The 87,986-nt window shown below is 69.8% G+C and carries 90 protein-coding genes and 1 rRNA gene (1 of these 91 running past the window's edge); 58 read left to right on the top strand and 33 right to left on the bottom strand.

Annotated elements, in window-relative coordinates; translation table 11 throughout:
* The 11 genes from rrf to EDF19_RS16610 all read left to right on the top strand — a co-directional run.
* Window positions 1-88 (top strand): 5S ribosomal RNA (rrf, locus tag EDF19_RS16655); the annotation flags it as partial.
* A 396-nt stretch (window positions 89-484) separates the two neighbouring features.
* Window positions 485-1,480 carry a hypothetical protein gene (locus EDF19_RS16650; protein ID WP_148071136.1) on the top strand — a complete coding sequence of 332 codons (996 nt, stop codon included), beginning with the start codon at window positions 485-487 and terminating at the stop codon, window positions 1,478-1,480.
* A complete protein-coding gene (locus EDF19_RS16645) occupies window positions 1,471-2,277 on the top strand; it encodes a hypothetical protein (RefSeq protein WP_123681963.1) in 807 nt (268 codons plus the stop codon). The genes EDF19_RS16650 and EDF19_RS16645 overlap by 10 nt, the downstream gene beginning before the upstream one ends.
* A gap of 67 nt (window positions 2,278-2,344) precedes the next feature.
* Complete coding sequence (locus EDF19_RS16640; RefSeq protein WP_123681962.1) at window positions 2,345-3,316, top strand: HAD-IIA family hydrolase; 972 nt, start codon at window positions 2,345-2,347, stop codon at window positions 3,314-3,316.
* A gap of 10 nt (window positions 3,317-3,326) precedes the next feature.
* Window positions 3,327-3,494, top strand: coding sequence for a hypothetical protein (locus tag EDF19_RS19250; protein ID WP_185022910.1), 168 nt, complete (start codon window positions 3,327-3,329; stop codon window positions 3,492-3,494).
* Entirely contained in the window at window positions 3,487-4,320 is an 834-nt protein-coding gene (locus EDF19_RS16635; protein ID WP_123681961.1) for a TlyA family RNA methyltransferase, read from the top strand. The genes EDF19_RS19250 and EDF19_RS16635 overlap by 8 nt, the downstream gene beginning before the upstream one ends.
* Window positions 4,317-5,243 (top strand): NAD kinase, encoded by a 927-nt coding sequence (locus EDF19_RS16630; protein ID WP_123681960.1) that lies wholly within the window; start codon window positions 4,317-4,319, stop codon window positions 5,241-5,243. The genes EDF19_RS16635 and EDF19_RS16630 overlap by 4 nt, the downstream gene beginning before the upstream one ends.
* A 392-nt stretch (window positions 5,244-5,635) precedes the next feature.
* On the top strand, window positions 5,636-7,330 hold the full coding sequence (gene recN / locus EDF19_RS16625; RefSeq protein ID WP_123681959.1) for a DNA repair protein RecN: 1,695 nt from the start codon (window positions 5,636-5,638) through the stop codon (window positions 7,328-7,330).
* Between the two features lie 194 nt (window positions 7,331-7,524).
* Entirely contained in the window at window positions 7,525-9,240 is a 1,716-nt protein-coding gene (locus EDF19_RS16620) for a CTP synthase (RefSeq protein WP_260217251.1), read from the top strand.
* Window positions 9,241-9,353: 113 nt separating this feature from the next.
* Window positions 9,354-9,923, top strand: a complete 570-nt coding sequence (locus EDF19_RS16615) for an NUDIX hydrolase (protein ID WP_185022909.1) — start codon at window positions 9,354-9,356, stop codon at window positions 9,921-9,923.
* Between the two features lie 12 nt (window positions 9,924-9,935).
* The gene (locus tag EDF19_RS16610) at window positions 9,936-10,997 is read left to right on the top strand and encodes a site-specific tyrosine recombinase XerD (RefSeq protein ID WP_123681993.1); all 1,062 of its coding nucleotides are present in this window, start codon (window positions 9,936-9,938) and stop codon (window positions 10,995-10,997) included.
* A 151-nt stretch (window positions 10,998-11,148) separates the two neighbouring features.
* Here the strand turns inward: EDF19_RS16610 and EDF19_RS16605 are convergent, their stop codons facing one another.
* Together EDF19_RS16605 and EDF19_RS16600 are read right to left on the bottom strand one after the other, a co-directional pair.
* Window positions 11,149-11,592, bottom strand: a complete 444-nt coding sequence (locus EDF19_RS16605) for a DUF2510 domain-containing protein (protein ID WP_221180688.1) — start codon at window positions 11,590-11,592, stop codon at window positions 11,149-11,151.
* A gap of 116 nt (window positions 11,593-11,708) precedes the next feature.
* Window positions 11,709-12,746 (bottom strand): LLM class flavin-dependent oxidoreductase, encoded by a 1,038-nt coding sequence (locus EDF19_RS16600; RefSeq protein WP_123681957.1) that lies wholly within the window; start codon window positions 12,744-12,746, stop codon window positions 11,709-11,711.
* Window positions 12,747-12,806: 60 nt separating this feature from the next.
* Here EDF19_RS16600 and EDF19_RS16595 point away from each other — a divergent pair, with 60 nt between their 5' ends.
* Window positions 12,807-13,139 (top strand): TraR/DksA C4-type zinc finger protein, encoded by a 333-nt coding sequence (locus tag EDF19_RS16595; RefSeq protein ID WP_123681956.1) that lies wholly within the window; start codon window positions 12,807-12,809, stop codon window positions 13,137-13,139.
* 179 nt (window positions 13,140-13,318) lie between these two features.
* On the top strand, window positions 13,319-13,768 hold the full coding sequence (locus EDF19_RS16590) for a TIGR02611 family protein (protein WP_260217250.1): 450 nt from the start codon (window positions 13,319-13,321) through the stop codon (window positions 13,766-13,768).
* 9 nt (window positions 13,769-13,777) lie between these two features.
* Here the strand turns inward: EDF19_RS16590 and EDF19_RS16585 are convergent, their stop codons facing one another.
* Window positions 13,778-15,034: an MFS transporter gene (locus EDF19_RS16585; RefSeq protein WP_123681991.1), complete on the bottom strand. Its 1,257-nt coding sequence runs from the start codon at window positions 15,032-15,034 to the stop codon at window positions 13,778-13,780.
* Window positions 15,035-15,135: 101 nt separating this feature from the next.
* Between EDF19_RS16585 and EDF19_RS16580 the strand changes: the two genes are divergently transcribed.
* Window positions 15,136-15,501, top strand: a complete 366-nt coding sequence (locus EDF19_RS16580) for a helix-turn-helix transcriptional regulator (protein WP_123681955.1) — start codon at window positions 15,136-15,138, stop codon at window positions 15,499-15,501.
* Window positions 15,498-17,096: a methyltransferase gene (locus EDF19_RS16575; RefSeq protein WP_260217249.1), complete on the top strand. Its 1,599-nt coding sequence runs from the start codon at window positions 15,498-15,500 to the stop codon at window positions 17,094-17,096. The genes EDF19_RS16580 and EDF19_RS16575 overlap by 4 nt, the downstream gene beginning before the upstream one ends.
* 33 nt (window positions 17,097-17,129) lie before the next feature.
* Here EDF19_RS16575 and EDF19_RS16570 read toward each other — a convergent pair whose 3' ends face one another.
* A complete protein-coding gene (locus EDF19_RS16570) occupies window positions 17,130-17,990 on the bottom strand; it encodes an NAD(P)-dependent oxidoreductase (RefSeq protein WP_123681989.1) in 861 nt (286 codons plus the stop codon).
* Between the two features lie 139 nt (window positions 17,991-18,129).
* Between EDF19_RS16570 and EDF19_RS16565 the strand changes: the two genes are divergently transcribed.
* On the top strand, window positions 18,130-18,561 hold the full coding sequence (locus tag EDF19_RS16565) for a hypothetical protein (RefSeq protein ID WP_123681954.1): 432 nt from the start codon (window positions 18,130-18,132) through the stop codon (window positions 18,559-18,561).
* Between the two features lie 48 nt (window positions 18,562-18,609).
* Here EDF19_RS16565 and EDF19_RS16560 read toward each other — a convergent pair whose 3' ends face one another.
* A complete protein-coding gene (locus EDF19_RS16560; RefSeq protein WP_123681953.1) occupies window positions 18,610-19,200 on the bottom strand; it encodes a TetR/AcrR family transcriptional regulator in 591 nt (196 codons plus the stop codon).
* Between the two features lie 131 nt (window positions 19,201-19,331).
* On the opposite strand from EDF19_RS16560, the gene EDF19_RS16555 reads away from it, so the two are divergent.
* Window positions 19,332-20,600 carry an MFS transporter gene (locus tag EDF19_RS16555; RefSeq protein ID WP_260217248.1) on the top strand — a complete coding sequence of 423 codons (1,269 nt, stop codon included), beginning with the start codon at window positions 19,332-19,334 and terminating at the stop codon, window positions 20,598-20,600.
* A 39-nt stretch (window positions 20,601-20,639) separates the two neighbouring features.
* On the top strand, window positions 20,640-23,108 hold the full coding sequence (locus EDF19_RS16550) for a glycoside hydrolase family 3 protein (protein ID WP_123681952.1): 2,469 nt from the start codon (window positions 20,640-20,642) through the stop codon (window positions 23,106-23,108).
* A 442-nt stretch (window positions 23,109-23,550) separates the two neighbouring features.
* Here the strand turns inward: EDF19_RS16550 and EDF19_RS16545 are convergent, their stop codons facing one another.
* Complete coding sequence (locus EDF19_RS16545) at window positions 23,551-24,561, bottom strand: LLM class flavin-dependent oxidoreductase (protein WP_123681951.1); 1,011 nt, start codon at window positions 24,559-24,561, stop codon at window positions 23,551-23,553.
* A gap of 87 nt (window positions 24,562-24,648) precedes the next feature.
* On the opposite strand from EDF19_RS16545, the gene EDF19_RS16540 reads away from it, so the two are divergent.
* Together EDF19_RS16540 and EDF19_RS16535 are read left to right on the top strand one after the other, a co-directional pair.
* A complete protein-coding gene (locus EDF19_RS16540; protein WP_123681987.1) occupies window positions 24,649-27,237 on the top strand; it encodes an RNA helicase in 2,589 nt (862 codons plus the stop codon).
* A gap of 79 nt (window positions 27,238-27,316) precedes the next feature.
* A complete protein-coding gene (locus tag EDF19_RS16535) occupies window positions 27,317-27,568 on the top strand; it encodes a DUF6458 family protein (protein ID WP_071251316.1) in 252 nt (83 codons plus the stop codon).
* A 15-nt stretch (window positions 27,569-27,583) separates the two neighbouring features.
* On the opposite strand, the gene EDF19_RS16530 is transcribed toward EDF19_RS16535, so the two are convergent.
* From EDF19_RS16530 to EDF19_RS16520, 3 genes are all read right to left on the bottom strand, one after another.
* Entirely contained in the window at window positions 27,584-28,621 is a 1,038-nt protein-coding gene (locus tag EDF19_RS16530) for an aldehyde reductase (protein ID WP_123681950.1), read from the bottom strand.
* Window positions 28,622-28,706: 85 nt separating this feature from the next.
* A complete protein-coding gene (locus tag EDF19_RS16525; protein WP_123681949.1) occupies window positions 28,707-29,228 on the bottom strand; it encodes a ribonuclease H in 522 nt (173 codons plus the stop codon).
* Between the two features lie 63 nt (window positions 29,229-29,291).
* The gene (locus EDF19_RS16520) at window positions 29,292-30,116 is read right to left on the bottom strand and encodes a hypothetical protein (protein ID WP_123681948.1); all 825 of its coding nucleotides are present in this window, start codon (window positions 30,114-30,116) and stop codon (window positions 29,292-29,294) included.
* A gap of 96 nt (window positions 30,117-30,212) precedes the next feature.
* Between EDF19_RS16520 and EDF19_RS16515 the strand changes: the two genes are divergently transcribed.
* Window positions 30,213-30,551 carry a hypothetical protein gene (locus tag EDF19_RS16515; protein WP_123681947.1) on the top strand — a complete coding sequence of 113 codons (339 nt, stop codon included), beginning with the start codon at window positions 30,213-30,215 and terminating at the stop codon, window positions 30,549-30,551.
* A 12-nt stretch (window positions 30,552-30,563) separates the two neighbouring features.
* On the opposite strand, the gene EDF19_RS16510 is transcribed toward EDF19_RS16515, so the two are convergent.
* Both EDF19_RS16510 and EDF19_RS16505 read right to left on the bottom strand, forming a co-directional pair.
* Window positions 30,564-31,382, bottom strand: coding sequence for an aldo/keto reductase (locus EDF19_RS16510; protein WP_123681946.1), 819 nt, complete (start codon window positions 31,380-31,382; stop codon window positions 30,564-30,566).
* A gap of 116 nt (window positions 31,383-31,498) precedes the next feature.
* Window positions 31,499-32,704 carry an MFS transporter gene (locus EDF19_RS16505; protein WP_123681945.1) on the bottom strand — a complete coding sequence of 402 codons (1,206 nt, stop codon included), beginning with the start codon at window positions 32,702-32,704 and terminating at the stop codon, window positions 31,499-31,501.
* Window positions 32,705-33,026: 322 nt separating this feature from the next.
* On the opposite strand from EDF19_RS16505, the gene nrdH reads away from it, so the two are divergent.
* From nrdH to EDF19_RS18860, 6 genes are all read left to right on the top strand, one after another.
* Window positions 33,027-33,260, top strand: coding sequence for a glutaredoxin-like protein NrdH (nrdH, locus tag EDF19_RS16500; protein ID WP_123681944.1), 234 nt, complete (start codon window positions 33,027-33,029; stop codon window positions 33,258-33,260).
* Window positions 33,261-33,371: 111 nt separating this feature from the next.
* On the top strand, window positions 33,372-33,788 hold the full coding sequence (nrdI, locus tag EDF19_RS16495) for a class Ib ribonucleoside-diphosphate reductase assembly flavoprotein NrdI (RefSeq protein ID WP_123681943.1): 417 nt from the start codon (window positions 33,372-33,374) through the stop codon (window positions 33,786-33,788).
* A 17-nt stretch (window positions 33,789-33,805) separates the two neighbouring features.
* The gene (gene nrdE, locus EDF19_RS16490; RefSeq protein ID WP_123681942.1) at window positions 33,806-35,911 is read left to right on the top strand and encodes a class 1b ribonucleoside-diphosphate reductase subunit alpha; all 2,106 of its coding nucleotides are present in this window, start codon (window positions 33,806-33,808) and stop codon (window positions 35,909-35,911) included.
* Window positions 35,912-36,005: 94 nt separating this feature from the next.
* The gene (nrdF, locus tag EDF19_RS16485) at window positions 36,006-37,007 is read left to right on the top strand and encodes a class 1b ribonucleoside-diphosphate reductase subunit beta (RefSeq protein WP_111086559.1); all 1,002 of its coding nucleotides are present in this window, start codon (window positions 36,006-36,008) and stop codon (window positions 37,005-37,007) included.
* A 244-nt stretch (window positions 37,008-37,251) separates the two neighbouring features.
* The gene (locus tag EDF19_RS16480; protein ID WP_123681941.1) at window positions 37,252-37,455 is read left to right on the top strand and encodes a hypothetical protein; all 204 of its coding nucleotides are present in this window, start codon (window positions 37,252-37,254) and stop codon (window positions 37,453-37,455) included.
* 330 nt (window positions 37,456-37,785) lie between these two features.
* A complete protein-coding gene (locus EDF19_RS18860; RefSeq protein ID WP_148071135.1) occupies window positions 37,786-38,157 on the top strand; it encodes a hypothetical protein in 372 nt (123 codons plus the stop codon).
* Window positions 38,158-38,269: 112 nt separating this feature from the next.
* On the opposite strand, the gene EDF19_RS16475 is transcribed toward EDF19_RS18860, so the two are convergent.
* The gene (locus tag EDF19_RS16475; protein WP_148071134.1) at window positions 38,270-38,794 is read right to left on the bottom strand and encodes a DUF6578 domain-containing protein; all 525 of its coding nucleotides are present in this window, start codon (window positions 38,792-38,794) and stop codon (window positions 38,270-38,272) included.
* 270 nt (window positions 38,795-39,064) lie between these two features.
* On the opposite strand from EDF19_RS16475, the gene EDF19_RS16470 reads away from it, so the two are divergent.
* From EDF19_RS16470 to EDF19_RS16455, 4 genes are all read left to right on the top strand, one after another.
* Complete coding sequence (locus tag EDF19_RS16470; RefSeq protein ID WP_148071133.1) at window positions 39,065-39,469, top strand: hypothetical protein; 405 nt, start codon at window positions 39,065-39,067, stop codon at window positions 39,467-39,469.
* A 98-nt stretch (window positions 39,470-39,567) separates the two neighbouring features.
* Window positions 39,568-39,792 (top strand): cold-shock protein, encoded by a 225-nt coding sequence (locus EDF19_RS16465; protein WP_123681938.1) that lies wholly within the window; start codon window positions 39,568-39,570, stop codon window positions 39,790-39,792.
* A gap of 69 nt (window positions 39,793-39,861) precedes the next feature.
* Window positions 39,862-40,071 carry a hypothetical protein gene (locus EDF19_RS18855; protein ID WP_148071132.1) on the top strand — a complete coding sequence of 70 codons (210 nt, stop codon included), beginning with the start codon at window positions 39,862-39,864 and terminating at the stop codon, window positions 40,069-40,071.
* 224 nt (window positions 40,072-40,295) lie between these two features.
* Window positions 40,296-40,529 carry a hypothetical protein gene (locus tag EDF19_RS16455; protein ID WP_123681936.1) on the top strand — a complete coding sequence of 78 codons (234 nt, stop codon included), beginning with the start codon at window positions 40,296-40,298 and terminating at the stop codon, window positions 40,527-40,529.
* 107 nt (window positions 40,530-40,636) lie between these two features.
* On the opposite strand, the gene EDF19_RS16450 is transcribed toward EDF19_RS16455, so the two are convergent.
* The 3 genes from EDF19_RS16450 to EDF19_RS16440 form a co-directional block, all read right to left on the bottom strand.
* Window positions 40,637-41,626 carry a carboxypeptidase-like regulatory domain-containing protein gene (locus EDF19_RS16450; RefSeq protein ID WP_185022908.1) on the bottom strand — a complete coding sequence of 330 codons (990 nt, stop codon included), beginning with the start codon at window positions 41,624-41,626 and terminating at the stop codon, window positions 40,637-40,639.
* Between the two features lie 287 nt (window positions 41,627-41,913).
* Window positions 41,914-42,858 carry a phosphotransferase family protein gene (locus tag EDF19_RS16445; protein ID WP_311317124.1) on the bottom strand — a complete coding sequence of 315 codons (945 nt, stop codon included), beginning with the start codon at window positions 42,856-42,858 and terminating at the stop codon, window positions 41,914-41,916.
* Window positions 42,855-43,853 (bottom strand): LacI family DNA-binding transcriptional regulator, encoded by a 999-nt coding sequence (locus EDF19_RS16440; RefSeq protein ID WP_185022907.1) that lies wholly within the window; start codon window positions 43,851-43,853, stop codon window positions 42,855-42,857. The genes EDF19_RS16445 and EDF19_RS16440 overlap by 4 nt, the downstream gene beginning before the upstream one ends.
* 158 nt (window positions 43,854-44,011) lie before the next feature.
* Between EDF19_RS16440 and EDF19_RS16435 the strand changes: the two genes are divergently transcribed.
* The 9 genes from EDF19_RS16435 to EDF19_RS16400 all read left to right on the top strand — a co-directional run bounded on the left by EDF19_RS16435 (window position 44,012) and on the right by EDF19_RS16400 (window position 52,674).
* A complete protein-coding gene (locus EDF19_RS16435) occupies window positions 44,012-45,307 on the top strand; it encodes an ABC transporter substrate-binding protein (protein ID WP_185022906.1) in 1,296 nt (431 codons plus the stop codon).
* Window positions 45,304-46,254 carry a carbohydrate ABC transporter permease gene (locus EDF19_RS16430; protein ID WP_123681931.1) on the top strand — a complete coding sequence of 317 codons (951 nt, stop codon included), beginning with the start codon at window positions 45,304-45,306 and terminating at the stop codon, window positions 46,252-46,254. Before EDF19_RS16435 ends, EDF19_RS16430 begins: the two co-directional genes overlap by 4 nt.
* A complete protein-coding gene (locus EDF19_RS16425; RefSeq protein ID WP_123681930.1) occupies window positions 46,251-47,225 on the top strand; it encodes a carbohydrate ABC transporter permease in 975 nt (324 codons plus the stop codon). The genes EDF19_RS16430 and EDF19_RS16425 overlap by 4 nt, the downstream gene beginning before the upstream one ends.
* On the top strand, window positions 47,222-49,168 hold the full coding sequence (locus EDF19_RS16420) for a beta-L-arabinofuranosidase domain-containing protein (RefSeq protein WP_123681929.1): 1,947 nt from the start codon (window positions 47,222-47,224) through the stop codon (window positions 49,166-49,168). The genes EDF19_RS16425 and EDF19_RS16420 overlap by 4 nt, the downstream gene beginning before the upstream one ends.
* Before the next feature lie 281 nt (window positions 49,169-49,449).
* The gene (locus EDF19_RS16415; RefSeq protein WP_123681928.1) at window positions 49,450-49,782 is read left to right on the top strand and encodes a hypothetical protein; all 333 of its coding nucleotides are present in this window, start codon (window positions 49,450-49,452) and stop codon (window positions 49,780-49,782) included.
* A gap of 52 nt (window positions 49,783-49,834) precedes the next feature.
* Window positions 49,835-50,434: a DUF5819 family protein gene (locus EDF19_RS18850; protein WP_148071129.1), complete on the top strand. Its 600-nt coding sequence runs from the start codon at window positions 49,835-49,837 to the stop codon at window positions 50,432-50,434.
* Entirely contained in the window at window positions 50,419-51,402 is a 984-nt protein-coding gene (locus EDF19_RS16410; protein ID WP_123681927.1) for an HTTM domain-containing protein, read from the top strand. The genes EDF19_RS18850 and EDF19_RS16410 overlap by 16 nt, the downstream gene beginning before the upstream one ends.
* Window positions 51,293-52,231: a serine hydrolase gene (locus EDF19_RS16405; protein WP_123681926.1), complete on the top strand. Its 939-nt coding sequence runs from the start codon at window positions 51,293-51,295 to the stop codon at window positions 52,229-52,231. Before EDF19_RS16410 ends, EDF19_RS16405 begins: the two co-directional genes overlap by 110 nt.
* Complete coding sequence (locus EDF19_RS16400) at window positions 52,231-52,674, top strand: DUF1648 domain-containing protein (protein ID WP_123681925.1); 444 nt, start codon at window positions 52,231-52,233, stop codon at window positions 52,672-52,674. The genes EDF19_RS16405 and EDF19_RS16400 overlap by 1 nt, the downstream gene beginning before the upstream one ends.
* 186 nt (window positions 52,675-52,860) lie before the next feature.
* Here the strand turns inward: EDF19_RS16400 and EDF19_RS16395 are convergent, their stop codons facing one another.
* Entirely contained in the window at window positions 52,861-53,910 is a 1,050-nt protein-coding gene (locus tag EDF19_RS16395; protein ID WP_123681924.1) for a methionine synthase, read from the bottom strand.
* Between the two features lie 32 nt (window positions 53,911-53,942).
* On the bottom strand, window positions 53,943-54,917 hold the full coding sequence (locus tag EDF19_RS16390; RefSeq protein ID WP_123681923.1) for a putative oxygenase MesX: 975 nt from the start codon (window positions 54,915-54,917) through the stop codon (window positions 53,943-53,945).
* A 119-nt stretch (window positions 54,918-55,036) separates the two neighbouring features.
* Here EDF19_RS16390 and EDF19_RS16385 point away from each other — a divergent pair, with 119 nt between their 5' ends.
* From EDF19_RS16385 to EDF19_RS16355, 7 genes are all read left to right on the top strand, one after another.
* On the top strand, window positions 55,037-55,978 hold the full coding sequence (locus tag EDF19_RS16385; RefSeq protein WP_123681922.1) for a LysR family transcriptional regulator: 942 nt from the start codon (window positions 55,037-55,039) through the stop codon (window positions 55,976-55,978).
* A gap of 232 nt (window positions 55,979-56,210) precedes the next feature.
* Entirely contained in the window at window positions 56,211-56,936 is a 726-nt protein-coding gene (locus tag EDF19_RS16380) for a potassium channel family protein (RefSeq protein WP_123681921.1), read from the top strand.
* A 113-nt stretch (window positions 56,937-57,049) separates the two neighbouring features.
* Complete coding sequence (locus EDF19_RS16375; RefSeq protein WP_123681920.1) at window positions 57,050-58,111, top strand: LacI family DNA-binding transcriptional regulator; 1,062 nt, start codon at window positions 57,050-57,052, stop codon at window positions 58,109-58,111.
* Between the two features lie 105 nt (window positions 58,112-58,216).
* The gene (locus EDF19_RS16370) at window positions 58,217-59,596 is read left to right on the top strand and encodes an ABC transporter substrate-binding protein (RefSeq protein ID WP_260217246.1); all 1,380 of its coding nucleotides are present in this window, start codon (window positions 58,217-58,219) and stop codon (window positions 59,594-59,596) included.
* A gap of 12 nt (window positions 59,597-59,608) precedes the next feature.
* Window positions 59,609-60,556 (top strand): carbohydrate ABC transporter permease, encoded by a 948-nt coding sequence (locus tag EDF19_RS16365; protein WP_123681918.1) that lies wholly within the window; start codon window positions 59,609-59,611, stop codon window positions 60,554-60,556.
* Entirely contained in the window at window positions 60,553-61,461 is a 909-nt protein-coding gene (locus EDF19_RS16360) for a carbohydrate ABC transporter permease (protein ID WP_123681917.1), read from the top strand. The genes EDF19_RS16365 and EDF19_RS16360 overlap by 4 nt, the downstream gene beginning before the upstream one ends.
* A gap of 50 nt (window positions 61,462-61,511) precedes the next feature.
* Entirely contained in the window at window positions 61,512-63,614 is a 2,103-nt protein-coding gene (locus tag EDF19_RS16355) for a beta-galactosidase (RefSeq protein WP_123681986.1), read from the top strand.
* 168 nt (window positions 63,615-63,782) lie between these two features.
* On the opposite strand, the gene EDF19_RS16350 is transcribed toward EDF19_RS16355, so the two are convergent.
* From EDF19_RS16350 to EDF19_RS16335, 4 genes are read right to left on the bottom strand one after another with little or no spacing between them, the layout of a single operon-like run.
* The gene (locus EDF19_RS16350) at window positions 63,783-65,249 is read right to left on the bottom strand and encodes an SDR family NAD(P)-dependent oxidoreductase (protein ID WP_123681916.1); all 1,467 of its coding nucleotides are present in this window, start codon (window positions 65,247-65,249) and stop codon (window positions 63,783-63,785) included.
* An 18-nt stretch (window positions 65,250-65,267) separates the two neighbouring features.
* On the bottom strand, window positions 65,268-66,341 hold the full coding sequence (locus EDF19_RS16345; protein WP_123681915.1) for a low specificity L-threonine aldolase: 1,074 nt from the start codon (window positions 66,339-66,341) through the stop codon (window positions 65,268-65,270).
* Window positions 66,338-67,030: an SDR family oxidoreductase gene (locus EDF19_RS16340; protein WP_123681914.1), complete on the bottom strand. Its 693-nt coding sequence runs from the start codon at window positions 67,028-67,030 to the stop codon at window positions 66,338-66,340. The genes EDF19_RS16345 and EDF19_RS16340 overlap by 4 nt, the downstream gene beginning before the upstream one ends.
* A complete protein-coding gene (locus EDF19_RS16335) occupies window positions 67,027-68,520 on the bottom strand; it encodes a DUF6421 family protein (protein ID WP_123681913.1) in 1,494 nt (497 codons plus the stop codon). Before EDF19_RS16335 ends, EDF19_RS16340 begins: the two co-directional genes overlap by 4 nt.
* A gap of 227 nt (window positions 68,521-68,747) precedes the next feature.
* Here EDF19_RS16335 and EDF19_RS16330 point away from each other — a divergent pair, with 227 nt between their 5' ends.
* Window positions 68,748-69,323 (top strand): TetR family transcriptional regulator, encoded by a 576-nt coding sequence (locus EDF19_RS16330; protein WP_185022904.1) that lies wholly within the window; start codon window positions 68,748-68,750, stop codon window positions 69,321-69,323.
* An 80-nt stretch (window positions 69,324-69,403) separates the two neighbouring features.
* The gene (locus EDF19_RS16325; RefSeq protein ID WP_123681911.1) at window positions 69,404-70,927 is read left to right on the top strand and encodes a hypothetical protein; all 1,524 of its coding nucleotides are present in this window, start codon (window positions 69,404-69,406) and stop codon (window positions 70,925-70,927) included.
* A 51-nt stretch (window positions 70,928-70,978) separates the two neighbouring features.
* Here EDF19_RS16325 and EDF19_RS16320 read toward each other — a convergent pair whose 3' ends face one another.
* Window positions 70,979-71,563: a TetR/AcrR family transcriptional regulator gene (locus tag EDF19_RS16320; RefSeq protein WP_260217245.1), complete on the bottom strand. Its 585-nt coding sequence runs from the start codon at window positions 71,561-71,563 to the stop codon at window positions 70,979-70,981.
* A 131-nt stretch (window positions 71,564-71,694) separates the two neighbouring features.
* On the opposite strand from EDF19_RS16320, the gene EDF19_RS16315 reads away from it, so the two are divergent.
* From EDF19_RS16315 to EDF19_RS19245, 4 genes are all read left to right on the top strand, one after another.
* The gene (locus EDF19_RS16315; protein ID WP_123681909.1) at window positions 71,695-73,059 is read left to right on the top strand and encodes an MFS transporter; all 1,365 of its coding nucleotides are present in this window, start codon (window positions 71,695-71,697) and stop codon (window positions 73,057-73,059) included.
* A 92-nt stretch (window positions 73,060-73,151) separates the two neighbouring features.
* Window positions 73,152-73,985, top strand: a complete 834-nt coding sequence (locus EDF19_RS16310) for a sugar phosphate isomerase/epimerase (protein ID WP_123681908.1) — start codon at window positions 73,152-73,154, stop codon at window positions 73,983-73,985.
* Window positions 73,982-75,133: a Gfo/Idh/MocA family protein gene (locus EDF19_RS16305; protein WP_123681985.1), complete on the top strand. Its 1,152-nt coding sequence runs from the start codon at window positions 73,982-73,984 to the stop codon at window positions 75,131-75,133. Before EDF19_RS16310 ends, EDF19_RS16305 begins: the two co-directional genes overlap by 4 nt.
* 96 nt (window positions 75,134-75,229) lie before the next feature.
* Window positions 75,230-75,406 (top strand): hypothetical protein, encoded by a 177-nt coding sequence (locus tag EDF19_RS19245; protein ID WP_185022903.1) that lies wholly within the window; start codon window positions 75,230-75,232, stop codon window positions 75,404-75,406.
* 104 nt (window positions 75,407-75,510) lie between these two features.
* On the opposite strand, the gene EDF19_RS16300 is transcribed toward EDF19_RS19245, so the two are convergent.
* The 3 genes from EDF19_RS16300 to EDF19_RS16290 all read right to left on the bottom strand — a co-directional run bounded on the left by EDF19_RS16300 (window position 75,511) and on the right by EDF19_RS16290 (window position 77,336).
* Window positions 75,511-75,816 carry a hypothetical protein gene (locus EDF19_RS16300; RefSeq protein ID WP_148071127.1) on the bottom strand — a complete coding sequence of 102 codons (306 nt, stop codon included), beginning with the start codon at window positions 75,814-75,816 and terminating at the stop codon, window positions 75,511-75,513.
* 213 nt (window positions 75,817-76,029) lie between these two features.
* The gene (locus EDF19_RS16295; RefSeq protein WP_123681906.1) at window positions 76,030-76,374 is read right to left on the bottom strand and encodes a hypothetical protein; all 345 of its coding nucleotides are present in this window, start codon (window positions 76,372-76,374) and stop codon (window positions 76,030-76,032) included.
* A 146-nt stretch (window positions 76,375-76,520) separates the two neighbouring features.
* Window positions 76,521-77,336: an alpha/beta hydrolase gene (locus tag EDF19_RS16290; RefSeq protein ID WP_123681905.1), complete on the bottom strand. Its 816-nt coding sequence runs from the start codon at window positions 77,334-77,336 to the stop codon at window positions 76,521-76,523.
* Window positions 77,337-77,431: 95 nt separating this feature from the next.
* Between EDF19_RS16290 and EDF19_RS16285 the strand changes: the two genes are divergently transcribed.
* On the top strand, window positions 77,432-78,037 hold the full coding sequence (locus tag EDF19_RS16285; protein ID WP_123681904.1) for an LppP/LprE family lipoprotein: 606 nt from the start codon (window positions 77,432-77,434) through the stop codon (window positions 78,035-78,037).
* Here the strand turns inward: EDF19_RS16285 and EDF19_RS16280 are convergent.
* Both EDF19_RS16280 and EDF19_RS16275 read right to left on the bottom strand, forming a co-directional pair.
* The gene (locus tag EDF19_RS16280) at window positions 78,031-78,696 is read right to left on the bottom strand and encodes a hypothetical protein (RefSeq protein WP_123681903.1); all 666 of its coding nucleotides are present in this window, start codon (window positions 78,694-78,696) and stop codon (window positions 78,031-78,033) included. The two genes, EDF19_RS16285 and EDF19_RS16280, sit on opposite strands and share 7 nt — an antisense overlap.
* Window positions 78,693-79,175 carry a hypothetical protein gene (locus tag EDF19_RS16275; protein ID WP_148071126.1) on the bottom strand — a complete coding sequence of 161 codons (483 nt, stop codon included), beginning with the start codon at window positions 79,173-79,175 and terminating at the stop codon, window positions 78,693-78,695. The genes EDF19_RS16280 and EDF19_RS16275 overlap by 4 nt, the downstream gene beginning before the upstream one ends.
* A gap of 251 nt (window positions 79,176-79,426) precedes the next feature.
* Here EDF19_RS16275 and EDF19_RS16270 point away from each other — a divergent pair, with 251 nt between their 5' ends.
* Together EDF19_RS16270 and EDF19_RS16265 are read left to right on the top strand one after the other, a co-directional pair.
* The gene (locus EDF19_RS16270) at window positions 79,427-80,458 is read left to right on the top strand and encodes a YeiH family protein (protein ID WP_123681901.1); all 1,032 of its coding nucleotides are present in this window, start codon (window positions 79,427-79,429) and stop codon (window positions 80,456-80,458) included.
* A gap of 148 nt (window positions 80,459-80,606) precedes the next feature.
* Window positions 80,607-81,101 (top strand): NADPH-dependent FMN reductase, encoded by a 495-nt coding sequence (locus tag EDF19_RS16265; RefSeq protein ID WP_123681900.1) that lies wholly within the window; start codon window positions 80,607-80,609, stop codon window positions 81,099-81,101.
* Window positions 81,102-81,169: 68 nt separating this feature from the next.
* On the opposite strand, the gene EDF19_RS16260 is transcribed toward EDF19_RS16265, so the two are convergent.
* The 4 genes from EDF19_RS16260 to EDF19_RS16245 all read right to left on the bottom strand — a co-directional run bounded on the left by EDF19_RS16260 (window position 81,170) and on the right by EDF19_RS16245 (window position 85,345).
* Window positions 81,170-82,246, bottom strand: coding sequence for an ABC transporter permease (locus tag EDF19_RS16260; RefSeq protein ID WP_123681899.1), 1,077 nt, complete (start codon window positions 82,244-82,246; stop codon window positions 81,170-81,172).
* Window positions 82,243-83,124: an ABC transporter ATP-binding protein gene (locus EDF19_RS16255; RefSeq protein WP_123681898.1), complete on the bottom strand. Its 882-nt coding sequence runs from the start codon at window positions 83,122-83,124 to the stop codon at window positions 82,243-82,245. The genes EDF19_RS16260 and EDF19_RS16255 overlap by 4 nt, the downstream gene beginning before the upstream one ends.
* A gap of 287 nt (window positions 83,125-83,411) precedes the next feature.
* Window positions 83,412-84,095: a response regulator transcription factor gene (locus EDF19_RS16250; protein WP_123681897.1), complete on the bottom strand. Its 684-nt coding sequence runs from the start codon at window positions 84,093-84,095 to the stop codon at window positions 83,412-83,414.
* Window positions 84,077-85,345, bottom strand: coding sequence for a sensor histidine kinase (locus EDF19_RS16245; protein WP_123681896.1), 1,269 nt, complete (start codon window positions 85,343-85,345; stop codon window positions 84,077-84,079). Before EDF19_RS16245 ends, EDF19_RS16250 begins: the two co-directional genes overlap by 19 nt.
* 65 nt (window positions 85,346-85,410) lie before the next feature.
* Between EDF19_RS16245 and EDF19_RS16240 the strand changes: the two genes are divergently transcribed.
* Complete coding sequence (locus tag EDF19_RS16240; protein WP_123681895.1) at window positions 85,411-85,749, top strand: YciI family protein; 339 nt, start codon at window positions 85,411-85,413, stop codon at window positions 85,747-85,749.
* Here EDF19_RS16240 and EDF19_RS16235 read toward each other — a convergent pair.
* On the bottom strand, window positions 85,655-86,881 hold the full coding sequence (locus EDF19_RS16235) for an MFS transporter (RefSeq protein WP_123681894.1): 1,227 nt from the start codon (window positions 86,879-86,881) through the stop codon (window positions 85,655-85,657). The two genes, EDF19_RS16240 and EDF19_RS16235, sit on opposite strands and share 95 nt — an antisense overlap.
* Window positions 86,882-86,904: 23 nt before the next feature.
* Here EDF19_RS16235 and EDF19_RS16230 point away from each other — a divergent pair, with 23 nt between their 5' ends.
* Window positions 86,905-87,519, top strand: a complete 615-nt coding sequence (locus tag EDF19_RS16230) for a TetR/AcrR family transcriptional regulator (RefSeq protein WP_123681893.1) — start codon at window positions 86,905-86,907, stop codon at window positions 87,517-87,519.
* Here EDF19_RS16230 and EDF19_RS16225 read toward each other — a convergent pair.
* Window positions 87,470-87,986, bottom strand: partial view of a LysE family translocator gene (locus EDF19_RS16225; RefSeq protein ID WP_123681892.1) — the 3' portion only. Its footprint extends 113 nt past the window's final position; 517 of the gene's 630 nt are visible here — the last part of the coding sequence; its start codon lies beyond the right edge, outside the window; the stop codon is at window positions 87,470-87,472. The genes EDF19_RS16230 and EDF19_RS16225 overlap by 50 nt on opposite strands.

The raw sequence follows: 87,986 nt of genomic DNA, 5'->3' as shown, positions 1-87,986 counted from the left end.
CGGTCACATTCCGAACCCGGAAGCTAAGCCTCTCAGCGCCGATGGTACTGCAAGGGGGACCTTGTGGGAGAGTAGGACGCCGCCGGACTTAACGTAAGAAGATGTGGCCATCGGCCCTCCATCGAGAACTCTTAGGGGAGACCCTCGTTCTCGACGGGGGCCGGTGGCCATTTCTGTTTTCGCCGCAGGTGGCTCGACGCGCGCTCTGGTTCGTGATGGACTGGACGGGAACGTCGGGTAGACCGACGCGGCACCCAACACAACGACACAGCGGACGAACGCCCGAGCGCAGCGACGGGCACGCGATGAGGAGCAACGGTGGCGAACGACGACGATCAGCGGCGGAACGACGACCGCGGAGACCGACCCCGTCGGGACGGCGACCGGCCCCCTCGTCGTGATGGTGCGCCGCGTCGCGACGGACAGGGCGATGGACGGTGGTCGTCCGGTCCTCGGGATTTCGAGCGCCGCGAAGGCGACCGTCGTGACCGGCCCGATCGTGGCGACCGTCCGTTCCGTGATGGTGCGGCTGGCCGGGACAGCGCCCCGCGCCGTGACGGCGACCGTCCGTTCCGATCGAACGACCGCAACGACCGTCCGTCGTGGCGGAGCGACCGCGGAGACTCCGGCCGGCCCCCTCGCGGGGATGGCCCCCGCGGCGCCGACCGTCCGCGTCGTGATGGTGATCGTCCGTACCAGGGCGGCTCTGACCGTCCGGCTCGTGATGCTGACCGGCCGTCGTACCGTGGTGGTTCCGACCGTCCGGCTCGTGATGGTGACCGGCCGTCGTACCGTGGTGGTTCCGACCGTCCGGCTCGTGATGGCGACCGTCCGTCGTACCGTGGTGGCTCCTCTGACCGTCCGCGTCGTGATGGTGATCGTCCGTACCAGGGCGGCTCTGACCGTCCGCGTCGTGATGGTGACCGTCCGTCGTACCGTGGTGGTTCTGACCGTCCGGCTCGTGATGGCGACCGCCCCTCGTACCGTGGTGGCTCTTCCGACCGTCCGCGTCGCGATGGCGACCGTCCGTCGTACCGCGGTGGTTCCGACCGCCCGACTCGTGACGGTGACCGTCCCTCGTACCGTGGTGGCTCCTCCGACCGTCCGGCTCGTGATGGCGACCGTCCGTCGTACCGTGGTGGCTCCTCCGACCGTCCGGCTCGTGATGGCGACCGTCCCTCGTTCCGCAGCGGCTCGTCGGACCGCCCGCGCCGTGACGGTGATCGTCCGGCCTTCCGGGGCGGTTCGGACCGCCCTCAACGCGACGGTGGCCGTCCGCCCCGCGACGGTGGTGACGAGCGCCGCCGGTTCGGTGACGGCACGCGTCACGCCGGCGCCCGCTTCGGCGAGGCCGCCCGTGACGACTGGGAGGACCGCGACCCGTACGGCACGAAGTCGATCCGCCCGCGGCACGACGATCCGGAGATCCCCGAGGAGATCCAGGCGCGGGACCTCGACCCCGCTGCACGCATGGAGCTGAAGACGCTCAGCAAGGACAACGCTGACTGGGTGGCACGTCACCTCGTCGCCGCGGCGCTGTTCGTCGACGACGACCCGGAGACCGCGAACCAGCACGCCCTGAGCGCTGCTCGTCGAGCCGGTCGTGTCGGTGTCGTGCGTGAGACCGCAGCCATCACGGCGTACCGCCTCGGTGACTTCGCGACGGCGCTGCGCGAGCTCCGGACCTACCGTCGGATCTCCGGTCGCAACGACCAGCTGCCGATGATGGTCGACTGCGAGCGTGGACTCGGACGTCCGGAGCGGGCCCTCGAGCTGGGCCGGTCGGTCGAGCGATCCGCGCTCGACACCGCCGTCCAGGTCGAGCTCGCGATCGCGATGTCCGGGGCACGGCTCGACCTCGGGAATCCCACAGCCGCACTCGGCGAGCTGGAGATTCCACAGCTCGACCCGTCGACCGCCTACACGTGGTCCCCGGCGCTCTACAGTGCTTACGCGGCCACGCTCGAGGAGCTGGGCCGTCAGGACGAGGCCGACGAGTGGTGGGCCCGTGTTGACCGTGCGGCAGCGGCCCTGGCCGAAGTCGCCGACGAGAACGCTTGGGAGACAGTTGATGTGGTCGAGGAAACGCTCGAAGTCGAAGAACCCGGACACGCCGACGAGCTCGACGACACCGAGCAGCTCGACGACGACGCCGACCTCGACGACGAGTCCGACTTCGCCGAACCCGACGTCGTCGGCGACCCCGGGGACTCCGACGAGCCCGGCGAGATCGACGACGACAACCCCCGCGACGTCGACGGCTCCGCAGCCGACTGACGCCCCGGCGGCATCGGCGGGCGCGCAGCCGACCGATGCTCCGACGGCCCTCACGGACGGCGTCGACGTGGTCCTCACGGACCTCGACGGCGTCGTCTACCGGGGGCGGAACGCGATCCCCCACGCGGTCGAGGCACTCACGCGCGCCTCGCTCACGGCGCGGGTCGGGTACATCACGAACAACGCCTCCCGACGTCCGATCGACGTCGCGGAGCACCTGGAGCGCTACGGGCTCGAGGTGTCCGAGGACGACGTCGTGACCTCGTCGCAGGCCGGCGTCCAACTGCTCGCGACGCTCGTCCCCGCCGGCTCCACGGTGCTGGTGACGGGCGGGCTCGGCCTGTCGAGCATCGTCGAGGCTGCCGGGTTCACGGTGACGACCAGCGCCGAGGACTCACCGGCCGCCGTCATCCAGGGCTTCTCGCCCGACCTCGGGTGGAAGGAACTGGCCGAGGCGTCCTTCGCCCTCGCCGACCCGGACGTGCCGTGGGTCGCCACGAACATGGACTGGTCGATCCCGGTCGAACGGGGGATCGCACCGGGCAACGGCACGCTCGTGTCCGCGGTGCACCAGGCCGTCGGTCGCATGCCGGTCGTCGCCGGGAAGCCCGAGCATCCGATCTTCGACGCCGCCGTCGAGCGGTTCGGTGGCGGCTCGACGCTCTTCATCGGTGACCGCCTCGACACCGACATCAAGGGTGCGAACGACGTCGGGATCCCGAGTGTCCTCGTGCTGACGGGCATCGACCAGGCGAAGCAAGTGCTCGCCGCCGACCAGCGCTCGCGTCCGACCTACGTGCTCGAGGACCTCCGCGGGCTGTCCCAGCCGTACCCCGCCGCCGTGCGGCGCGAGGACGAGGACGGCACGCGGTACGTCACGGTCGGCAGCGCCACCGTCGCGATGCGCGGACACGTCGTCCGGGTGCTGGACGCCGGGACGGCCATCGATCGCCTGCGGGCCGGCGCCGCCCTGATCTGGGAGTCCGGCCTGGCCATCTACGGTCTCGACGTCGACGCGCAGCTGTACGGCGGCGAGTAGCGTGTCGGACGTGCCGAACCAGGAGCAGACGTCCGACCCGACGGAGCCGCAGGACGACTTCGCCGCGCGCACTGCGGCGGCCGAGACCCTGCCGCTGGCCGAGCGCGCTGACGCCTTCTCGGCCCTCCACGACGAGCTGCGGACGCGGCTCGAGAGCGGCGGCTCCGCGAGTGCCTGAGCCGGACGGTGCCGTGCCCGACGCGTCCCCGGTCCGCCTCGACGCACTCCTCGCCGCCCGCGGGCTGGCGCGGTCCCGCACGGTCGCGACGAAGCTCATCCAGGACGGCCGGGTCACGGTGGACGGGCGCACGCTCGTGAAGCCCTCCGCCCCGGTGCCCCCCGGAGCGGACATCGTCGTCGATGCTGCGGACGAGTGGGTCTCCCGTGCGGCGCACAAGCTCGTCGGCGCGCTCGACGCGTTCGGTGTCGACCCTGCCGGTCGCGTCGTCCTCGACGTCGGCGCCAGCACCGGCGGGTTCACCCAGGTCCTGCTCGCCCGCGGCTCCCGCCGGGTGATCGCGCTCGACGTCGGACACGGTCAGCTGCACCCGACGGTGGCCCTCGACGAGCGTGTCGCCGTGGTCGAGGGGGTCAATGCGCGCAGCCTCACGCGGGACGACTACCTCGCTCTCGACGCCAGTGCGGCCGAGACGACCCTGGTGGTCGGGGACCTGTCGTTCATCTCGCTCCGGCTCGTGCTGCCCGCGCTGGCCGAGGCCGTCCCCGCAGACGACTTCGTGCTCCTCGTGAAGCCGCAGTTCGAGGTCGGTCGGGGCGGGGTCCGCGAAGGCATCGTCCACGACGCCGGCCTCCGCAACGACGCCCTCATGAACGTGCTCTGGGCTGCGTGGGACCTCGGGCTCGGCACGACCGGGCTCGCCGCGTCGCCGATCGTCGGCACCCACGGCAACCACGAGTACCTCGCTCGCTTCCAGCGCAGTGTCGGGGGCAATCCGACAGAATGGATCGTCCGGGCGACCGAACTGACCGAGGGAACCGCATGAGCGACGACCGCCACATCCTGCTCGTGTCCCACACGGGCCGACGAGACTCCATCGATGCCGCCGTCGAGGTCTGCGACCTCCTGCACGCGGCCGGTCTGACGCCGGTGATGCCCTTCGACGAGTACGCCGACATCCGACGGGCCGAAGCCTCGGTCGGGCAGGTCGACATCCTCGGTGTGGACGTCCAGGCGGACCAGCTCGAGATCGTCATCGTGCTCGGCGGCGACGGCACCATCCTCCGTGCGGCGGAGCTCGTCCGTGAGACCCGCGCGCCGATCGTCGGCGTGAACCTCGGGCACGTCGGGTTCTTGGCCGAGAGCGAGCGCGACGGCCTCGCCGAGACCGTCGAACGCGCACTGTCGGGCGAGTACCACGTCGAGGAGCGCGTCACGCTGCAGGTCGACGTGGTCGTCGGTCACCAGGTCGTCTACTCGAGCTGGGCGCTGAACGAGGCCACGATCGAGAAGGCTTCGCGGGAGCGCATGCTCGAGGTCGTCACCGAGGTCGACGGTCGCCCGCTGTCCACGTTCGGGTGCGACGGTGTCGTCGTGTCCACGCCGACGGGCTCGACGGCGTACTCGTTCTCCGGTGGTGGGCCCATCGTCTGGCCGGACGTCGACGCGCTGCTGATGGTGCCGCTGAGCGCCCACGCCCTGTTCGCACGGCCGATCGTGGTCGGCCCGGACTGCACCCTCGCGGTCGAGGTCCTGCGGCGGACGAGCGGCGTCGGCGTGCTGTGGTGCGACGGCCGACGGACGCACGACCTCCCGCCGGGAGCGCGGGTCGAGGTCCGGCGGTCGCCCGATCCCGTGCGCGTGGCGCGGCTCAAGGACGCACCGTTCACCGACCGTCTCGTCGCCAAGTTCCAGTTGCCGGTCGCCGGCTGGCGTGGGCCGCAGGACGGCGACGAGGACGACCTGTGATCGCCGTGAAGAGCGGATTGCACACCGAGGAGAACTGTTGATCGCCGTGGAGGGACGCAGCATCGCCGCCGTGACTGCTCCAGACGGATTGCACACCGAGGAGAACTGTTGATCGCCGTGGAGGGACGCAGCATCGCCGTCGTGACTGCTCCAGACGGATTGCACACCGAGGAGAACTGTTGATCGCCGTGGAGGGACGCAGCATCGCCGCCGTGACTGCTCCAGACGGACTGCACACCGAGGAGAACTGTTGATCGCCGTGGAGGGACGCAGCATCGCCGCCGTGACTGCTCCAGACGGACTGCGCACCGAGGAGAACTGTTGATCGCCGTGGAGGGACGCAGCATCGCCGCCGTGACTGCTCCAGACGGACTGCGCACCGAGGAGAACTGTTGATCGAGGAGATCGCCATCCGCGACCTCGGCGTCATCGGGGAGACCACGCTCGAGCTCGGGCCGGGGTTCACCGTGGTGACCGGCGAGACCGGTGCGGGCAAGACCATGATCGTCACCGCGCTCGGGCTGCTGCTCGGCGCCCGTGCCGACGCCGGTTCGGTGCGCCGCGGTGCCTCCAGCGCCGTCGTGGAGGGCCGGTGGAGCGTCCCGGAGCACGCCGCCGTGGCCGAACGCGTCGAGGACGCCGGCGGCGCGGTCGAGGACGGTGAGCTCATCCTCACGCGTACGGTCTCGGCGGAGGGCCGGAGCCGTGCCACGGTCGGCGGACGCAGCGCCCCGGTGGCGGTGCTCGGCGAACTCGCGGACCAGCTCGTCACGGTGCACGGGCAGTCCGACCAGATCCGCTTGACCTCGGCGACGGCACAGCGCGCCGCACTCGACGGGTTCGGCGGGCCGGCACTCGAGAAGGCGTTGGGCCGCTACGTCGCCGCGTACGACGCGTGGCAGGCGCACGCGGGCGAACTCGAGACGCTCACCCGTGACCGCGACGACCGCGTGACCGAGGCGGAGCGGATCCGTGCGGCCTCGGACGAGATCGAGGCGGCAGACCCGCAGCCCGGCGAGGACGTCGAACTCGCCGAGCGTGCCGAGCGGCTCGGGAACCTCGAGGAACTCCGGTTGTCGGCGGCCCTCGCCCACGAGGCGCTGTCGAGCGAGTCCCTCGACGGGGTGTCCGACGTCATCGGCCTGGTCGAGTCCGCGCGCCGCGCCGTCGAACGGGTCGCGAGCTCCGACTCGGCCTTGCAGCCCGTGCTCGAGCAGCTCACGGAGCTCGGGATCCAGGCGGCGGAGGCCTCCGCGAGCATCTCCAGTTACCTCGGGTCCCTCGAGCCAGAAGCAGGCCACGACCTCGAGCTCATCAACGAGCGTCGCGCGCTGCTCGCGGGCCTGACCCGGAAGTACGGCGAGACCGTCGACGACGTCATCGCGTACGGGCAGCGCGCCAGCGACCGACTCCTCGAACTCGATGGCGACGACGACCGGATCGCGGCGCTGCAGCAGGCCGTCGAACAGGACGAGCGGGCGCTCGAGACCGCGGCGACTGCCCTCACGGCTGCTCGGACGAAGGCGGCCACCGATCTCGCGAAGCGTGTGACGGCGGAGCTGGGGACCCTCGCGATGGCGGGGGCGACGCTCGTGGTCGAGGTCACCGACGCGGGCGAGTACCGCCGGCACGGACGCGACCAGGTGTCGATCCTGCTCCAGCCGCACTCCGGCACGGACCCTCGTCCGATCGGCAAGGGGGCGTCCGGTGGTGAGCTCTCGCGTGTGATGCTCGCGATCGAGGTCGTGATGGCGGGCAGTACGACGGTGCCGACGTTCGTCTTCGACGAGGTCGACGCCGGCGTCGGCGGTGCGGCGGCGATCGAGATCGGCCGACGCTTGGCGAAGCTCGCCGAGCGGACCCAGGTCATCGTCGTCACGCACCTGGCGCAGGTCGCGGCGTTCGCGAACAACCACCTCAACGTGGTGAAGGACGCGAGCGGCGCGGTGACCTCGTCGAGTGTGCGACGCCTCGAGGGCGAGGACCGGCTGCAGGAGATGGCGCGACTGCTCTCCGGGCTCGGCGACAGCGCCAGCGGCATGGAGCACGCACGCGAACTGCTCGACGTGGCCGGCCAGACGGCCTGACCGGCCACGCCGCCAAGGAAGCAGGCAAGCAGGCAGGCAGGCAGGCAGGCAGGCAGGCAGGCAGGCAAGCAGGCAAGCAGGCAAGCAGGCAAGCATGCGCGACCGCCGCGTGAAGACCCGACCACCCACCCGCGCAACGCCCACGGCGAACCGAGGTCGCGCCTCCAGGCAGTTCTGACGTACGATGGAATCCCGTGGCGGACACTCTCAGCGGCGGTACCAATTCTTCGATCTCGACCCCGAAGGTGACGAAGCAGATCTTCGTGACCGGCGGGGTCGTCTCGTCTCTCGGCAAGGGCCTGACGGCAGCCAGCCTCGGCAACCTCCTCACTGCTCGCGGCCTCAAGGTCGTCATGCAGAAGCTCGACCCGTACCTCAACGTGGACCCGGGCACCATGAACCCGTTCCAGCACGGCGAGGTCTTCGTGACCGACGACGGTGCGGAGACGGACCTCGACATCGGGCACTACGAGCGCTTCCTCGACATCAACCTGTCGCAGTCGGCGAACGTCACCACCGGTCAGGTGTACTCGACGGTGATCGCCAAGGAGCGTCGCGGCGAGTACCTCGGTGACACCGTGCAGGTCATCCCGCACATCACCGACGAGATCAAGCGGCGGATGCGCGAGCAGGCGCAGAACGACCCGCAGCCCGACGTCATCATCACCGAGGTCGGTGGCACGGTCGGCGACATCGAGTCGCAGCCGTTCATCGAGTCGGCGCGCCAGGTGCGACACGAGCTCGGTCGCAACAACGTGTTCTTCGTGCACGTCTCGCTCGTGCCGTTCATGAACGCCTCGGGTGAGCAGAAGACGAAGCCGACGCAGCACTCGGTCGCTGCGCTCCGCTCGATCGGCATCCAGCCCGACGCCCTCGTGCTCCGGTCGGACCGTCCGGTGTCGGACTCGAACAAGAAGAAGATCGCGCTGATGTGCGACGTGGACGAGGACGCCGTGGTGAACGCGGTGGACGTCCCGTCGATCTACGACCTGCCGTCGCTGCTGCACGACCAGGGGCTCGACCAGGTCATCGTCGACGCGCTCCGCCTCGAGGCGGCCGACGTCGACTGGACTGCGTGGACCCCGGTGCTCCGTGCCGTGCACGAGCCCAAGAAGGACGTCACGATCGCACTGGTCGGCAAGTACATCGACCTGCCGGACGCCTACCTGTCGGTCACCGAGGCGCTCCGTGCCGGTGGCTTCGCGCACGACGCGAAGGTCACGCTGAAGTGGGTCGTCTCGGACGACTGCACCACGCCGGAGGGCGCTGCGAAGCAGCTCGGTGACGTCGACGGCATCTGCATCCCCGGCGGCTTCGGCGTCCGTGGCATCGAGGGCAAGCTCGGCGCGCTGCGCTTCGCCCGCGAGCAGGGCATCCCGACGCTCGGCCTGTGCCTCGGCCTGCAGTGCATGGTCATCGAGTACGCCCGGCACGAGGTCGGCCTGACCGATGCGTCGAGCACCGAGTTCGACCCGGAGACCTCGACGCCGGTCATCGCGACCATGGCGGAGCAGGTGGACATCATCGCCGGCGGCGACCTGGGCGGCACGATGCGCCTCGGTCTGTACCCGGCGTCGTTCACCGAGGGGTCCCTCGCGGCCGAGCTGTACGGTGCGCCGGAGGCCTCCGAGCGTCACCGTCACCGCTACGAGGTGAACAACAAGTACCGCGAGCAGATCGCGGACGCCGGCCTGGTCTTCTCGGGCACGTCGCCCGACGGCACCCTGGTCGAGTACGTCGAGCTGCCGCGCGACGTGCACCCGTTCTACATCGCCACGCAGGCGCACCCGGAGCTCCGCTCGCGTCCGACGCACGCGCACCCGCTGTTCGCGGGGCTCGTCGCGGCCGCGATCGAGCGCCACGAGGCGTCCAGCCTGTTCGACCCGCAGAACGAGGAGCAGGTCGCGTAACGCGACGGCGTTCTGACTGGAGGCGCGGTGCCAGCTGGCACCGCGCCTCCCGTCTTCGTGTGGTCGCGTCCACTGAACCTGGTTCCGCGAGGCGCGCGTGCTTGGATGGGTCCGTGACTGACGCACCCATCGCTGACGAAGCCGCCTCGTTCGAGGTCACCGATTCCACCGTCGTGTACGAGGGTGCCGTGTGGGACGTTCGTCGCGACACCATCGCGTACCACGACGACTCGATGGTGCGCGAGTACATCGACCACACCGGCGCCGTCGCGGTCTACGCCGAGGACGACGAGGGCCGAGTCCTGGTCATCCAGCAGTACCGGCACCCGGTCCGGGTGCGTGACTGGGAGCTGCCCGCGGGGCTGCTCGACATGGAGGGCGAGGACCACCTGACCGCCGCGAAGCGCGAGCTGGCGGAAGAGGCAGACCTCGAGGCCGACGAGTGGGAGCCCCTCGTCCGGTACAACACCTCGTCGGGTGGGAGCAACGAGTTCCTGCAGGTCTACCGGGCCCGCGGCGTGCGTGCGACCGCCGACGCCTTCGACCGCGAGGCCGAGGAGGCCGACATCGTGAAGCGCTGGGTGCCGCGGGCCGAGCTGGTGGAGGCGATCCTGGACGGACGGCTGCACAACTCCGGGCTGGTCGTGGCCGTGCTCGCGGTGGACGCTGCCGAGCGGCGCTAGCCTCGTGGCGTGATCCCGCTCGACCGTGCCACCGAGACGTACCTGCGGCACGTCGCGATCGAGCGTGGGCTGTCGCAGCACACCCTGTCGGCGTACCGGCGGGACCTCGCGGTGTTCGCGTCGTGGCTGGAGTCGGCTCCGGTGGTCGACTCCGACTCCGACGGCGCGGACCGTGCCGGTGGAGCGTTGGTGCTCGACGACGTCGGGCGACTGGCTCGTGCGGACGTCTCGGGGTTCGTGACCCACCTGGCGACGCGCCCGTCGGGTCCGCTCGCGCCGCGGTCCATCGCCCGGATGCTCAGTTCGGTGCGCTCGTTCACGGCCTTCGCGGCAGGGGAGGGCTGGCTGCCGATCGACCCCGGCACCGCCGTCCGCCCGCCGAAGGCCCCGACGCGGTTGCCGAAGGCGATCTCGATCGAGGACATGGAGCGGTTGCTCGGAGCGGTGGCGGCCGACGACGGTGTCGACGACCCCGTGCGGCTCCGGGACAGGGCGCTGCTCGAGCTGCTCTACGCCACCGGTGCGCGGATCTCGGAGGCCGTGGGGTTGTCGGTCGACGACGTCGCGACGCTGTCCGACGGCTTCGCGCCCGACGGCTTCGCGCCCGCGCCCGCGGCCGACGGCTCCGCGCCCGACGGCTCCGCCCCCGCGGCCGACGGTCTCGCCGTCGTGAAGGTCACCGGCAAGGGGAACAAGCAGCGGGTCGTCCCGCTCGGCAGCTTCGCGCGGGCCGCGATCGACGCCTACCTGGTGCGGGCGCGGCCGGTGTTCGCGGCGCGGGGTCCGTCGACGCCGGCGCTGTTCCTCGGTGCCCGGGGTGCCCGACTGTCGCGGCAGAGTGCGTGGCTCGTGATCCAGGCGGCAGCGGAGGCGGCGGGCCTCGAGGCGCACGTCTCGCCGCACACCTTCCGGCACTCGTTCGCGACGCACCTGCTCGAGGGCGGTGCCGACGTGCGGGTGGTGCAGGAGTTGCTCGGGCACGCGAGTGTGGCGACGACGCAGATCTACACGATGGTCACGGCGGACATGCTGCGGGACGTGTACCAGACGGCTCACCCGCGGGCGCGGCGGTAGCGGCGGGCGCCGCGGTCGCGGTCGCGGGCGCTTCGTGAGCAGAAATGGTCGAGTGGCATCGGCGCGCCCGACCATTCCTGCTCACGAAGTCGCGCGCCGCGCGTCGTTCAGCGCGGCGCGCGGCGGTCGCGGCGGTCGCGCCTGCTTGGGGTCAGAACACGTGGAACTGGGCGCTCGCGGCGATGACCGACGTGGTCACCGCGACGACGACGGCGCTCGCCGAGGCGCTCCTCGCGACCACGGCCCACGGCCCGGTCGCACCCGGGCGGATCATGCCGACGACTCCCGCGGCCAGGGCGAGCAGGCCGCAGATGCCCCACGGGTTGACGACCACCGAGGTCGCGGCCAGCAGCACGGCGATGATCGTGAACAGGCAGAGTCGTCGGTCCTCGCCCCCGGAGGACCAGGCCCGCGTCCGGATCGACCCCGTGTGCACCGAGAACGCCGGCACGACGGGGGCGACGACGATCGGCGCGACGGACTCGGGACTGCTCGGGAGGACGCGCGTCGCGGCTCCCCAAGCGTGTCCGTCCCACCACCGCAGACGACGTGCGTCCTGCGGGTCCGGGAACCAGCCTGCGGCCGGCAGTGTCACGTGGGCTCCTCGAGGTGCGGGGGATGGTGCTCCTCGACGGTACGAGAACCCGAGCCCGCGCCACAGTCCCAAGCCGGGTGTCGGCACAAGGGGGGACCGCTGCGCGCGGCTGGCGGTCAGGCGGGGACGGGCGCCGCGTCGACCTCGGTGAACACGTCCTTCACCGCGGCGAGCAGCCGGGCGTTGAAGTCGACGCCGAGCTGGTTCGGCACGGTGACGAGCACGGTGTCGGCAGCACGCACGGCCTTGTCCGCCGCGAGTTCCTCGACCAGCTGTTCCGGTGATCCGATGTACGAGCGGCCGAAGCGTGCGAGCCCGCCGTCGAGGTGCCCGACCTGGTCCTGCCCCTCGACCTGCGCGCGCACGCCGAAGTAGTGCCGCGACTCGTCGTCGATGATCGGGATGATGCTGCGCGACACCGAGACGCGCGGCTCACGACCCCAGCCCATCGACTCCCAGGTGCTGCGGAAGCGGGTGATCTGCTCGGCCTGCAGCTCGTCGAACGGCACGCCGGTGTCCTCGGTGAGCAGTGTCGAGGACATCAGGTTCATGCCCTGTTCGGCGGTCCACTCGGCGGTGGCGCGCGTGCCGGCGCCCCACCAGATCCGGTCGCCGAGCGAGTCGGAGAGTGGGGAGATCGGCAGCGATCCGGTCATGCCGGTCATCTGCGGGTTCGCGTTGGCCATCGGCTCACCGGCGATCGCACGGCGGAGCACGCTCGTGTGCGCACGGGCGAGGTCCGCACCGTTCGGGTCGGACGCGTCGGGCACGTACCCGAACTGCTGGTAACCGGCCTGGGCGGTCTCGGGTGATCCTCGCGAGACGCCGAGCTGCAGTCGGCCGCCGGAGATCAGGTCGGTCGCCGCGGCCTCCTCGGCCATGTACAGCGGGTTCTCGTAGCGCATGTCGATCACGCCGGTGCCGATCTCGATCCGGCTGGTCTTCGCGGCGATCGCGGAGAGCAGGGGGAACGGCGCCGCCTGCTGCGGTGCGAAGTGGTGCACGCGGAAGTAGGCGCCGTCGACGCCGGCCTCCTCGGCTGCGACCGCGAGGTCGATGGCCTGCACCAGGGCCTCCCGGCCGCTGCGCACCTTCGACCCCGGCACGTCGCGCCAGTGTCCGAACGACAGGAACCCGATCTTCGTCATGTGCATGCGAACGCATCCGGGGTGGTTGCCATTCCGTCGCGGGGACGCGCGACTACGGTGTCCGGCATGGAGGACCCCCGCACCGCCCTGGACGCCGAACGTGCCCGGAACGAACGGCTGCTCGCCGACGTCGAACGGAGCATGCGGGACGTCAGTGATGCCCGGCAGGACGCGAACTCCGACGACGAGCACGATCCGGAGGGCGCGACCCTCGCGTGGGAGCGCGGCTCGCTCGGCGCGGTCCGGGACGGCGCGCGGCTGCGGGTCCAGCAGGTGGACGCCGCGCTCGCGCGGCTCGACGCCGGCACCTACGGGATCTGCACCGTCGGCGGCGAACCCATCGCAGCGGCCCGATTGGCCGCTGTCCCGTGGGCGGCGACGTGCGTCGCCCACGCGTGACGCGCCTCCAGGCAGACACCCCGCCTGACGGACGGGCGGACACCCGTCCGGCGGACCGGCAGACACCTGCAGACGGCCTGGAGGCACGGTGCCGGCCCGCCACGCACGTCCGGTGTCCGCGCACCGCGCGTCCACGTCCTGCGCCGCTGATTCCCAGCCGCGGGTCCTAGATTTCCGACATGGACGGCGACCCGAACGACCGACCCGGCGAGGCCCGGGCCGATGGTGCGCATCGCCAGCGCTTCCAGTGGTTCCACGACATGCGGACCTGGATCCACGCCCGGCCGCACGTGCACCTCTTCTACAAGGTCCTCGTCGGGGTCATCGGGGGACTGGTCGTCATCATCGGGCTCATCCTGGTGCCGCTGCCCGGTCCCGGTTGGCTGGTCGTGTTCATCGGGTTGACGGTCCTCGCGAGCGAGTTCCACTTCTTCCACAAGATCATCGTGTGGCTCAAGGCGCAGTTGCACCGCTTCTGGGACTGGGCGAAGCGGCACGGGCCGAAGCGCCTGCGTGACGCAGCGGACCGCGGCAAGGCCGACGTCGACGCCGCCCACACCGGGGCCACACGGACCGTCGGGGTCCGGGGTCGTGCACGCGGCACCAACTCGGCACGACCCGGCCACTGAGGCCAGGCGTCAGTCGGCCGACGCCACCCGGATCGAACCGGTCGCGGTGCGCTCGATGACCTCGGCGGCGTGTTCCTCGACCGCGGCCGCGTCCTTGGACACCAGCTGCAGCACGAGGGCGACGACGGCGGCCAGGACGATGAAGCCGCCGTACCCGGCGATCACGGGGACCAGGCCGACGGTGGGCTCGAGCAGCCCGCCGATGACCGCGGGGACGCCGAACGCCAGGTAGCTGACCACGTAGATCGTCGACAGCAGTCCGGCACGGTGGGTCGGTGCGGCGGTCGCGAGGAGCATCCGGAGCGGTGCCTGGAACCCGGCGCCGAAGCCCACGCCGGCGATCGCGCTGCCGACGACGAGTCCGGGCAGCGAGTTCGCCATCACGAACGCCACGGTCACGATCGGACCGAGCACGAGGGCGACGAGTCCGACGAGCACGGCACGGCGCGCGTCCATCCGCTGCGTGGCGAGCCCGGTCAGCGCACCGACGCCGGTGACGACGGCGATGAGGGCTCCGGCTGCGAAGTGGTTCGTGATCCCGAAGACCGCGCCGAGGGCCGAAGGGACGAGCGACAGGAACATGCCGCCGAGCGCCCAGCTGGCGACGAGCGAGCCGACGACGCCGCGGAACAGCCGACGCGAGGACCGCGGCACGCTGATCGTCGGGCGCAGGGAACGGAGCGCACCGGGGCGGCGCTGCACCTGCTCGGGGACGACCACGAGGGCGAGGACGAGCAGCACGAGCAGGGCGCCGAACAGCAGGTACACGAGCTGTTCGGGTGCGGGACCCCACTGCACGAGTGCGCCGCTCGACATCGCGCCGGTGGCCAGGGCGATCGGCGGGATGACGCCGTTCAGCACGCCGGCGAGGGTCGGGTGCCGTTCGAGCGAGTTGTCGATGAGGGCTGCGCCGAGCGCCCCGATGAGGAGCCCCACGGAGACGCCCTGCACGATGCGGTCCACGATGAGTGCGCCGACACCGTCCGCGACGGCGAACAGGCCGAGCGAGAGGGCGACGCCGAGCCCGCCGGCGACGAGCACGGGCTTCCGGCCGACGTGGTCGGACAGGCGTCCGGCGATCAGCAGACTGGTCAGGAGTCCGGCGACGTAGATGGCGAAGACCCCGGTGAGCATGAGGGGCGTGAGGTGCCACTCGGCCGCGTAGACCGGGTAGATGGGTGACGGGACCGCGGAGGACGCGACCGACACCAGGAGCATCGCCGCGAGGATCCAGAACCCGGCGACCGAGCGAGCTGACTGCTGCATGAGCATCCCTTCCGATGGCTCGTTGTACGACTGCATTCGTACCGCAGTCTGCTGTACGACGCAAGTCGTACTGTGAGCCGAACGGTGGTAGCGTCCCGTCCATGCCCGCGCACGTCGATGCCCCCGAACGACTCCCGCAGCCGTCCGTGGCCGAGATGGACCTCCCCGTCGTCCTGGACGCCCTGAGCGACCCGATCCGGTTGGCGATCCTGCACCGCTACCTGGTCGACGCCGCCGGGGGAGAGCGGAGCTGCGGCTGGGTCGGGATCGACCGACCGAAGTCCACGCTCACGCACCACTTCCGGGTCCTGCGCGAGGCCGGACTGCTCGAGCAGCACCTCGAGGGACTCACCCGCATCAGCCGCGTCCGCGTGGACGACGTGCAGCAGCGGTTCCCCGGACTGCTCGACCTGGTGCTCGACTGGCAAGTGCCGGCCGCCCTGCTCCGCGAGGGTCTCGAGTCGTGAGCGCGACCGCCCACCGGTTGCCCGACCTCGGCGCCGACCCGGTCGTGACGACGGCGCTCGCCGCCGACCTCGACGCCGCAGGCTTCACCGTCGAGGGGGTCGATGCACTCTGGGGCGCCGAGGCCGCCGCATCGCTGCACCGGGGGTCGCGGGTCGCGGCGCTCCGTGCGCTCGCCGCCCGGGAGACGACCCCGCTCGGCACGCTCGCCACCCTGTTCGTGCTCGGGCTGCCGACGTCCCGCGCGGACGCCGCAGCCGCGTTCCCGTCGGCCGGGCTCGACGCCGTGGTCGCCGCCGGGCTGCTGCGCGTGTCCGACGGCGCAGTCGCCGCGGACGACGCAGGCGTCGTGGACGTCGTGGATGCCGCGGTCGTGCACCCTGCCGTCGACCTGCGGCCGTACGCCTTCGTCGACGACCTCGGTGCCGGCAGCTGGTGGATCGTCTCCGACCTCGGCGAGCTCGCCCTCGGGCACGCCATCAGCGAGGAACACGTGCTCGGCATCGGCGGCGCCACCACCACGCTCAGCGGCCTGCAGGTCCCCGTGCCCGTCCGCCGTGTGCTCGACCTCGGCACCGGCTGCGGGATCCAAGCCATGCACGCCCGACGCTTCGCCGAGCACGTGGTCGCCACCGACATCTCGCGCCGCGCCCTCGACATCGCACGCTTCAACGCGCAGCTCAACGGCATCGACGGCATCGACTTCCGCTTCGGGTCGCTCTTCGAGCCGGTCGAGGGCGAACAGTTCGACCGCATCGTCTCGAACCCGCCGTTCGTCATCACGCCCCGCCGCGAGGGTGTGCCCTCGTACGAGTACCGCGACGGCGGCATGGTCGGCGACGCCCTCGTCGAGACCGTGCTGCGCGGACTGGCCGACCATCTCCACCCCGGCGGGACGGCACAGCTGCTCGGCAACTGGGAGTACCACTGGGGCGTCGACGGACTGGACCGCGTGCGCAGCTGGTTCGCGGACACCGACCTCGACGCGTGGGTCATCGAGCGCGAGCGGCAGGACCCGACCTCGTACGCCGAGACCTGGATCCGCGACGGCGGCACGAAGCCCGGGACGCCGGAGTTCGACACCCTGATGGGTGCGTGGCTCGACGACTTCGCAGACCGCCGAGTCACGGGCGTCGGCTTCGGTTACGTCGTGGTGCGTCGACCCCTGCCTGGAGGCCCGTCCGCCCTCCGTCGCTTCGAGCGCGTCCCCGAGACGCTCGGCTCCAACCCCGCGGGGCTCGGTGCCACGGTCGCGCGCGTCCTCGACGCAGCGACCTGGCTCGCCGCGCACGACGACGTCGCGCTCGCCGCCGCACACCTGCGGGTGGCCGGCGACGTCACCGAGGAGCGCTACTACTGGCCGGGCAACGACGACCCGACGGTGATGACGCTCGTCCAGGGCGGCGGCTTCGGGCGACGGGTGGACGCGGACACCGCGCTCGCCGCGTTCGTCGGAGCCTGCGACGGGGACTTGTCGGTCGCGGCGATCGTCGGCGCGCTCGCGCAGATCACGGGTGTCGACGAGCAGGTGCTCGCCGCCGACCTGCTGCCGGCGGCGCGCGACCTGGTGCTCGACGGGCTGCTGCTGCCGGCCTAGCGAGGGGCGGCTCAGCGGCGGACCCGGGCGCTGCTAGCGGCCGTCGCGCCAGCTGTGCTCGGGGGCGTAGCCGAGCAGCTCGCGGGCCTTCTCGGACGACAGCAGGGAGCTGACGCCGTCGATGTCCGCCCGGCGCTCGATGTCGGGCACGTAGCGCTCGACGAGTTCGATCGTCGGGGTGTCCATCACGGTGTCGGGGCTCGCGATGACGAACGCCTCGAACCCGGTGAGCTCGGCCTCGACGGCCTTCCGGACGGCCTGGGCGCCGTCGCGGGAGTCGATGTACGACCACAGGTTGAACGTCTTCGCTTCGGGGGTGGCGTCCCACGGGAACGAGGGGTAGTCGGTCTCGTCCATCACGTTCGAGAAGCGCAGACCGATCATCTTCAGCGACGGGTCCCAGCGGGTGAAGTGGCGGGCCATCTCCTCCTCCACCGCCTTGCCGAGCGAGTACGACGACTGCGGTCGGACCGCGAACTCCTCGTCGACCGGCAGGTAGGGCGGGTGGTGCTCGCCCATCGGGATCCCGAGCAGGGTCTCGCTCGACGCCCACACCACGTTCGTGATCTTCGCGGCACGTGCGGCGTGGAAGACGTTGATCGACGCCGTGACGTTGTTCGTGATGAGCGCGACGTCCGGCACCTGGCCAGGAGCCGGCACGGCGGCGAGGTGCACGACGGCGTCCACGTGGTCGTAGCGGTCGTCGACGCCGAGCAGGGCGTTCAGGACCTGGCCGTAGTCGGTCAGGTCGATCCGGACGAACTGGACGCCCTCGGGCAGGTCGGGGGAGGGGACGCGGTCGAGCAGGACCACGTCGTACCCGTGCGCATCGAGGTCGCGCACCACCGCTCGTCCGAGCTTGCCGCTGCCGCCGGTCACCACTACACGCGTCATCGCGTCACTCCACATCGTCGTCGGGTCGCCCTGACGGGCACGTCCCATCCTGCCGGGTGCACCCGGACGCGACCAGGCCCTGTCCGTACCCCACTCCACCGACATCTGAAATGCAAGGAGGCGGGTATGCTCGAACGTCATGACCGGGATCGCGGCCCTCGTCGACCAGGGGAAGATCGGCGACGCCGTCCACGAGGCCCGCGGGCTCACCCCGCAACGGGTTCGTGAGCTGCTCTTCGCTTCAGGAGGGTTCATGCGCGACTCTGCCCCGTACGACGAGTTCTTCCGGCGCTGGTACGCGACCCTCGAGAGTCCGTACCTGCGGGCAGAGGCGGCCGACTGGTTCTGTCAGGCGTACCTGACCGAGCTGGCCGACGTACCCGGTGCGGAGCAGTTCGGCCCCGCGCTGTCGACGGACTCGAAGCGCGAAGTGGTCGCGCACCTGGCGCGGGAGATGCGCGGTAGGAACATCTCGGACTGGTCGAAGTCGCCGGAGGAGCCGCTCTCGAAAGCGCAGGTCCGCGCGTGGAGAGACGCGTCGTACGAGCTCGGTGCGGTGCGGATGCCCTGAGTGCTTCATCGACGGGAGGCGCGGTGCGGACGGGCACCGCGCCTCCCGTCAGGAAGCGGGGGTGACCTGCGCGATCGCGAGCCGCGCGACCAACTCGACGTGCTCGGCCATGTCGCGCGACGGGTCGAAGAGCCACTGGATCTGCATGCCGTCGGAGACTGCGAGCAGCACGCTCGTCAGCTCCTCGGGGTCGATGTCCGGCCGGAGCCGGCCGTCCTGCTGCATCGCCCGGAAGTCGGCGGACAGATCGCGCCGGCTGCGCGCGTAGCGCTCCTGGAAGTACTCGTGCGCCGGGTGCTCGGGGTCGGTCGCGGCTGCGGCGGACAGGTTGACGAACATCTGGACCAGGCCGGGGACCTCGGCGTTGTGCCGGACGATCGCGGCGAGGAGCGCTGCGGGGTCGGCTGCCTGCCAGTCGTTCGCCAGGTCGAGCTCGTCGCGGCGGCGCAGGATCTCGACCCAGAGCTCGTCCTTCGAGTCGAAGTAGTGCAGCAGGCCGGCCTGGGTGAGCTCCACGGCGTCGGCGATGTCCTTGATGCTGGTCCGTCGGAAGCCCTGCGAGGCGACGAGTTCGAGCGCGACCGTGAGGATCTCCTCGCGCTTCGCGATGCCCTTCGCGTACGAACCCCGTCGTGCCATGGCAGGACTGTACCGCCCAGAGTGCACCCAGAAAACCTAGCCGTGGTTGGTTTTGGTGTTACGGTGGCACGAGCCGCCGAGGAAGGCGTGCGAGTCGCCGACGCAGGCGGCGCACCCGAGAAGAGGTTGCAGTGGCCAACGACGCCCTGACCGTCAACGACACCCCGACTGCCGTCGCACCCACGCGCGGCCGGGGGAACCCGCTCATGTACACGCTCGGCATGCCGATCGCCATGCTCGGCCTGTACATCGCCCTGCTGCCGCCGGTGCTGGTCGCCATGGCGCTCAAGGTCGCCGAGATCGCGCCGGACAACCAAGCGGGCGTGCTCGGCCTGGCGCTCGGCGTCGGCGCGTTCGCCGCGATGGTCGCCAACCCCCTGGCCGGTCGCTTCAGCGACCGCACTGCCGGGAGGCTCGGCATGCGTCGTCCGTGGATCATCGGTGGCACCGTGGTCGGCTTCGCGGGCCTCGTGGTCGTCGCGACGACCACCTCCACCGTCGTGCTGGTCATCGCGTGGGGCGTCGCGCAGATCGCCTACAACGCGACGATCGCCGCCCTGACGGCCGTCATGCCCGACCACGTCACGCGCTCGCAGCGCGGCCGGGTCGCGGCGCTGCTCGGGCTCGCGCAGAACCTCGCGCTCGTCGGCGGTACCTTCATCGTGCAGCTCTTCGCGAGCTCGGCGACGCAGATGATCGTCCCCGGGGTGATCGGATCCGCGGTCGTCATCGTCTACGCGCTGCTGTTCCGCGACCGGGTCCTCACGAACCGCCCGACCTCGCGCCTCGGCATCGGCGCACTCTTCGGTTCCTTCGTGTTCAACCCCGTGAAGCACCCGGACCTCGGCTGGGCCTGGCTCACCCGCTTCCTGATGGTCGCCGCGCAGTACACGGCGGTGAGCTACCTGACGTACTTCCTGCGCGACGACATCGGCGTGGAGTCGGAGCACGTCGCGAACGCCGTCTTCCAAGGCACGCTCTGGAACGTCGTCGGCATCGTGCTCACCTCGCTCGTGGCCGGGTGGCTGTCCGACAAGCTCGGGCGCCGCAAGCTGTTCGTCGCGGTCGCCGGCATCGTCGGCGTGGTCGGGCTGGTCATCATCGCGCTCGCGCCCTCGCTCGGCATGGTCCTGGTCGGCGAGTTCGTGATGGGTGCCGGCATGGGTGTCTTCTACGCGGTCGACCTGGCGCTCATCACCGACGTGCTGCCCTCCGACGAGGACAACGCGAAGGACCTCGGCGTGGTGAACATCGCGCAGGCCCTGCCTCAGTCGATCGTCCCCGCTTCCGCCCCCGGCGTGATCGCGCTCACCGGCGGGTACAGCGGCTTCTTCATCACCGGCGCCGTCGTCGGACTGCTCGGCATCGTCTCGGTGTCCCGCATCCGCGGCGTGCGCTGACCACGCTTCCCCAGGCTCTGAACGAAAGGACCGACCACCGTGACCACCGTGAACGACGTGACCGCTGCCTCCAGTACGGCCGAGCGCATCGACGCGCTCGTCGACCAGCTGACCACCGACGAGAAGGTGCAGCTCCTGACCGGGCGTGACTTCTGGACCACCTGGCCGATCGAGAAGATCGGGCTGCGCCGGATCCTGATGTCGGACGGCCCCTCCGGCGTCCGTGGCGAGGTCTGGGACGAGCGCGACCCGTCGCTGAACCTGCCCTCGGCGACCGCGCTGTCGGCGTCCTGGGACCGCGCGATCGCGAAGCGCTACGGCGCCGCAGCAGCCGTCGAGGCACGCCGCAAGGGCGTCGACGTCGTCCTCGGCCCGACCATCAACCTGCACCGCTCGCCGCTCGGCGGCCGGCACTTCGAGGCGTTCAGTGAGGACCCGGTCCTGACCGGTGACCTCGCGGCGTCGTACGTCGACGGTGTGCAGGAGAACGGCGTGGCCGCGACCCCGAAGCACTACATCGCGAACGACTACGAGACCGACCGCTTCACCGCGTCGACCGAGGTGTCTGACCGGGCCCTGCGCGAGCTGTACCTGCTCGCGTTCGAGAAGGCCGTGACCGAGGCGCACGCCTGGGCGATCATGTCGTCGTACAACTCGATCAACGGTGTCACCGCGTCCGAGAACGAGCTGCTCGAGACGCCGCTGAACTCGGAGTGGGGCTTCGACGGCATCGTCGTGTCCGACTGGACCGGTGTGCGTTCGGTGGACTCGGCGACGGCGTCGCAGGACGTCGCGATGCCCGGACCGAACCCGTGGTGGAGCGAGGGCCCGCTGCTCGCCGCGGTGCGTGACGGCTCCGTGCCCGAGGCCGCGATCGACCGGAAGGTCCGTCGCATCCTGACCCTTGCCGCCCGCGTCGGCGCACTCGAGGGCTTCGAGCCCGTGGCCGCGCAGCCCGTGCGCGTCGAGGACGGCGTCGCGTTCGTCCGCGAGGCCGAGGCCGAGGGCACCGTCCTCGTCCGCAACACCGGCATCCTGCCGCTCGATGCGCCGGCGGTCGCCCGCGTCGCCGTCATCGGCCACAACGCCGACCAGGCCCGCACGCAGGGCGGTGGCTCGGCCACGGTCGTGCCGTCGCAGGTCGTGTCACCGCTGGACGGCATCCGTTCGGCGTTCCCGGGTGCCACGGTCGACTACGCGATCGGCGCCGTCGTGCAGGAGGGCATCGCGGAGTTCCCGCTGTCCACCATCACGAACCCCGGCACCGGCGAGCCCGGAGCCCGCGTCGCCTTCGTCAAGGACGGCGAGGAGCTGTACGTCGAGGACCGTCGTGCCACCGCCCTGTTCTGGTTCGGTGGCGACGCTCCCACCCGCGACGCTGACCGGCTCGACATCACCACGACCTACACGGCCGAGTCCACCGGCACCGTCCGGATCGGCATCGGCGCGGCGGGCCGGTCGCGGATGTGGATCGACGGCGATCTCGTGCTCGACGAGGACGTCCCCTTCGAGGGCGACCAGCTCGGCGCGGCGTTCCTCAACCCGCCGGCGCGCTCGGTACCGGTTTCGGTGACCGCGGGACAAGAGGTCGCGATCCGCATCGAGTACGACGTCATCCAGGACGAGACGCTCGGCGGGGTGCTCGCCTACCAGTTCGGCACCGAGCCGTCCGACGAGGACCCGTCGGTGCTCATCGCCGCGGCCGTGGACGCTGCCCGTGACGCCGACGTCGCGGTGGTCGTGGTCGGCACGAACTCGAAGGTCGAGTCCGAGGGCTACGACCGCTCGTCCCTCGCACTGCCCGGACACCAGGACGACCTGGTGCGGGCCGTCGCCGCGGCGAACCCGAACACGGTCGTCGTCGTGAACGCCGGTTCGCCGGTCGAGATGCCGTGGCGGGACGACGTCGCCGCGGTCCTGCTCACCTGGTTCGGCGGGCAGGAGTACGGCAACGCCCTCGCCGACGTGCTCACCGGCGCGCAGGAGCCCGGTGGTCGCCTGCCCACCACGTGGCCGGTCGCGATGGCGGACGTGCCCGTGCTGGACGTCACCCCGGTCGACGGGAAGGTGTCGTACGACGAGGGCGTGCACATCGGCTACCGCGCCTGGCTCCGTGCCGGTACCGAGCCTGCGTACCCGTTCGGTCACGGCCTCGGCTACACGACCTGGACCATCGACGGTGTCGCTGCGACGCCGACCGTGTCCGAGGGGGACGCGGTCATCGTCACCGCGACGGTCGCCAACACCGGGCAGCGCGCCGGCAAGCACGTCGTGCAGGTCTACGCCTCGCGGGCGTCGTCCGCGGTGGACCGTCCGGTGCGCTGGCTCGTCGGGTTCGCCCCGGTCCGGCTCGGTGCCGGTGCGTCGACCGAGGTGTCCATCGAGGTCCCCGCACGGGCGTTCGCGCACTGGGACGGTGCCTGGCAGTACGAGCCCGGGACCTTCGAACTGCACGTCGGCGCGTCGGTCTCGGACGAGGCCGGGAGCGCGTCCCTCGAAATGGAGTGAGATCGAATCGTCCGGTTTCCGCGCAGGCGCAAGGTCCATTCAGTAACATCGATGTGCGCCAGTCGGCTGGTTACCGTCGGCGCACGCACCGACTACGGGGTCGCTGGTAGTGCGACTCGGTCTCCTGATCCGGCCGATGGAGCCCTGGCGATCCCGGTGCGTCCAGAATGCGTCCCCGCGTCCGCGCGGGGGCGCATTCGTTTTTCGGACCTTCCGGCGAACCGGTTGACGGACTTCGCCCTGACTTCGTGCGGACTCGGCGAAACGAGTGACGGAAGATCACGTTCTTGCGTCCGACGCGCGCGGTTCGTGTGACAAACCGCTCGGTAGGTGGAACGATGGTCCCACCATCCCGTGCGGATCAGGGACGAGATGGTCATCCGGCCGGGCTCTCGAGACCAACCACCTCGATCTGAGCCCAGCCGGATGTCCTGATCCGCTGTCAGGCCCGCAACGCCGGCGCGATCTCCTCGGCGACGATGCGCAGGATCCGCTCGTGTGCGGCCACGTCCCCGTTCGCGGGCAGGGTGATCACGAGCTCGTCGGTCGCCGTGACCGCGGGGTCGGCGAGCAGTGCGTCGACGATGGCCGCAGGCTCGCCGGACAGGACCTTGCTGAACCGGAAGGGCGGACCGGAGAGCGGGCGACCCTCGTCGTCCATGCCGGAGGCGTAGCCGGTGAGGAACTCCTCGTGGACGGCTCGGTCGTGGTCGTCGAGCAGCGGGACGACGATGCGACCGACGGCGACCTTCGGCGTGCGGTCGGGGTGCAGCTCGGCGAACCGCTGCCGGTACGCCGTGATCTGGTCCGCCTGCGCCTCGGCGAACGGGGCGCCGGTGTCCTCGGTGTTCAGGGTCGAGCAGTGCAGCAGCAGCCCCTTCTCGGCGGTGCGGACCGCGGTGCCCATGCTGCCGCCGCCCCACCACACGCGGTCGCGGAGACCGGGGCTGAGCGGCTGCAGGGTCAGGTCCGCCCCGGCCGGGATGCTCTCGTAGCCCTTGCCGGCACTGCCGAGCGGATCGCCGTCGAGCACCTCGAGCAGCCGAGCGGCGCGGGCCTCGGCCTCGTCACGGAAGCTCCGCTCCGAGCCGCCGAACACCGGGTCGAGGATCGGCCCGTACCCGGCGATGCCCGTGCTGATGCCGAGCTGGACCCGGCCGCCGCTCAGCAGGTCGACGGTGCTGGCGTCCTCGGCGAGGCGCACCGGGTCCTCGTAGCGCATGCCGAGGACCGCCGTGCCGAAGGCGATGGTGCTCGTGCGCTGGGCCGCGGCGGCGAAGAACGTCATCGGGCTCGTCAGGAACGGCTCGAAGTGACGGCCACGCACCCATCCCGTGCCGTAGCCGAGGGTCTCGGCCGTCTCGAACAGCCGGAGACCGTCCTGCAGGGCCCTCGCCGCACCCGCCGTGCCGCCGTGGTTCGGGACGAAGGTGAGGAAGCCGAGTTCGCGCATGACGCGAGTCTATGCGCGCGTATGGAGCCGCGCCTCCCGGCCGACATGCCCGACCACCTGGTCACCGCAGCCTGGGAGGATGGGGCCATGACCGACGTCACCACCGTGCCCCCGCTCGTCGCCGCGATCCCGGCGGCGGTGGACGGCGCGGTCGACCCGGACGCCGTCTACGAGGCGTTCGCCGACTGGGCCGCCGAAGGCGGACGGCCGCTGTACCCGGCGCAGGACGAAGCGGTCATCGAGCTCGTGTCCGGAGCCAACGTCGTCCTGAGCACCCCGACCGGTACCGGCAAGTCGCTCGTCGCGGCCGGCGCGCACTTCGCGGCGCTCGCCGAGGGCAAGCGGAGCTACTACACGGCACCGATCAAGGCCCTCGTCTCCGAGAAGTTCTTCCAGCTCGTCGACCTGTTCGGCGCGCAGAACGTCGGCATGGTCACCGGTGACTCCAGCGTCAACGGCGACGCCCCCATCGTCTGTTGCACCGCCGAGATCCTGGCGAACCTGGCTCTGCGTGAAGGCCCGGACGCCGACGTCGACGTCGTGGTGATGGACGAGTTCCACTTCTACGGCGACCCCGACCGCGGATGGGCCTGGCAGGTGCCGCTGCTCGTGCTCGAACGCGCGCAGTTCCTGCTGATGTCGGCCACCCTGGGCGACGTCACCACCATCGCCGACGACCTGTCCCGGCGCACCGGCCGACCCACCGCCCGCGTGACCGGGGTCAGCCGCCCGGTGCCACTCGAGTACGAGTACGTGATGACACCCGTGCAGGAGACCGTCGAACGGCTGCTGGACGAGGGCAAGGCGCCGATCTACATCGTGCACTTCGCCCAGGCTGCCGCGCTCGAACGGGCCCAGTCGTTGATGTCGGCGAAGGTGGCGTCCCGTGAACGTCGCGACCAGATCGCCGACGCCATCGCCGGCTTCCGGTTCAGCGCCGGGTTCGGGCAGACCCTGTCGCGGCTGATCCGCGCCGGGATCGGTGTGCACCACGCGGGCATGCTGCCGAAGTACCGGCGGCTCGTCGAGCAGCTCGCGCAGCGCGGGCTGCTGCCCGTCATCTGCGGCACCGACACCCTCGGTGTCGGCATCAACGTGCCGATCCGGTCCGTGCTCTTCACCGGGCTCACGAAGTTCGACGGCACGAAGATGCGGCAGCTGTCAGCGCGCGAGTTCCACCAGATCGCCGGCCGTGCGGGACGGGCCGGGTACGACACCGAGGGTGACGTCGTCGCCGAAGCGCCGGAGCACGACATCGAGAACGCCCGGGCCGTCGCGAAGGCCGGGGACGACCCCAAGAAGAAGAGCAAGATCAAGCGGAAGAAGGCCCCCGAGGGCTTCGTCTCCTGGGGGCAGGCATCGTTCGAGCGGCTCATCGGCGCGGAACCGGAGCCGATGGTGTCGCGGATGCGGATCACCCACGCGATGGTGCTCTCCGTCGTCGCCCGTGGCGGAGACGCCTTCTCGTCGGTGCGGTCACTCGTGTTCGACAACCACGAACCGCGAGCCCGCCAGCTCGCGATGGCCCGACGCGCACTCGTCATCGCGCGGACCCTCGTCAACGCGCAGGTCATCGAGCGGGTGCCGGGCGTCGACGGCGAGCCGGCGACCTACCGGCTCACCGTGGACCTGCAGTCCAACTTCGCGCTGAACCAGCCCCTGTCGCCGTTCGCGCTCGCCGCGTTCGAGCTGCTCGACCCCTCGTCGCCCACGTACGCCCTCGACATGGTGTCCGTCGTCGAGGCCACGCTCGACGACCCCCGTGCCATCCTGTCGCAGCAGCAGTTCAAGGAGCGCGGCGAAGAGGTCGCCCGGATGAAGCGGGAGGGCATCGAGTACGAGGAACGGATGGAGCTCCTCGAAGAGGTCACCTGGCCCAAGCCGCTCGACGAACTGCTGACCGCCGCGTACGAGGCGTACGCCGCCGAACAGCCCTGGGTGCTCGACTTCGCGCTGTCGCCGAAGGCCGTCGTCCGGGACATGTACGAGCGGGCGATGACCTTCGGGGACTTCGTGCGCTTCTACCAGCTCACCCGCTCCGAGGGACTCGTGCTCCGGTACCTGTCCGACGCCTACCGCACGATGCGCCAGACCATCACCGAGGAGCAGCGGAACGACGAGCTCGACGGCCTGATCGAGTGGCTCGGCGAGGTCGTGCGGCAGACGGACTCGTCCCTCGTCGACGAGTGGGAGGCGCTCCTCAACGGGGACGTCCTGCTCGCCTCCGAAGAGCACGACGAGATCGCACCACCGCAGCCGGCACGGCTCACCGGCAACGTGCGGGCCTTCACCGTGCTCGTGCGGAACGCGCTGTTCCAACGGGTGCTGCTCGCCGCCGCCGACGACGTCGACGGGCTCGGGGAGCTCGACTCGCCCGCAGGCTTCGACCGGTCGGCGTGGGACCTGGTGCTCGAGGAGTACTACGACGAGCACGACGCGATCGGCACCGACGCCGATGCACGGTCCATGTCGTACCTGGCGATCGACCAGTCCGGGGCCACCGCCAACCCCCGGGTCTGGCGGGCACGACAGACCTTCGCCGACCCGGAGGGCGACAAGGACTTCGGGTTCTCGGCGACGATCGACCTCGACGCCTCGGACGAAGCCGGCGAAGCCGTGGTGCGGGTCACCGAGATCGGGCGGTTCGACGGGTGGGCCGAGGTGGACGTGGACTGAGGGGTGCCGGTGCCCTGACGCCGTCGCGGCCCGACGTGTACCGTCTCCGGCACTGCCCACCACCCGAGAGGACTGCGTCATGCGCATCGGATCCAGCATCGCCCTGATCGTCATCGGTGCGATCGTCGCCTTCGCGCTGAACATCCAGCTCGCCGGCGTCGACCTCCGCCTGATCGGCTACATCCTGATGGCGGCCGGCGTCGTGCTGCTCATCATCAGCCTCGCCGTCGCGTTCGGCGGGCGCCGCACCACGACCACCACCCGCTCGGGCGTCGACCCGGCATCGGGGGAGCAGATCACCCAGCAGGACCGGCGCGACGGGACCTACTGACCCGACTGCGAGGCGTCACCGGGTGGTGAGGCCCTTCTCGAGCAAGCTGCGGGCCGCCGCCACGATCGCCTCGTGCGGATCACGAGGTGTCCAGCCGAGCACGGTGCGGGCACGCTCGTTCGAGGTGCGCTTGGCGTAGCCGAGGTCGGGCACCATCGCACGGAACTGCGGCTGCGTCTCGGCAGCGGCCCGCACGACGTCGTCGGGCAGCGTCTGCGTCGGGACCGCCTCGGCGTCGTCAGCGAGGTGCTCGCGCAGGGTTGCGGCGATCTCGGCCATCTCGAGCGCGGGACCGTTCGACAGCAGGAACCGCTGCCCGGCGGCCTCCGGCAGCGTCGTCGCCGTGACGTGCGCTGCAGCGACGTCGCGGACGTCCACGACGGGGATGAACAGCCGGGGCGTCGCCGGCATCGCACCGTTCAGCATCGACTGCAGGATGTGGTTCGCACCGGACACCCCGTGCCCCATCGCCGGACCCATCACCGCGACCGGGAGAATCGTGACGAGCTCGGGGGCACCGACCTCGGACTCGGCGAACGCCCACGCGGCCCGCTCGGCGAGGGTCTTGCTCTTGCCGTACGCGTCGACGCCCGGGCCGTCGAGCACGGTCCAGTCCGCCTCGGTGAAGACGTGGTCGGTGTGCGGGTGGCCCCAGCTCACGGCGTGGAAGGCCGAGGTGAGCACCACGCGACGGACCCCGGCGTCGCGAGCGGCACGGAGCACGCGGAGGGTGCCCTCGCGCGCCGGACGGATGACGGCGTCCTCGTCCTCGACGTGGCCGGGCATGACGGGGGAGGCGACGTGGTGCACGACGTCGATGTCCGCCACGGCCGCTGCCCATCCGGCGTCGTCGGTCAGGTCGGCGGCGACGAACTCGAGGCGGTCGCCGGCCGTCGTGCCCGCGTCGGCGAGGACCTCGCGCACGGCGGACTCACGGTCGAGCGAGCGGATGGTGGCGCGGACGCGGTGGCCGGCGTCGAGCAGCTGCAGGATCAGGTGGCCGGCGATGAAGCCGGAGCCGCCGGTGACCAGGACGTGTTCGGTGTTCTCCATGCGTCCAGCATCCGGCGGCGGTCGCGCGTGGACCAGTGCCTCGGCGTTCCTGGGTCCGGGAGACCCAGGCTCGTGTCCCGCTGGGTCAGAACAGGGTCGCGGGCGGGGTGGCCTCGGGCAGTGCGGACGGCTCGGTGACCTCGACGCCGGGCCAGCCGGGTCCGTGCGGGACCTCGGTGCCGTTCTGGTACGCGGTCGCCGCACCACGGGCGCGGACGTCGGCAGCCTCGTTCATCTCGTGGCCGACGTGCCCGCGGACCCACTCGAACGTGACCTTGCGGCCCTGCAGTTCGGCGTCGAGCTCCTTGATGATCTCGACGTTCATGACCGGCTTGCCGTCGGCCTTCCGCCAGTTCTTGCGCTTCCACCCGGCGAGCCACTCGGTGCAGGCCTTGATCGCGTACTGGCTGTCGCACAGGATGTGCAGCGGCTCGCCGGCGTCCTTCGTCGCGCGGAGCAGCTGGAGGACGGCGGTGAGCTCGCCGATGTTGTTCGTCGCCCGGGGCCAGCCGCCGGCTGCCCAGCGGTCGTCATCGACGTACCAGGCCCAGCCGGCGGGGCCGGGGTTGCCGAGGGCTGAGCCGTCTGCTGCGGCGACGATCGTCACGGTGGGACCTCCTGGGTGGCGCGAGTGCTGGTCAACCGTAACGGACCCGGCCGACGGCCCGCGTCAGCGCCCGCTCGGGACCAGGTTCAGGTCGGTCGCGGCGAGGAGCGCGTCCGGGTCGCCGGTCTGCAGGGACGGGTTCAGCCACTGCAACTCGGCGACGGTCAGGCCGAACCGGTCCGCGATCACCGACTGCTCGTCGCCGTTCGCCACCTGGTACGACGTGGGCGTGCCGTCCTCGTCGTGGACCCACCCGTACGCGCCCTGCCGCGGGGAGCCGACGGTGACGTGCAGGTCCGGGTACGGGTCGGGGAGGTCCCAGTGCAGCGGTGCGGCGGCGAGCACCGAGCCGACCCAGGGCCGGTCGGAGTCGTCACCGTCGGAGGGCGCGGGCACGAGTACCACGCTGTGCAGGAAGTCGGGGGTGGGGCCGGCGTCCCCGAGACCCACCGAGGTGGGTGCGCCCGTAGCCGGGTCCCAGAGGACGACACCGGCGCGGAAGCCGCTGGGGTCGTCGCCGTCGACGTCGCCGCGACGGAATTCCAGGCTCATCGGCTGCGGTTTCGTCGTCCGGTAGCCGGACAGCTCCGCCTCGAACGTGCCGTGACCGTCCGCGACGACCCGGACGTGGATCCGGGTGTCGCCGCTCGCCGACACCACGTCGGTCTCGGCGGCGACCGTGCCGGCCGGCATGACCGTCGCGGCGGTGACCGCCTGCGTGCCGGAAGTGGGACCAGGTGCCGGGACCTGACCGGAACCGTCGACCGCGGTTCGTCGCGTCGGCTCCGGGACGCTGTCGTCCCCGCCGAACGCCGAGCACCCGGTGAGCAGCAGCGCCGTCAGTACCGTCCCGATGACCAGCGTCGTCGTGGCGTGTGTTCCCCGCATCGTTCCCCCTCGCGGCGATCGTAGCGGGGCCGGGGACCCGCGCCGGGGCGTCGTGACCGAACCGGTACCCGGGGCGGTCGGACTACCGTCCCGGGCATGAGCGACAGCATCCCGAAGGCACCCGGCCCCGAGCCGTCCGACGACCGAGCCCGCAGCGACGCGCTGCGCGAGCGGACCCAGCACGACGACGAGCAGGGATCGGGGGAGCGGGAGCAGCGCGCCGTCGACACCTCGTACAGCCCGTCGAGCGAACGGGAGACGGCGGCGTCGCAGACCGAGCAGCGGGACCGCGCCGATCTGGAAGCGGACGGCATCGACCCGTCGCGGGTCGTCGCGGCACCGGGTACCGGAGGCGCCGACGACGCAGGAGACGTCGAACCCGAGCCGGGCGACCTGCACCTGCCGTGGCAGTCGGAAGCGGACCGCCGGGCTTAGCGGGACGCCCCGCTACGACACCGAGTCCGGGTGGGAGCCGGTCCGCTGCCCGGACTCGAGCGTCGCGATCGCCGCGAGCTCGTCGTCGGTCAGGACGAACCCGTCGACGTCGAGGTTCGACCGGATGCGCGACGGCGTCACCGACTTCGGCAGGACCACGACGCCCTGCTGGACGTTCCACCGGACGAGCACCTGCGCGACGCTCACCCCGTGGGCGTCCGCGATGGTGGTGAGCACCGGTTCGTCGATGAGCCGACCGCGGCCGAGGGGCGACCAGGCCCCGGTCGCGATGTCGTGCTGCTGGTGGAACGCCATGAGCTCGTGCTGCGGCAGCCACGGGTGCCGCTCCACCTGGTTCAGCGCGGGGACCTCGCCGGTCTCGTCGATGAGCCGCTGCAGGTGCGGGACCTGGAAGTTCGAGACACCGACGCTGCGGGCCCGGCCGGACTCGCGGAGTTCGACCAGCGCGCGCCAGGTGTCGACGTACCGGTCGTTCGCCGCGGCCGGCCAGTGGATCAGGTAGAGGTCCACGGCGTCGAGCCCCAACCGCTCGAGGCTGGCGTCGAACGCCCGCAGGGTCGCGTCGCGCCCCTGGTGGTCGTTCCACACCTTCGTCGTCACGAACACGTCGTCACGGTCCAGCCCGGAGGCCCGGACCGCCTTGCCGACGCCGGTCTCGTTGCCGTACATCTCGGCGGTGTCGACGTGTCGGTAGCCGGCGTCGAGCGCGAGACCGACGGCCGTCTCGGCGCCGGCGTCGTCGACCTTGTAGACGCCGAAGCCGATCGCGGGGATCGTCGCGCCGTCGCGGAGGGGGATGGAGGTGACCATGCACCCATCCTGCCGGTGCGTGGCGGACGCGGGACGGGCCTCCAGGCAGTCTGTGGAGAACGCGACCCGTCCGCCGGGCCGCGACCGTCCGCCGGGTCGCGACCCGTCTGCCGGGGTCAGGTGGGGATGTTCACCGGCTCGGTGTCCGGGATCGGACTCGCGTCACGGCCACGCAGGTCGGGCAGCCAGCGCTTCATCACCAACGGCAGGAGCACGCCCACCCCGGCCATGACCGTGCCGACGGCGAACCCGCCGACCGAGCCGCTGCCGTCGATGAGGAAGCCGGCGATGGCGGAACCACCCGCGGCACCGATGAGCTGGCCGGTGCCCATCCAGCCGTACGCCTCTGCCGTGTCGGAGAACTTCACGGTCGCGGAGACCGAGCCGAACATCACGGCGAGGGCTGGGGCGATGCCGACACCGGCGATCACGAGGGCGAGGCAGAGCCACCAGAAGGTCGTGCCGCCGAGTGCCAGCGCGAGTCCGACGAAGACGATCGCCATGCGCGTCCAGAGCGTGTTCGGCGAGATCGGACGGTGGCCGAACGCCAGGCCGCCGAACAGGGACCCGACCGCGAAGACGGCCAGGACGATGCCGGCGTTCGGACTGCCCTCGCCGAAGACGCTGGTGACACTGGCCTCGACCGCGGCGCACGCCCCGATCAGCAGCAGGCCGGTCAGGGTCGCGACGACGACCGACGGTCGCTTCAGCACGACGCCGAACGCGCGCTTCGAGCGGGGGATGCGGACTCGGCCGAGCTCGGGGGAGGCGATGAACCAGGTGCCGCCGACGACGAGGAACACCATGGCGACGACGATGGCCTGCACCGTGCCGACCTGCGTCGCGACGAACGTCGTGATGACGGGACCGGCGACCCAGATGAGTTCCTGGGCGCTCGCGTCGAGTGAGAACAAGGGGGTGAGCTGCGACGAGGTCACCATCTTGGGGTAGATGGTGCGGACGGCGGGCTGCACGGGCGGGACGGCCAGGCCGCCGAGGAACCCGACCACCACGTACCCCCACAGGGGCATCGTGACGAACGCGATGACGCCCATGCTGATGAGCGCGACGATGCTCGTCAGGACGAGGACGGGTCGCATGCCCCAGCTGCCCATCCAGCGGCTCGTGAGTGGGCCGGCCAGCGCCTGCCCGACACTCGTGGTCGCGAGCACCAGACCCGCGTAGCCGTAGGAGTCGAAGACGTGCTCGACGTGCAGCAGGTAGGCCAGCGAGAGCATGCCGAACGGGAAGCGTGCGGTGAGCTGCGCGGCGATGACGCGACCCACGCCGGGGGTCTTCAGGAGGGGGCCGTACGTGCTCACGAGACGAGTGTACGGACCGGCCGGATCGGGGTGTCACCCGTCCGGGGGAGGTGTGGATCGCGTGGTTCTCAGACACGCCGACGGGAGGTGTCGAGAACTTCCGTCCACAGCTTGTGGAGGACTGTCGGTGGTCGGTGCGAGAGTGGCGGAAAACCGGGCCTCCGGGAATCCACAGTCTGTGGATCGAGTTGTGGAAACTACAGGCGTGTAACACTTTCTCTTGTGGTCGACGGGTCCGCCGGGCACAACATGTAGTAGCGTCGTCCTCGGCACCGCACACGAACTTCGGGCCCCGAACGGGGCCCAGAAACCAGGGGAGAACATGGCCGTCACCGTGTACACCAAGCCGTCCTGCGTCCAGTGCACCGCGACGTACCGGGCCCTCGACAACAAGGGCATCCAGTACGAAGTGCACGACGTCTCCACGGACGAAGCAGCACTCGAACACGTCAAGAGCCTCGGCTACATGCAGGCTCCCGTCGTCGTCACCGACGACGACCACTGGTCGGGCTTCCGCCCCGACAAGATCGCGACGCTGAGCACCGAGCTCGCGTAACGACGCACCTCCCGTTGCGCGGGTGGTGACCGGGTCCGATCTGGAGGCCCGGCTCACCACCGCAGCGCATCTCCCGATCTGCTGTCCGCACCTCTGACAAGGAGCGCGCACATGAGTCGACTCGTGTACTTCTCGAGCGTGTCCGGGTACACCGCTCGTTTCGTCGAGAAGCTCGGCCGCGACGCGGACCGGATCCCGCTCTACCCGAGCGAGCCCTTCCTCCACGTGGACGAGCCCTACGTCCTGTTCCTGCCCACCTACGGGGGCGGCAACGGCGAGGGCGCGGTCCCCAAGCAGGTCATCAAGTTCCTCAACGACGCGCACAACCGCTCGCTCATCCGCGGCGTGGTCGTCGGCGGCAACACGAACTTCGGCGAGGCCTACGGCCTCGCGGGGGACGTCATCGCGCGAAAGTGCAACGTCCCCGTTCTCTACAGATTCGAACTCTTCGGGACCCCTGACGACGTGTCGGCGGTCAACACAGGATTGGATGCATTTTGGACGCAGCAGTTGCAGACGTCGATCTGACGTCGCCGCAGACGGGGATGGACTACCACTCCCTCAACGCGATGCTCAACCTCTACGACGCGGACGGCAACATCCAGTTCGACAAGGACCGTGAAGCCGCGAAGCAGTTCTTCCTGCAGCACGTCAACCAGAACACCGTCTTCTTCCACAACCTGAAGGAGCGGCTCGACTACCTGGTCGAGAACGAGTACTACGAGCGCGAGACGATCGACATGTACTCGCTGGACTTCATCCAGCAGCTCAACGACCTGGCGTACTCGAAGAAGTTCCGGTTCCAGACGTTCCTCGGTGCGTTCAAGTACTACACGAGCTACACGCTCAAGACGTTCGACGGCAAGCGCTACCTCGAGCGCTTCGAGGACCGCGTCGTCATGACCGCCCTCGGCCTGGCGCAGGGCAACGAGCAGCTCGCGATCGACCTCGTGGAGGAGATCGTCGCCGGCCGCTTCCAGCCCGCCACCCCGACGTTCCTCAACACGGCGAAGGCCCAGCGCGGCGAACTCGTCTCCTGCTTCCTGCTGCGCATCGAAGACAACATGGAGTCGATCTCGCGCGGGATCAACTCGTCGCTGCAGCTCTCGAAGCGCGGCGGCGGCGTGGCCCTGCTGCTCTCCAACATCCGCGAGGCCGGCGCCCCGATCAAGCAGATCGAGAACCAGTCCTCGGGCATCATCCCCGTGATGAAGCTGCTGGAAGACTCCTTCTCCTACGCGAACCAGCTCGGTGCGCGTCAGGGTGCCGGCGCGGTCTACCTCAGCGCCCACCACCCGGACATCATGAAGTTCCTCGACACCAAGCGCGAGAACGCCGACGAGAAGATCCGCATCAAGACGCTGTCCCTCGGCGTCGTCGTGCCGGACATCACGTTCGAGCTCGCGAAGAACAACGAGGACATGTACCTGTTCTCGCCGTACGACGTCGAGAAGGTCTACGGCGTCCCCTTCGGCGACGTCCCGATCTCCGAGAACTACCGCGCGATGGTCGACGACTCGCGCATCAAGAAGACGAAGATCAAGGCGCGTGACTTCTTCACGACCATCGCCGAGATCCAGTTCGAGTCCGGCTACCCGTACATCGTGTTCGAGGACACGGTGAACAAGGCCAACCCGATCAAGGGTCGGATCAACATGTCCAACCTGTGCTCGGAGATCCTGCAGGTCAACACCCCGACGACCTTCAACGAGGACCTGTCCTACAAGGAGATCGGCAAGGACATCTCCTGCAACCTCGGCTCGCTGAACATCGCGCTGACGATGGACTCGCCGGACTTCGGCAAGACCATCGAGACCGCCATCCGCGGCCTGACCTCGGTCTCGCAGATGTCGCACATCACCTCGGTGCGTTCCGTCGAGGACGGCAACGACAAGTCGCACGCCATCGGCCTCGGCCAGATGAACCTGCACGGCTACCTGGCTCGTGAGCGCGTCTACTACGGCTCCGAAGAGGGCATCGACTTCACGAACATCTACTTCTACACGGTGCTGTTCCACGCCCTGCGCGCCTCGAACAAAATCGCGATCGAGACGGGCGAGACCTTCGACGGCTTCCGCGACTCGAAGTACGCGTCGGGTGAGTTCTTCGACAAGTACACCGACCAGGCGTGGACCCCCGCGACCGCCTGTGTTGCCTCGCTGTTCGACAACGCGAACATCACCATCCCGACGCAGGAGGACTGGAAGGCGCTGAAGGCGTCCGTCCAGGAGCACGGCATCTACAACCAGAACCTGCAGGCCGTCCCGCCGACCGGTTCGATCTCGTACATCAACCACTCGACGTCGTCGATCCACCCGATCGCGTCGAAGATCGAGATCCGCAAGGAAGGCAAGCTCGGCCGCGTCTACTACCCGGCGCCGTTCATGACGAACGACAACCTGGACTACTACCAGGACGCGTACGAGATCGGTGCCGAGAAGATCATCGACACGTACGCCGCGGCGACGCAGCACGTGGACCAGGGCCTGTCCCTGACGCTGTTCTTCAAGGACACCGCCACCACGCGTGACATCAACAAGGCCCAGATCTACGCATGGCGCAAGGGCATCAAGACGATCTACTACATCCGTCTGCGCCAGCTCGCCCTCGAAGGCACCGAGGTCGAGGGCTGCGTCAGCTGCATGCTGTAGAGCTGCTGCTCTCTTCCTGTAGGCGCGGGGCGGGCCCCGCCCCGCGCCTCCAGTCCGTCATCAGATCACCATCTCGAATCCGGAAGACAATCCCATGACCCTCACCGACCCGGTCCACGCCACGGGCAAGTCCATCCCGCTGATCAGCTCGGTCAGTGCCATCAACTGGAACCGCATCCAGGACGACAAGGACGTCGAGGTCTGGAACCGGCTGGTCAACAACTTCTGGCTCCCCGAGAAGGTGCCGCTGTCGAACGACGTGCAGTCCTGGAACACGCTGACGCCGGCGGAGCAGCAGCTCACCATGCGGGTCTTCACCGGCCTGACGCTGCTCGACACCATCCAGGGCACCGTCGGCGCGATCAGCCTGATCCCCGACGCCATCACCCCGCACGAAGAAGCCGTCTACACGAACATCGCGTTCATGGAGTCGGTCCACGCGAAGAGCTACTCGTCGATCTTCTCGACGTTGGCCTCGACGCCCGAGATCGACGACGCCTTCCGCTGGTCCACCGAGAACGTGAACCTGCAGAAGAAGGCCCAGATCGTCCTCGACTACTACACCGGTGACGACCCCCTGAAGCGCAAGGTCGCCTCGACGCTGCTCGAGTCGTTCCTGTTCTACTCCGGCTTCTACCTGCCGATGTACTGGTCCTCGCGCGCCAAGCTCACCAACACGGCTGACCTGATCCGCCTGATCATCCGTGACGAAGCCGTCCACGGGTACTACATCGGGTACAAGTTCCAGAAGGGCCTCGAGGGCGCCTCGGAAGAGCGCAAGCAGGAGATCAAGGACTACACGTTCAACCTGCTCTTCGAGCTCTACGAGAACGAGGTCCAGTACACGCAGGACCTCTACGACCAGGTCGGGCTGACCGAGGACGTCAAGAAGTTCCTGCACTACAACGCCAACAAGGCGCTGATGAACCTGGGCTACGAGCCGATGTTCCCCAAGGAGACGACGGACGTGAACCCGGCGATCCTGTCGGCCCTGTCGCCGAACGCGGACGAGAACCACGACTTCTTCTCGGGGTCCGGCTCGTCGTACGTCATCGGCAAGGCAGAGAAGACCGAGGACGAGGACTGGGACTTCTGATCCTGGTCTGACTCCTGGGGCGCCCCGCTGGCTTCGGCCGGCGGGGCGTTCCTGTGTCCGTATGTCGCCCCGTCAACGAAATGGAGCGCGGACGGGCTATGTGAGACAGGGTCTGTCTACCTGCTGAAGCGTGGAGCAGTTCGTCCGATGGCCGACCGGCTAATGAGACAGTCGTGCCGCGATGCCTCGTCCACGCCACAGACCCGAGCGGCGAAGACATGACTGCGTCGGCAAAATCAAGAGCATGCGTTCTCTCGCCATCACCCTGTTCGTCATCGGCGCACTGCCGTTCGCGAGCGGCATCGTCTACTACCTCATCGACTATCGCCGAACAGGCAAGCTCTACCGGAAGAAGCTTCCGTGGTTCCCGATCATCATCAGCGGATGGGTGCTCGCCGCCGCCGGGGTGCTCCTCGGGATGTTCACCACAGGGCAGGGGTTCGAGTGATCATGGAGCCGACCGCCTCGCTGCGGGCCAGCTGGAGCCAGGCAAACGATGTCACTTGCGTCGTCCTCGTGTGAAGGCGAGGACACCGCCTACCGCCACGAGCGCCAGGACGATGACGATCCAAATGGGGAACGGGATGCTCCCGCCAGGGTTCATCACCGCCGGGTAGTGAGAGGTAGAGGTGAACACAACGCTCCGATCGATCGCAACCTGCCGAGGAAATCCTCGTCCAGCACGCTTCCTTAGGCTACTTCTCGCGCCCGCGCCACCGCCCGGTAGTCGATCGGCTACCGGATGCTCGCTCGGTGCCTGACGGCGTAAGTTCGGACCATGAACTATCGCGACCCCGGGCGCGCGGTCCGCCTGGACAGCAGCGATGCTCGAACCATAAGAGGAACCCTGCATCTGACCGCGGGCGCCCCCGAGTTCCACCCGGGGCTTGCGCAGGCGTTGGAACAGTTGCCTTCGTTCCGCAAGGTCGACTCGGGCAGCGGTTGGGCTCGCCTCGTGACCCGGAGCCACGGATCTCTCGGCTCAGCCGTGGTGCGAATCGAGATAGAACGTCACCCGCAGGGAGACGTGCTGGAAGTCGTGATTACCCCCGCAGTGCGCTTCATCTTTGGCCCTAGCACCGCACAACTGCAAGCGCTCGGGAACAAACTACTCGATGCGCTCGCCGCGTCCTTCGAAAGCAGTCCGTAGAGGGATGGCTCAGTGGTCACGAAGCACCTGCGACGGGAAGGTCCAGAGTCCTCAGACCACGAGAACCCGAGGCGGCTGACTCGGGCCCTACCGGGCGCGACCCCAGTCGACTTCAGTCGAGCCGGATGCGGACGACCCAGCCGACGATCGTCCCCTCGTGCGGCATTCGCGGGGCCAAGGTTCGCGCCGCGTGCTGCATCGCAGAGCCTGGGATCGGTTCCTGACCCGAGCCGTTCGCGGACGACCCGTACCGTACCGACACCTGATCGATCCGAGTGACAATGCCGGCGATTGGGCGCTCTGGCCCGGCACCAAGCTGCTCAGCATAGGTGTTGCGTTCCTCGGTCACCGTGCGTCGGCCTCCGAAGTGGCCGAGACGAATCGGGTCCGCGTCGACGACGTCCCACCTAACTTGCTCGCCGACGGCGACGTTGAAAGCGTCCTCCGCGACCTGCCACTCGATGAGCCAAACGTCGCGCTCCCCGTCTCCCAGAGGCGGCACGATGCTCTCCGACGGGACGACGCAGGGTTGTCGCCGCTCAGCTGCCGGGTCAACGAAGCTAGGGCCGCCGGCGGACACAGCGTGTACTGTCGCGGGGATTGCTACGTGTCTTGGCGGACGCTGTTCGGGCGGCATGTCCCGAAGGCTATCCGCCTAGAGAGGGCGCCAGCCCTCGACATCTCGGCGGAAGTGACCGCTAACCGATCGGCTATCGAGCCGCCTTGATGCGAGCGCCGGCGAAGACGGGCCAGTGGGTCGACGTCTGTGGGTCCTGCAAGATATCAAGCGCGACACTGCGGGCACTCGACGCGCAACGCCCGCGCCAGCTCGACCAACTCGGGACTGCCTGGCCTGTGATCGAAAGTGGCAGGCAGCGTGGCGCTGCTCCACGGCACACTTGTAGCCATGAGGCAGGATGACATCGATGACGAGCTCTTTCCGCTCGGGGCTCCTGACCACCACACGCACACGATCCAGGCTGCTGCAGGCTGGAAGGATCTGGCAGTCACCCTGACGTTGTTCGGTCTGAGCCTGCCGGTGCTCGTTGTCGGTTGGTTCGGCGTCTTGCTCTCGATGTTCGCCTTCGACGCGTGCGGTGACGGAGGATGCAACTACACCGCCGGATCGGTCGCCTACATTGGCTTCCCGATCGCGGCCGTCGTCAGCACAGTGGTTTGGGCGTCGGTTGCTGAACGCCGCCGGCGTGGCCGTCGTCGCGCGTGGATGTCTGGAGCAGGGGCGATCCTCACCATCGTCGCCCTGTTTTCCCTCGCTGCGACCGTCGTCCATTTTGCAGCACAGCCGAATTGAGCTGTCCGGTCAGGCTGCCGGCGGCGTGCATCGGGTGGCCGGCTAACGTCTCATTGGCTGATCGTTCTGGGGACCACTCTGAGCGATAGTGTCTGCTGATGCGGAACGTCGAGGGCGAGTGTGTCTGGTGGAGTGATGAGGACGGGTGGGGTGCGCTCCGTTCGGACGACGTCGCGTCGGAGGTGTTCGTGCACTTCTCGAACCTGAGCATGGCTGGGTACCACACGCTCCAGGCCGGGGATCGCGTTCGGTTCGACGTCGAGCCGTACCCACCGGGGCAGGATGGCTACTTCTTCCGCGCTCACGACGTCACCCCGATCTAGGCCGAGCAGGGACTCCAGCCAATTGCGGATCGTGATGCGAGACAATGTGTTCGCCGTTACGTTGAGCTGGTGAAGCCGCCGAAGTATCCGCGCTCGTTTGCGTGGTTCGTGGTGATCGCAGCCAGTCTTCTGCTCGCGCGCGGACTGATGAACCTCATCATCAACACCACCCGACCCGGGTCGTGGCTTCTGTTGATCGTGCTCATGCCGTGGCCGCTTTCCGCGGGCTTGAAAAGCTTGCGTCTGTCGCCTACGAGCACGTGGAGTAGCCCGCCTTGATCATCATGAAGTCCAACGGGTCAGTCAGCAGTGTGCTGAACGACACGTTCCGCCCGCTCCCGGACCAGGTGCGACGTAGCCTCGGCCTCCTCGACAACGACGACCACTTCGCGTAGCTCGTCTTCTCCGCGCCGATCGACGACCAGACCTGGCGCGCCGGCCCGCAGTCGGTCATCGACGAGTACGGCAACTCGTACCTGCAGGCCGGTGGCACCGCGGAGAAGATGAGCGTCGAGCTGCGCCGCCGTGAGGACGGTGAGTACCGCTTCTACATCGTCGGCCGTGACCACGACCTCACCGAACCGCTCACGGAGACCATCGACGTGCAGGCTGCGCACGAGCCACGGCATCCTGCCGAGCTGTTCACGGCCGACCAGGCGGCGCCGGTGTTCATGCACTACGTCGAACACCAGACGGTGCCCGACGGCTACACGCTCCGTCTCATCGCAGACATGTAGACGGTGGCGACGCCACCGTCGCGTGTCCGCGACCGCGTGTAGTCACGCAGCCAGCTGCGTCCGGACAAGCCGTTGGTCCGAAGCACCCGAGGGGGGCGCCCGACCACTCAGCGCGACACCGCCTCCGGCACCGCGCCGCCCCAACCGTTGAACCCGCCGAACACGACATCCACCGGGACGGCCTGCGCTCGGTCGGCCACGTACCGGTACACGCCGCCCGGACGTCCGAGCCACAGCACGTGCGCGGTCGTTGCGGTCGTCGCCGCAGTCCGGATCTCCACGACGTACTGCCCGGAGGGGATCTGGAACTGCGCCGTCTGCTCGTTGTCGAGCAGCGTCGAGAACCGGGTCGAGAACGACGCTCCGGTCGTCGCGTTCGTCACCGTGACGCTCGCGCCGCTCAGCTGCGCCGACGGGCCGCGGGACGCCGAAGCGGCGTAGACGACCAGGTCGTAGTCGCTGTGTGCGTAGTGTAGTGACAACGTGACTTGGGAAGCCGGGAGAGTCCCTCGCTGCTGGTACACCCGGGTCTTCCAGACGGCGGGCGACGCCGTTCCGCTGGCGTACGCCTCGATGCGGTACTTCCCGGTGCTCAACCCGAGGAACCGGTACTGGCCCGTGCTGTCCGAGGTCGTCCGGAACACCTGCGAGGTGTCCTCGTTCCAGGCGTACATCAGGCGACCGGCGGCGGGTCCCGTGGGGCTGACCACACCGCCCTGCACGGTGGCACCGATCACGAGCGGCACGGTGACCGCGACTGTCGAGCCGCCGCGGACGGCGATGCCCGAGCGGAGTCCGGGGGCGTAGGTCTCGGTTCCGTGCGGCGGGAGCTGCCGCGTCGTCACCGTGACGGTGTCCGGTGCGGGGATGCCGGTGAACGTCGCAGTGCCGTCATCGTCGGTGGTGGCGTTCCCGACGACGACGTCGGTACCGATCGCGGCGAGTTCGACGTCCGCCAGCCGGATCGCGGTGCCGTCCGGCGTTGCGAGCTGCACGGTGATCGTTCCGGATCCGGCCGCAGTCGCTGGTGGCGCGAGGCCGATCAGCGCGCCTGCTGCCAGCGCAACGACCAGTGCCGTCCCCGTGATCAGTCGCATCGCGTTCCCCCATCGTTGGCCGGCCGTGCGTTGCCAGGGACTGTACGCGTCGGGCGGGCGGTGGGGAGGGCACATCGCAGCAGTGGTCACCGATGATCCGCGCCTTGAACGCCCACCAGCTGGTGGAGGCGGTGAAGGGCAACGCCAGTACCGGCGCGACCCGTCGGCGGGACGCCAGCCGCGCCTCCAGACCGGATCGAGAGCCGCGCACGCGGCTGACGCAACACGAACGGTGACGCCCACGCGGGCCGGCAACGACACATGAGGGGCACGGACACCGCGGGGGTCTACCGTGCAGCCTCACTGATCGTCCGCACGATCCGCTCCTCCGCCACTGCCCGCACCGCCGCATCCGGATGGTGCCCGAAGATCGCCAACTCCACCCACAGGTCGTAGAACGCGAGTCGCGAACCCATTGACGGCCGCGCGAACAGCTCCGGGTACGCCTCCTCCAACCACCCCCGCACCGGAGTCAACGACGCAGCATCGAGTCCCCGCGACGTCGGCGTCGGCGGGAACTCCTCCGGCCGAGCGCACCACCGCAGGATCGTGTCGAGCTCGACGTCCGCTGGCTGTGCCACGGCCTCCGCGAAGTCGATCAACCCCGTGACCCGCCCCTCGTCGACCATGATGTTCGACCCGTGCAGATCCCCGTGGACGAGCACGTACGGATCGGCATCGAACAGCGGCAACCGCGACGACACCCAGGAGCGGACGGCACCGAGCAAGGGCGAGGAAAGCCCGGCCGCCGCTGCATCCTCGACGAGCGCCATCGCCACCCTCACGAACGGCGGGTGGTACGCCGGCCACGATCCGCCGGCAAGTGCCCCACGAAGCCACGGCGGCATCAGACCGTCGGGAACCGGCACGTGGTGCAGTGCCCGCAACGCGTCCCCGAGCGAGTGGATGATCGACCGACGCTCGGCGACAGAGGCCGTCGGCCACGTGTCGTGCAGCGTCCGCCCGGGCAAGCGAGCGGACACGTACCAGGCGCCCTCAGCCGATGTGCCGTGCGCGATGTGCCGGGCGTGCGGGACGTCCGTGCCGGCAAGCGACGCCACGACGGATGCCTCGTGTTCGTACGCGTGCGCAGCCGCGGCGTCCCCGACCCGCACGACGTACGAAGTCCCTACCCACGCCCGACTGACCCACCCGCCCTTCGCCTCGTAGCGCCCATCGGTCGGCAGACCAGCAGCAGCGAGCACCGCAGCCAACGATCCCGAGGCGCTCACGTCGACTGCCGCGGCACGAGGAAGCACTCCGCGGTCCGGACCCCACCCTCGACGGCCTCCCCGCCGATCTTCCGCATGAGCAGGTCCGCCGCCTGCCGCCCGACCTCGCGCAGGTTGAGGTCGACCGACGTGATCGAAGGCCGGGCGGCGTCGGTGATGACGCTCCAGTTGTCGACCCCGACGACCCCGACCTGCGTCGGCACGGCGATCCCGGCCTCGCGCAGGCGGTCGACGACGCCGCGTGCGATCTGGTCACTCGTGCAGAACACGCCGTCGAACTCGGTGCCGAGCAATCGCGTGGCGGCTTCGTACCCCCACCGCTCGCTCCACTCGCCGTACAGGGCATCGCCGCCGGCGAGCGTGGCCCCCGCAGCGGCGATCGCACGCTTCGCGCTCTCGACGCGGTGCGAGCTCGCCGTGTGCCGGCGGGCGCCTGAGATCACCGCGATGGATCGTCGGCCGGAGCCGATCAGGTGGTCGATCGCCCGGGCGGCGCCGGCTTCGTCGTCCGGCACGATGGAGACGTCGTCGGGGTCGAGCGACGGTGAGAGGGCGTACACGGCGGGCACGCCGAGCAGCCCGGTGATCGAGGGCCGCGGGTCGCTCGAGCGGCCGGTCACGACGATCCCGTCGACGCGCTGGTTCAGGAACGTCTGCACGTAGTGCGCCTCGCGGATGGGGTCGCCGCGGCTCTCGGCGAGCAGCATCGACACCTCGCCCGGCCCGAAGGTGTCCTCGGCTCCGGTGAGGATCGGGATGGTGAACCGCCCGTAGGCGTCGGTGGAGAGCACCCCGACCAGGAAGGACCGGCCTGGAGGCACGGCTCGCGTCTCGGCGCGCACGCTCAGTCCCAGCTCGGTCGCCGCTGCAGCGACGCGTTGCCGCGTCCCCTCGGCGATCTGCCCGCGCCCGTTGAGGACCTTGGAGACGGTCCCGACGGAGACGCCGGTCTGGGCGGCGACGTCGGCGAGCGTCACCTCACGTCGGTTGACCACGGCGTCCTCCTTGCGATGCGAGCGTACGGCACTCGGCAAACCTTGCCGCATCACGATTGAGACGTCAAGTATTGACACGGCTCGTGGCGCACTCTAGCGTCGGCAAACACAGCAAAGCTTGCCGCAATGATGCGGCAAGGAGCGATTTGGAGATGACGATGAAGACATCCACGATCCGGCGGACCGCGACCCTGGCCGCCGCCCTCACGGTCGCGGCACTCGGGTTGGCCGGGTGCTCCTCGAGCGGGACGGCCGACAGCGGAGGTTCCGCGAAGGGCACGGTGACGCTCTGGCAGCGCGACGGCGGCGTCGACCTGACCGACCAGGTGAAGGCCTACGAGAAGGCGAACCCCGGCATCACGGTGAAGCTCTCCACGATCCAGGCCGACCAGTACCTCACGAAGCTCGCGAACTCCGCTCGTGCGGGATCGGTCCCGGACCTCGTCAGCTACGACATCGTCAACACGCCGCTGCTCGCGACCCAGGGGCTGCTCGCCGACGTCACCGACAAGGTGAAGGGTCTGTCGAACAAGGGCGACCTCGCGCCGGCCGGTGTCGAGATCGGCACGCTCGACGGCAAGAACTACGCCCTGCCCGTGGCGCTCACCGGCTCCCAGATGTTCTGGAACAAGTCACTGTTCACGAAGGCCGGCCTCGACCCGGCCAAGCCGCCGACGTCCCTCGCCGAGGTGAAGGCCGCGGCCGAGAAGATCCAGGCGCTCGGGGGAGGCGTCACCGGGTTCTCGACCCTCGGCGGAGTCGGGCAGGCGTGGACCGGGTTCCCGAGCTCGTGGGCGAAGAGCGGCAGCGTCCTGACGGCGGCGGGCAAGAGCCAGAAGGCGGAGTTCACCAGCCCGGAGCTCGTCGGGATGGTGGATTGGTACCAGGACATGTGGAAGTCCGGGCTCATGCAGAAGACCGACCAGCCGAACCAGGACCCGGGCAACGTCGGGCAGGAGAACGCCTTGAACGGCAAGGTCGGCATCCTGTTCGGTGGCGCGAACACCCTCACCGCGAAGAAGGCCGACTTCGGCAGCGCGGTCGGGATCCCTGGCGTGGACGGCGGCTCCGGGTCGTTCCTCGGTGGTGACGAGATCGGCATGACCGCCGGTGCGAAGAACGCGGACGGCGCGTGGTCCCTGATGAAGTGGCTCGTCAGCTCGAAGAAGGCCGCCGAGATCGACCTCTCGCAGGGCTGGATCGCTCCGGACCTCACGGTGGCGAAGAGTCTGGCGACGGACGACTGGTCCAAGGACATCGTCGACACGCTCGCGATCGGCAAGCTCCCGAAGAGCATCGCCTACAACGCGGTGATCAACGACCCGAACGGTCCGTGGGCGCAGCAGTCCCAGAAGGTCATCTTCCAGGGCGCCGACGCGGAGACCGCGCTGGCGAGCGCCGAGAAGCAGGCCAACTCGCTCATCGAGCAGGCGTACAGCCAGGTCGGGCAGTGACAGCCGTCACCTCCTCGGCGCTCGCCGGGGTCGCGGACGGGGCGAAGCGCTCCCGTCCGCGGTCCGCGAGTCGTCGTCGCCAGACGCTCGCGTGGGTGCTCGTGGCGCCGGCGCTCGTCCTCGCGGTCGTGTTCTTCGTCGTGCCGATGGTGCTGCTCGTCGGGATGTCGTTCTCGAACTGGCCGCTGCTCGGCAAGGTCAGCGTCGCCGGCGTCGCGAACTACACGCAGGCGTTCCAGGACACTGCGTTCTGGCGTTCCCTCGGCTTCTCGCTGCTCTTCACGGTGGTGTCGGTGCCGCTCGGGATGGCCGCGAGCTACGCCGCCGCGACGATGGTCCGCGGTGAGGGCCGACTCGTCTCCTTCGTCCGGACGGCGTTCTTCATGCCCGTGGTCATCGGCTTCACCGCCGCGGCGTACATGGCGAACGTGCTCCTCGTGCCGGGGACCGGCGTGATCAACGTCCTGCTGAAGTCGATCGGGCTGACGAACGGGGACACCGCCTGGTTCACGTCGCCTGACACCGCGTTCTGGGCGGTCGTCGTCCTGACGGTGTGGAAGTCGATGGGCGTCGCGATGATCCTCCTCATGGCCGGCATGCAGGCCGTGCCGACCGAGGTGATCGAGGCGGCGAAGATCGACGGCGCCGGGTGGTGGCGACGCGAGGGTTCGGTGGTCTTCCCGCTCGTCCGGCGACAGTTCGCGCTGTGCATGCTGCTCGCGGTGTCCGGGTCGATCCTGGTGTTCGACCAGTTCTACGTGCTGACCAAGGGCGGCCCGAGCGGGTCGACCACGACGACCGTGATGTACACGTACCAGCAGTCGTTCGTCCGCTACGACCTCGGCTACGGCGCCGCCCTGTCGATGATCCTCACCGTGATCATCCTCGTCATCGCGATCGTCCAGCTCCGGGCCCTGCGCTCCACCGGACAGGAGGACGAGCGATGAGCGCCACCGACGTGACCAGACGGACGACCGCAGCGTCCCGACGCGACGCGAGCCGCGCCTCCAGACCGGACTCGCCGGGTGCGCCGGGCCGGACCGACCTGCCGGGCGTCACCCCGCCGCGACGTCGTCGGGTGCACGCGAGCGGCGTCGCGTACGTCGTCGTGGGGACGGTACTGGCGCTGCTGTTCATCGCACCGGTCCTGTACATCCTGTTCCGGTCGTTCCTGCCGGCGGACGCTGACGCCCGGGGGATCGGGTTCGAGTCGATCGCGACGCTCACGCTCCGGAACTACACGAAGGTGTTCGACCCCTCGGTCGACCTGCGGCAGAACATCGTGAACTCGTTCGTCGTCGCGATCTCGGTCGCCGTGCTCGTCGCGATCGTGTCCACGCTCGCCGCGTACGCGCTGTCGAAGATCCGGTTCCGCGGCTCGACGATCGTGTTCGTGCTCCTGCTCGCCCCGCTCGTCGTACCGTTCCAGGGCCTGCTCACGCCGCTGTCGATCGTGCTCGGCAAACTCGGGCTGCTCGATTCCCTCGCCGGGGTGGTGCTGGTGCTGGTGACGCTCCAGCTGCCGTTCTCGGTGTTCGTGATGCGGAACACGTTCGACGGCATCCCGTCGGAACTCGAGGACGCCGCGGCCATCGACGGTGCCGGCACCGGGCGGATCCTGCGTTCGGTGATGCTCCCGCTCGCGTGGCCGGGGCTCGTCACGACCGCACTGTTCGGCTTCATGGCCGGCTGGAACGACCTGCTCAGTTCGGTCACGTTCCTGTCGACCGACAGCAAGTACACACTCCCGCTCGCGCTGTCGAGCATCAGCACGTCCTTCAAGATCCCCGGCGTGCCGGTGATCGATCCGGGGCTCCTCACCGCCGTCGCGTGCGTCGCGACCGTCCCGGTGGTCGTGCTGTTCCTCGCACTGCAGCGGTACTACACCAGAGGTCTCATCGGAGGATCCATCAAATGACCATCACGGACACCCCGACCACCGGCACCGCGGCCGACGCTCCCACCCCCGGCGGTCGGCCGCACCGGCCCCTGCCGCTCGGGAGCATCACACCCGGCGGCTGGCTGCTCGACCAGCTCCGGCTGCAGGCCGACAACATCACCGGGCAGCTCGAGGCGCTCTGGCCCGACGTCGGACCGGACAGCGGCTGGCGCGGCGGAGCAGGTGAGAACTGGGAACGCGGGCCGTACTACCTGGACGGACTCGTGCCGCTCGCGCACGTGCTGCACAACGACAGGCTCCTGGCGCTCGCGACACCGTGGATCGAGTGGATCCTCGGCTCGCAGCGCGAGGACGGGTTCTTCGGACCGACCGGCAACGACGACTGGTGGCCACGGATGGTCGCGTGCAAGGTGCTCACGCAGCACGCCGACGCCACCGGGGACGAGCGCGTCCCACCCTTCCTGGCGCGGTACTTCCGGCACCAGCTCGAGCACCTGCCCGGACGCCCGCTCACTTCGTGGGGTCGTGCCCGCGGAGCGGACGCCGCGCTGTCGGTGTGGTGGCTGTACGAGCAGACGAGCGATGACTGGCTGCTCGACCTCGTCGACGTGCTCGCGGCGCAGACGATCCGGTGGGACGAGTACCTGACCGGTGACCTCATCACCGGCGCCGCAAGGGTGTTCTCGCACCGCACCCACGGACCGAACGTCGCGATGGGGCTGAAGACCGGCGCTGTGGACGCCCTCCGTGACCGCGACCTCGCCGGACACGCCGCCCGCACGGAGTCGGCGTTCGGGAACCTCGATCGGTGGCACGGGCAGGCCCACGGGTGGTTCTCCGGCGACGAGTGGCTCGGAGGGCCGGCTGCGACGGCAGGCGTCGAGACGTGCCAGGTCGTCGAGATGATGTTCACGCAGGAGGTCCACGCGCAGGTGTACGGCCGAGCGATCGACGGCGACCGGCTCGAGCACCTCGCCTACAACCTGCTGCCCGCGTCGAGCGACCCCGAGATGCGCGGACACCAGTACCACCAGCAGGCGAACCAGGTCGAGGTGTCCGTCGCCCGCCGCGAGTGGAGCTTCTCGTCGGACGACGCCGGGATCTTCGGCCTCGAGCCGCACTTCGGCTGCTGCACCGCGAACCTGCACCAGGGATGGCCGAAGTTCGTCGCGAACTCCTGGTTGCGTGATGACGACGGGCTGCGGGTCGTGGCGTACGCGCCCGTGTCGCTGCGGACGTCCGTCGGACCCGACCCCGTGGCGATCGAGGTCGACACGGCGTACCCGTTCGACGAGACCGTCACCATCCGCGTGGAGACCGAGCGGACGGCAACGTTCGCGCTCCGACTCCGCATCCCGGAGTGGGCCGACGACGCCCGGCTGACGGTCGGCGGCACCTCGGTGGCGCTCGCCGGTGAGTCGCGACTCCAGGCCGACGACGGCTACGTGACCCTGGAACACGACTGGTCGACGGCCGGCGACGTCGTGCTCGTGCTGCCGATGCGGGCGCGCGTGGCGCGACGCGAGCGGCAGGCGGCATCGGTGCGACTCGGGCCGCTGACGATGGTGTACTCGCCGGGGGAGCGCTGGGTGGAGCACGAGGGCGCGCCGGGCATCGGGGAGTGGGAGATCCACCCGCGTGGGTCGTGGAACTGGGCGCTCGACCAGGTCGGATCAGCCGCTTCGTGGCGGGTGACACGCGGAACCGTTCCGACGACGCCGTGGTCGCTCCGGGACCGGCGGAGCGCTGCTGTCGTGTTGCACGCGCCGGGCGCCCGGGCGACCGAGTGGCGGATGACGGGGGCGCAGGCAGACGTTCCCCCGGCGAGTCCGGTGCTCGACCACGGGCCCGATGACGATCTGCGGCTCGTGCCGTACGGGTCGGCGCGGTTGCGGGTGACGGAGTTCCCGGTGATCGGGAACTGGCGGGACGTGGACGATGTGGAGGAGCCGGGGCGGTAGCGGGAGGCAGCTTTCCGGACTGGAGGCGCGGTGCCGGTTGGCACCGCGCCTTCAGTCTGAACGGGGCTGGGCCCAGATCAGAGCGGCGCCCCCGCGCAGGCGGAGTCACCCCGCAGCCGGAGGCGAAGGCGGGCTCGTTGAACTGGAGGGTGGCGACGCCCGCCGCCTTCAGGCCCCTCCGCGGGGGCCGACCGAGCCCCGATGAGATCACATCCGCAAGGTAGACCAGTCGGTTGCGGACTGATACACAAGTACTCCAAACAACAGATTGGAGTTCGAAGATGAAGTTCAAAACGAAGCTCGCGGGTTCGGCCGCAGCCATCTTGGTCGGCAGCACGCTCCTGCTCGCTGCGCCGGCGCAGGCTGCTCAGGCGTCCTACGAACAGTCGAGTGCGATGGCAGAGGTCGTCGCGAACCCGGGGGCATCGTCGATGACCTCTGAGCCGGAGCAGCGCGGAGTGGTGGGCGTCGCGAAGGCTCTGGCAGCGGGGTTCAAGGCGGCCACTGCGCCGCAGGCGGCGGGGAACGTTGCTCGCCTCGCGAGCATCCTCGGTTCCGTCGTGGAGGCGCCGCAGTCCTCGGCGCAGCTCGAGTCCGCTTACTTCGATCGCTGACGAGTGCGAAGGGGCCCGTCCCGGCGGCGGGCCCCTTCCCTCGGGGGGAACAATGCACAAGACCTTATTGGCAGCTGCGGGATTGGCAGTCGTGGGAACCTTCGGCGCTTGCGCAATCGTGCTGGCGGGTCCGGTCACTCCGATCAAGTTCGACGTTGGTCCGGTGGCCTCCCTGCTGAATCCGCACCTCTCCCAGAACTGGCAGCTTTTCGCGCCGGATCCGATCAGCGACGAACGCGGTGTGGTCGCTCGCATCCGCTGCCGAGGCACGACTACGGAATGGACCGACATCTCTTCGTCCGCCATCGCGCGGACCCAATCGTCGAGACTCTTTCCGGATCGTGAGAGCCGGATCGTCAGCAATGCGCTCGTCGAGCGCTTTGCGCAGGACGACATCAGCAAGCGACTCGAGACCAAAGGCAAGGAAGACCTTGTGCCCTCCGACGTCAGCACGCAGCGACGAGCAGAGCGAGTCCTGGCTCGCTACGCGGCACTGAGAGTCCCATGCCCGTCTGCGCGTGATCCTGACGAAGAATCGTCCGCCGTGCAGCTTCGATACGTCGTCCAACCGCTCACGCCTTGGTCGAAGCGCGGCGCCGACGCAGCTCGCGCAGAGCCTCGCATCACCGACTCCGAATGGATCCCGTTGTGATCCGGGCGCTCGCTTCCCGAGTCGGCGTCGTTGCCGACTGGATGGTGGATGCCCCTCGTGCGGCGACAGCTCTGAGCCTGCTCAGGGCGGTCGTCGGATTGGTGTCGACGGCGTTCTACATCAGGCAGTACGCGGGGCGATCGACGTTCTTCGGTCCGTACGGCGTCTACGGGCTTGAAGGCATCCGCGATTACACGGCCGGTATCGGGACCTGGAGCCTCTACGTCGCGTCAGATTCGGCGGTGTTCTTCGAGGTCGTCTTCCACATCGGCCTGGTGGTCGCGCTGCTTGTCACGCTCGGCGTGGGTGGCCGTCCGGTCCTCGCGGCGCACTACGTGCTCCTCTGGTCGCTCTACATGGCAAACCCGGCGTTCATGGACGGTGGCGATGCTCTGGCCGCGTCAGCAGTGCTCTTCCTCTTGCTGACCAGGTGCTATTCGGCGTTCACCATCGTCAGGGGACGTCGAAAGCGGGAGGCAGGCCCGATTTCGTCGGTCCTCAACAACACCGGCCTCTTGCTGTTGGCGACCCAGGTGACTGTCGTCTATCTCATGGCCGGGTTGTACAAGGTGCAAGGTGAACTCTGGCAAGACGGCACTGCGCTGTACTACATCCTCAACGTCCCAGAGTTCTTCCTCCCAGGGATCACCCCGTCTCTCGTCCAGTCCGATTGGTTGATGGTCATCGGTGCCTACGCGACTGTTCTGACGTCAGTGTTCTTCCCCGTCCTCGTCTTCTTCCGCGCGGGGAGGCCCGTGGCTGTCACGGCGATGCTCACATTCCACCTGGCGATCGCCGTGCTCATGGGCCTGACCTCGTTCGCCCTCGTGATGGCCGCGTTCGACCTCCTCTTCGTGAATGCCCACGTCGTGGGTCTTCACCGCCGAGCTCGGTCGTTGTGGGACGGCGCAGTGGCCCGCATCTCGGCCCGTTTTCAAGGAGAGGCACATGGTGCGGAATCCGCTTGAGAGTTCCGGACACTGGCGCGCGAGTCTTCGTGCAGGCGATGGCTGGCGAGCCGTCCGCGAGCCCCGTGGGCCCTACGCCACCGCCTCGATGCTGGAGTGGGGGAGCATCACGAAGGGACTCGTGGGCACGACGGCTTGGATCACGATCGAGGTCGAGCGGCCGGTCGTGTACTACCTCCCCGGTGTGCCCGATGCCGACATGACCGTTGCTGACCTCGTGCACCACACCTCGGGTTTGCCACGGCTTCCGGCCACGATGCGCGACCGACTGTTCGGCGACCCGTACCGAAAGGCTGTTGGGGTTCCTCTGGACCTGGCAGCTGCGGTACCGGCCACGCCCCGAGGGCAGTTCGTGTACTCGAACCTGGGATACGCCCTCCTCGGTGCGGTACTCGACGAGGTGCACGGCGACTGGTTCACCGCTGTGCGCCAGCACGTCCTCGAGCCGGCGGGGATCAGCTCTGCCACGCTCGAGCCTCTTCCAGCAGACCGGGTGGTGGCGAAGCTCTTCGGTCGCACGATCAAGCCGTGGGCGCTCGGAGAATCGTCGTTCGCGGCTGCAGGCGGCGTCTGGTCCACGTTCGACGATCTCTGTCGCTACGCGGATTGGGCGCTCGAACCCGGCGCTGGACACTCCCGCACGGTGAGCTGGCAGCGGGAAGGGGCATCGATCTGGATCAACGGAGAGGTGCGAGCGGCAGGTGCGGTCATCGCCAACGCGGCAGGAGTCACTGCCGCGGTCCACGCCCTCGCGAAGGCTCCGCATGCGGCAGACGCGATCGCTACGGCTCTCATCGAGCGGGAGGTGCGGGAGACGTGCAACGGCTGATGAACGCACCGATGGACAGCGCCGGCGGCCGACGCAAGCGAGAGGGGGTCTTCGCTGCCATCGCTGCTGCGTTCCCCGTCGTCGTCGAGGTCGCGGTCACCAGCGCCTGGTGGGATCGGTTACCCGACCGGATCGCCACGACGTTCGGTCCGGACGGCAGCCCGAGCGGGTACGGGACACCGGTGGGAACCGCGATCCTGCTCGCGGCGATACAGGCGCTGTTCCTCGTGGCGGCGGTCGGCTCCGCTTTTGCTCGAGATCGGCGCAGAGGTCGCATCTCGTGTGCGGTCACCGCAGGGTTCGTTGCGGCGCTCGCGATGAGCTGGCTGATCATCGTGGGATTGGCGTCTTCGACGTTGAGTCCGACGGCTTGGTGGCTTCTCGCGGCGGCGCCCGCGTGGGCCCTTGTTCCGTACGGGCTGCTTTCCCCCGCGAGGGACTGAAAGCGGATTGCTGAGACAGCGACCGCGGTCGAGGGGCAGTGAAAGGCGAGGGCAGTGCCAGCGCGACCCGTCGGCCGGACGGAAGCCGCGCCTCCAGACCGGATCGAGAGCCGCGCACGCGGCGGACGCAACACGAACGGCGGCTCTCCTCCTTCCGGAAGAGAGCCGCCGCGGGTCTCGCAGTGGTCAGCGCGCCGACGGGACCGCCGAGCCGACGAGCTCAGCCCGCACGATGTCCGCCCCAGCGGACAGCGCACTGAGCTTGTCGAGTGCGGCCCCACGAGCGAGGGGAGCCATTCCGCAGTTGGAACTCGGGATGAGCTTGTCGGCATCGACGAACTCGAGCGCCCGACGAAGGACCTCCGCGACCTCCTCCGGGGTCTCCACGGTCTCGGTCGCGACGTCGATCGCCCCGAGCATGACCTTCTTGCCGCGGATCAGCTCGACGAGCTCGAGGGGCACGTGCGAGTGGATGCACTCCAGCGACACGATGTCGATCGAGGACTGCTGCAGCAGCGGGAAGGACTGCTCGTACTGCCGCCATTCGGCTCCGAGCGTCTCCTTCCACTTGTTGTTCGCCTCGATGCCGTAGCCGTAACAGATGTGCACGGCGGTCTCGGCGCGAAGGCCCTCGGTGGCGCGTTCGAGTGCGGCCACGCCCCAGTCCTGCACCTCGTCGTGGAAGACGGTGAAGGCGGGTTCGTCGAACTGGATGATGTCGACGCCGGCGGCTTCGAGTTCGCGGGCTTCCTGGTTGAGGATCGTGGCGAACTCCCACGCCAGCTTCTCGCGGCTCTTGTAGTGCTGGTCGGAGAGCGTGTCGATCATGGTCATCGGCCCGGGGAGTGCCCACTTGATCGGCCGGTCGGTCTGGGCACGCAGGAACTTCGCGTCCTCGACGAAGACTGGCTTCCGGCGGCTCACGGCACCGACGACGGTCGGGACGGCCGCGTCGTACCGGTCGCGGATCCGGACGGTCTCCTTGCGCTCGAGGTCGACGCCGTCCAGGTGCTCGATGAACGTCGTGACGAAGTGCTGGCGGGTCTGCTCGCCGTCGCTGACCATGTCGATGCCGCGGCGCTCCTGCTCGTGGACGGCGGAGCGGAGTGCGTCCTGCTTGCCCTCGGTGAGTGCTGCCCCCTGCAGGTTCCAGGGGGACCAGAGCTTTTCGGGCTCGGCGAGCCAGGACGGCTTCGGCAGGCTGCCGACGATCGCGGTGGGGAGGAGGGACGTCATGCGGGTGCGGGTCCTGTCAGGAGGGAACGAGGTCAGAGGGAAACGGCGGCGTCGGCAGCGAACCGCGAGAGGAGCGCGTGGTGCGGCGTCACGAGGTGCTCCTCGGTCCACCGACCCTGGGTGATCCCGAGGCGGCTGCGCTCCTCACGGTCGTAGGTGACCGGGGTGGGCGTGAAGTCGGTGTGGTTGAGGGTGGGGCGGTAGGTGCTGCCGGCCGGGGTGTTCGCGGCGTAGATCTCCGGGCGGTAGATCTTCTGGAACGTCTCCATGGTGGCGATCGTGCCGATGAGCTGGAGGTCCGTGTAGTCCCCGGTCAGGTCGCCGCGCGTGTAGAACGCGAGCGGGGCCGACGCTCCGGCGGGCTGGAAGTACCGGACTCGCATGCCCATCCGGCCGAAGTAGTCGTCGGTGAGCGAGGAGTGCTCGTGCTCGTACTCGGCGCCGAGGACGGGGTGGACGTACCCGGTCCGGCGGTAGGTCTGGCTCGTCGAGACGCTGATGCACACGACGGGCTCGGCACTGAAGTCCGAGCGGAACGCGGACGACTCCAGGAAACGCTGGAAGAGGGCACCGTGCAGCGCCCCGAAGTCAGACGGCAAGCCCGGCGATGACGGCAGCAGCACCGAGAAGTCGTAGTCGCGCAGGTACGACGAGAAGTTGTTGCCGAGGATGCCGTGGTGGTGCTCGCCGGTGTGCTGGTCGACGATCGTGACGTCGAGCATCTCGAGCAGCGGGAACTCGGCGTCGGCTCCACCGTCGGAGAACGCCAGTGCGGCCGAGACGATGTCGAGCTGCAGGCGGTAGCGGTCATCGGCACCGCCAGCAAAGGCCCCGGCGAGGTCGTTCGCGCGCCCGTCGATCATCGCCAGCGCAGCACGGAGGTTCTGCTGACGGTGCTCGCCGCGCGCCAGGTTCGCGAAGTTCGTGGTCAGCCGGGAGCTGTCGGCGGGGGAGTAGTCCTCGTCGAAGCGGGTCCTGGTGATGCTGAAGGTGATGTCGTTCGCCATGGTCGGCAATCTGTTCGTCGAGCGCCCGAGGGCACTGGGGAAGGGGTTCCTCGATCATGACGGGAACCGCCGGCCATCAGGTAATACTGAGACGCTATGCGGCGGTATAGCCTCGGCCTATGGCTCGGGTCCCGAACGACATCACCCTGCAGCAACTCCGGTACTTCATCGAGGTCGCGACCGAGGGCTCGATCAGCGCCGCCGCCGATCTGCTCTACGTGTCGCAGCCGACGATGTCCGCGGCGATGAAGGACCTGGAGACCCGGATCGGGCGGCCCCTCTTCGTGCGCTCCGCCAGGGGAGTCGTGCTCACCGTCGACGGTGTCGAGTTCCTCGGGTACGCCCGGCAGGTCATCGAGCAGGTCTCCCTGCTCGAGCAGCGCTACGTCGGACGGCAGCGGTCGCGCCGGCTGCTCGGGGTGTCGTCCCAGCACTACTCGTTCGCCGTGGAGGCCTTCGTCCGCATGGTCGAGGGCGCGGCTGCCGACGAGTACGAGTTCTCGCTGCGCGAGACGCGCACCTGGGACATCATCGAGGACGTCCGCACGCTGCGGAGCGAAGTGGGCATCCTCTACCGCAACGACTTCAACAAGCAGGTGCTCGGCAAGCTGCTGCGGGACGCCGGGGTCGTGTTCACGCCACTGTTCGTCGCACAGCCGCACATCTTCGTGGCCCGGCGGAACCCGATCGCATCGCGGGAGCGTGCGACCCTCGAGGACCTCGCCGACCTGCCTCGGCTGACGTTCGACCAGGGCGCGAACAACTCCTTCTACCTGGCGGAGGAGATCCTGTCGACGATGTCGAGCAAGCGGGAGATCCGGGTCTCGGACCGGGCGACGATCTTCAACCTCATGATCGGCCTCGGCGGGTACACGATCTCCACCGGGCTCATCAGCGACGACCTCGACCCGGAGATCGTCGCCATCCCCCTCGACGTCGACGAACGCATCGAGATCGGCTGGATCGCGCACGCCTCGGTGCCTCTCACCGTGCAGGCGCAGACCTACTTGGACGAGTTGCGCGCGGTGGTCACCAGTTACGGCGTCGAGCCGCTCGGGTAGGCGGTCGGCGCCGACGGGCTTGCGCCGACCGCGCGCGGTGACCGGTCTAGAGGCGCGACTTGCGTTCGCCAGGACGGTCGCGTCCCCACCGCTCGGGGTGCGCAGCGCAGCCTGGACCCTGCCGGCCATCCCTTCTGCCTGACTCCCATCGTCACCTAGCTGTCGCAGAACGATCGACGATCGACGGTCGGCACGGTCGCCGTGCTGGTCTTGACGTGTATACGGTCATCGGATGAAGCAGAAGCGCTGGCAGGAGCTGATGGAGTGGCCCTTGACGGCGGCAGCAGGGACCTTCCTCATCGCCTACGCCTGGGAGGTACTGGGGCGCCTGACCGGCACTGGCGCCTTCGTGGCTGATGTCGTGATCAACCTCACGTGGGCCTTGTTCGTCGTGGACTACGCGACGAACCTGGTCCTCGCGGAACGACGCGGACATTGGTTCATCACGCACCTGTTCGACTTCGTCGTTGTGGCGCTCCCGGTCCTCCGACCCCTCCGGCTCCTGCGCTTGGTGACGCTCGTGGCAATCCTGCAGCGCCGCGCAGGCAATGCCTTCCGCGGCCGGGTGATCCTCTTCGCCGCCTCGAGCACCGCGTTGCTCCTGTTCGTCGCGTCCCTGGCGATGCTCGATGCCGAGCGGGATGCGTCCGGGGCGCTGATCACGACGTTCCCGAAGTCCCTGTGGTGGGCGTTCGTCACGATCACCACGGTCGGGTACGGAGACCTCTACCCGGTGACCGGCACCGGACGGTTCATCGCAGCAGGCATCATGCTCGGCGGCATCGCCCTCATCGGTGTCGTCACGGCGACGTTGGCCTCGTACATCGTCGAACGAGTCGCGCAACAGGACGAGACCGCTGACGCTCGAACGCAGGAGCAGATGCGAGACCTGGCTGACGAGATCCGCCAGCTCCGGGCCGAACTGCGCGGACACGACGGCCCCGTCGGCTCCGAGTGAGAGACGACTTGGGCGATGGGCGCCGGCAGGGTTGACTACGTAGACAATCCCGTGGTTGTCTTGCTCCCACACCCGGTCCCGGCCGGTCTCACGGAGCAGCGAAGGAGCTGACGATGAACGGCAACGCATCGGTTCACCGCCTCCGTCCCGCGTCGATGACCGACGTTGCGGCCCTCGCCGGGGTGTCCCAGAAGACCGTCTCCCGCGTCGTCAACGACGAGCCGCACGTCACCGCAGCCGTCCGAGCCAAGGTCGAAGCGGCGATCGCGGAGCTCGGCTTCCGCCCGAACGCTGCCGCCCGCTCCCTCAAGTCACAGCGCTCCCGCCGCGTCGGCCTGATCACGATCGGCACGAACCTGTACGGCCCGACCGCGATGCTCACCGGCGTCGAGCAGGCGTGCCGCACGAACGGCTACAGCCTGGCCATCGTCCGCACCGTCGCCGCGACGGCGTCCGAGCTGCAGCCGGCGGTCGACTCGCTCGTCGGCCAGGACGTCGAGGCGATCGTCTTCTCCGAGCCGGTCGAGAACCAGATGGACCAGCTCCGCCTGCCCCAGGGTGTGACGGTCCTGACGCTCGGCCCGCCGGACGTCGCCGATCGCGAGAACTCCCTGGCGGTCGGTCTCGACGAGAGCGGCGCGGCGTTCGCCGCCACCGATCACCTGCTCGCACTCGGGCACGAGACCGTGTGGCACATCGCGGGTCCGGCGCATTGGACCTCGAGCTCCCGACGTCTGGCGGGCTGGCGCGCCGCGCTGCAGGACGCCGGCGTCGCCGAGCACGCACCGGCCGAGGGGGACTGGTCGCCGCAGAGCGGCTACGAGGCAATGCGCTCGCTGCTCGGCCGCCCGGACCTGACGGCGGTCTTCGTCGCGAACGACCAGATGGCGATCGGCGCGATGTCCGCCATCCAGCAGCACGGGTTGTCCGTGCCGGCAGACGTCAGCATCGTCGGCTTCGACGACATGCCCATCTCTGCCTTCCTGCCGACACCGCTCACGACCATCCGCCAGGACTTCGACGAGGCCACCCGCCTCGCGATGCACCGCCTCTTCCGCACGCTCGACGGTCATCCGCCGGCCGAGCGTCACCGGATGCTGCCCGGCCAGCTGATCACGCGTGCCACCAGCGCGCCGCCGTCGCCCGCGCGGCGTCACCTCCGCCCCGCCGACTGAAACCCCGGACGGGAGGCGCGGCTTGCGTCCGTCCCGTGAGTGAGCGCTCACATGCGCTCACCGCCACTTCCGCACGCACCTCGACGACGATGTCAGGAGACCTCCGTGACCCCAGTACCCAGGCGACTTTCCCCACCTGCGCCACCCGCGCCTCCAGGCCGTGGACCGAGTCGACGTGACCTGCTCCGGTGGGGCGCCGCCGCTGGCGGCAGCATCGCGCTCGGCAGTCTGCTGGCCGGCTGCGCTCCGCAGTCGACCGCTGCCGTCCGTTCCGGTCGCGCCGACCTGTCCTTCTGGACGCACGACCCCGGCTACGAGAAGTTCTTCACCGAGGCGTTGCCGGTGGCGGACCGGAAGTCCGACTTCGACTTCGCGCTCGACATCACCACCATCGCCGCAGCGGACATCCCGACCAAGCTCATCGCGCAGGCCGTCGCGGGTACGGGCACGCCCGACGTCGCCGGGCTCGAGATCGGGGCGTTCTGCCGGATGCTCCGCGGTGACATCGCAGCCGAGCTGCTGAGCGACCTTTCGCCGTCGGTGGCATCGCGCAAGGACGACCTGATCGGTGCCCGGCTCACGCCGTTCTCGAAGGACGGGCACCTGTACGCGCTCGACTCGGACACCCCGTTGTGCGTCTACTACCACCGTGCCGACCAGTTCGAGGCCCTCGGCATCCCGGACGACCTGACGACGTGGGAGGAGTACATGGCCGTCGGCGCGAAGCTCAACAAGAGCAAGGGCGTCTCGCTGCACGCCGTGGCGGTCACCGACCCGGGCGGCACGCTGCAGAGCTACCAGATCCTGCTGCTCCAGCGGGGCGGCGACCTGTACGACGAGGACGGCGGCATCGCCATCCAGACGCCCGAGGCCGAACGCACCCTGCAGTTCCTGGTCGACGGTGTGCAGTCCGGCGCGATCGCGACGGTCGCCGACATGTACGGACCGAGCCTGCAGTCCGGGCTGAAGGGCGGGACGATCCTGGCCGTCGACATGCCCTCGTGGTACGCCAGCTACGGCATCAAGCCGAACGTGCCCGAGCAGAAGGGCAAGTGGAAGGTGCGGAACCTGCCCCGGTTCGCCGGCGGTGGCAGCACGACGAGCGTCGGTGGCGGCACCGGGTTCTCGGTGCTCCGCGACAAGCCGCTCACGAAGGCCGGGATCGACCTGGTGCTCGCCGCGTACCTCGACCCGGACCAGCAGGTGAAGCGGTACCAGGACCTCGGGTACCTGCCGACGCTGCGTTCGGTCTACGACGACCCGCGCCTCGCAGCGCTGAGCGACCCGTACTTCGGCGGACAGCAGCTGTTCGGCGTCTACAAGTCCGTGGTCGACGACGTGCCCTCGCAGCACCAGAGCGCCGACGCCTCCATCCTGCAGACCGTCCTGAGCGGGTACCTCATCAAGGCCTACAAGGGCCAGATCTCCCCGAAGCAGGCGCTCGACGCCGCTGCGGCCGACTTCCGCGGCCAGACCCGCGCCTGAGGAGGACCCTCGATGTCCACATCAACCGCCACCGGCATCCCGGTGTCCGCCACCACCACGGCCGATCCGCCCGTTCGCCGCCGACGCCTGAACACGAACGGGGGCAGCGCGCCGTACCTGTTCATCGCGCCGTTCTACGTGCTGTACGGGCTCTTCATGATCGTGCCGGTGCTCGCCGCCGTGTACCTGTCACTCACCGAGTGGGTCGGCCTCGGCACGCCGAACTGGATCGGCCTGTCCAACTACGCGAACCTGTTCCGGGACACCAGCTTCGGAACCGCCCTGGTCAACTCGTTGATCTACACGCTCATCGCCGTGTTCGTCATCGTGCCGTGCTCGCTGCTGGTCGCGCAGGCGCTCAACGCCAAGGGGCTCCGCGCCCGCGACCTCTTCCGGGTGACGTTCTTCATCCCGATGGTGCTGTCACCGATCGTGATCGCGCTGATCTACAGCCTGGTGTTCGACACGAACTACGGACTGCTCAACGCCACGTTGAAGGCGCTGTTCGGGCTGCCGAACACTGACTGGCTCGGTGACCCGACGCTCGCGAAGGTCGCGATCGGCTTCGTGCTCCTGTGGCGCACGGTCGGGTACCTGACGATCTTCTTCCTGGCGGCGCTGCAGAACGTGTCGCCCGAGCAGTACGAAGCCGCGTCGCTCGACGGGGCCGGCACCTTCCGGAAGTTCACGAACGTGACGCTCCCGGCGATCCGTCCGGTCACCGCGTTCGTCGTGGTGACGAGCTTCATCAGCGCAGCCCAGCTGTTCGACGAGCCCTACCTGCTCACCAAGGGCGGCCCGGGCGAGGCCACGCTCTCCGTCGCCATGTTCATCTACCGCGCCGCCTTCGAACGGCAGCAGTTCGGGTACGCGGCAGCCGCCGGTGTCGTGCTGTTCGTCATCGTGTTCGGCGTCAGCCAGATCCTCAACCGCGCACTCGCCATCGGGAGGGACGCATGACCGCCACCACCGACCGCCCGGACACCCGGGCCGTCACGACCGCCGGAAGCCGGGCACCCCGGTCCGGCCCGCCCCGTACCAGGGGCTGGATCGCTCGCCGCGGCTTCCTCTACGCCACACTCGTGGCGCTGCTGCTGGTCTTCGTGTTCCCGCTGCTCTGGGCACTGTCCGGCTCGTTCAAGCAGCGTGGCGACATCTTCGCGACACCGCCCACGCTCATCCCGAACCCGGCGACGGGGGAGAACTACACGAACCTGCTCGCCACCCAGCCGTTCTGGGCCTGGTTCGGCATCAGCGTCGGCACCGCCTTGATCGCGACCGTCGTGTCCGTCTTCGTCTGCGCGATGGCCGGGTACGGGTTCGCGAAGTTCCGGTTCCGGGGCAAGCGGATCCTGTTCGCGGTGATGTTCTCGTCGCTCTCGGTGCCGTTCGCGGTGATCCTCGTGCCGCTCTTCATCCTGGTGGTGAAGTCCGGGCTGACGAACCCGTGGTTCTCGCTCGTCGTGCCGTGGGTGGCGCCGGCGTTCGGCATCTTCATGATGCAGCAGTTCATCGTGCAGGCGATCCCTGACGAGCTCATCGAGGCGGCCCGCATCGACGGCAACTCCGAGTTCGGCACGTTCCGCCGCATCGTGCTCCCGCTGCTGCGGCCGTCGCTCGGCGCCCTGGCGGTGTGGAGCTTCCTGCAGAGCTACAACTCGTTCCAGTGGCCGTTGGTCCTGCTGTCCGACTCGAGTCAGTACACGCTGCCCCTCGGCCTCAACGCGATCTTCGCGTCGGAGAACCGGTCGTACGACCTCGTGCTCGCCGGCGCCGTGCTGGCGAGCGTGCCGACGATCCTCGTGTTCCTGCTCCTCCGTAAGCAGCTGCTCGACGGCCTGACCGCGGGGGCGGTCAAGGGATGACCGGCGCGCCCACCAACCACCACACCCTCTCGAACGGAGCACCCAGCACCATGCAGCACGACCGCGTCCTCTTCGGCGCCGCCTACTACCACGAGTACCAGCCGACCCCTCGGCTCGACGAGGACATGCGCCTGATGCAGGAGGCCGGGTTCTCGGTCATCCGCGTCGGCGAGTCCGTCTGGAGCACCTGGGAACCGGAGAACGGCCGGTTCGACCTCGAGTGGCTCGCACCGGTGCTCGACGCCGCCCACGAACACGGCATCCGGGTGATCCTCGGCACGCCGACGTACGCGGTCCCGATGTGGCTCGCCCGCATCGTGCCGGAGATCAACGTCCGCCGCCGCACCGACGGCGAGGCGATGGGCTGGGGCGCCCGGCAGGAGATCGACTACGCCCACCCGGCGTTCCTGTTCCACGCCGAGCGGGTCATCCGGAAGATCGTCGCCCGGTACGCCGAGCACCCCGCCGTGATCGGCTACCAGGTCGACAACGAGCCGGGCAACGAGCTCATCGCGAACCCCGAGGTGTTCCAGCGCTTCGTCGACCACCTGCGCCACACCTACGGCAGCGTCGAGCGGCTGAACGAGGAGTGGGGCCTGACCTACTGGTCCCACCGGCTGTCCACCTGGGCCGACCTGTGGACGCCGGACGGCAACGCCCAGCCGCAGTACGACCTGGCCTGGCGCCGGTTCCAGGCCTCGATCACGACGGACTTCATCGCCTGGCAGGCATCGGTCGTGCGGGAGTACTCGCGCCCGGACCAGTTCGTCACCACGTGCATCGCCTACGAGCGGCCCACCGTCGAGGACGAGGTGCTCACCCGGGCGCTCGACGTCACCGCCGGCAACCCCTACTACCGGATGCAGGACGCCCTCGAGCTGCCGAGCGCCGAGGAGCCCGCACAGTTCTGGACCTCGTCCGGTGCCTGGTCGATCTTCGCGTCGGGCGACCGCATGTACGGGTCGAAGCAGGCACCGTTCCTGGTCACCGAGACGAACGCGCAAGCGATCGGGTTCTCGTGGATGAACGAACCGGCCTACGAAGGCCAGTGGCGTCAAGCCGCTTGGGCGCTCGTGTCCCGCGGGGCATCGATGATCGAGTACTGGCACTGGCACACGCTGCACTACGGCGTCGAGACGTACTGGGGCGGGGTGCTGCCGCACTCGCAGCAGCCCGGCCGGACCTACGAGGCGATCGCTCGCATCGGTGCCGAGTTCTCCCACGCGGGAGACCGGGTGGCCGGTCTCCGTCCGCACGCTGATGTCGCCCTCCTGTTCTCGAACGAGTCGAAGTGGGCGCTCAACGAGCACCCGGCACTCGGCGACGGCATGGAGCCCGACCGGCGCTCGTGGCAGACGATCTACGACGCGTTCGCCCGAGGGGTCTTCGATGCGGGACTGCAGGCGAACACCGTGCACCCGTCGCAGGTCTTCGACCGTGAGCCGGCGTCCTTCGCCGCGGAGCGTCCGGTGCTCGTCGCCGCGGCGTTCACCATCGCGACCGACGCCGAGCTGCAGTGGCTCGCCGCCTACGCCGAGGCAGGTGGCCACCTGATCGTCGGCATCCGCACCGGGTACGAGGACGAAGAAGCCCGTGCGCGGCTCGAACGGAAGCCCGCGTTCCTCGACGTGCCCGCCGGCGTGCACTACGACGAGTTCAGCAACCTCGGCCGACGCATCCCGGTGTCGGCCGGAGCCGCTGCCGCTGAGCACGGGTTCACCGTGCCGGCCGGAGCGACGGCCACACGGTGGGCCGACGGCCTGCTCGTCGACGACGCCGACGTGCTCGTCGGGTACGACCACCCGCACCACGGTCGGTTCGCCGCAGTGACGACACGGTCGCACGGCGCCGGTCGGGTCACCTACGTCGGGACGGTGCCGGACCCAGCGCTCGCCGCAGCGATCTCGGAGTGGGCAGTCGCGCAGGGCAGCGGCTCCACGAGCTGGCAACCGCAGACGGACACGCAGTCGGTCGCGAGTTCGGTCAACGGTCGTGGCGAGACGGTGCACGTCGTCCACAACTGGTCGTGGGAGCCGAGCACGTACGCGGTACCGGTGGCCGCGGAAGACCTGTTCGACGGCACCGCAATCGCTGCTGGCGCGGTGCTCGAACTCGGGCCGTGGGACGTCCGGGTGGTCGTCGTGGCCGAGTGAGACCGGAGCAGGCGGGCCGTCGGGTCGGACGGTCCGTCTGCTCCCTCGATGCGTCCGTGGTACCACGCCGGAGCCGACGTGCCCACGCGGGCGCGGATCGTCACGTGACCACCTGACGGCCTGGAGGCGCGTGGCGGTCCCGCCCCGCGCCTCCAGGCCGTCAGCCGGTCACCACGAACTCGGCTCGTAGTCCTTCAAGAACACGCCGAACACGTCCTCGCCCGCTTCGCCCCGCACGATCGGGTCGTACACGCGAGCAGCACCGTCGACGAGGTCGAGCGGCGCGTGGAAGCCCTCCTCCGCCAGCCGGACCTTCGTCGGGTGCGGCCGCTCGTCGGTGATCCACCCGGTGTCGACGCTCGTCATCAGGATGCGATCGGTCTCGAACATCTCCTGCGCACTCGTGCGGGTGAGCATGTTCACCGCGGCCTTCGCCATGTTCGTGTGCGGGTGCCCCGGCCCCTTGTAGGCGCGGCCGAAGACGCCCTCCATCGCGCTGACGTTCACGACGTAGGTGCGACGTGCCCCGGCGGCAGCCATCGCGGGGCGGAGCTTGGAGATCAGGATGAACGGCGCCGTCGTGTTGGCCAGCTGGACCTCGAGCATCTCGAGCGGGTCCACCTCGTTGACGTGCTGCGTCCACGAGTTCACGTCGTGCAGGTCGGGCACCAGCCCGCCGGCATCGATCGCGGTTCCGGTGGCGAGCCGTTCGAGCGAGCTCGATCCCGGAGCCATCGCCTGTTCGGTGAGCTCTTCGGCTCGAGCTGCGGCTGCCGCGAGGATGGGGTGCGCCGTGACCGAGCGGGCGAGTGCCTGCGGGTGCTGGTCGTTCGTGTGCCCGAAGGTCACCAGTTCGGGCAGCGGGCCGTCCGGCAGCGGCGCGAGCTCAGCGTCGACGAGGGGCTGGTAGGCGCCGGGGGATCGGCGCACGGTCTGCGTGGCGTTGTTGATCAGGATGTCGAGGGGGCCGGATGCGGCGACATCGTCGGCGAGCCCGATGACCTGGGCCGGGTCGCGGAGGTCGATGCCGACGACCTTGAGTCGCGACATCCAGTCGGCGGAGTCGGGCAGGCTCGCGAACCGACGGACGGCATCGCGGGGGAACCGCGTCGTGATGGTCGTGTGTGCGCCGTCGCGCAGCAGCCGGAGCGCGATGTACATGCCGATCTTCGCGCGACCACCGGTGAGGAGCGCCCGCTTGCCGGTCAGGTCGGTCCGGGCATCACGCTTGGCGTGGCTCATCGCCGCGCACGACGGGCACAGCTGGTGGTAGAACGCGTCGACGACCGTGTACTGCTGCTTGCACATGTAGCAGGGCCGTGCCTTCAGGAGCGTGCCGGCCGTCGGCGTCACGGTCGAGGTGCTGATCGGGATGCCACGGGTCTCGTCGTCGATGCGGTCGGCGGCACCGGTCGCGGTGGCGGCGATCACCCGGCGATCGGCCTCGGCGATGACGGCGCGCTTCTCCAGCCGGTGCGCCCGCTTGACGGCCTTGAACATCTTCGCCGTGGCCTGGCGAACGCGTACGAAGTCGTCGTGCGACTCGTCGATCTGCGTCATCTGCTCGAGCACCCTGAGTGTGGCGTCGAGGTCCTCGGGGAGGATGCCGCTGGGTTCGGGGTGCTCGGAGATCACACGAGATACTACGTTGGATCAGACGGCGGCGAGCTCCCGCGTCAACGCAGCCACGAAGTCGTCGATGTCCTGCTCGGACGTGTCGTACGCGCACATCCACCGCACCTCGTTGCGGCTGGCGTCCCAGTCGTAGAACCGGAAGTGCTTCCGGAGCCGCTCGGCCACCCCGGCGGGGAGCGTCGCGAACACCCCGTTCGCCTGGGTCTCCTGGCTGAAGCCGACGCCCTGGATGCTGCCGTCCGCGATCCGCGCTTCGAGCGCGCCGCGGAGGCGGGCGGCCATGGCGTTGGCGTGCCCGGCAGAGCGCAGGTACAGGTCGTCGGACAGCAGCGCGATGAGCTGGGCCGAGACGAACCGCATCTTCGAGGACAGCTGCATGTTCATCTTGCGGAGGTAGTGCAGTCCCTCCGAGGCGGCGGGGTTCAGCACCACGATCGCCTCGCCGTAGAGCATGCCGTTCTTGGTGCCGCCGAAGCTCAGCACGTCGACGCCGGCGTCGGTGGTGAAGTCGCGCAGGGGGAGCCCGAGGGTCGCGGCGGCGTTCGAGATGCGCGCACCGTCCATGTGGAGCGTCATGCCGAGCGGGTGGATGTGGTCCGCGATCGCCCGGATCTCGTCGACCGTGTACGCGGTGCCGAGCTCGGTGGTCTGCGTGATGGACACGACGAGCGGCTGGGCACGGTGCTCGTCGCCCCAGCCCCAGGCCTCCTTGTCGATGAGCGCCGGGGTGAGCTTGCCGTCGGGCGTCTCGACCGGCAGCAGCTTGATCCCGCCGACGCGCTCGGGCGCCCCGGCCTCGTCCGTGTGGATGTGCGCGGTCGACGTGCAGACGACGGCGCCCCACCGCGGCAGCATCGACTGCAGCCCGACGACGTTCGCACCCGTGCCGTTGAACACCGGGAACGCCTCGGCCTGGGCGCCGAAGTGCTCCTGGACCACCTCGCGGAGCCGGGCGGTGTAGACGTCCTCGCCGTACGCGATCTGGTGGCCGTCGTTGGCCGCGGCGATCGCGTCGAGGATCTCGGGGTGGACGCCGGCGTAGTTGTCCGAGGCGAAGCCCCGCAGGTCCAGGTCGTGGAGTCGAAGGGTCACTGGTTCATCCTAGGTTCGAGGGGTTCAGCCGCCGTGAGCGGGACACGGGCGCCGTTGACGTCAGCGGGTGGCGCCGACCAGAGTCGGACGACCTCGTCGCCGAGGTGGGCCTGCAGACCGGTCAGGGCTCCGACGACGAACACGGTGGCGGCCGCCGAGTCCGGTCCGTCCTTCCGGAGACCCTGGGCCACGGCACGGACCCACGTGTCGGCGGCAGCCTTCGCCGCGGCGTAGTTCGCGGCGCCGGCCGTGGGGGAGTCGACCGCGGTGGACGAGACGAACGCGAGTCGTCCGGCAGGGGACGCCACCAGGTCGTCGTAGAACACCCGCGTGGTGTTCCGCAGCGTCCGGAACGCCCGGTCGAAGAAGTCCCAGTCGTCGTCCGACTGGCCGGCGATGCTCCCGCCCCCGCGCCAGCCACCGACGAGGTGCACCAGGCCGTCGATGCGGCCCGCGGCAGCGTGGACGTCGGAAGCCAACGCGGTGACCGCACCGAGGTCCGAGAGGTCGCACACGTGGGTCGCGACGCCCGGGACGGACGCTTGCAGGGCCTCCAGTGCGTCTGGTCGGGTGCCGACCGCGACGACGGCCGCCCCGGCGGAGGTGAGGGCGCGCGCGACGGCAGCGCCGCTGGCGCTGGTCGCTCCGGCGACCAGCACCAGGCGACCGGCCAGGGACCCACCACTCATGCGGCAGCGCCCTCGACTTCCCCGACGTCCCCGACGGGCGAAGCGGACGAATCGGACGAGGAACCGGTGATGCCGGCCGTCGACGCGATGACCTTCGCCATCTTCTTGTTGAGCGCCTCGTAGAACATCGACAGCGGGAACTCGTCGTCCATCACCGCATCGGTGTAGCCCTTCGGCATTCCGGCGAGCGTTTCCTCCGGCAGCCCGCGCGCCCATTTCGAAGCCGGGTGCGGCGTGAGGGTCCTGGTCAACATCTCGTACGCGGCGAGCCAGTGCGCCGACTTCGGTCGGTCGATCGATCGCCGGTACAACTCGTTGATCTGATCGCTGAGGGCGATGATCACGTCCGGCACAGCGTCCCAATCGATGGTGAGTTGTGTGTCGGTCCAGTGCAGGACATCGTGCTGGTGCATCCACGCGAACAGCAACTGCCCGCCGAGTCCGTCGTAGTTCCGGACGCGGCTGCCGGTGATCGCGAAGCGGAAGACGCGGTCGAAGACGACGGCGTACTGCACCAGACGGGCATGATCGCGGATCTCGCGTTGCGCCTCGGCGAGATTCGCATCCGGGAGCGCCGAGAGCGTGCGTTCGAGGTGCACCGATTCCCGGAATGCCGTCAGATCACAGCGCAGCTCTTCCAGTGAGTAGAGGAAGAACGGCATCCGCTGCTTGATCATGAACGGGTCGAACGGCAGGTCGCCGCGCATGTGCGACCGGTCGTGGATGATGTCCCACATCACGAAGACGCGCTCGGTGAGCCCTTGGTCGTCGAGCATCGCGGCGGCATCGTCGGGCAGTTCCAACTTGGTGATCTCCGCGGCGGCGCGCACCACTCTGCGGTACCGGGCGGCTTCGCGGTCCTGGAAGATCGCGCCCCACGTGAACGTCGGGATCTCGCGCATCGCGACCGTCTCGGGGAACAACACCGCCGAGTTCGTGTCGTAACCAGGCGTGAAGTCGACGAACCGCAACGCGACGAACAGCTTGTTGCCGTAGTCGCCCGCCTCGAGCTCGGCGACGAACTCCGGCCAGATGACCTCGACCAGGACCGCCTCCACGAACCGCGAAGCACTGCCGTTCTGCGTGTACATCGGGAAGACGACCAGATGGCCGAGTCCGTCGACTCGGTGTTCTTGTGGCTGGAATGCGTTCAGGGAATCGAGGAAGTCCGGGACGCCGAAATCGTGCGCTTCCCACCGTGCGAAGTCGCGCTGCAGGGCAGCCAGGTACGTCGCATCGTGCGGGAAGAACGGTGCCAGTTCCGCGATTGCCGGGAGGATCGTGGCCAGGTACCCGGAAGCGGTCGCGTGATCCGACTGGTCCGGTATCGAGCCGTCGTCCGTCTGCAACGCACGGAACGCCACGACGGCGTCTCGCAGCCGGCGCCACGCGAGGTGGTCGGCGACCTCGCGCACGCTCAGCTGGTCCTCGACGACCTCGGGTTCTCCGACGATGGCGTCCTGCGTGAACTTCTGGACGAACTGAGACATGTCGAACCTCCCGTCGTTGGGGCGGCCGCGGGAATGCGGACGGATGGTGCGCGAAACCGGATCGTGTGATGAGCCTAAGGAAGAACGAGGGACGCATTATTGCCCATTTCCGGGGCATTCTTGCGCCGCGGCGGTGTTCGCGCGGGGGATCGGCTGACGCGCGCAACGTTTCGTCGGGGCGACCACCGCCGACCTCCCGATGCGGCCCTGTCGGTACGGTTGTCCCCATGCCCCGCTTCACGCCCCCAGCCGCCGACGCGATGCGCGCACGACTCCTGCTCGCAGCACGCGACGAGTTCGCCGCTGCCGGGATCGCCGGCGCGAAGCTCGAGCGCATCACTGCGGCGGCGTCGAGCAACAAGGCGCAGGTCTTCCACTACTTCGGCAGCAAGGAGGGCCTGTTCGATGCCCTCCTCGCCCAGACCGTCGCCGAGACCTTCGATGAGGTCCCCGTCGACACCGACGACCTCCCTGCCTGGGCCGGCCGTCTGCACGATTCCTACGTCAGCCGGCCGTGGGCCGAGCGCCTGACCACCTGGCACCGTCTCGAGCGCGGCGAGTCCGGCTCGCTCGAGGCCGTCGTCAGCGCCGATGCCGCTGCCGTCGCCGAGGTCGAGCACGCGCAGCGCGCCGGTGTCCTGCCACGCAACTACCGGCCCGCGGTGCTCCTCGGGCTCGTGATGCACCTCGCCGCGTTCTGGAGTGCCACCACCCCCGAGTTCGGCTCACTCGTGGCGGCGGTGGCTCCGGCGCGGCGGCGGCAGATCGTGGTGGACGCGGTCACCGCGCTCGTCGGGGGCTGATCGGCTCGAACTGCCCGGACAACGGCGTCGCGCTCCGACAGGATGTGAGTGACAGTCATCGACACGCTCGGGAGCGACACATGCCACGGACGGCACCCATCACCCGCATCGCCGCGGGGACCATCCTCGCCATCGCGGGCTCGATCCTGGTCGCTCAGCCCGCGACCGCGGCGCCCACCAGCCCGGCGGCGACCGCAGCGGCAACCCCCGTCGCCTCGGGGCCGCGAGTGATCGGTCTGCTCGCGAACACCGCGCCGCCGGAGCGCCCGGTTCCCCAGCGATCGGGTGACGGCGACATCGAGCTCCGGTACGCGACCCGCACCACCGTGGGGATCACCTTCCCGCACATCGACGGCACGTCCCTCAACCTGGAGACGCTCGACCTGGAGCGGAAGGACGGCAAGGACCTGGCCGTCGGCACGTTCCCGCTCGGTGCCACCGGTGAACTCGAGATCCGTGACGTGGCGTTCGACGACGCCGACACGATGACCCGGTTCGACGCGGTGTTCCGCTACCGCGGCGACCTGCCGTCGGACGCGACCTTCGGGCAGGTCCGGTTCGGTCAGGACGAGGCCGACGTCCGGCTCGCCGGAACGCACCTGCGCTGGCCGCAGACGCCGGTCAACGGGACGCGGGTCTGGGTGACCGAGACCGTGCACAACGCCGGGGGTTCGCCCGTGACGCTCGGGCGCGCTGCCCTCCGCGGTCCGCAGGCGGGTGACTGGGCGCTGGCCGACGACGAGTGCAGTGGGGCCGTCGTGGCGGCGGGAGCGACCTGTTCCGTCCGTGTCGGGTTCTCCCCGGAGCACGGCGGCCCGCGGACGGCTGCGCTCACGGTGCCGGCGGGCGGTTCGACGCTCACGGCCGACCTCGCTGGCGAGGCACCCCTCGGCATCACTCGACTGACGGTCTCGGGCCGCAACTGGATCGCCCTCGGCAAGACCCGCACCGACGCCGATGGTCCGTACTCGCTCTGGGGGCAGCGGACCAACCAGTCCTCGATGGCGTTCAGTGCCACGGCCGCCTACGTCAACAGCGTCGACGTCAACCGGCTCGAGATCGCCATGCCGAACGGAGAGGCCCTGCGGAACGGTTCGTTCAAGGTCGGTGAGTACGGGGACGGTGTGCCGATCCTCGACATCTCGCGCGCGTACCGCGACTGCAACGGCACGACGGGATCCGCGAAGATCTCCGGCCTGAGCTTCAACGACCGGGACATGGTCGTCCGCGCCCGGATCTCGTTCACTGTCGACTGTGGCAACGACCCGTACCCGGACCCGGTCAAGGGAGAACTGCTCTTCCGTCACCGGAACGACGTCACGGCGCCACGCGGCCCCGCTGGCGTGACGGTGAGCGGAGCCGAAGCGCGGACGGTCAGCTGGGGGCGTTCGAAGTCGTCCGACGCAGTGTCCACCGTGGTGCGGCTGGTCGAAGGGGACGGCACCGGGGCGAGCGTGCTGTCCGGCACCGCGATCGGGTCCGGTGCGCCGGGATCGGCGACGCTGCCGCCGCTGCGTGCCGGTCAGCGGTACACGCTGCTCGCCTGGTCGGTCGACGCCACGGGCAACGTGAGCAACCCGATCAAGCGGACGATCGCGCCGTAGGACTCGGCCCCCACCCGGAGCCCGACAGACCGAACCGACCGACCGCCCCCGCTACAGCAACCGCTCCAGCAACCGCAGCGTCCCCGCGATGTCGATCCGCCGGTCGAGCAGCCACTGCACCTGCAACCCGTCGAACGCGGCGAGGATGAGCGACGCCACCTGCTCGAGTTCCTCGTCGGTGCGCCGCCCCGACGCCGACATCTCGTCGCGGAGCTGTGACACGAGGTCCGACCGAGCCGTCTCGAAGCGCTCCGCGAAGAACGCACGTGCTTCGGCGTTCCCGGGTTCGACCGAGGCCCCGAGCAGGGTCGTGTAGAGCGTGACGAGCGCGGGCTCACTGACGTTGCGGTCGGCGACCACGCCCAGCCGCGTGAAGACCCCGGTGGTGTCGCCGAGCGCCCGGTTAGACACGACGTCGCGCTCCCGCAGGACCTCGAGCAGCAACGCCTCGCGCGACGAGAAGTAGTGCCGGAGTGCGGCGTGCGAGACCCCGATCGCCTCGCCGATGGCCCGCAACGAGGTTCCGTCGATCCCGCGTGAGGCGACGACGTCGAGCGTCTGGTCGAGGATCTCCTGCCGGCGCTGCACCCCCTTGGCGTACGGGCCGCGAGTACCGATTCCATCGTTGGACGTCACGCCGGCCAATCTACCGGCGCAACAATCGACACAAAAACGTCCAAGCGGAGGTTTCCGGTGCTACAGTCCCGATCACCTAGTAGCACTAGGGATTCAGAGGGCCCCGGCCCCCGATGACTCGAGGAGGAGTCATGTCGACACCGACGTCGAAGGAAGAACCCAAGGGCGGCATCGCCGGGACCGCATCCCCCGCGGTCACCGCAGCAGCCGGAGCCACCGCCACGGACGCCGCAGCATCCCGTGCGTTCTCGGTCGAGGGCATCACGCAGCCCGTCAGCACGATGCGCGTGGGCCGCGGCTACCTGTGGGGCCTCAGCTTCGCCCAGTTCGGCCTGTTCGTCGCCCTGCTCACGCCGGTCTTCGTGAGCATGTCGATCAAGGCGACGGAGCTCAACCCGACCAGCCCCGAGACGGTGGTGGGCTCGGTCCTGCCGTTCGGCGCCCTCGGAGCGCTGTTCGCCAACCCGCTCTTCGGTGCGATCTCCGACCGCACCCGCACCCGCTGGGGCCGACGTCGCCCGTGGATGGTCGGCGGCGTCATCGTCTTCGTCGGCTCGCTCGCGTGGCTCGCGTTCTCGCCGAACGTGCTCCAGCTCACCCTCGCCTGGGTCCTCGCGCAGGTCACCGCCAACGCGGTGCTCGCCACCCTCACCGCGAGCTTCGCCGACAACGTGCCGGAGTTCCAGCGCGGCAAGGCCTCGAGCGTCATCGCCCTGGCGCAGAACACCGCGATCCTCGCCGGCCTGTACCTGGCCGTGTACCTGGTCGGCAACCTGCCGGTGCTCTTCATCGCTCCGGGTGTCCTGGCGATCCTCGCGATCCTGGTCTACTCGTTCGTGGCCCGCGACGACCTGCCGACGACGCCGGTCAAGCCGTTCAGCTGGATCAACCTGATCAGCTCGTTCTGGACCAACCCGATCAAGCACCCGGACTTCGGCCTGGCCTGGTGGGGCCGCTTCCTCATCACCTTCGGCACGTTCATGTTCACGACGTACCGCCTGCTCTACATGGAGGACCGCATCGGCCTCCCGCAGAAGGAAGCCGTCGGGGTCGTCGCCTTCGGGGTCCTGCTGTACACGGTCGCCCTGCTCGTCAGCGCCGCCGTCTCCGGCTGGGTGTCGGACCGCGTCCAGCGCCGCAAGGTCTTCGTCTGGGGCTCCACCGCACTGACCGCGGTCGGCCTCGTGATCCTGGCCCACGTCGACACGGTCGGCGGCTTCTACTTCGCCGAGATCGTCCTCGGCTTCGCCTTCGGCATCTACGCCGCCATCGACACCGCCCTGATCGTCGACGTGCTGCCCGACCCGGAACGCCCCGGCAAGGACCTCGGCGTCATCAACATCGCGAACGCGCTGCCGCAGTCGCTCGCACCGGCCGTCGGCCTGTTCCTGCTCGGCATCGGCGGTGGTCAGAACTACACGCTCATGCTCTGGGGCGCCGGCGTCGCCGTCATCCTCGGCGCCCTCGTGATCCTGCCGATCAAGTCGGTCCGCTGACCAATGCAACCAGCCTGGAGGCGCAACTTGCGTCCGCAACGCGAGTCGCGCCTCCAGGCAGTCACCTGTACCACCCCCGGAAAGGACCCGACATGGCTCCCGCCATCTCCCTGCAGCTCTACACGGTGAACGCCGCGCTGGAGCCCGACCTCGACGGCGGCGTCCGTCGCCTGGCCGAGATCGGCTTCGACACCGTCGAGGCCTTCGCGTTCGTCGACCGAGCACCGCAGCTCAAGGCGGCGTTCGACGCCCACGGCATCACCGCGAAGACCGGCCACGCGTTCCTGGTCGAGGAGACCATCCCGCTGCCCGACGGCACCGTGATGACCGCTCCGTCGCACGCCGACACCTTCGCCGCGGCGAAGGAACTCGGACTCGAGATCGTCATCGACCCGTTCGTCGGGCCCGATGCGTGGACGACCCGCGAGGGCGTCGAGCGCGTCGCTGCACGACTCAACGCCGCAGCCGTCGAGGCCGCCGAGCACGGTCTGCGCGTCGGGTACCACAACCACGACCACGAGCTCCGCCCGCAGATCGACGGCCAGCCCGCGCTGCAGGTGCTCGCGTCGCTGCTCGACCCGGCCGTGGTGCTCGAGCTCGACCTGTACTGGGCGTCGGCCGCGGGCATCGACGTCGTCGCCTTCATCGAGGAACTCGGCGACCGGATCGTCGCCGTGCACGTCAAGGACGGCCCGATGCACGAGGGCATCTCCACCGCCTCGATCCCGACGGACCAGACCCCGGCCGGCCAGGGCGACGTCCGGCTCGCCGAGGCGCTCGCTGCCGCGACTGCGCTGGAGTACGCCGTGATCGAGTTCGACGGGTTCGACGGTGACGTCTTCGACGGCGTGCAGCAGTCGTACGAGTGGCTCACGGCGCAGCTCGCGCCGGTGGGTTCGTCGTCCGCATCGGAGGTGTCCGCATGACCCGCACCGGACGCGTCGGCATCGGCTTCATCGGCGCCGGCATGATCAGCGAGCAGTACCTCGCGAACCTCACGACGTTCCCCGACGTCGAGGTCGTCCGGATCGGCGACATCGACACGGAGCGCGCCGCAGCATCCGCGGCGAAGTGGGGTGTGGCCGCCTCCGGCACCGGAGCCGACGTGCTCGCCGACCCCGACGTCGAGATCGTCATCAACCTGACGCTCCCCGCCACGCACGTCGCCGTCTCGACGGACGCACTGCGTGCCGGCAAGCACGTGTGGAGCGAGAAGCCGATCGGCGTGGACCGCGCCTCGGCCGCATCGCTCGTCGCACTGGCCGACTCGCTCGGCCTGAAGCTCGGCATCGCTCCCGACACGGTGCTCGGCCCGGGGTGGCAGACCGCCAAGCGTGCGATCGAGGCGGGCGCGATCGGCACCCCGCTCACCGCGGTCACCAGCATGCAGTGGCAGGGGCCGGACGTGTTCCACCCGAACGCGTCGTTCCTCTACGCCAAGGGCGCGGGCCCGCTGTTCGACATCGGCCCGTACTACTTCACGGCGCTCGTGCACCTGCTCGGGCCGATCGACTCGGTCGTCGCGACGGGGTCCAAGTCCCGCGAGACCCGGCAGTTGGTCGTCGGGCCGAACGCGGGCGACTCCTTCCCCGTCGAGGTGCCGACCCACGTCTCCGTCCTGACCTCGTTCGAGCAGGGCGGCAGCGCGCAGTCGCTGCTGTCGTTCGACACCCCGCTGTTCCGCCACGGCGTGTTCGAGGTCAACGGGACCGAGGGCACGATCGTCCTGCCCGACCCGAACACGTTCGGTGGTGGGCACCCGATCCGGATCGCGCGGCCGCTGACCAAGGACGCGACGTTCCCCTTCTCGCAGGAGTTCGACGTCCTGCTCGACGAGGAGCCCACCGTCGGCCGAGGCCTCGGCGTGCTCGACATGGCGCGGGCGATCCGCGGTGGTGGCTCGCACATCGCCACGGGCGAGGTCGGCTACCACGTGCTCGACACCATGGTCGCGGTCGAGGAGTCCATCGCGGCGCGCTCGTTCATCGAGGTCGAGTCCACGGTCGCCCCGGTCGCATCGTTGCCCGAGGACTTCGACCCGTTCGCGTCGACGCTGGAGACCGTGTCGGCCTGACTGTCCGCGGAGTGCCGGTCACACCTCGTCCCGAGCGTGGCCAAGTAGCGTCCGACTCCCAGCACCACCGGAACGACGACTGCATCGGAGCAGACCATGACCGACACCGACAAGACCCCGGACGCCGCCGAGCCGACCAACGACTCCGAGGGCACCGAGAAGCCCAACGGCCTCGGGGACGACAACACGATCCCGAACGAGCCGGACGGCCTCGCGGCGGGTCACGTGGGCGACGACTCGCACTTCAACCCGGAAGAGGACGGCGAGCAGTAGCCGTTCCGGACGCGTCGCGGTTTCGACGCAGAACGACATCCCCGTCGTCGTAGGACGACGGGGATGTCGTTCCGCGTCCGCGCCGCTCTGCGTCCGCGCCGGCCTCAGTCGCGTTGCCACGGAATGACGAGTGCGCCGATCGAGGTGAGTGCTGCGACCACGCCGCCGACCGCTGACCACCCCGGTTCGCCCGTGGTGTTCGCCACCGCGAGGCCGAGGAGGGCTGCGACGCCGGAGGTGACGTACAAGCTGGCCGCTGCCACGGGCGGAACCTCGGCCCGCAGCCAGCCCGGGTGTGGGGCGATGCACCGGGGCAGGTACGCGATCATCAGGATCGTGACGACGAGCGGAAGGCTCGGGTAACTCGCATCCATGTCCGCTGCGCTGAACAGGGTGACTCCGAATGGCACTGCGGAGAACCCAGCGCAACTGACCGCCAGACCGATGCGCGAACGCGGGGTGTACCGCCCGCGGGCAGTGAAGTGCATGGGATTCTCCGTCCTGCCAGCAGCGTTGCTGGCGGGATCAGCCTGGCACTCAACGGCACAATTTTCTATTGATATTTCAAATTAGCAAGAACAAGTTCGGTTTGACGGCGAACCCCTCCTGACGGAGGAGCCGTGTCAGCGGTGCGAGGACAGTCGGCCGAAGACTACCGCGAGGAACCGCTCGAAGCGGGACTCCGAGCGCGGTGGGGTCTGGACCGCTCGCGTCGGCGATCGGAACGCCAGGTCGTGCAGCATGTTCCGCTTGGAGCCGTCCCAGTTCGCGAACAGGTACGTGCCGCCGATGAACGACATGCTCCGGACCGGCGTGCGCTTCCACGAGTCGGCGGCCACGTAGTACCCGGTGTGGCCGGATCGGATGTGCTGGATCACGGTGTCGACGTCGATCACGCTGGTGGTCGTCACCACGGCGGTGATGCCCGTGCGGTCACGGGCGACGTACTCGATGAGGTGTTCGGTCACGGTTGGACTCTTCGTCACAGAGGCGGGACGCCACGACGGTGAACGTGGCGAATGGTGTTCGGAACCGCCGTTGCTTCCGACAGCAGAATACGTCCGGTTCGTCGTGGCGTCACCGGAATGTCCGACGGTCGCACACGCTCGAACGTTCAGACGGGCCGTCGGGCCACCCACGAAGCGATCAGGTCGACGGCAGCCGCGAAGTCGATGCTGTCCGGTCGGTTGAGGAACGCGTGCCGGCTGTCGGGCAGGACGTGACGTTCGAGATCGACCTCCGCGGCGCCGAGTTGCCGTGCGAACCGGTCGCCGGACGCGCGCATCGTGTCCCGCTCGGCGTCGAGCATCAGGGTGCGCGGGAAGGTGCCGAGGCGCTCGGGCGCCGGGAACCCTCCGGCGCCGAGTGGCCCGACGTAGTTGCGGTTCGCGGCGTCGAGCAGCAGCGGAGCGTGCGTGATGCGCCGGTGGCCCCGAACGAGACGTTGGACGGCCGGGTCGCGGGGGAGCCGCGCGTGGAAGAACCCGTAGGCGAGCACTGCACCGGACAGCGCGGGCACGGCCGGGATCACCGTGGCAGCGAGGCACGCTCCAGCACTCGCACCGCCCAGCACCAGGCCAGCGGGACACTCCGTCGCGAGTTCGCGGAGCACCGCCACGACCTCGTCGCGTGCATGCGGTGCACGTCGGCGCGCGCGTGGCCCCGTCCGACCGATCCAGGGCATGCCGGGTAGCGGGCCGAGTCGGTAGTCGACGGTGACGACCGGGACGCCGCGGGCACTTAGCGCCCGGGCCACGACGTCCGACTCGGGCAGGTCCAGGTCTCCCCGGAAGAACCCGCCCCCGTGCAGCCAGACCAGGGTCGGAGCGGCTGCGGGGTCCTGCGGTCGATAGTGCCGGATCGGGACCGGTCCGTGCGGGCCCGGCATCACGCCGTCCACGACCTCGACCATCCTCGCCGTCCCCCGCATCAGAGCAGTGTCGCAGAGCGCTGATCCTGCGCGGCGCAGACCACGAGCCGGTAACGATCTGTGCGCCGCCGCGCACGTCCGTGCAGCGTGGAGTCATGCGTACTCCGAAGACTGCTCTGATCCTGACCGGCGTGGCGCTGGTCGCCCTGCTCACGGGCTGCTCCGGCGGAGGAGACGGCGACGAGGCGTCCCCGACCGTCACGAAGACCGTGACCGCGGCGCCGACGGAGGACGCAGCCACCCCGACGCCGACGAACACAACGACGCCGACACCGACACCGACGACGACGTGCGGCCCCGCGAGCGGCTCCGAGGCAGCGGCCGACGGGATAGCCCGGCTGCCCCTGCCTGCCGGGCTCGAGGACTCGAAGTGGGACGCCGCGAACGCCGACTACTCCGGGTACGACGCCTGCGCACCGCTGTCCTGGTCCGTCGTCGAACCCGAGTTCGCCACGGCAGGGTCCCCGTACGCGATCCTGCTCTTCCACGAGGGCACGTACCTCGGCACGGCGACCTCGGAGCAGTACGCGTTCGAGCCGGCCGTGGAGCGGCAGTCCGACGCGGCGATCGTGGTGACGTACGAGTACGCGAAGGCAGGCGAGCCGAACGCTGCACCGTCCGGCCGCACCACGGCGACGTTCACCTGGAACGAGGGAACCGGCCGCGTCGACATGACGGGCGACACCCCGCCCGCTCAGTGACGGTCGGCGGGCGCCTGCTGCGGGCCGAGTTCACGCTGCAGCGAGCGGAGCACGCGGACGAGGGTGTCGAGCTTGCCGGGCCCGGCTTCGAATCCTCGTCCGAGGGCCGGGCGCGGTTGGACGACCACGTCGTGGCCGTCGCTCGTGGTGATCCAGATGCCGAAGTCGACTTGTTGCCCGCGGGAGTCCTTGGTCGCGACGGAGAACCGACGGACGCCGGCCCACGGCAGCTCGAACACCGGATCGTCCCGGGAAGGCGCCCATGCGTGCAGGCCGACCTCGTCGACGAGCCAGATCTGGGGCCGGGGCTCGGGGAAGTCGTCGGACGTGCGCATCCCGGACGTCAGCACGGGCAGGTGGAACCGGGGCGACCCGCCTGCGCGGATGCGCGCCAGCGTGCGCCGATCGGCTCGGCCGGACGAGATCGTCGCGACGACCAGCAGCAGCCCGAACCCGGTGACGATCAACGGGTACAGGACGAACGTCGACCGTGTCCGTGCGCTGTCGAGTCCGCGTAGGAAGTCTGGCGTGGCGAACTCGGCGACGAGGAGACCGAGCCCGACCAGGGTGGTGATCGCCGCCGCGAGCAGGACCGGCCACCGCTTCGGCATCTCGCCGTCACGCAGCCGCAGCACCCACGGCTCGTCCGTGGCCGTCATCGATCGGCCGGGGCTCGGCCGGAGCGCCCGGGGTCATGCTGCGGGCCGACCTCGCGACGCAGCGACCGGAGCACTTCCATCAGGATGTGGATCTTCGTCGTGCTCGCGCCGAAGGGACGCCCGATGACGGCCCGCGGCTGCACGGCGAAGCGCCCGACGCGCTCGGTGATGATCCAGATGCCGGTGTCCGTCCGCTGTCCTCGCACGTCCGTCGTCGCGAGTTCGAACGACCGGATGTCGCCCCACACCAGGTCGAACACCGGCTCGTCCCGCTCGGGCGACCACGCGTGCAGTCCTGCAGCGTCGACAGTCCACATCTCCGGCCTCGGTTCGGGGAAGTCGTCGACGGTGTACTCGCCCGAACGCAGGACCGGGAGGTGGAAACGCGGCGTCGGCCCGTGCTGCCGGATCCGTTCCAGGAGCCGCCGGTCGCGTCGGCCGCGCAGCCAGGACAACGCCACCGCCCCGGGGCCGGACACGAGCAGCAGCGCCGAGAACAGCGGCAGGGCGAACGGGCGTCCGAGTGCAGGATCCCGTCGAGGTGGGTCAGCGAGAAGTACACGCCGATCCCACCGGCCACCGTCACGATCGACAGGCCGAGCAGGAACGGCCACCGCTTCGGCGTCTCGCCGTCGCGCAGCCGCTGCACCCACCGCTCGCCCGCGTACTCCACCGCCCCATCCTGCCCGGCCGTGCCGCAGGACGACCGCGGGCACGAGATGCTGGACCCATGCAGTCCGTCCGCACCGCGGCCCCCGGCGTCGCCACAGCCGTCGCGATCGGCGTCGTCGCCACCCTGATCGGCCGCGCGGTCCCCGTCCTGGGTGGACCCGTCCCCGCCGTCCTCATCGGTGCCGTCGTCGGGTGGCTGGTCCGTCGCCGCACCGAGGGGAGCCTCGCAGCCCTCGCACCCGGCGTGAAGTTCGCCTCGAGCCGCATCCTGCAGTTCGCGGTGGTCCTGCTCGGTGCCCAGCTCTCCCTCGGCGAGGTCCTGCGCATCGGTGGTGAGACCCTGCCGGTGATGCTCGCGACGCTGGTGGTCTGCTTGGTCGCAGCGTGGGGGATCGGTCGGCTGCTGCGGGTGTCGAGCGCCCTCCGCACCCTGATCGGCGTCGGGACCGGCATCTGCGGTGCATCGGCGATCGCTGCCGTCACGCCGGTCATCGGGGCGGTGAGCGCGGACGTCGCCTACGCGATGTCGACGATCTTCCTGTGCAACATCGCGGCGGTGTTCGCCTTCCCCCTGCTCGGGCACGCGCTCGGGCTGAGCCAGCACGCCTTCGGCGTCTTCGCGGGGACGGCGGTGAACGACACGTCGTCGGTCGTCGCGACCGCCACGGTGTACGGCCACCAGGCGACCGACACCGCGGTCGTCGTGAAGCTGGTGCGCACGCTGATGATCATCCCGATCGTGATCGGGCTGGCCGGACTGGAGGCGCGGCGAGCCTCGCGCGAGCACGGCACGGCCGACACGGGGTCGCGTTCCGGGCTCCGCGTGTTCCGGTTGGTCCCGTGGTTCCTGATCGGGTTCCTCGTGGTGGTGCTGCTCCGCACGGCCGGGGTGCTGCCGGAGTCCGTCGCGCCGGGGTTCTCGACGGCGGCCTCGTTCCTCATCACGGTGGCGCTCGCCGCGATCGGCTGCTCGACGGACTTCGCGGCGCTCGGCCGTGCGGGGTTCCGGCCGATGCTGCTCGGCATCGTCCTGTGGGTGCTGGTGGCCGGCACGAGTCTCGGGATGCAGGCGGCGTTCGGCCTGCTGTAGTGCCAGGGCCGCGTGAAGCTCCGTCGCGCTGACCCGCGTAACAGAACCGGTACGGCCGTGCCACCGTGCCGAAACGCCCGCACGATGGACTGCAGTGACATCAGCACCGTGACATCAGCGCAGTGACATCAGCACCGAGGAGCACATCGTGATCACCACCGTCGTCGTCGGCAACCCCAAGGCGGCATCGCACACGCTCGAGGCCGCGACCCTCGTGGCCGAGCGGCTCACCGGGAGCGAGCCGGACCACGTCGTCGACGTCATCGAGCTCGGAGCGGGACTGCTCGGTTGGGGCGACGCGGCGGTCGCCGAGGCCGTCCGGACCGTCGCAGCCTCGGACCTCGTGGTCGTCGCGTCCCCGACGTTCAAGGCGACCTACACGGGTGTCCTCAAGCTGTTCCTCGACCAGTTCGACACCGGCGACGGGCTCGCCGGTGTCGTGGCCGTGCCGCTCATGCTCGGCGCCGGACCCGCGCACGCCCTCGCGCCGGAGGTCTTCCTCAAGCCCGTCCTCGTGGAGCTCGGTGCAACGGTGCCGGCCCCGGCGCTGTACCTGAACGACCGGCAGTACACCGACCCCGCGTCGACCGAGGCGTGGCTCGAACGCTGGCGCGACGTCGTCGTCGCTGCCACGGGCGGGTGAACGCGAGGGCCGGACCACGCGAGCCGACCTGCTCACGCGATCCGGCCCTCCCCTCCGACACTGCGGCGTCAGCCGCGCAGCGCCTCGCGCAGCTTCACGCGGCTGCCGGTGCGGAGCAGCGCGTTCTCGTAGACGCGGGCGCCCACCAGGACGACCACGACCACCGCGGCGACCACGATCAGGAGCGACAGGATCGGCTCCCACCACTCGGCCGTGCCGAGGAAGATCCGCATCGGCATCCCGATCGGCGCGCTGAACGGCACGTACGACATGATGCCGAGCACCGTCGGGTTGTCGTACGCCACGATGATCAGGAAGTACGGGATCATCACGAGCATCATCACCGGGGTGGTGACGCTGCCGACGTCCTCTTGACGGGAGACCAGCACGGCGGCGGCCGCGAACAGCGACGCGATGAGCACGAAGCCGACGGCGAAGAACCCGATGAACCACAGGATGCTCGGGCCGAGCATCGAGAACATGTTGTCCTGCCCGGTGACCGCCAACGTCACCACCGCGGCGACGGCGACGGCGACGATCTGCGCGAACGCCATCACGCTGTTGCCGAGGACCTTGCCGGCGAGCAACGCCCTGGCCGAGATCGCGGACATCAGGACCTCGACCACCCTGGTGGACTTCTCCTCGACGACGCTCTGCGCGATCGACTGGCCGAAGGTCACCGCCGAGGCGAAGTACACGACGCCGAACGCGATCGCGATGAGGTAGACGAGTCCGCCGGGCAGCGCGTCCGGGTCGAGCAGTTCGATCCGCGGGGTGACGCTCAGCGCCGAGACGACCTCGGTCGGGGCGTCGTCGAGTCCGACGACCTTGTACCCGAGCGGGTCGTCGGACGGCACGATCGCGGCGTCGACGTCGCCGCTCTTCACCAGGCGTTCGGCGTCCGCCACCGTGTTGGAGTCCGTCACGTCGAGGCCGGTGGTCGTCGGCAGGGAGACCCCGTCGACGACGGCGACCGGGGTGGTGTCGTCGGCGGTGGCCTTGCCGACGATGCCGCCGACCACGATGGACGCGACGACCATGCCGATCAGGATGAGGGCGGAGACCACGAAGGCCTTGCTGCGGATGCGCGCCTGGATCTCGCGTGCGGACACGAGCCGCACGGCCTGCACGAAGGAGTCGTTCATCGGATGACCTCCCGGAAGACCTCGCTGAGCCGCGGGACGCGCGGCGAGAACGACCCGACGGTGCCGTGCTGGACGGCTCGTTGCAGGACGCGCTGGGCGGTGGTGGCGTCGGCCTCGAACAGGGCGTAGCCACCGTCGAACTCGCGGACCGTGACGCCCGGCTCGTCGCGGAGCCAGGCGACGTCGCCGTCGACCAGGAGCTCCCACGCCGCGGCGCCGGCCTGCTTGCGGAGTTCGTCCTGCGGGCCGGCGGCACGGATCGAGCCGTCGGCGATGACCACGACGTCGTCGCAGAGCCGCTCGACGACGTCCAGCTGGTGGCTGGAGAACAGCACGGGGACGCCGCGGGCAGCGGCCTCGCGGAGGACACCGAGCACTGTTTCGACGGCCATCGGGTCGAGCCCGGAGAACGGCTCGTCGAGCACGAGGACCTCGGGGTCGTGGGCGAGCGCCGCGGCGACCTGCACGCGCTGCTGGTTGCCGAGGGACAACTTCTCGACGGGATCGTCGGCGTGCTGCGACAGCTCGAGGCGTTCCAGCAGCTCGCCGGTCCGCGTCGCGGCAGTGCGCTTGTCGACCCCGTGCAGGCGCGCCAGGTACGTGATCTGCTCGGCGACGGGCATCTTCGGGTACAGGCCACGCTCCTCGGGCATGTAGCCGAAGCGGCGACGGTCGGCTGGACGGATCGCGGCGCCGTCGATGGAGACCGTGCCGGTGTCGGCCTGGAGGACCCCGAGCAGGATCCGCATCGTGGTCGTCTTGCCCGCGCCGTTCCCGCCGACGAACCCCGTCAGGCGGCCGTCCCCGACCGTGAAACCGACGTCGTCGAGCACCCGGCGTGTGCCGAAGTGCTTGGTGACCCCTTCGATGGTGAGCATGTCGTTCCCCTCTCCCGACGGTCCGCGCCGCCTGCGTCGACGCTATTGGCCGGGAGGCACGGGTCGCCTCCGCCGTGGGGCGGGACTTCCGGGGGTGGTCGGCTCCACCGCGCGGGGGAGGCTGCGCGCGTTGTGCTGCGCCTCGCACTGCGCGCGCGGGACCGGCGTGGCGGGGCCGGCGTGGCGGGGCCGAGCCGCGCCTCCAGGCCCGATGCGTGTGCATGTTGCGACGTTCCACGCGTCGAACGACTCGTGGATTGTCGGAAGGCGCGTGCGCGTGCGGCGCGTCAGCCGGCGACGCCGTGCTCGAACGCCCAGACGACTGCCTGGATGCGGTCGCGCAGCCCGAGCTTCTGCAGCACGTTCGAGACGTGGGTCTTCACCGTGGCGTCACCGACGTACAGCTCGGCGGCGATCTCGGCGTTGCTCAGGCCACGGGCGAGCAGTCGGAGGACCTCGGACTCGCGGTCGGTGAGCCCGACGGCTGCGAGGGCGTCGTCACCCGTCCGGACGTTCACCGCCGGTGCCGCCGTCGCCCGGCTGATGACCCGACGGGTGACGTCCGGGGCGAGCAGGGCGTTGCCGGACGCGACCGTCCGGACCGCGTCGATCAGCCGTTCGGGGGAGGCGTTCTTCAGCAGGAACCCGCTGGCCCCCGCCTCGAGCGCCTGGAACAGTGCGTCGTCGCTGTCGAAGGTGGTGAGGACGAGCACCGCTGGCGGGTCCGGCAGGGTCGCGATCCGCCGGGCTGCCTCGAGCCCGTCGACCCCGGGCATCTGCACGTCGAGGCACACGACGTCCGGCCGGAGGGTCCGGACGGCCTCGACCGCTCGAGCACCGTCCGCGGCCTCGCCGATCACCCGGAAGCCCGGTTCGGACTCGAGGATCACGCGGAAGCCCGCGCGGACCAGGTCCTGGTCGTCGGCGAGCACGATGGTGAGGTCGTCGCTGGTCACGTCGTCGGGAGCCATGCGCGCACCAGGTAGCCTCCTCGGGCTCGCGGCCCGATCTCGATCCGTCCACCGACCGCCGCGACGCGTTCGCGCATCCCGACGTGGCCGAGCCCGCTGCCCGTGGTGTCGCGGAGTGCTCGGGCACCGTGTCCGTCGTCGCACACCTCGACCTCGACGCCGTCGGCCAGGTACCGCAGCCGCAGGTCGGCGCTGGCGCTCGGCCCGGCGTGCTTGAGCACGTTCGTCACCGCTTCCTGCGCGATGCGGAACCCGACCGTCGCCACGGTCGGAGGCACCGGCCGTTCGTCGCCGACGACGACGAAACCGGTCGGGTGCCCGGCGACCCGGGCGGCCTCCGCCAGCTCGGCGATGCGGCCGAGCCCCTCGGTGCTCGGAGCGTCCGCAGTGGTCTCGCCCACGCCGTCCTCGTCCGACCGCAGCGTGCCGAGCATCCGGCGGAGCTCCTCGACCGCCGTCCGAGCGCTCTCCTCGACGACCCCGAGCGACGCGGTCGCCTGCGCGGGGTCGCGGTCGATGACCCGGCGGGCGGCTCCGGCCTGCACGCCCATCAGCGAGACGTGGTGTGCGACGACGTCGTGCAGCTCGCGGGCGATCCGGACCCGCTCGATCGTGACGGCCTGGGCGGCGTTCCGCTCGCGCTCGGCGGCGAGCTCCGCGGTGCGATCGGCGAGCTGGTGCTTCGCGACGGCGGAGGCCCACGCACGGTTGCCCGCGTACCAGGCGGCGCCGAAGTAGACGACGTTGATGACGATGTTCAGGAGCGAGATCGCGATGTACGGCGGGATGAGCGAGTCCGTGTCGTTCGGCAGCGCGTTCGGGGACGCCCAGCCGAACGAGATCGCGATGAACAGCCACGCGAACATGCCGCCGATGACCACCCAGCGGACCGCCTCGGCGCGGACACGGTCCGAGCACCACGCCCCCACCGTGTACAGGGCGATGAACAGCGTGAAGTTCACGACGAAGACCTCGGGCACCTGCAGCAGCTGCGTCGCGGCGAACGCGAGCGCGGAGACCACCGCGACGGTCATCGGGAACCGGCGCCGGAACGCGATCGGGGCGGCGTTCGCGACGACCATCAGCGTCGACACCCACCACGCGGCCTGGTCGTCGCCGTAGGTGCCGGCGGAACCGTACAACAGGGTCGTCGTCGCGAGGCCCGCGGCGAGCACGAGCGCGAGGACGAGGTCCTGACGGTGCTCGCGGCGCCCCACCGGCAGCCGAGCCCACTCCACCGTCGTCCCCATGCAGAGAACGCTAGCGGAGCGTGTCCGCCGGGAGTAGCCTCCGCCCAACGAGCAGGGGAGACACCATGCAGTTCCTCGTCAACGTCATCGACGACGGGCAGGCGCAGGCGGTCGGACGGGTCGACTCCGGGACCGAGGCCGAGGAGGCCGCGGTCAGCGCGCTGAACGAGCGGCTGGGCGACGCCGTCGTCTTCGCAGCGGGGGTGTCCGCTCCCGGCGACGCCACCGTGGTCGACGTCCGGAGCGGTACGCCGACGACCTCGAGCGGGCTGGTCGGTGCTCCCGCCGAGTACGTCGCGGGCTTCTGGGTCATGGACCTGCCGGATGCCGAGACGGCGCTTCGTGTGGCGCAGGAGGCGTCGGAGGCGTGCAACCGGAAGATCGAGCTCCGTCCGCTCCTCTGACCGGTCGACGGACCGCGCTCACCGCGACGCTCGCCGCCGTCACGACGGCACCGGCCAGGAACGTCCCGCCGGTGCCGATCGTCCCGATCAGCGCGCCGGCTGCCGCTGCCCCGACCGCCTGGCCCAGCACCAGCGCCACGAACAGCATCGACGTCCCCGCCGACGCCCGATCGGCGTCGATCTCCGTCGTCCACCCGATCAGCGCACCCGTCGCCGCCGTGTAGCCCCAGCCGAACACCGCGCAGGCGAGGAGGGCGAGCACGGTCTGCTGCGGTGTCACGGCGAGGACGGTCACGGCGACGGCGACCGACCCGGCCGTGATCGTCCAGAGGCTCCGGGCGCGGAGTCCGCTGGTCCACCGGCTCGTGACGGCCACGGCGGCTCCGCCGAGACCGAGCGCGATCCACGCCGAGACCGAGACGACGACCGTTGCTCCGGCTTCCACCAGCGCCGAGCGACCGTACGTCCAGACCACCGCGGACCCCGCCCCGAACAGGAGCGCGAGGGCCACCACCCCGACGTGGGCGCGGAACCAGCGCCGATCGGGCGTGCCCACCGACCTCGTCGGGGCACCCCCTCGTGCCGCGGCGAGCAAGACGCCCCCTGCGGCGAGCGTCACGATGCCCGCCCCGACCCAGGCGGTGCGCCAGTCGGGCAGGAGCACGAGGGCCAGCAGTCCCGCCGCGACGAGACCGGGACCGGTCCCCGAGTTGACCACCGCCTGTGCGGTCCCCTGCACCCGCTCCGGCAGCGTGCGCGCGACGAGCTGCACGAGCGCGGGTGAGGCGAGCCCGGCCCCGGTCGAGGCGAGGACGGCGGCGAACCCGAAGGACACGGGCCCCGCGGCAGCCGCCATCGCGATCGCACCCCCGCCGGCCACGAGCGCTGCGACGGCCACGAGGACCCGGGGGACCCGTGCGGCGAGCAGGAACCCCACGACCGCGCCGAGACAGTACAGCGCGGACGCGCCCGACGAGATCCAGCCGGCGGCGTCGGGCCGCAGGCCGAGGTCGTGCTGGACGTCGGGCAGGAAGAGGCCGTAGGCGAGCCGCACCAGGCCGTACGTCCCCGCGATGAGGGCGAGGCCGCTGCCGACGACGAGGCGATCCGGTAACGAAAACGATCGTTTCACTTCTGAGAGCCTAGGGTGCTTGCATGGCGATGCGTCCAGGAACCGAGCAGAAGCTCCTCGACGCCGCCGAGGAACTCTTCTTCACGCGGGGCATCGCCGCGACGCCCGTCGACGCGGTGCTCGACCGCGCCGGGGTCTCCAGCGCCACGCTCTACCGCGGTTACCCGAGCAAGGAAGCGCTCGTCGCCGCGGCGCTCGGGCGTCGGCACGATGACTGGCTCGGTACCTGGGACGCCGCCGTGGCCACGGCGGAGGACGACCGGGGCCGGCTGCTCGCGGTGTTCGACGCCCTCGACGCCTACCGTTCGACCCCGTCCGGGTCGCGGTGGTGCGCGTTCCTCGGGACGGCCGCCGAGTACGTCGATGCCCCCGCAGACGTCCAGGCCGTCCTCGACCAGGAGACCGGCACGCTCCGGCGACGGCTGACCGACGCCGCCGTGCCGCTCGTCGGGTCGCGCGCCGGGGACCTCGGCGAGCAACTCCTGCTCGTCGTCTCGGGCTACCTGGCGATGCGCCTGCGCGAACCGGGACTCGGCACGGACACCGCCCGCTCGGTCGCGTCGGCGCTCCTCGACGCCGTCACCTGGGTCAGCGGAACAGCGGCACGACCTGCTCGGCCAGCAGGCCCGCGCCGATGAGCAGCATGAGGGCTCCCGACACCTTCGTCACCACGACGCTCGCGGTCGGGCGTGACCGGAGGATGCGCCGCGCCGCCAACGCCACGAGCAGGTAGACCACCGCGCAGTCGAGCAGGTGCAGGCTGCCGAGCACGCCCATCTGCACCGGTGCGGGCCAGCCGTGCGGGGACACGAACTGCGGCAGGAGCGCGAGGAGCAGCAGCACGCCCTTCGGGTTGATGCCGCTCACCCCGGCGCCGCGCAGGAAGCGGGACCACGCGCTCGAGCCGAGGGGTCGGCCGCTCGCCGAGGCGGCTGCCACGGACCGGGCGAACAGCGTGCTGCACCCGAGGTACAGCAGGTACCCGGCCCCCGCGAGCGTCAGCACCGTGAGCGCCGCCGGGTACTCCGTGACGAGCGCGCCGACCCCGATCGCCACGACCACGACCACGACGACGTAGCCGCTCACCATGCCGAGGATCGACGGC

Origin of the sequence: Curtobacterium sp. PhB115 (genome assembly GCF_003752025.1) — a bacterium.
Lineage (GTDB): Bacteria > Actinomycetota > Actinomycetes > Actinomycetales > Microbacteriaceae > Curtobacterium.
Note: the sequence above shows the minus strand (reverse complement) of the source record. Positions and strands in the feature narration are given on the sequence as shown.

Coding starts and splice junctions, on each gene's coding strand:
- EDF19_RS16645 (WP_123681963.1), top strand. CDS start 1,471: ATGGAGCTGAAGACGCTCAGCAAGGACAACGCTGACTGGGTGGCACGT.
- EDF19_RS16630 (WP_123681960.1), top strand. CDS start 4,317: ATGAGCGACGACCGCCACATCCTGCTCGTGTCCCACACGGGCCGACGA.
- EDF19_RS16600 (WP_123681957.1), bottom strand. CDS start 12,746: ATGCACATGACGAAGATCGGGTTCCTGTCGTTCGGACACTGGCGCGAC.
- EDF19_RS16595 (WP_123681956.1), top strand. CDS start 12,807: ATGGAGGACCCCCGCACCGCCCTGGACGCCGAACGTGCCCGGAACGAA.
- EDF19_RS16590 (WP_260217250.1), top strand. CDS start 13,319: ATGGACGGCGACCCGAACGACCGACCCGGCGAGGCCCGGGCCGATGGT.
- EDF19_RS16585 (WP_123681991.1), bottom strand. CDS start 15,034: ATGCAGCAGTCAGCTCGCTCGGTCGCCGGGTTCTGGATCCTCGCGGCG.
- EDF19_RS16580 (WP_123681955.1), top strand. CDS start 15,136: ATGCCCGCGCACGTCGATGCCCCCGAACGACTCCCGCAGCCGTCCGTG.
- EDF19_RS16570 (WP_123681989.1), bottom strand. CDS start 17,990: ATGACGCGTGTAGTGGTGACCGGCGGCAGCGGCAAGCTCGGACGAGCG.
- EDF19_RS16565 (WP_123681954.1), top strand. CDS start 18,130: ATGACCGGGATCGCGGCCCTCGTCGACCAGGGGAAGATCGGCGACGCC.
- EDF19_RS16560 (WP_123681953.1), bottom strand. CDS start 19,200: ATGGCACGACGGGGTTCGTACGCGAAGGGCATCGCGAAGCGCGAGGAG.
- EDF19_RS16545 (WP_123681951.1), bottom strand. CDS start 24,561: ATGCGCGAACTCGGCTTCCTCACCTTCGTCCCGAACCACGGCGGCACG.
- EDF19_RS16540 (WP_123681987.1), top strand. CDS start 24,649: ATGACCGACGTCACCACCGTGCCCCCGCTCGTCGCCGCGATCCCGGCG.
- EDF19_RS16535 (WP_071251316.1), top strand. CDS start 27,317: ATGCGCATCGGATCCAGCATCGCCCTGATCGTCATCGGTGCGATCGTC.
- EDF19_RS16530 (WP_123681950.1), bottom strand. CDS start 28,621: ATGGAGAACACCGAACACGTCCTGGTCACCGGCGGCTCCGGCTTCATC.
- EDF19_RS16520 (WP_123681948.1), bottom strand. CDS start 30,116: ATGCGGGGAACACACGCCACGACGACGCTGGTCATCGGGACGGTACTG.
- EDF19_RS16515 (WP_123681947.1), top strand. CDS start 30,213: ATGAGCGACAGCATCCCGAAGGCACCCGGCCCCGAGCCGTCCGACGAC.
- EDF19_RS16510 (WP_123681946.1), bottom strand. CDS start 31,382: ATGGTCACCTCCATCCCCCTCCGCGACGGCGCGACGATCCCCGCGATC.
- nrdH (WP_123681944.1), top strand. CDS start 33,027: ATGGCCGTCACCGTGTACACCAAGCCGTCCTGCGTCCAGTGCACCGCG.
- nrdI (WP_123681943.1), top strand. CDS start 33,372: ATGAGTCGACTCGTGTACTTCTCGAGCGTGTCCGGGTACACCGCTCGT.
- nrdE (WP_123681942.1), top strand. CDS start 33,806: ATGGACTACCACTCCCTCAACGCGATGCTCAACCTCTACGACGCGGAC.
- nrdF (WP_111086559.1), top strand. CDS start 36,006: ATGACCCTCACCGACCCGGTCCACGCCACGGGCAAGTCCATCCCGCTG.
- EDF19_RS16480 (WP_123681941.1), top strand. CDS start 37,252: ATGCGTTCTCTCGCCATCACCCTGTTCGTCATCGGCGCACTGCCGTTC.
- EDF19_RS18860 (WP_148071135.1), top strand. CDS start 37,786: ATGAACTATCGCGACCCCGGGCGCGCGGTCCGCCTGGACAGCAGCGAT.
- EDF19_RS16475 (WP_148071134.1), bottom strand. CDS start 38,794: ATGCCGCCCGAACAGCGTCCGCCAAGACACGTAGCAATCCCCGCGACA.
- EDF19_RS16470 (WP_148071133.1), top strand. CDS start 39,065: ATGAGGCAGGATGACATCGATGACGAGCTCTTTCCGCTCGGGGCTCCT.
- EDF19_RS16465 (WP_123681938.1), top strand. CDS start 39,568: ATGCGGAACGTCGAGGGCGAGTGTGTCTGGTGGAGTGATGAGGACGGG.
- EDF19_RS16455 (WP_123681936.1), top strand. CDS start 40,296: ATGAGCGTCGAGCTGCGCCGCCGTGAGGACGGTGAGTACCGCTTCTAC.
- EDF19_RS16450 (WP_185022908.1), bottom strand. CDS start 41,626: ATGCGACTGATCACGGGGACGGCACTGGTCGTTGCGCTGGCAGCAGGC.
- EDF19_RS16435 (WP_185022906.1), top strand. CDS start 44,012: ATGAAGACATCCACGATCCGGCGGACCGCGACCCTGGCCGCCGCCCTC.
- EDF19_RS16425 (WP_123681930.1), top strand. CDS start 46,251: ATGAGCGCCACCGACGTGACCAGACGGACGACCGCAGCGTCCCGACGC.
- EDF19_RS16420 (WP_123681929.1), top strand. CDS start 47,222: ATGACCATCACGGACACCCCGACCACCGGCACCGCGGCCGACGCTCCC.
- EDF19_RS16415 (WP_123681928.1), top strand. CDS start 49,450: ATGAAGTTCAAAACGAAGCTCGCGGGTTCGGCCGCAGCCATCTTGGTC.
- EDF19_RS18850 (WP_148071129.1), top strand. CDS start 49,835: ATGCACAAGACCTTATTGGCAGCTGCGGGATTGGCAGTCGTGGGAACC.
- EDF19_RS16410 (WP_123681927.1), top strand. CDS start 50,419: ATGGATCCCGTTGTGATCCGGGCGCTCGCTTCCCGAGTCGGCGTCGTT.
- EDF19_RS16405 (WP_123681926.1), top strand. CDS start 51,293: ATGCCCACGTCGTGGGTCTTCACCGCCGAGCTCGGTCGTTGTGGGACG.
- EDF19_RS16400 (WP_123681925.1), top strand. CDS start 52,231: ATGAACGCACCGATGGACAGCGCCGGCGGCCGACGCAAGCGAGAGGGG.
- EDF19_RS16395 (WP_123681924.1), bottom strand. CDS start 53,910: ATGACGTCCCTCCTCCCCACCGCGATCGTCGGCAGCCTGCCGAAGCCG.
- EDF19_RS16390 (WP_123681923.1), bottom strand. CDS start 54,917: ATGGCGAACGACATCACCTTCAGCATCACCAGGACCCGCTTCGACGAG.
- EDF19_RS16385 (WP_123681922.1), top strand. CDS start 55,037: ATGGCTCGGGTCCCGAACGACATCACCCTGCAGCAACTCCGGTACTTC.
- EDF19_RS16380 (WP_123681921.1), top strand. CDS start 56,211: ATGAAGCAGAAGCGCTGGCAGGAGCTGATGGAGTGGCCCTTGACGGCG.
- EDF19_RS16375 (WP_123681920.1), top strand. CDS start 57,050: ATGAACGGCAACGCATCGGTTCACCGCCTCCGTCCCGCGTCGATGACC.
- EDF19_RS16365 (WP_123681918.1), top strand. CDS start 59,609: ATGTCCACATCAACCGCCACCGGCATCCCGGTGTCCGCCACCACCACG.
- EDF19_RS16360 (WP_123681917.1), top strand. CDS start 60,553: ATGACCGCCACCACCGACCGCCCGGACACCCGGGCCGTCACGACCGCC.
- EDF19_RS16355 (WP_123681986.1), top strand. CDS start 61,512: ATGCAGCACGACCGCGTCCTCTTCGGCGCCGCCTACTACCACGAGTAC.
- EDF19_RS16340 (WP_123681914.1), bottom strand. CDS start 67,030: ATGAGTGGTGGGTCCCTGGCCGGTCGCCTGGTGCTGGTCGCCGGAGCG.
- EDF19_RS16335 (WP_123681913.1), bottom strand. CDS start 68,520: ATGTCTCAGTTCGTCCAGAAGTTCACGCAGGACGCCATCGTCGGAGAA.
- EDF19_RS16330 (WP_185022904.1), top strand. CDS start 68,748: ATGCCCCGCTTCACGCCCCCAGCCGCCGACGCGATGCGCGCACGACTC.
- EDF19_RS16325 (WP_123681911.1), top strand. CDS start 69,404: ATGCCACGGACGGCACCCATCACCCGCATCGCCGCGGGGACCATCCTC.
- EDF19_RS16315 (WP_123681909.1), top strand. CDS start 71,695: ATGTCGACACCGACGTCGAAGGAAGAACCCAAGGGCGGCATCGCCGGG.
- EDF19_RS16310 (WP_123681908.1), top strand. CDS start 73,152: ATGGCTCCCGCCATCTCCCTGCAGCTCTACACGGTGAACGCCGCGCTG.
- EDF19_RS16305 (WP_123681985.1), top strand. CDS start 73,982: ATGACCCGCACCGGACGCGTCGGCATCGGCTTCATCGGCGCCGGCATG.
- EDF19_RS19245 (WP_185022903.1), top strand. CDS start 75,230: ATGACCGACACCGACAAGACCCCGGACGCCGCCGAGCCGACCAACGAC.
- EDF19_RS16290 (WP_123681905.1), bottom strand. CDS start 77,336: ATGCGGGGGACGGCGAGGATGGTCGAGGTCGTGGACGGCGTGATGCCG.
- EDF19_RS16285 (WP_123681904.1), top strand. CDS start 77,432: ATGCGTACTCCGAAGACTGCTCTGATCCTGACCGGCGTGGCGCTGGTC.
- EDF19_RS16280 (WP_123681903.1), bottom strand. CDS start 78,696: ATGACGGCCACGGACGAGCCGTGGGTGCTGCGGCTGCGTGACGGCGAG.
- EDF19_RS16270 (WP_123681901.1), top strand. CDS start 79,427: ATGCAGTCCGTCCGCACCGCGGCCCCCGGCGTCGCCACAGCCGTCGCG.
- EDF19_RS16260 (WP_123681899.1), bottom strand. CDS start 82,246: ATGAACGACTCCTTCGTGCAGGCCGTGCGGCTCGTGTCCGCACGCGAG.
- EDF19_RS16255 (WP_123681898.1), bottom strand. CDS start 83,124: ATGCTCACCATCGAAGGGGTCACCAAGCACTTCGGCACACGCCGGGTG.
- EDF19_RS16250 (WP_123681897.1), bottom strand. CDS start 84,095: ATGGCTCCCGACGACGTGACCAGCGACGACCTCACCATCGTGCTCGCC.
- EDF19_RS16245 (WP_123681896.1), bottom strand. CDS start 85,345: ATGGGGACGACGGTGGAGTGGGCTCGGCTGCCGGTGGGGCGCCGCGAG.
- EDF19_RS16240 (WP_123681895.1), top strand. CDS start 85,411: ATGCAGTTCCTCGTCAACGTCATCGACGACGGGCAGGCGCAGGCGGTC.
- EDF19_RS16230 (WP_123681893.1), top strand. CDS start 86,905: ATGGCGATGCGTCCAGGAACCGAGCAGAAGCTCCTCGACGCCGCCGAG.